This window comes from Natrinema pellirubrum DSM 15624, from assembly GCF_000230735.2.
GTDB lineage: Archaea > Halobacteriota > Halobacteria > Halobacteriales > Natrialbaceae > Natrinema > Natrinema pellirubrum.
Genome location: NC_019962.1, coordinates 2,914,926 through 3,028,064, shown reverse-complemented (window position 1 = coordinate 3,028,064; position 113,139 = coordinate 2,914,926). Strand labels below are relative to the sequence as shown.

Annotated in this window: 105 protein-coding genes and 2 tRNA genes (1 of these 107 cut by a window edge); 50 read left to right on the top strand and 57 right to left on the bottom strand. The window is 65.1% G+C overall.

All coding sequences use genetic code 11. From position 1 onward, the window contains the following. Window positions 1-1,495, bottom strand: the 5' portion of a protein-coding gene (gene ppsA, locus NATPE_RS14560; RefSeq protein ID WP_006181282.1) for a phosphoenolpyruvate synthase. 842 nt of this gene lie to the left of the window's left edge; the window shows 1,495 of its 2,337 coding nt (coding positions 1-1,495); it begins with the start codon at window positions 1,493-1,495; the stop codon falls past the left edge of the window. Between the two features lie 317 nt (window positions 1,496-1,812). Between ppsA and NATPE_RS14555 the strand changes: the two genes are divergently transcribed. After that, a complete protein-coding gene (locus NATPE_RS14555; protein ID WP_006181281.1) occupies window positions 1,813-2,334 on the top strand; it encodes a hypothetical protein in 522 nt (173 codons plus the stop codon). Here NATPE_RS14555 and NATPE_RS14550 read toward each other — a convergent pair whose 3' ends face one another. From NATPE_RS14550 to thiC, 3 genes are all read right to left on the bottom strand, one after another. Continuing rightward, window positions 2,335-3,234, bottom strand: coding sequence for a PhzF family phenazine biosynthesis protein (locus NATPE_RS14550; protein WP_006181280.1), 900 nt, complete (start codon window positions 3,232-3,234; stop codon window positions 2,335-2,337). A gap of 48 nt (window positions 3,235-3,282) precedes the next feature. Beyond that, window positions 3,283-4,617 (bottom strand): alpha/beta hydrolase family protein, encoded by a 1,335-nt coding sequence (locus NATPE_RS14545; protein ID WP_015299170.1) that lies wholly within the window; start codon window positions 4,615-4,617, stop codon window positions 3,283-3,285. Window positions 4,618-4,691: 74 nt separating this feature from the next. Beyond that, window positions 4,692-6,137, bottom strand: coding sequence for a phosphomethylpyrimidine synthase ThiC (gene thiC, locus NATPE_RS14540; protein WP_006181278.1), 1,446 nt, complete (start codon window positions 6,135-6,137; stop codon window positions 4,692-4,694). 237 nt (window positions 6,138-6,374) lie between these two features. Between thiC and NATPE_RS14535 the strand changes: the two genes are divergently transcribed. Together NATPE_RS14535 and NATPE_RS14530 are read left to right on the top strand one after the other, a co-directional pair. Next, window positions 6,375-7,073: a phosphoribosyltransferase gene (locus NATPE_RS14535; RefSeq protein WP_006181277.1), complete on the top strand. Its 699-nt coding sequence runs from the start codon at window positions 6,375-6,377 to the stop codon at window positions 7,071-7,073. 103 nt (window positions 7,074-7,176) lie between these two features. Further along, entirely contained in the window at window positions 7,177-7,905 is a 729-nt protein-coding gene (locus NATPE_RS14530; protein WP_006181276.1) for a sporulation protein, read from the top strand. 64 nt (window positions 7,906-7,969) lie between these two features. Here the strand turns inward: NATPE_RS14530 and NATPE_RS14525 are convergent, their stop codons facing one another. The 3 genes from NATPE_RS14525 to NATPE_RS14515 all read right to left on the bottom strand — a co-directional run bounded on the left by NATPE_RS14525 (window position 7,970) and on the right by NATPE_RS14515 (window position 12,960). Further along, entirely contained in the window at window positions 7,970-8,992 is a 1,023-nt protein-coding gene (locus tag NATPE_RS14525) for a segregation and condensation protein A (RefSeq protein WP_006181275.1), read from the bottom strand. Beyond that, entirely contained in the window at window positions 8,985-12,575 is a 3,591-nt protein-coding gene (gene smc, locus NATPE_RS14520; protein ID WP_006181274.1) for a chromosome segregation protein SMC, read from the bottom strand. The genes NATPE_RS14525 and smc overlap by 8 nt, the downstream gene beginning before the upstream one ends. A 76-nt stretch (window positions 12,576-12,651) precedes the next feature. After that, complete coding sequence (locus tag NATPE_RS14515) at window positions 12,652-12,960, bottom strand: DUF7518 family protein (protein ID WP_006181273.1); 309 nt, start codon at window positions 12,958-12,960, stop codon at window positions 12,652-12,654. A gap of 135 nt (window positions 12,961-13,095) precedes the next feature. Here NATPE_RS14515 and NATPE_RS14510 point away from each other — a divergent pair, with 135 nt between their 5' ends. Beyond that, window positions 13,096-14,232, top strand: coding sequence for a M48 family metallopeptidase (locus tag NATPE_RS14510; protein ID WP_006181272.1), 1,137 nt, complete (start codon window positions 13,096-13,098; stop codon window positions 14,230-14,232). Between the two features lie 5 nt (window positions 14,233-14,237). Here the strand turns inward: NATPE_RS14510 and NATPE_RS14505 are convergent, their stop codons facing one another. Then, window positions 14,238-17,279 (bottom strand): PAS domain-containing sensor histidine kinase, encoded by a 3,042-nt coding sequence (locus NATPE_RS14505; RefSeq protein ID WP_006181271.1) that lies wholly within the window; start codon window positions 17,277-17,279, stop codon window positions 14,238-14,240. Between the two features lie 111 nt (window positions 17,280-17,390). Here NATPE_RS14505 and NATPE_RS14500 point away from each other — a divergent pair, with 111 nt between their 5' ends. Further along, window positions 17,391-18,248, top strand: a complete 858-nt coding sequence (locus NATPE_RS14500) for an SDR family oxidoreductase (protein ID WP_049804896.1) — start codon at window positions 17,391-17,393, stop codon at window positions 18,246-18,248. Window positions 18,249-18,250: 2 nt separating this feature from the next. Further along, a complete protein-coding gene (locus tag NATPE_RS14495; protein ID WP_006181269.1) occupies window positions 18,251-20,281 on the top strand; it encodes an AMP-binding protein in 2,031 nt (676 codons plus the stop codon). Here NATPE_RS14495 and NATPE_RS14490 read toward each other — a convergent pair whose 3' ends face one another. Both NATPE_RS14490 and NATPE_RS14485 read right to left on the bottom strand, forming a co-directional pair. Continuing rightward, entirely contained in the window at window positions 20,282-20,716 is a 435-nt protein-coding gene (locus NATPE_RS14490; RefSeq protein WP_006181268.1) for a type II toxin-antitoxin system VapC family toxin, read from the bottom strand. Continuing rightward, a complete protein-coding gene (locus NATPE_RS14485; protein WP_006181267.1) occupies window positions 20,717-20,962 on the bottom strand; it encodes an AbrB/MazE/SpoVT family DNA-binding domain-containing protein in 246 nt (81 codons plus the stop codon). It lies immediately after the preceding gene. A gap of 114 nt (window positions 20,963-21,076) precedes the next feature. On the opposite strand from NATPE_RS14485, the gene gatB reads away from it, so the two are divergent. Continuing rightward, the gene (gatB, locus tag NATPE_RS14480) at window positions 21,077-22,573 is read left to right on the top strand and encodes an Asp-tRNA(Asn)/Glu-tRNA(Gln) amidotransferase subunit GatB (protein WP_006181266.1); all 1,497 of its coding nucleotides are present in this window, start codon (window positions 21,077-21,079) and stop codon (window positions 22,571-22,573) included. A 5-nt stretch (window positions 22,574-22,578) separates the two neighbouring features. On the opposite strand, the gene NATPE_RS14475 is transcribed toward gatB, so the two are convergent. The 16 genes from NATPE_RS14475 to NATPE_RS14400 form a co-directional block, all read right to left on the bottom strand. Next, window positions 22,579-23,406: a CBS domain-containing protein gene (locus NATPE_RS14475; RefSeq protein ID WP_006181265.1), complete on the bottom strand. Its 828-nt coding sequence runs from the start codon at window positions 23,404-23,406 to the stop codon at window positions 22,579-22,581. A gap of 77 nt (window positions 23,407-23,483) precedes the next feature. Next, entirely contained in the window at window positions 23,484-24,980 is a 1,497-nt protein-coding gene (locus NATPE_RS14470) for a DHH family phosphoesterase (protein ID WP_006181264.1), read from the bottom strand. Between the two features lie 46 nt (window positions 24,981-25,026). After that, the gene (locus NATPE_RS14465) at window positions 25,027-26,553 is read right to left on the bottom strand and encodes an NADH-quinone oxidoreductase subunit N (RefSeq protein ID WP_006181263.1); all 1,527 of its coding nucleotides are present in this window, start codon (window positions 26,551-26,553) and stop codon (window positions 25,027-25,029) included. Then, entirely contained in the window at window positions 26,553-28,076 is a 1,524-nt protein-coding gene (locus tag NATPE_RS14460) for a complex I subunit 4 family protein (RefSeq protein ID WP_006181262.1), read from the bottom strand. Before NATPE_RS14460 ends, NATPE_RS14465 begins: the two co-directional genes overlap by 1 nt. After that, a complete protein-coding gene (gene nuoL, locus NATPE_RS14455; protein ID WP_015299168.1) occupies window positions 28,073-30,130 on the bottom strand; it encodes an NADH-quinone oxidoreductase subunit L in 2,058 nt (685 codons plus the stop codon). The genes NATPE_RS14460 and nuoL overlap by 4 nt, the downstream gene beginning before the upstream one ends. A 1-nt stretch (window position 30,131) precedes the next feature. Further along, a complete protein-coding gene (nuoK, locus tag NATPE_RS14450; protein WP_006181260.1) occupies window positions 30,132-30,437 on the bottom strand; it encodes an NADH-quinone oxidoreductase subunit NuoK in 306 nt (101 codons plus the stop codon). Further along, window positions 30,434-30,829, bottom strand: a complete 396-nt coding sequence (locus NATPE_RS14445) for a hypothetical protein (RefSeq protein ID WP_006181259.1) — start codon at window positions 30,827-30,829, stop codon at window positions 30,434-30,436. Before NATPE_RS14445 ends, nuoK begins: the two co-directional genes overlap by 4 nt. Beyond that, complete coding sequence (locus tag NATPE_RS14440) at window positions 30,826-31,098, bottom strand: NADH-quinone oxidoreductase subunit J (protein ID WP_006181258.1); 273 nt, start codon at window positions 31,096-31,098, stop codon at window positions 30,826-30,828. Before NATPE_RS14440 ends, NATPE_RS14445 begins: the two co-directional genes overlap by 4 nt. 41 nt (window positions 31,099-31,139) lie before the next feature. Next, complete coding sequence (locus tag NATPE_RS14435; protein WP_006181257.1) at window positions 31,140-31,601, bottom strand: NuoI/complex I 23 kDa subunit family protein; 462 nt, start codon at window positions 31,599-31,601, stop codon at window positions 31,140-31,142. Beyond that, window positions 31,598-32,695: a complex I subunit 1/NuoH family protein gene (locus NATPE_RS14430; protein WP_015299167.1), complete on the bottom strand. Its 1,098-nt coding sequence runs from the start codon at window positions 32,693-32,695 to the stop codon at window positions 31,598-31,600. The genes NATPE_RS14435 and NATPE_RS14430 overlap by 4 nt, the downstream gene beginning before the upstream one ends. Before the next feature lies 1 nt (window position 32,696). Continuing rightward, entirely contained in the window at window positions 32,697-34,352 is a 1,656-nt protein-coding gene (locus NATPE_RS14425; protein WP_006181255.1) for an NADH-quinone oxidoreductase subunit D, read from the bottom strand. Further along, the gene (locus NATPE_RS14420) at window positions 34,349-35,056 is read right to left on the bottom strand and encodes an NADH-quinone oxidoreductase subunit B (protein WP_006181254.1); all 708 of its coding nucleotides are present in this window, start codon (window positions 35,054-35,056) and stop codon (window positions 34,349-34,351) included. Before NATPE_RS14420 ends, NATPE_RS14425 begins: the two co-directional genes overlap by 4 nt. Then, window positions 35,053-35,460, bottom strand: coding sequence for an NADH-quinone oxidoreductase subunit A (locus NATPE_RS14415; protein WP_006181253.1), 408 nt, complete (start codon window positions 35,458-35,460; stop codon window positions 35,053-35,055). The genes NATPE_RS14420 and NATPE_RS14415 overlap by 4 nt, the downstream gene beginning before the upstream one ends. A gap of 274 nt (window positions 35,461-35,734) precedes the next feature. Continuing rightward, window positions 35,735-36,376 (bottom strand): AIR carboxylase family protein, encoded by a 642-nt coding sequence (locus NATPE_RS14410; protein ID WP_006181252.1) that lies wholly within the window; start codon window positions 36,374-36,376, stop codon window positions 35,735-35,737. Window positions 36,377-36,428: 52 nt separating this feature from the next. Then, window positions 36,429-36,740 carry a hypothetical protein gene (locus NATPE_RS14405; protein ID WP_006181251.1) on the bottom strand — a complete coding sequence of 104 codons (312 nt, stop codon included), beginning with the start codon at window positions 36,738-36,740 and terminating at the stop codon, window positions 36,429-36,431. A gap of 102 nt (window positions 36,741-36,842) precedes the next feature. After that, window positions 36,843-38,000, bottom strand: coding sequence for a 5-(carboxyamino)imidazole ribonucleotide synthase (locus NATPE_RS14400; protein ID WP_006181250.1), 1,158 nt, complete (start codon window positions 37,998-38,000; stop codon window positions 36,843-36,845). Window positions 38,001-38,183: 183 nt separating this feature from the next. Between NATPE_RS14400 and NATPE_RS14395 the strand changes: the two genes are divergently transcribed. The 5 genes from NATPE_RS14395 (at window position 38,184) to NATPE_RS14375 (ending at window position 41,655) form a co-directional block, all read left to right on the top strand. Then, window positions 38,184-39,017 (top strand): DUF4097 family beta strand repeat-containing protein, encoded by an 834-nt coding sequence (locus tag NATPE_RS14395; RefSeq protein WP_015299165.1) that lies wholly within the window; start codon window positions 38,184-38,186, stop codon window positions 39,015-39,017. Window positions 39,018-39,117: 100 nt separating this feature from the next. Next, the gene (gene ribH / locus NATPE_RS14390) at window positions 39,118-39,540 is read left to right on the top strand and encodes a 6,7-dimethyl-8-ribityllumazine synthase (protein WP_006181248.1); all 423 of its coding nucleotides are present in this window, start codon (window positions 39,118-39,120) and stop codon (window positions 39,538-39,540) included. Beyond that, on the top strand, window positions 39,537-40,682 hold the full coding sequence (locus tag NATPE_RS14385; protein WP_006181247.1) for a pyridoxal phosphate-dependent aminotransferase: 1,146 nt from the start codon (window positions 39,537-39,539) through the stop codon (window positions 40,680-40,682). Before ribH ends, NATPE_RS14385 begins: the two co-directional genes overlap by 4 nt. Window positions 40,683-40,801: 119 nt before the next feature. Continuing rightward, window positions 40,802-41,542 carry an HNH endonuclease gene (locus NATPE_RS21495; protein WP_006181246.1) on the top strand — a complete coding sequence of 247 codons (741 nt, stop codon included), beginning with the start codon at window positions 40,802-40,804 and terminating at the stop codon, window positions 41,540-41,542. 40 nt (window positions 41,543-41,582) lie between these two features. Beyond that, window positions 41,583-41,655 (top strand) — tRNA-Gln (locus NATPE_RS14375). Window positions 41,656-41,795: 140 nt separating this feature from the next. On the opposite strand, the gene NATPE_RS14370 is transcribed toward NATPE_RS14375, so the two are convergent. Beyond that, complete coding sequence (locus tag NATPE_RS14370) at window positions 41,796-42,341, bottom strand: cupin domain-containing protein (RefSeq protein WP_006181245.1); 546 nt, start codon at window positions 42,339-42,341, stop codon at window positions 41,796-41,798. A gap of 328 nt (window positions 42,342-42,669) precedes the next feature. Between NATPE_RS14370 and glmM the strand changes: the two genes are divergently transcribed. The 5 genes from glmM to NATPE_RS14345 all read left to right on the top strand — a co-directional run bounded on the left by glmM (window position 42,670) and on the right by NATPE_RS14345 (window position 50,408). After that, a complete protein-coding gene (gene glmM / locus NATPE_RS14365) occupies window positions 42,670-44,007 on the top strand; it encodes a phosphoglucosamine mutase (RefSeq protein WP_006181244.1) in 1,338 nt (445 codons plus the stop codon). Between the two features lie 196 nt (window positions 44,008-44,203). Beyond that, complete coding sequence (locus NATPE_RS14360) at window positions 44,204-45,886, top strand: alkaline phosphatase family protein (protein ID WP_006181243.1); 1,683 nt, start codon at window positions 44,204-44,206, stop codon at window positions 45,884-45,886. 92 nt (window positions 45,887-45,978) lie between these two features. After that, window positions 45,979-46,653, top strand: coding sequence for a helix-turn-helix domain-containing protein (locus NATPE_RS14355; protein WP_006181242.1), 675 nt, complete (start codon window positions 45,979-45,981; stop codon window positions 46,651-46,653). A gap of 280 nt (window positions 46,654-46,933) precedes the next feature. Next, on the top strand, window positions 46,934-48,583 hold the full coding sequence (locus NATPE_RS14350; protein WP_015299163.1) for a hypothetical protein: 1,650 nt from the start codon (window positions 46,934-46,936) through the stop codon (window positions 48,581-48,583). A gap of 187 nt (window positions 48,584-48,770) precedes the next feature. After that, window positions 48,771-50,408, top strand: coding sequence for a flippase (locus tag NATPE_RS14345; protein ID WP_006181240.1), 1,638 nt, complete (start codon window positions 48,771-48,773; stop codon window positions 50,406-50,408). A gap of 126 nt (window positions 50,409-50,534) precedes the next feature. Here the strand turns inward: NATPE_RS14345 and NATPE_RS14340 are convergent, their stop codons facing one another. Both NATPE_RS14340 and NATPE_RS14335 read right to left on the bottom strand, forming a co-directional pair. Further along, window positions 50,535-51,593 (bottom strand): glycosyltransferase family 2 protein, encoded by a 1,059-nt coding sequence (locus NATPE_RS14340; RefSeq protein ID WP_006181239.1) that lies wholly within the window; start codon window positions 51,591-51,593, stop codon window positions 50,535-50,537. Continuing rightward, window positions 51,593-52,873 (bottom strand): polysaccharide deacetylase family protein, encoded by a 1,281-nt coding sequence (locus NATPE_RS14335; protein WP_006181238.1) that lies wholly within the window; start codon window positions 52,871-52,873, stop codon window positions 51,593-51,595. The genes NATPE_RS14340 and NATPE_RS14335 overlap by 1 nt, the downstream gene beginning before the upstream one ends. A gap of 181 nt (window positions 52,874-53,054) precedes the next feature. Between NATPE_RS14335 and NATPE_RS14330 the strand changes: the two genes are divergently transcribed. Both NATPE_RS14330 and NATPE_RS14325 read left to right on the top strand, forming a co-directional pair. Then, window positions 53,055-54,029, top strand: a complete 975-nt coding sequence (locus NATPE_RS14330) for a glycosyltransferase family 2 protein (RefSeq protein WP_006181237.1) — start codon at window positions 53,055-53,057, stop codon at window positions 54,027-54,029. Between the two features lie 141 nt (window positions 54,030-54,170). Further along, complete coding sequence (locus NATPE_RS14325) at window positions 54,171-55,349, top strand: PKD domain-containing protein (protein WP_015299162.1); 1,179 nt, start codon at window positions 54,171-54,173, stop codon at window positions 55,347-55,349. A gap of 113 nt (window positions 55,350-55,462) precedes the next feature. Here NATPE_RS14325 and NATPE_RS14320 read toward each other — a convergent pair whose 3' ends face one another. After that, window positions 55,463-56,791, bottom strand: a complete 1,329-nt coding sequence (locus NATPE_RS14320; protein ID WP_006181235.1) for a polysaccharide deacetylase family protein — start codon at window positions 56,789-56,791, stop codon at window positions 55,463-55,465. A 215-nt stretch (window positions 56,792-57,006) separates the two neighbouring features. Between NATPE_RS14320 and NATPE_RS14315 the strand changes: the two genes are divergently transcribed. Beyond that, entirely contained in the window at window positions 57,007-58,710 is a 1,704-nt protein-coding gene (locus tag NATPE_RS14315) for an asparagine synthase-related protein (protein ID WP_006181234.1), read from the top strand. 146 nt (window positions 58,711-58,856) lie between these two features. Then, window positions 58,857-59,405 carry a hypothetical protein gene (locus tag NATPE_RS14310; RefSeq protein ID WP_015299161.1) on the top strand — a complete coding sequence of 183 codons (549 nt, stop codon included), beginning with the start codon at window positions 58,857-58,859 and terminating at the stop codon, window positions 59,403-59,405. On the opposite strand, the gene NATPE_RS14305 is transcribed toward NATPE_RS14310, so the two are convergent. Then, the gene (locus NATPE_RS14305; protein WP_006181232.1) at window positions 59,398-60,009 is read right to left on the bottom strand and encodes a DUF7344 domain-containing protein; all 612 of its coding nucleotides are present in this window, start codon (window positions 60,007-60,009) and stop codon (window positions 59,398-59,400) included. The genes NATPE_RS14310 and NATPE_RS14305 overlap by 8 nt on opposite strands. 381 nt (window positions 60,010-60,390) lie before the next feature. Here NATPE_RS14305 and NATPE_RS14300 point away from each other — a divergent pair, with 381 nt between their 5' ends. Both NATPE_RS14300 and NATPE_RS14295 read left to right on the top strand, forming a co-directional pair. Next, complete coding sequence (locus NATPE_RS14300) at window positions 60,391-61,380, top strand: DUF1616 domain-containing protein (RefSeq protein WP_006181231.1); 990 nt, start codon at window positions 60,391-60,393, stop codon at window positions 61,378-61,380. After that, window positions 61,381-61,959: a metal-dependent hydrolase gene (locus tag NATPE_RS14295; RefSeq protein ID WP_006181230.1), complete on the top strand. Its 579-nt coding sequence runs from the start codon at window positions 61,381-61,383 to the stop codon at window positions 61,957-61,959. Window positions 61,960-62,320: 361 nt separating this feature from the next. Here the strand turns inward: NATPE_RS14295 and NATPE_RS14290 are convergent, their stop codons facing one another. From NATPE_RS14290 to NATPE_RS14275, 4 genes are all read right to left on the bottom strand, one after another. Further along, the gene (locus NATPE_RS14290; protein ID WP_006181229.1) at window positions 62,321-64,300 is read right to left on the bottom strand and encodes a glycosyltransferase family protein; all 1,980 of its coding nucleotides are present in this window, start codon (window positions 64,298-64,300) and stop codon (window positions 62,321-62,323) included. Beyond that, entirely contained in the window at window positions 64,290-65,252 is a 963-nt protein-coding gene (locus NATPE_RS14285) for a glycosyltransferase (RefSeq protein WP_006181228.1), read from the bottom strand. The genes NATPE_RS14290 and NATPE_RS14285 overlap by 11 nt, the downstream gene beginning before the upstream one ends. Beyond that, complete coding sequence (locus NATPE_RS14280; RefSeq protein WP_006181227.1) at window positions 65,249-66,322, bottom strand: DUF354 domain-containing protein; 1,074 nt, start codon at window positions 66,320-66,322, stop codon at window positions 65,249-65,251. The genes NATPE_RS14285 and NATPE_RS14280 overlap by 4 nt, the downstream gene beginning before the upstream one ends. Window positions 66,323-66,435: 113 nt before the next feature. After that, a complete protein-coding gene (locus NATPE_RS14275; protein ID WP_006181226.1) occupies window positions 66,436-67,836 on the bottom strand; it encodes a nucleotide sugar dehydrogenase in 1,401 nt (466 codons plus the stop codon). Window positions 67,837-68,187: 351 nt separating this feature from the next. Between NATPE_RS14275 and NATPE_RS14270 the strand changes: the two genes are divergently transcribed. From NATPE_RS14270 to glmS, 3 genes are all read left to right on the top strand, one after another. After that, a complete protein-coding gene (locus tag NATPE_RS14270) occupies window positions 68,188-68,820 on the top strand; it encodes a helix-turn-helix transcriptional regulator (protein ID WP_006181224.1) in 633 nt (210 codons plus the stop codon). 535 nt (window positions 68,821-69,355) lie between these two features. Then, entirely contained in the window at window positions 69,356-69,499 is a 144-nt protein-coding gene (locus NATPE_RS22355; RefSeq protein WP_157557357.1) for a hypothetical protein, read from the top strand. Then, complete coding sequence (gene glmS, locus NATPE_RS14265) at window positions 69,499-71,307, top strand: glutamine--fructose-6-phosphate transaminase (isomerizing) (RefSeq protein ID WP_006181223.1); 1,809 nt, start codon at window positions 69,499-69,501, stop codon at window positions 71,305-71,307. Before NATPE_RS22355 ends, glmS begins: the two co-directional genes overlap by 1 nt. A 511-nt stretch (window positions 71,308-71,818) precedes the next feature. Here the strand turns inward: glmS and NATPE_RS14260 are convergent. From NATPE_RS14260 to NATPE_RS14235, 6 genes are all read right to left on the bottom strand, one after another. Continuing rightward, on the bottom strand, window positions 71,819-72,745 hold the full coding sequence (locus NATPE_RS14260; RefSeq protein WP_015299160.1) for a carboxypeptidase regulatory-like domain-containing protein: 927 nt from the start codon (window positions 72,743-72,745) through the stop codon (window positions 71,819-71,821). A gap of 391 nt (window positions 72,746-73,136) precedes the next feature. Beyond that, window positions 73,137-73,322, bottom strand: a complete 186-nt coding sequence (locus NATPE_RS14255; protein WP_015299159.1) for a hypothetical protein — start codon at window positions 73,320-73,322, stop codon at window positions 73,137-73,139. A 251-nt stretch (window positions 73,323-73,573) separates the two neighbouring features. Next, the gene (locus NATPE_RS14250) at window positions 73,574-73,966 is read right to left on the bottom strand and encodes a helix-turn-helix transcriptional regulator (RefSeq protein WP_006181220.1); all 393 of its coding nucleotides are present in this window, start codon (window positions 73,964-73,966) and stop codon (window positions 73,574-73,576) included. Window positions 73,967-74,263: 297 nt separating this feature from the next. Continuing rightward, the gene (surE, locus tag NATPE_RS14245; protein ID WP_006181219.1) at window positions 74,264-75,070 is read right to left on the bottom strand and encodes a 5'/3'-nucleotidase SurE; all 807 of its coding nucleotides are present in this window, start codon (window positions 75,068-75,070) and stop codon (window positions 74,264-74,266) included. Between the two features lie 51 nt (window positions 75,071-75,121). Continuing rightward, on the bottom strand, window positions 75,122-76,669 hold the full coding sequence (locus NATPE_RS14240) for a small ribosomal subunit Rsm22 family protein (RefSeq protein WP_006181217.1): 1,548 nt from the start codon (window positions 76,667-76,669) through the stop codon (window positions 75,122-75,124). Beyond that, window positions 76,662-77,432 carry a prephenate dehydrogenase/arogenate dehydrogenase family protein gene (locus NATPE_RS14235; RefSeq protein WP_006181216.1) on the bottom strand — a complete coding sequence of 257 codons (771 nt, stop codon included), beginning with the start codon at window positions 77,430-77,432 and terminating at the stop codon, window positions 76,662-76,664. The genes NATPE_RS14240 and NATPE_RS14235 overlap by 8 nt, the downstream gene beginning before the upstream one ends. Before the next feature lie 198 nt (window positions 77,433-77,630). Between NATPE_RS14235 and NATPE_RS14230 the strand changes: the two genes are divergently transcribed. Next, window positions 77,631-78,698, top strand: a complete 1,068-nt coding sequence (locus tag NATPE_RS14230) for an NAD(P)/FAD-dependent oxidoreductase (protein WP_006181215.1) — start codon at window positions 77,631-77,633, stop codon at window positions 78,696-78,698. Window positions 78,699-78,702: 4 nt separating this feature from the next. Here NATPE_RS14230 and trkA read toward each other — a convergent pair whose 3' ends face one another. The 3 genes from trkA to NATPE_RS14215 all read right to left on the bottom strand — a co-directional run bounded on the left by trkA (window position 78,703) and on the right by NATPE_RS14215 (window position 81,950). Then, complete coding sequence (gene trkA, locus NATPE_RS14225; protein ID WP_006181214.1) at window positions 78,703-80,040, bottom strand: Trk system potassium transporter TrkA; 1,338 nt, start codon at window positions 80,038-80,040, stop codon at window positions 78,703-78,705. 115 nt (window positions 80,041-80,155) lie between these two features. Continuing rightward, window positions 80,156-80,677 carry an SRPBCC family protein gene (locus NATPE_RS14220; protein ID WP_006181213.1) on the bottom strand — a complete coding sequence of 174 codons (522 nt, stop codon included), beginning with the start codon at window positions 80,675-80,677 and terminating at the stop codon, window positions 80,156-80,158. 73 nt (window positions 80,678-80,750) lie between these two features. Beyond that, window positions 80,751-81,950, bottom strand: coding sequence for a M48 family metalloprotease (locus NATPE_RS14215; protein ID WP_006181212.1), 1,200 nt, complete (start codon window positions 81,948-81,950; stop codon window positions 80,751-80,753). A 183-nt stretch (window positions 81,951-82,133) separates the two neighbouring features. Between NATPE_RS14215 and NATPE_RS14210 the strand changes: the two genes are divergently transcribed. After that, the gene (locus NATPE_RS14210) at window positions 82,134-82,871 is read left to right on the top strand and encodes an NAD(P)/FAD-dependent oxidoreductase (protein ID WP_006181210.1); all 738 of its coding nucleotides are present in this window, start codon (window positions 82,134-82,136) and stop codon (window positions 82,869-82,871) included. Window positions 82,872-82,884: 13 nt separating this feature from the next. Here NATPE_RS14210 and NATPE_RS14205 read toward each other — a convergent pair whose 3' ends face one another. Next, complete coding sequence (locus NATPE_RS14205) at window positions 82,885-83,937, bottom strand: type IV pilin (protein ID WP_006181209.1); 1,053 nt, start codon at window positions 83,935-83,937, stop codon at window positions 82,885-82,887. A 78-nt stretch (window positions 83,938-84,015) separates the two neighbouring features. Between NATPE_RS14205 and NATPE_RS14200 the strand changes: the two genes are divergently transcribed. The 14 genes from NATPE_RS14200 (at window position 84,016) to NATPE_RS14140 (ending at window position 98,904) form a co-directional block, all read left to right on the top strand. Beyond that, complete coding sequence (locus NATPE_RS14200) at window positions 84,016-85,008, top strand: IS5-like element ISNpe16 family transposase (RefSeq protein WP_015299157.1); 993 nt, start codon at window positions 84,016-84,018, stop codon at window positions 85,006-85,008. Window positions 85,009-85,163: 155 nt separating this feature from the next. Beyond that, on the top strand, window positions 85,164-86,336 hold the full coding sequence (gene coaBC, locus NATPE_RS14195; protein ID WP_006181207.1) for a bifunctional phosphopantothenoylcysteine decarboxylase/phosphopantothenate--cysteine ligase CoaBC: 1,173 nt from the start codon (window positions 85,164-85,166) through the stop codon (window positions 86,334-86,336). A gap of 112 nt (window positions 86,337-86,448) precedes the next feature. Then, complete coding sequence (locus tag NATPE_RS14190; RefSeq protein ID WP_049804892.1) at window positions 86,449-87,084, top strand: DUF7344 domain-containing protein; 636 nt, start codon at window positions 86,449-86,451, stop codon at window positions 87,082-87,084. 116 nt (window positions 87,085-87,200) lie between these two features. Next, window positions 87,201-87,770: a hypoxanthine/guanine phosphoribosyltransferase gene (hpt, locus tag NATPE_RS14185; protein WP_006181204.1), complete on the top strand. Its 570-nt coding sequence runs from the start codon at window positions 87,201-87,203 to the stop codon at window positions 87,768-87,770. 238 nt (window positions 87,771-88,008) lie between these two features. Then, a complete protein-coding gene (locus tag NATPE_RS14180; protein WP_006181203.1) occupies window positions 88,009-89,781 on the top strand; it encodes an ABC transporter substrate-binding protein in 1,773 nt (590 codons plus the stop codon). Between the two features lie 140 nt (window positions 89,782-89,921). Beyond that, entirely contained in the window at window positions 89,922-90,950 is a 1,029-nt protein-coding gene (locus NATPE_RS14175) for an ABC transporter permease (protein ID WP_015299156.1), read from the top strand. Beyond that, window positions 90,947-92,680: an ABC transporter permease gene (locus tag NATPE_RS14170; protein WP_006181201.1), complete on the top strand. Its 1,734-nt coding sequence runs from the start codon at window positions 90,947-90,949 to the stop codon at window positions 92,678-92,680. The genes NATPE_RS14175 and NATPE_RS14170 overlap by 4 nt, the downstream gene beginning before the upstream one ends. Continuing rightward, a complete protein-coding gene (locus NATPE_RS14165) occupies window positions 92,680-94,017 on the top strand; it encodes an ABC transporter ATP-binding protein (protein ID WP_006181200.1) in 1,338 nt (445 codons plus the stop codon). The genes NATPE_RS14170 and NATPE_RS14165 overlap by 1 nt, the downstream gene beginning before the upstream one ends. Next, window positions 94,014-95,366, top strand: a complete 1,353-nt coding sequence (locus NATPE_RS14160; protein WP_006181199.1) for an ABC transporter ATP-binding protein — start codon at window positions 94,014-94,016, stop codon at window positions 95,364-95,366. The genes NATPE_RS14165 and NATPE_RS14160 overlap by 4 nt, the downstream gene beginning before the upstream one ends. 2 nt (window positions 95,367-95,368) lie before the next feature. Continuing rightward, entirely contained in the window at window positions 95,369-95,812 is a 444-nt protein-coding gene (locus NATPE_RS14155) for a DUF7555 family protein (protein WP_015299155.1), read from the top strand. Window positions 95,813-95,862: 50 nt separating this feature from the next. Beyond that, window positions 95,863-96,381: a DUF7529 family protein gene (locus NATPE_RS14150; RefSeq protein WP_006181197.1), complete on the top strand. Its 519-nt coding sequence runs from the start codon at window positions 95,863-95,865 to the stop codon at window positions 96,379-96,381. Between the two features lie 121 nt (window positions 96,382-96,502). Further along, window positions 96,503-96,634, top strand: coding sequence for a hypothetical protein (locus NATPE_RS23315; protein ID WP_275040166.1), 132 nt, complete (start codon window positions 96,503-96,505; stop codon window positions 96,632-96,634). 119 nt (window positions 96,635-96,753) lie between these two features. Continuing rightward, window positions 96,754-98,121 carry an alpha/beta fold hydrolase gene (locus tag NATPE_RS14145; protein ID WP_006181196.1) on the top strand — a complete coding sequence of 456 codons (1,368 nt, stop codon included), beginning with the start codon at window positions 96,754-96,756 and terminating at the stop codon, window positions 98,119-98,121. Between the two features lie 6 nt (window positions 98,122-98,127). Next, window positions 98,128-98,904: an acetoacetate decarboxylase family protein gene (locus NATPE_RS14140; protein WP_006181195.1), complete on the top strand. Its 777-nt coding sequence runs from the start codon at window positions 98,128-98,130 to the stop codon at window positions 98,902-98,904. A gap of 405 nt (window positions 98,905-99,309) precedes the next feature. Here the strand turns inward: NATPE_RS14140 and NATPE_RS14135 are convergent. The 3 genes from NATPE_RS14135 to NATPE_RS14125 all read right to left on the bottom strand — a co-directional run bounded on the left by NATPE_RS14135 (window position 99,310) and on the right by NATPE_RS14125 (window position 100,349). After that, window positions 99,310-99,384 (bottom strand) — tRNA-Met (locus tag NATPE_RS14135). A 66-nt stretch (window positions 99,385-99,450) separates the two neighbouring features. Further along, window positions 99,451-99,897 (bottom strand): GtrA family protein, encoded by a 447-nt coding sequence (locus tag NATPE_RS14130; protein WP_006181194.1) that lies wholly within the window; start codon window positions 99,895-99,897, stop codon window positions 99,451-99,453. Window positions 99,898-100,070: 173 nt separating this feature from the next. Then, complete coding sequence (locus NATPE_RS14125; protein WP_006181193.1) at window positions 100,071-100,349, bottom strand: HAH_0734 family protein; 279 nt, start codon at window positions 100,347-100,349, stop codon at window positions 100,071-100,073. Window positions 100,350-100,514: 165 nt separating this feature from the next. Between NATPE_RS14125 and NATPE_RS14120 the strand changes: the two genes are divergently transcribed. The 5 genes from NATPE_RS14120 to NATPE_RS14105 are packed head-to-tail and all read left to right on the top strand — an operon-like array spanning window position 100,515 to window position 102,723. After that, window positions 100,515-100,796, top strand: a complete 282-nt coding sequence (locus tag NATPE_RS14120) for a 50S ribosomal protein L44e (protein WP_006181192.1) — start codon at window positions 100,515-100,517, stop codon at window positions 100,794-100,796. A 5-nt stretch (window positions 100,797-100,801) separates the two neighbouring features. After that, complete coding sequence (locus tag NATPE_RS14115; RefSeq protein ID WP_006181191.1) at window positions 100,802-100,975, top strand: 30S ribosomal protein S27e; 174 nt, start codon at window positions 100,802-100,804, stop codon at window positions 100,973-100,975. Next, window positions 100,972-101,772, top strand: coding sequence for a translation initiation factor IF-2 subunit alpha (locus tag NATPE_RS14110; RefSeq protein ID WP_006181190.1), 801 nt, complete (start codon window positions 100,972-100,974; stop codon window positions 101,770-101,772). Before NATPE_RS14115 ends, NATPE_RS14110 begins: the two co-directional genes overlap by 4 nt. After that, window positions 101,769-101,948 (top strand): RNA-protein complex protein Nop10, encoded by a 180-nt coding sequence (locus NATPE_RS21490; RefSeq protein WP_006181189.1) that lies wholly within the window; start codon window positions 101,769-101,771, stop codon window positions 101,946-101,948. The genes NATPE_RS14110 and NATPE_RS21490 overlap by 4 nt, the downstream gene beginning before the upstream one ends. A 7-nt stretch (window positions 101,949-101,955) precedes the next feature. After that, the gene (locus tag NATPE_RS14105; RefSeq protein ID WP_006181188.1) at window positions 101,956-102,723 is read left to right on the top strand and encodes a proteasome assembly chaperone family protein; all 768 of its coding nucleotides are present in this window, start codon (window positions 101,956-101,958) and stop codon (window positions 102,721-102,723) included. A gap of 261 nt (window positions 102,724-102,984) precedes the next feature. Here NATPE_RS14105 and NATPE_RS14100 read toward each other — a convergent pair whose 3' ends face one another. Then, window positions 102,985-103,764, bottom strand: a complete 780-nt coding sequence (locus NATPE_RS14100; RefSeq protein ID WP_006181184.1) for a DUF7839 domain-containing protein — start codon at window positions 103,762-103,764, stop codon at window positions 102,985-102,987. Between the two features lie 135 nt (window positions 103,765-103,899). Between NATPE_RS14100 and artA the strand changes: the two genes are divergently transcribed. Further along, the gene (gene artA, locus NATPE_RS14095) at window positions 103,900-104,967 is read left to right on the top strand and encodes an archaeosortase A (protein ID WP_015299154.1); all 1,068 of its coding nucleotides are present in this window, start codon (window positions 103,900-103,902) and stop codon (window positions 104,965-104,967) included. Beyond that, on the top strand, window positions 104,964-105,680 hold the full coding sequence (locus NATPE_RS14090; RefSeq protein WP_006181181.1) for a metallophosphoesterase: 717 nt from the start codon (window positions 104,964-104,966) through the stop codon (window positions 105,678-105,680). The genes artA and NATPE_RS14090 overlap by 4 nt, the downstream gene beginning before the upstream one ends. Here the strand turns inward: NATPE_RS14090 and NATPE_RS14085 are convergent, their stop codons facing one another. From NATPE_RS14085 to NATPE_RS14075, 3 genes are all read right to left on the bottom strand, one after another. After that, on the bottom strand, window positions 105,681-105,893 hold the full coding sequence (locus NATPE_RS14085; RefSeq protein WP_006181180.1) for a hypothetical protein: 213 nt from the start codon (window positions 105,891-105,893) through the stop codon (window positions 105,681-105,683). A 170-nt stretch (window positions 105,894-106,063) separates the two neighbouring features. Then, the gene (locus tag NATPE_RS14080; protein WP_006181178.1) at window positions 106,064-107,362 is read right to left on the bottom strand and encodes an NAD(P)/FAD-dependent oxidoreductase; all 1,299 of its coding nucleotides are present in this window, start codon (window positions 107,360-107,362) and stop codon (window positions 106,064-106,066) included. Between the two features lie 94 nt (window positions 107,363-107,456). After that, window positions 107,457-107,594, bottom strand: coding sequence for a hypothetical protein (locus NATPE_RS14075; RefSeq protein ID WP_015299153.1), 138 nt, complete (start codon window positions 107,592-107,594; stop codon window positions 107,457-107,459). Window positions 107,595-107,720: 126 nt separating this feature from the next. Here NATPE_RS14075 and NATPE_RS14070 point away from each other — a divergent pair, with 126 nt between their 5' ends. Further along, a complete protein-coding gene (locus tag NATPE_RS14070) occupies window positions 107,721-108,209 on the top strand; it encodes an acyl-CoA thioesterase (protein WP_006181177.1) in 489 nt (162 codons plus the stop codon). A gap of 40 nt (window positions 108,210-108,249) precedes the next feature. Here NATPE_RS14070 and NATPE_RS14065 read toward each other — a convergent pair whose 3' ends face one another. Genes NATPE_RS14065 through NATPE_RS14045 form a run of 5 tightly spaced genes read right to left on the bottom strand, consistent with a single transcriptional unit; the run spans window position 108,250 to window position 113,024 of the window. Then, a complete protein-coding gene (locus NATPE_RS14065) occupies window positions 108,250-108,969 on the bottom strand; it encodes an ABC transporter ATP-binding protein (protein ID WP_006181176.1) in 720 nt (239 codons plus the stop codon). Then, window positions 108,969-109,697 carry an ABC transporter ATP-binding protein gene (locus NATPE_RS14060; protein ID WP_006181174.1) on the bottom strand — a complete coding sequence of 243 codons (729 nt, stop codon included), beginning with the start codon at window positions 109,695-109,697 and terminating at the stop codon, window positions 108,969-108,971. Before NATPE_RS14060 ends, NATPE_RS14065 begins: the two co-directional genes overlap by 1 nt. Beyond that, window positions 109,694-110,785 carry a branched-chain amino acid ABC transporter permease gene (locus NATPE_RS14055; RefSeq protein WP_015299152.1) on the bottom strand — a complete coding sequence of 364 codons (1,092 nt, stop codon included), beginning with the start codon at window positions 110,783-110,785 and terminating at the stop codon, window positions 109,694-109,696. The genes NATPE_RS14060 and NATPE_RS14055 overlap by 4 nt, the downstream gene beginning before the upstream one ends. Then, window positions 110,778-111,677 (bottom strand): branched-chain amino acid ABC transporter permease, encoded by a 900-nt coding sequence (locus NATPE_RS14050; RefSeq protein ID WP_006181172.1) that lies wholly within the window; start codon window positions 111,675-111,677, stop codon window positions 110,778-110,780. The genes NATPE_RS14055 and NATPE_RS14050 overlap by 8 nt, the downstream gene beginning before the upstream one ends. 6 nt (window positions 111,678-111,683) lie before the next feature. Beyond that, window positions 111,684-113,024 (bottom strand): ABC transporter substrate-binding protein, encoded by a 1,341-nt coding sequence (locus NATPE_RS14045; RefSeq protein ID WP_015299151.1) that lies wholly within the window; start codon window positions 113,022-113,024, stop codon window positions 111,684-111,686. Between the last annotated feature and the right edge of the window lie 115 nt (window positions 113,025-113,139).

The following is a 113,139-nucleotide window of genomic DNA, read 5'->3' as shown; positions in this document are numbered from 1 at the left end:
CTTCCGGGATCGAGACGTTGACCTTCACCTCGGTCGCAGTCATCGGCTTGACCGGCGACTGCGGGCGGACCTCCTCGACCGGTTCGGTCTCCTCGTCGGGTTCGACCGTCGAGCCCTCGAGGACCGAGCCCTTGTCGCCGTCGAGGGTGACGACCTGGCCGTCCTCCAAGATGGTCGTGGCGTTGGTCGTGCCGACGATGGCGGGTACGCCCAGTTCGCGCGAGACGATGGCGGCGTGGCTGGTCATGCCGCCCTCGTCGGTGATGATCCCCGAGGCCCGCTTCATCGCGGGCACCATGTCGGGCATCGTCATCTCGGTGACGATGATGTCGCCCTCGCCGACCTTCGCCAGATCGTCGAGTTTGGTGACGATCTTCGCGGGCCCGCTGACCGTCCCCGGACTCGAGCCGAGTCCGTCGACCAGCACCTCGTTCGAGCCGCTCGCGTCCGCGCCGGTACTCGCGCCCTCGGCGCTCTGGACGCTCCCGCTGCCGTCGGTCAGTCCGGCCGCGGCGTCGACGCCGCCGGCCGCGTCGGCTCCGTTGCTGGAACTCTCGTCGATGGTCGTGATCGGGCGGGACTGGAGCATGTAGACGTCGCCCCCGACGATGGCCCACTCGACGTCCTGGGGCTCGCCGTAGTGGTCCTCGACGCGCTCGCCGAGATCCATCAGCGCGTCGATCTCGTCGTCGGCGAGGACCCGTTCGTTGCGCTTGTCCTGTGGCACCTCGCGCTCGACGGTCTCGCCGGTCGCCTCGTCTTTCTCGTGTTTGACCTTCTTTTCGGCGACGGTAACGTCGACGTCGCGGTCCTCGCGCTCAACGACGTAGTTGTCCGGCGAGACGGCGCCGGAGACGACGGCCTCACCGAGGCCCCACGCGGCCTCGATGATCATCGTCGGCTCACCGGTCGAGGGGTGGCTCGTAAACATCACGCCGGACTTCTCGGCGTCGACCATCTGCTGGACGACGACGGCGATGTTGACCGCCGAGTGGTCGAAGCCCTGCTCCTGGCGGTAGTAGATCGCCCGCTGGGTAAAGAGCGACGCCCAACACTCCCGAACCCGGTCGAGCAGGTCCTCCTCGGTGACGTTGAGGAACGTCTCCTGCTGGCCGGCGAAGGAGGCGTCGGGCAGGTCCTCGGCCGTCGCCGACGACCGGACCGCGACGAACGCTTCGCCGTCACCGACCTCCGCGTAGCTCGCGAGGATCTCCTCGCGAAGTTCGTCGGGGAAGGGCGTCTCGAGAATGAGTTCCTGTGCGCGGTCGGCGGCCTCGGCCAGCGCACTCGAGTCGTCGACGTCGACGTCGACGGCCGCGAACAGTTCCTCGTCGATCTCGGCCTCTTCGATGAACGATCGATAGGTCCCGGCAGTTACGACGAATCCCGGCGGAACGGGCAGCCCCGCACCCGTCAACTCGCCCAGAGAAGCACCTTTACCGCCGACCTTCTCGAGGTCGCCGGCACTGATCTCGTCCAGCCAGAGTACAGCCATCTCTAGTGAGTCACTCGCTGGAACCGATAAAGAAGGTTGCGAACAGTCGCGCCGGATCGCAACTCGGGTGCGAGGTAATTTATGGCACGGTTCCGTCGGCCGCCGCTGTCCGCTCCTGATTGGGTCGGTCGTAACCGCCGCTTCAGCAGTAATGGCGATCGTCTTCCCATAGCGACTATACGATTCCAGTGACTGTCACCGCTATGGGGCTTCGTAACTCGTTCAAGTGAACGATCGTCTATCGGGGAATCACCGTCGGGTCGCTGGTACTCGGGCTGGCGCTTGTCGGTGTCGGGCTGCTCGCCGGCTTCGGCTCCGTGGTCACCACGCTGTTTACCGACCCGCGCAACGCCGAGTCCGCCATCGAGCAGGCGGATCCGATCATCACCCTGCTGTTCGCGGCCGCGGGGATCGTCGTCTGGCAACTCGGCAAGACCTACGCGCTGTTCGTAACCTTGCCCCGTGCGGCGGGTCGGGCCGCCGGCCGGCAACTCGATACAACGAAAATCGCAAGCGAGGTCCAAGACGGGCTCGACGACCGGCCCTCGGACCTCGAGGACGACCTCGCCGAGACGAAACGCGCCGTTCGGGCGCTGGAGGGCGACGGGCAAACGACGACCTTCGACGAGACCGACCGCCTCGAGGGCGAGACGGACCGGCCCTCGGAGCTGGAGCCGGCGACTGCGGAGACGAACCCGCCGCCGTCGAGCCCATCCGACGATCCGAGGACGGAATCCGCGGACGATGGCCCCGCGAACGACCGGTCCGCAACGGGGCTCGACGACGATACCGAGCCGGCGGACGAAACCGGCGACGACGCGGACGACCCGCTGGCCTGATCAGGCCTCGAGGATGTCGTCCTCGTCGGCGGCGGGGACGGCGATCGAGCCGTCGAGGACGGTCACGCCGCGGCCCCCCACCTGCACGCCGTCCGCGAGTCGCACGCGAACCGCGCCGGGTCGGTCGACGTAGTGGCCCTGCTCGAGGCGGAGTTCGTCCGGCAGGTCGCCGTCGAACGCGCCGAACCGATCGAGGTAGGCGGCGACGGCGCCGCTCGCGGTGCCCGTGACCGGGTCCTCCGGGACGCCGGCGCCCGGCGCGAACATGCGGCCATGCAGCGTCGATTCGGGCTCGAGCGCGTCGAAGGTAAAGAGGTAGACGCCGGTCGCGTCGACGTCGTCGGTCAGCGCTTCGATCGCGGCCATGTCGGGGTCCGCGTCCCCGACGTCCGAGAGGTACGTGATCGGGACGATCAGGAACGGCAATCCGGTCGAGGCGACCGCGAGCGGGATGTCCGCGCTCGCACCCTCGAGCGCGGCCCGGTCGACCCCGAGCGCGTCGCCCACCCGGTCGTAGCCCACGTCGACCTCTCGGATCGTCGGGTCGTCCTGTCGCATCCAGACCGTGCCGTCGGCCGCGAGGTCGATCTCGAGGACACCGACGTTCGTCTCGAGGGTCGTCGTCCCGGGCTCGAGCCCCTCGTCGTGGAGGTGTGCGAACGTCCCGATCGTCGCGTGGCCACAGAGATCGACCTCCTGGGTGGGTGTAAAGTACCGGACCCGGCGGTCGGCAGTCTCGCTCGAGCGCAGGAAGGCGGTCTCGCTGACGGCCATCTCCGCGGCAATCCCCTGCATCTGGTCGGCCGAGAGCCCGTCGGCGTCGGGGACGACCCCCGCCGGGTTCCCCGTGTGCGGTTCGTCGGTGAAGGCGTCGACCTGCAAGACTCGCGTCGTCTCCATACGACGTGGGTCGGGCGAGCGGCGTATGAATCCTCGGACCCACGGCGGCTACAACTCACGAACCCACGTCGCGATGTCGTTGACGACCCCCTCGGCGACGTTGTTCCGGACGGCGTAGGCGACCGCCACCGGCTCGCCCTCGCCGGGCATGAACAGGTGATTGCAGTCCGCGTAGGTTTCGACGGTGGTCGCGCCCGCGAACGAATCGTCCCACTGCTCGAGGTCGTCGGCGACGGACACCTGAAAGTCCCGTTCGCCCTGACACAGCAGGACCGGGACGTCGGTCTCGGCCGCGACCCCGAGGTGATCGTAGTCGCCGATGCTGTCCCAGAACGCGCCGGGTTTGCCGAGGAGCCGCTCGGCGGGTTCGTACTCGCCCGACCGGACTCGGTCGATCTCGTCGCCCCAGGTCTCGTAGGTTGCCGTCAGGTCCGCCCACTCGTGGCTCCCGACCGAGACCTTGTACTCGAGTTGTGAGAAGGTGAACTCCGGGTAGGGCCGTGCCGGCGGTGCGAGCCCGACGACGCCGGCCAGGCTTCCGTCCCGATCGGCGATTCGAGGCGCTGCCCGGCCGCCGAGTCCGTGTCCGGCGACGACGATCCGCTCCGGGTCGACGCCGTCGACGTTCCGGAGTCGCTCGATCGCGACCGCGGCGTCGTCGGCGGTGACGCGATCGAGCGTGTACTCCGCCGGCTGAACGTCACAGGCCGGAACCCGCTTGTCGTATCGCAGCGTCGCGACACCCTCCATCGCGAGTCCCTCGGCCAGATCGGCGAACGTCTTGGTCCCCCCGCGCGGGGTATCGGCCGTCATCGGCCCGTCGTCGTGGACGAGGACGACTCCCGGGACGTCGTCGCCCGCCGCGGGCGTCGTCACCGTTCCCGGCAGCGAGCAGTCGGGCACCGAGAGGGACACCGACTGCGTCGTTATCGCGTCCGGATCGACGTACGACGGCCGCTCGTACTCGTCGCTGAGCCCGTAGTTTCGCACCTGAACCTCATCGTCGACGACGACGGTACAGTCGTGGTCGCCGCCGTCGAACGCCGCGGTCACTTCGACCGCGCGTAGCTGCTGGCCCTCCGTCACTTCCGTCTCGAGGATCTCCTCGAACGAACCGCTAGTAGTCGTCAGTGCCAGCCAAAGCCGCTCGAGGCGACCGGGGTCGCCGTATCTCGAGCGCTGGTCCGACCGGAACCGCTCGCTCGCGCGCTCGAACCGCTCGTTCGCGAGGTCCTCGACGAGCGCCGTCGCGACGTCGGTTGCGGCCGCCGGATCGTCCCCGTCGTCGCTCGTCTCGTCGGTGAGGAAGCCGGCACAGCCGGCCACTGCCGACGCTGTCGCAGTCGATACCGCCGCCAGTACGGTCCGTCGTCGGGGTGCCATCGATACCGAACCGACCACGGTCCGTCTGATAAGCACACTGTCGATTCTCCGTGACTGTAACGGACCCCGAAGGGTCAGTCGTCGCTCGGTTCCTCGAGCGGCTCGTCGCCCTCGTGATCGGCCATCGGCGGTAGGTCGCCCGATCGATGCGTCCCCACGGGCGGGCGGTTGACCGCGGCCGCCGGCGAGGCCTCGAGATCGGTGCCGTCTTCGCCCTCGATGGCTTCCATCTCGCCATCCTCGCGCGCATCTTGGTCGATCCGCATCGAACAGAACTCCGCGCCACACATCGAGCAGAACCGGGCCTCCTTGTAGTTGTCACCGGGCAGCGTCTGGTCGTGGAACGACCGGGCGCGATCCGGATCGAGCGCGAGGTCGAACTGCTCGCGCCAGTCGAAGTTGTACCGCGCCTCCGAAAGCGCGTCGTCCCAGTCGCGTGCGCCCGGCCGCTCGTTGCCCACGTCGGCGGCGTGGGCGGCGATCCGATAGGCCGCGAGGCCGTCGCGGACATCGTCTTCCTCGGGGAGCCCGAGGTGTTCCTTGGGTGTGACATAACACAGCATCGCGGCCCCGGCCTGTGCGGCCATCGCGGCACCGATGGCGCTCGTGATATGGTCGTAGCCGGGTGCGATGTCAGTGACCAGCGGCCCGAGGACGTAGAAGGGCGCGCCGTCACAGACGTCCTGCTGGCGCTCGACGTTCTCCGCGACCTTGTGCATCGGGACGTGGCCCGGCCCTTCGACCATTACCTGGACACCGTGGTCCCAGCCGACGCGGGTCAGTTCGCCCAGCGTGTCGAGTTCGGCGTACTGGGCCTCGTCGCAGGCGTCCGCCAGCGACCCCGGACGGAGGCTGTCGCCGAGGCTGAACGTGACGTCGTGTTCGGCAAAGATCTCGCAGATCTCGGGGAAGACCTGATACAGCGGGTTCTGCTCGCCGTGTTCCTCCATCCACTTGGCCATGATGGAGCCGCCCCGCGAGACGATTCCCGTTTTCCGGCCGTCGGTCAACGGCAAGTGTTCGGCGAGGATCCCCGCGTGGATCGTCATGTAGTCGACACCCTGCTCGGCCTGTTTCTCGATGATCTCGAGCAGTAGGTCCGTCGTGATGTCCTCAGGGCTACCGGCCTGCTTGACGGCCTCGTACAGCGGCACCGTCCCGATGGGCACCGGCGAGTGGTCGATGTGTGCCTCGCGGATCTCGTCTAAGTCGCTCCCGGTCCCGAGATCCATCACCGTGTCCGCGCCGTAGTGGACCGCGGTGTGGAGTTTCTCGAGTTCCGTCTCGAGGTCGCTGGTCGTCTCGCTGTTACCGATGTTGGCGTTGACCTTCGTCGCGAACTCGCGACCGATGATCATCGGATCGAGGGCGTCGTGGTGTCGGTTGGCCGGGATGACGGCCTGGCCCGCGGCGACCTGCTCGCGGACGTACTCCGGATCGCGGTTCTCTCGCTCGGCGACCCGCTCCATTTCGGGCGTGACCGTCCCGTCGCGGGCGGCCTGAATCTGCGTTTTCGACATCGATAACTAGGTTGTACTACTAGGTTATAAAACTCTCCCGCTCCCGTGACTCGGCGCTATCGTCTCGCTGACCGCCCGCTCGAGGGGCGGGGATACGTCGGCCCCTCACGGTCGTCGATCCGTTCGACGTCTCGCAGTGGTCCCGACGACGGGGCCGCAATCGCTCGATCGGGGGTGAAACCAGTTTCAGCCGACTTAAGGGGCGCGGGCTCGAGGGGTCGCGTAGGTGGCCACCAGATGTCCGACTTACCGGACGATTTCGACTGTACGATAACCAACTGGGAGTACATCTACGGACTGTGTCGGGACGTCGCCGACGACGTGCGCGACGACGAGTTCGAGCCCGACGTGGTCGTCGCGCTGGCTCGCGGCGGCTGGTTCGCGGGGCGGTGTCTCTGTGACTTCCTCGGGCTCGACGACCTGACAAGTCTGAAGATGGAACACTACGTCGGTGCCGCCGAGAAGTCCGACGAGCCAAGCGTCCGCTACCCGATGCCCGAAGGCAGCGTCGAGGGCAAGGACGTGCTGATCATCGACGACATCGCCGACACCGGCGGCTCGATCAGTCGCGCGTACGACTACGTCGCCGACCGCGACGCCGGCGAGGTCCGTACCGCGACGCTGCAGTTGCTCGGTACCAGCGAGTTCCAGCCCGACTACGTCGGCGAGCGCTTGGAGGAGTGGACCTGGGTCGTCTATCCGTGGAACTTCATCGAGGACATGGTCGACCTGATCGCCGGTGCCATGGAGGCCAGCGATCGCGAGACGTTCACCGACGAGGCGATCCGCCGTGCCCTGACCGACCACCACGGCATTGAACGCATCGAGATGGAAATCGCCCAGCCCGACCGCCTCCCCGAGGTCCTCGCCGAGATGGAACGCCGCGAGGTCCTCGAGTCGGTCGGTGACGACCAGTGGGCGCTGACCGGCGAGTAACGCTGCCACGCTCGCGGATCGCTCCGAACCTCGCTTTCTCGCCGTCGTCTCACGCCGCTAACCTAACAAAATATTCATACCATGGCTGCGGCCTTTCGACCGCATGAAACGAGTTCTATCGAGACTCGGCATCGGTTCGGCGACGGTCGAGACGGTCCTCCCGCCGACCCTCACGGCAGGCGAATCAGTCGACGCGCGCGTCGACGTTACCGGCGGCAACGACAGTCAGGACGTTGAGAGCATCTCCGTCGCCCTGGTGACGCGGTACGAGACCGACGAGAGCTACGGAACCGCGAAGTTCGAGGCGGACGCCCTCACGAATTCGTTTACGATCGACCCCGACGAGGAACGCTCGTTTACTGTCTCCATCGACATTCCCTACCACACGCCCGTCACGTCGGATCGAACCGACGTCTGGCTCGATACCGGCCTCGACATCGACTGGGCGGTCGATCCGGACGACCGTGATCCGATCGAGATCGAACCCGACCCGCTCCGCGAGACGCTGTTCGACGCCCTCGAGTCACTCGGGTTCGCCCGCAAAACGGCGACGTGCGAGGCCACGGAATCGATGTTCGCGGACCACCGCTTCGTTCAGGAACTCGAGTTCGTTCCCCGGTCCGGGCCCTTCGTGGACGACCTCGACGAACTCGAGGTCGTCACGCTGCCCGAGGGCGACGGCTTCGATCTGCTGCTCGAAATCGACCGCCGCGGCGGCCTGCTCGCCGAACGGTTCGACGCCGACGAGCGACACGAGCGCCTCTCGCTCCAGCCGGGTGACGAGTCCGACCTCGAGCGGCGACTCCGGACGGCGATCGAGCGAAGTCTCTGAGCGTCGGGCTCGCCATGCCGCCGCGTCGTCACTCCCCGTTTCCTCGAGCCGATACGGCCCGCTCTTAGTCGGCGATCGCCTCGCTCGCGTCCGCTTCCACCGCAGCCTCCCTGATCCAGAGGTCGCCGAACAGTTCGTCCTGCTCGAGTGCGATCCGGCCCCGATGGGCCAGAAAGAGCAACGCCAGATAGCTCATTACGCGCGAGCCACCGGCCGCGTCGATCTCGGCGAACAGCACCTCCTCGCGCCCGTTCTCGTAGTGGACCTCGAGTTCGCCCTCGACGTCGTCGATGACCGTCTCGATGTCCTCCTCGTGAGTGGTGTGGGTGACGTCATCGCTGGTCGGTTCGTCGTCGACCCGGAAATCGTCGCCCGAGCGGTAGTCGAGTTCCTGCATACCGCGGTCGTACCCCGACGGCGAGTCGCTCGTGTCGTAACTGCGCGACTCCTTCCACCGGGTGTCCCGTTCGGCAGTCCGCAGTTCCCGAACGAGTTCGTCCAGCGTCTCCGGCTTCCCGCGGGCGTGCTTGCGCTCGAGGCGACGCTCCATCTCCGCCTCGAGGCTCTCGACGGGGTCGAAGTCCGGCGGGTGGCGCTCCTCGCCCTCGGCGTCCATCGCGGGATCGTCGGCGAACGGTGCCTCCCACGGCGGGAGTTCTTCCTCCTCGGGCTCGTCGGTCGCGAACAGCTCGTCGCTTTTCATCCGCAGGAGGACGCTCGCGTAGAACAGCGCCCGGCCCGACGTCCGCAGGTCCGCGTCCTCGATCGCCTCGAGGAACTTGTCGGTGACCCGGACGACGTCGATGTCCCAGGGGTCGATCTCGCCCTCCTCGGCGAGCTGGACCAGCAGTTCGACGGGTTCGACCTCCTCGTCGTCGGCCTCCGCGTCCAACTCGTCCTCGGAGAACTCGAGGACGGAGTCGTCGGCTCCGGGCGCTCGGCTCGCGGCGTTCGTCTCGTCGTCACCGCTCGAGTCCGCGTCCCCGGGCCGCTCGCGGTCCTCGTGGCCCGTGATATCGAGGGGGATCTCGTCGCCGCCGTCGGTGTAGAACTCGTCGCGGTCGGCGCCTTGCGACTCCCTAGTCACTCACAGGCACCTCCTCACCACCGTCGTCGCTATCGCTGAGATCGATCCCGGTCACCGCGCTAACGTTGTCCTGTTGCATCGTCACGCCGATGGCCCGCTCGGAGCGATCGAGCATGGCCGAGCGGTGGGAAACGACGACGAACTGCGCCTCGCCGGCCAGTTCTTCGACCATCTCGCCGACCCGCTCGGCGTTGACCGCGTCGAGGAAGGCGTCGATCTCGTCTAACGCGTAGAAGGGGGCGGGGTTGTGTCGCTGGATCGCGAAGATAAAGGCGAGTGCGGTCAGGGACTTCTCACCGCCGGACATCGCGTCCAGTCGCTGAATGGGCTTGTCCCCCGGCTGGGCCTTCATCGTCAGCCCGCCGTCGAAGGGGTCGTCCTCGTTCTCGAGATGGAGGCTCCCGGTCCCCTCCGAAAGCTGCTCGAAGATCTCGGTGAAGTGGCCGGCGATCGCCTCGTAGGCGTCCATGAACGTTTGCTTCTTCTGGGTCTCGTACTGTTCGATCCGGTCGCGGATGCCGTCGGCCTCCTCGACCAGCGTCTCCCTGCCCGCCTCGAGGTCGTCGAGATCGTCCCGGACCTCGTCGTACTCCTCTATCGCGAGCATGTTGACCGGCTCCATCGCGTCCATGTCGGACTGCAACAACTCGATGGTCTCGAGAACGGTCTCGTGATCGGGTACGTCCTCGGGGTCGTAGTCGCCGACCGCCGATTCCAGCGACTCGATCTCCCACTCGAGGCTGTCGGCCCGCTCGCGGGCGTCCTCGAGTTTGCTCTCGACGGTGTTGACCCGATCCTGTTGTCGGTCGCGTTTCGTCCGCGCTTCCGAGAGTTCCTCTTTCAGGTCGCTGCGATCGGCTTTCAGCTCCGTCAGTTCCTCCTCGAGTTCCGCGACAGCCGCGCGTTTCTCCTCGAGACCCTCGCGCTTGCCCTCGATTTCGGCCTCGTACTCTTCGATTCGCTCCTCGTGGTCGGCCTTGCGGTTCTGGGCCGCCTCGATGTCGTCGTGGCGGTCATCGATCGCGTCCTCGGCGTACTCCTTTTCGAGGGTGAGTTCGTTGATCTCGCTGTCGATCTCGGTAATGCGGTCCTCACGCTCGTCGATCTCGGCCTCGAGTGCCTCGATCCGATCGGTCAGTTCGGGGATCTTCGAGTCCGCGAGTTCGGTTTCGAGATCGTCGATTTCGGCCTCGATCTCCTCGATCGCGGCCGTCTTTTCGTCGATCGTCGCCGAGATCTCGTTCATCCGCTCGTCGACCGACTCCCGTTCCGCCCGCAGCTCTTCGAGTTCGGCCTCGAGGTCGTCGATTTCTTCCTCGACCCGCTTGCGTTTCTCGTCGAGGCCCTCGAGTTCGGCCTCGATCGACCGCACCTCGTCGGCGGCGTCGGTCTTGCGGTCGCGGGCGTCGTCGAGTCGTTCCTCGACGCCGCGCAGTTCCTCGCGCAGTCCCTCGCGTTCCTCCTGCAGTTCGGTGATCTGCTTGGCGACGCGCTCGAGTTGGCCCTCGCCACCGCCGGTAAAGGAGTACCGGGAGCCGCCGCCGGAGCCACCGGTCATCGCGCCGCTTTTCTCGACCAGGTCGCCGTCGACGGTGACCATCCGGTAGTCGCCCATATACGAGCGGGCGGTCTCGATGTCCTCGACGACCAGCGTGTCCCCGAGGACGTACGAGAAGACGCCGGCGTACTCCTCGTCGAAGTCGACGAGGTTGTACGCGAAGCCCACGACGCCCGGATCGCTGGGGGCGTTGGGCAGTCGGCGCTGGCTCATGTCCGTCAGCGGCAGGAACGTCGCCCGACCGGCGTTGCGCGATTTGAGGTGTTCGATACATTGCTGGCCGACCACGTCGTCGTCGACGACTACGTTCGCCAGCCGCCCGCCGGCAGCGGTCTCACAGGCGACGGCGTACTCGCCGGGCACCGTGCCGAGTTGGGCGACCGCGCCGTGGACGCCGTTGATCCCCGAATTGAGGATCGTCGTCACCGCACGGCCGAACGAGGAGTCACCGTTCTCGCCGGCCTTTGCCTCGAGTTCGGCGTACTCCTGCTGTTTGGCCTGAATGTCGTCGTCCAACTCGTCGAGGTCCGACTGGAGCCGGCGTTTTTCGCCTTTCAGATCGTCGACCACGTCGGCGATGTTCGCACGGTTCTGCTCGGCCTTCTCGAGTTCCCGCTCTAAATCGGCCCGCTGGTTCTCGATCTCCGGCAGCGTCTCCTGCTTTTCCGCGATCGTCTCCTCGGTCTCCTCGATGGTAGTCGAGCGCCGCCGGGCCTCGTCGAGCAGGCGGTCCTGCTCGCGCTGGAGGTCGTTCTTCTCGGTCTTGGCGGCCTCGAGGTCGTCCTTGCGGTCGGCGAGATCGGCCTTGAGTTCGTCGAACTCGGTGTCGACGGCCTCGATCTCGGCCTCGAGGTCGTCGCGTTCGGCCTCGCGCTCTTGAATCTCGGTCTTGATCGAGGCTTTCTCCAGCTTGTGTTCGCGGATCTCGTCCTCGAGGTCGTCGATCTGCTCTTGCTTGCGGTCGATCTCGACGAAGGCCTCGCGGCGGTCGGCCTCGGCGGCCTCGATCTCGGCCTCGCTGGATTCGATCTTGTCCTCGAGTCGCGAGATCTCGCCTTTGAGTTCCTCGATCTCGCTTTTGATCCGCAGCTGTTCGTCCTCGCCCTTGCGCTCGATCTCGTCGTTTATGTCCGCGAGGTCCTCCTCGAGCCGGACGACCTTGCCCTCGCGTTCGTCGAGTTCGCGCTGTAGTTCCCGGAGTTCGTCCTCGCGGTCGTCGATCTCCGCCTCGACCGACTCGAGGTCCGTGCGTTTCTCCTCGAGTTCGCTGGCTTTCTTGTAGCCCTCGTACTCCTCTTTCTCGCGGCGGAGCCGGCGATACCGCATCGCCTCGCGGCGCTCGTCCGCAAGCTGCTCGAGCCGGTCGCGTTTCTCCTCGATGCGGAGTTCGGCCTCGTCGATCCGTTCCTGGACCGTCTCGAGTTCCTCGAAGGCGTTTTCCTTCTTGGCATCGAACTCGGCGACGCCCGCGATCTCGTCGATGATCTCCCGGCGGGCGTGGGGAGTCATGTTGATGATTTCGGTGACGTCGCCCTGCATGACGACGTTGTACCCCTCCGGGGTGATCCCGGCCTGAGCCAACAGGTCCTGGATGTCGGAGAGGTTGACCGAGCGGTCGTTGAGATAGTAGTAGGAGTAGTAGTTGTCCTCGGTCTCTTTGACCCGACGACGGATGCGGATCTCGTCGACGTCGCCGACGTCCTCGCTGCCCGCGGCGTTGACGACCTGCGAGCGAGTCAGCGTCCCGTCGGCATTGTCGAGGACGACCTCGACGGTCGCCTCCCGGGAGCCGCCGGCGTCGCCGTCACCGTCCTCGTGACCGGGATTGTAGATGAGGTCGGTCAGTTTCTCCGCGCGGATCCCCCGCGTTCGGGCCAACCCGAGCGCGAACAAGACGGCGTCGATGATGTTTGACTTGCCGGAGCCGTTGGGCCCGGTCACGACCGTGAAGTCCTCGTAAAACGGGATCTTCGTCTTGCGGCCGAAGCTCTTGAAATCGTCGAGAACGATCGACTTGATATACATTCTTGATCCGAGCCCTCCGTCACACAGGCGGCCGTCTGCCGGGGTGTCCGTTCCCCGACCGCGGCCGCCGCTGCAGTTATGCGACGATGATGTCGTCGCTACCTGAGTCTTCCGTTTCCTCGTCGGCCGTCTCCGTCTCGCCCTCGGCGTCGGCCGCCGCCTCGGCGACTTCGTCGGGTTCGGCCTCCGGCGTCTCGTCTCCCGACACCGTTCCCGCCTCGTCGCCCCGCCGATCGGGGACCCGTGTCGGCGTCTCGGCGTCGAGTTCGGCCTCGAGGACCCGGATTCGCTCCTTGGCTTCGATGAGTTCGTCCGTCAGGCCCTCTACCGTCGACTCGAGTTTCGCGACCGTCGATTCGAGTTGCTCGACGCGATCGTTCGACATATCCACTAGGGGCCCGGCCGGCCACATAAACGTACGTCAGACTCACATAGAGAATATTATATGTGTCGGGCCGGCCGCCCCCTCGAGCCGGTGACGACCGCAACACTGTTGGAAACACCGTATCGAAATGACAGTATGCCCCTCTCACCGGACCGCCGGCTCCGGCTCCGGATCGTCGGTGCCCTCACGCTGGTGGTCGGCGTCAACGTCGGTGTCCTCTCGGTCCTCGTCTGGAGCGGGCTCCGCGTGGCGGCGGTGGGCGGCTGGTCCCGCCCGGCTGCCGTCGGCGTTCCGTTCGTCGTCGGTACAGTCCTCCTCGGTGCGGTCGGTCTCGTCGCCCTGCAGGCGCGATACGGTTCGCGATCCGCCGTCGCCGGGCTCGAGCTGACGGTGCCCGAGGGCGACGGTCCGAGAAACGTCGCCGGACGCGTCCAGCGGTTGGCGACGCAGGCGGCCGTCCCGGTTCCCTCGGTGGCCATCGCCGACCGTGCCGAACCGACCTGTCTGACCGTCGGGAGCCGCCGCTCGCCGACGATCGTAGTGACGAGAGGGCTGCTCGCAGAACTCGACGACGACGAACTCGACGCGGCCCTCGCCCACGAGGTCGCACACGTCGCGAACCGGGACCTCCCGGTCGTCACGGCCGTCGCGGCGACCGTCGCGATCGGCGATCGATTGCTCGAGCGCGAACGGCTGCTGCGTCGCGTCCTCGAGAACGCGGTGCTGCTCGGTCTCTTCACCGGGGTCGGTATTTTCATCCTCGCGGTGCCGATCCTCGTGATCGGGGTCGTGTACCTCCTCGTGAGCGCGGTCGCACGGGCGCTGCTCGGCGTGAACGCGATCGCACTCGGCCTGTTTGCGAAGACCCGCGAGTACGCCGCCGACCGCGGCGCGAGTCAACTCCTCGGCGACCCGGCCGCGCTGGCGAGCGCCCTCGAGACGCTCTCGGACTCGCGCCCGAAACGGGACGTACGGCTGCACGCGAGCGCGACGCTGGGGATCGTGTCGCAGCCGTTGCCTGTCTCGACGGACGATGACGACGGCGAGGTCCACTGGGTCGAACGGTTTCTGCCGCCGGTTTCGTTCGAGGGGCCGGCCGATCCCCGCGGACTGAACCGGGGGCTGGTCTGGCTCCACGTGCGCGTCGTCCGCCCGGCTGTCGCGGCGGTTCGTCGGCTGCTCGGGTGGCGGCCCGCGACGCATCCGTCGACCGAAGCCCGGATCGAACAGTTACGGACGCTCGAGCGGCGTCGACGGGCGGACGCGACCTGAGTCGTTCATTCGGCGTCCGCCGCGGGCAACACGACGGAAAACGTCGCCCCTTCGCCCGGCTCGGAATCGACGCGGATCTCGCCGCCGTGGCGTTCGACGATGCGCTGACAGAGCGCGAGCCCGATCCCGGTGCCGGCGTGGGCCTCGCGACCGTGCAGCCGTTCGAAGACCTCGAAGATGCGGTCCTGATCGTCCGGTTCGATCCCGATCCCCTCGTCGTGGACCGAGACCACCCAGTCCTCGCCGCGGCGCTCGGCGTCGACGCGGACGCGGGGCGGCTCGTCGCCGCTGTACTCCAGAGCGTTACTCAGGAGGTTCTGGAACACCTGCCGGAGTTGGCTGGCATCGCCCTCGACGCGGGGCAACTCCCCGACCTCGAGCGCCGCGTCGGTCTCCTCGAGCCGTAACTGCAGGTCCTCGAGGACGTCGTCGAAGACGGTTTCGAGGGCGACGGGCTCGAGCGGCTCGCCCTGGGTTTCGACCCGCGAGTACGCCAGCAGCCCGTCGATCATGTCGCGCATCCGCTCGGCACCGTCGACGGCGTACTCGAGGAACTCCCGTCCGTCCGAGTCGAGAGCATCGGCATAGCGGCCCTCGATCAGCTGGAGGTAGCTCGAGACCATCCGCAGGGGTTCCTGTAAGTCATGAGAGGCCGCGTAAGCGAACCCCTCGAGGCGTTTGTTCGACTCCTCGAGGCGCTCGACCGTCTCCTCGAGTTTGCGCTGGTACTCCTTGCGTTCGGTGATGTCGTGGGCCATCGTCACGCCGGCGAAGACGTCGCCGCGGGTGTCGGTGATCGGGACCGCGTAGATGGCCCACTCCCGGCCGGCGTACTCGAGTTCGACCGCCCCTTGCTCGCCCTCGAGTGCGCCCCGAAGCGCCGGTTCGAGCGCATCACTGATCTCCTGGGGCCACGCGTTCGTGTAGTGTTTTCCCTCGATATCGGCCGGGTCGACCGGGATCTTCTCGAAGCCCTGGCCCGCCGCCAGCGTGTACTCGAGGTCGTGGTCGAACAGCGTGACGACGCCGTTCGGGAAGTTCTCGGCCAGCGTGCGATAGCGCTGTTCGGACTCCTCGAGTTCGCGCTCACGTTTCTTGCGCTCCGTGATGTCCCGATCCGAGACGACGATCGAGACGACGTCACCGTCGTCGTTCGTGACCGGCCGGAAGACACCATTGAGGGTGTATCGCTCCCCGTCCGGTCTGGTGAGGTCGGCCTCGAAGTTGACGTACTCGCCAGCGGCGGCCCGCTCGGTCCACTCCCTGATGTCGTCGCGAACGCCCGCGGACTCGCTGGATCCGTCGCCCCACCACGGCGTCTCACAGAACTGCTCGCCGATCACGTCCGTCAGCTCCGCGTCGACGTACTCCATGGCGGTTCCGTTGACGTCGATCACCGTCCCGTCGGGTTCGAGCAGTCCAACGAGGATGTTCGGGTCCTCGAAGATAGCCTCGAAGCGCCGCTCGGTCCGCTCGAGTTCGCGTTCGCGTTCCCGGCGTTCGGTGACGTCCTGAAAGTAGACCGAGATGCCCGTTTCAGAGGGATAGAGGTTTGCCTCGACCCGGAAATCGAGCGCGTCGTAGTAGAGTTCGTAGCTGGTCGGCTCCTGGGACTCCAGGGCCGTATGGAAGGCGTCCCAGACCTCGTCGATCTCGTTGAGGTCGGGAAACACGTCCCAGAGACGTTCCCCGAGGAGTTCCTCCTCGGAGCGTTCCAGCAGCTCCGCGGCACGATCGTTGACGTGAGTGAACCGGAACTCGTCGTCGACCGCATAGAAAGCGTCGGAGATCCGCCCGAGGATACGCTGCAGTTCGCTCTCGAGTTCGCGCTCGCGCTCCCAGCGGTCCGTCATGTCCCGCGTCACCTTCAGATAGCCCCGATGGGTACCGTCGTCGTCCCGGACCGCCGTGATCGTGACGTTCGCCCAGAACCGCGTCCCGTCCGCACGAACGCGCCACCCCTCGTCCTCGACGGAGCCGTTCTCGAGGGCCCGCTCGAGGTTCCGCGCGGGAACGCCCGCGGCCCGGTCCGCGTCGGTGTAGAACTGCGAGAAGTGATCGCCGAGGATCTCCCCGCGCTCGTAGCCCTTGATCTGGCGCGCCCCCTCGTTCCAGCTGACGACGTGCCCGTCGGTATCGAGCCGGAAGATGGCGTACTCCTCGACGGCGTCGACAAGCGACCGGAACGCCGCTTCGCTCTGCCGGAGCGCACCCTTCGACTCCTTCTGATCGGTGATATCGTAGTAGAACTCGACTCGTCCGCCGGCGAACTCTCCCGATTCGATCGGTTTGCTCTGGTAGGACAGCCAGCGATCCTCGTGGTCGCCGTCGCCGGTGATCCGACACTCGAACCCGTCGACGTAGCGCTCGTCGTCGTACGACGACAGGACGGTCGCTGCGAAGCACCCGGGATCGTCGACCCGGTGTTTGAGGACGTCGTCGACGACCGTCCGGTTGTCCCGTCCGATGAGACTCGCGCGATCGAGGCCGAAGTACTCCTCGACGGACTCGTCGGCCCACTCGATCTCACACTGCTCGTTGAGGACGATGGCGCCGATGTCGGCCCCGTCGATGACGCTCGTGATCGACTCGTAGGAGGCGATCGCCGACGCGAGCGTGTCCTGTCGACGGCGCTTCTCGGAGCGGTCGCGGGCGACGCCGATAGTCCCCCGAAACTCCCCGTCCTCGAGCAGCAGGTTGACGCGGAGTTCGAAGGGGATCGCGTCGCCGTCGGCAGTTCGAACGGCGAGTTCGAACGTTGCGATCTCGTCGTCGTCCGCGGCGATCCGGGTCGCGATCTCGCGTTCGACACGGGCCACGTCGTCGGCGGCGAGAACGAGTGAGACGTGTTCGCCGAGGAGGTCCTCGCGGGCGTAGCCGGTCGCCTCGACGATGCCGTCGTTGACCGCGACGAAGCAACCGTCGGTGTCGAGCTGGTAGATCGCGTCGTCGATCGTGTTGACGAGCGTCCGATAGCGCTCGAGCGCGACATCGTCGGTGACGTCGCCCCAGAAGGCACCCTCGTCGGTCCCGGCTCGGGTACTCATGCTACGTCGAACGCCGTAGAACGGCAAAAGACGTTCGCCGGCGCGAGCGGCCAGCGAACCGCGGCCGCGGATACTTTTATGCTCGTCCGCGGTGAGTGGCAGACGAAAAACATGTCCCAGACGAAAGTCACGGCACCGACGGTCGACGACGACGAGATCTACCGGTTCCCCGATGATTCGTTCACCGACCGCAACGTCTGTCTCGTGACGGGTGCGGCCTCCGGTATCGGCCGAGCGACCGCACTGGCCGCCGCCGGTAACGGCCTCACCGTCGCGGCGACCGACGTCGACGAGGACGGCCTCGCCGGGACGGTGGCTCGCGGCGAGGACCTCGGTCTCGAGGGCGAGATCGAGCCGGTGCCCGGCGATCTGACGGTCGACGACGACATCGAACGGATCGTCGACGAGGCCGCACAGCTGGGCGATCTCAAGTACCTCGCGAACGTCGCCGGAATGCAACACATCGACCCCATCGACGAGTTCCCGATGGAGACTTACGACCTGATGCATCGAATCATGCTCCGGGCCCCGCTGTATCTCTCGAAACTGTGTCTCCCGCACTTCCGGGAGACCGACGACGGCCAGGGGTGTGTTGGCAACATGGCGTCTGTCCACGGTCATTACGTCACGAGCGACAAGGTCGCGTACAACGTCTCGAAGTTCGGCCTGCGGGGACTGACCCAGTCGATCGCCGCCGAGGGCGAGGGGCAGATCCGAGCGTTCTCGCTCAGCACCGGCTACGTGAAGACGCCGCTGGTGACCGCCCAACTCGAGGATACCGCCGAACAGCGCGGTATCTCGGTCGACGAGGTGATCGAGGACGTGATGCTCGGTCAGTCCCGGGTCACGGAGATGATGGAACCGATCGACGTCGCCAACCTCTTTTTGCTCGGCTTCTCGGATCTCGGCCGGCACCTGGACGGCGGCGACCTGTTGTTTGATGGTGGCATGACGCTAACATACGAGTGACAATGTCCGGGAACACGAGCCCAAGCCTCGAGGACATCGACGAGATCGCCCACGAACCGAGCCAGGAGTTCGTCGAGTCGACGAATGTCGCCGAGTTCATGGAGACCTATGGGATCGACGACTACGAGGAACTCATCGAGCGGACGACGACCGATCTCGAGGGCGAACCCGACAGCGGCGTCGACTGGTTCTGGGACGAACTGGTCGACTACCTCGGGATCGAGTTCTACGAGGCCTACGACGAGATCCGGGACGACAGCGAGGGTCCGCAGTTCTCCGACTGGTACCCCGGCGGCGAACTGAACATCGCCCACAACGTCGTGGACCGCCACGCCGCCCTTGACGAGGAGCGCCGAAACAAAGTCGCCACGATCTGGGAAGGCGAACACGGCGAGGTCCGCGAAGTCACGTACCACGAACTCCACCGGGGGGCGAACCAGGTCGCGAACGCGCTCGAGGAGCGCGGCATCGGCACCGGCGACACGGTCGGGCTCTACATGCCGATGGTGCCGGAGGTCGTCTCGATCCTCTATGGCTGTTTCAAGGTCGGCGCGATCGCGGTGCCGATCTTCTCGGGCTTCGGCGTCGACGCGGCCGCGACCCGGATCGCGGACTCGGAGTGTTCGGTCCTCTTTACCGGCGACGGCTTCTACCGGCGCGGCGATCCGGTCTTCCTCAAGTCCGCCGCCGACGAGGCGATCGAGGAGGCCGGCCACGTCGAGTCTACCATCGTCTTCGATCGACTGGGCTCGAGTGGCGAGGCGCTTCGCGCCTCGCACGAGATCCCCTGGGACGACGACCGCGACGAGTGGTGGGCCGACGCCGTCGAAACGCAGGCCGACGACTACGAGACGAAATCACTGCCCTCGAGTCAGGAGTCGATGCTGCTGTATTCCTCGGGCACGACGGGCAAACCGAAGGGCATCGTTCACACCCACGCGGGCGTCCAGGTCCAGTGTCCCAAGGAGGTCCACTTCGGGATGGATCTCAAGCCCGCGGACCGGTTCTTCTGGGTCTCCGACATCGGCTGGATGATGGGCCCCTGGAGCCTGATCGGGACCCACACCTTCGGCGGCACCGTCTTCATGTACGAGGGCGCGCCGGACTACCCCGAGCCCGACCGGTTCTGGGAGATGATCGACCGCCACAAGCTCACCCAGTTCGGCATCTCGCCGACCGCCATTCGGGCGCTGCGAAAGCACGGGGACGAGTGGCTCGAAGGCCACGACCTCTCCTCGTTGCGGATCCTCGGCTCGACGGGCGAGCCCTGGGACCCCGAGTCCTGGCACTGGTTCCACGAGAACGTGGGCGGCGGCGAGGCCCCGATCATCAACATCTCCGGCGGCACCGAGATCTGTGGCTGTTTCCTGATGCCGATGCCGACCGAGCCGCTCAAGCCCTGTACGCTCGGCGGGCCCGGCCTCGGGATGGACATCGATGTCGTCGACCGCGAGGGCAACTCCGTCAAAGAGGACAACGAACGCGGCTACCTCGTCGCGCGTGACTCCTGTCCCTCGATGACCAAATCGCTGTGGTCGGGCGACGAGCGCTACCTCGAGGAGTACTGGTCGACCTTCGAGGACATGTGGGACCACGGCGACTGGGCCCAGAAGGACGCGGACGGCTTCTGGTTCCTCCACGGCCGGGCCGACGACACCCTCAACGTGGCCGGCCGGAAGGTCGGGCCCGCGGAGGTCGAGGGCGCGCTCATCGACCATACGGCAGTCAACCAGGCCGCAGCTATCGGCGCGCCCGACGACACCACCGGCACCGCCGTCGTCACCTACGTCGTCCTCGAGGACGGCTACGAGGAGACCGACGACCTCCGCGAGGAACTGCGCGCGCAGGTCGGTGAGGAACTCGGGAAGCCGTTCCGCCCGCGCGAGGTGCTGTTCGTCGACGAGTTCCCCAAAACCCAGTCAGGCAAGATCATCCGCCGGGCGATTCAGGCCACCTACACCGGCGAGGATCTGGGCGACATGAGCAGTATCGAGAACCCGGCGGCGCTCGAGGAACTCGAGGACGCGCGGTAGTCAGCGCGGATCGTACGGATTCGTGGCCGTCTCGAGTCGAGTGATCTCGTCGATGCGATCGAAATCGTCGTCGAACGCGTACAGGCATTCGACATCGTTGGCTTGCATATACGCGACAATACAAACGTCGACGAACGAAAGGCCGCTATGCCGGCGAAACAGCGATTTCGCTGTCGCCAACGTATCAGCTGATATCGAAACGAGGTGAAATCTGGCGTTTTCTTCTATACGGTCAAGAAAATCGACGGCCGGCTCGTGACCCGCGTGTGTCGTCAGTCCATTGAGCGTCTCCGCGAGAACGTAATCGAGGACGACCGCCTCGGGCAGGGACTGATCGTCGATCCCGCGAAGAATCGGAAGTGCGGCTTCGTGTGCCCCGTCTCGGCGGTAACTCGCGGCAAACAGCACCGACGTATCGACGACCGCACGCGGCATCTATTCGACTCCCCAGGCGTCGTGATCCGTCGTTGCGTCGGTCTCCTCGTCACCGTCGTATCCGGTGAAATCAGCGAACGAGCCACCGCGGCGGTGAACGACCTCCACTCGGACCGTTCCGTCATCTCCGACGTACCACCGAAGTCGATCACCGTCATCGATATCGAGTTGCCGACGGATTCGCGCGGGAATATTGGCCTGATTCCCGGAGACCTTGCTCTCGGCGTCGACCCTATCGGTACTCATACTCGAGGTTAGTCGCTGAAGGCACAAATATAGTGTGGTGGCACACTACTTGAGCGGCGACGAAACGAGTGCGTCCCGTTACGTTTTACCCCTGCGGGGCCGAATCGGTCTTCAATGACTGCCCAGACCGTCCAGCAGGGCGACCTCGTGACCGTCATCGGCCTCGAGGTCCACGTCCAGCTGGAGACCGACACGAAGATCTTCTGTGGCTGTTCGACCGAGCCGACCGACGAGCCCAACGAGAACGTCTGCCCGGTCTGTCTCGGCCTGCCGGGGGCGCTGCCGGTGCTGAACGAGGGAGCCGTCGAAGCCGCGGTCAAGATCGGCAAGGCGATCGACGCCGACATCCCCGAGGAGACCCGGTTCCACCGCAAGAACTACTACTACCCCGACCTCCCCAAGAACTTCCAGATCACCCAATACGACGAGCCGATCTGTCAGGACGGCGACCTCGAGATCGCCGTCGAGGGCCAGCGCCGGACCGTCGCGATCGAACGGGCCCACTTGGAAGAGGACCCGGGCAGCCTCCAGCACGTCGGCGGCGGTGGCGGCATCGATTCGGCGGAGTACACCCTCGTCGACTACAACCGCGCCGGGACGCCGCTGATGGAGATCGTCACCGCGCCGGACTTCCGCAGCCCCGGCGAGGTCCGGGCCTTCCTCGCGGAACTCGAGGAAGTCCTGGAGTACCTGGGCGTCTTCGACGCCGAACGCGACGGCAGCCTGCGGATCGACGCCAACCTCTCGATCATTCCCGAGGAAGACATCGAGGGCGACGACACCGACGAGATCGGGATCGACGCACTCGAGTCGGCCAACCGCACCGAGGTCAAGAACATCTCGAGCCACAAGGGTGCCGAGAAGGCCCTGGCCTACGAGGAGACCCGCCAGAAAAACGCCATCCAACGGGGCCGCGCGGTCGAACAGGAAACCCGTCACTGGGACGAGTCCCGCGGCATTACGGTCTCGATGCGCTCGAAGGAAGAGGAGAAGGACTACCGCTACTTCGAGGAGGCCGACCTCCCGCCGCTGCGCGTCTCGGACTGGAAGGACGAAATCGCGATCCCGGAACTTCCCTCGGCCCGCCGGGAACGGTTCCAGGCGGAGTACGGCCTGAGCGAGGAGGCCGCTTCCAAACTCACCTCCACGAAACAGGTCGCGGACTTCTACGAGGACGTCGCCGGCGAGTTCGATCCCGATCTGGCGGCGACGTGGGTCGCGGACAACCTGCTGGGTGAACTCAACTACCGCGACATCGAGATTACGGAGATCGAGGGCCGCCTCGAGGAGATCACGCGGCTCGTCGAACTCGTCGCCGAGGACGAGATCACGGCGAAAAACGCCCGCGAGACCGTCCTGCGGTCGATGCTCGACGACGGCCGAACCCCCGACGAGGTCGTCGCCGAGGAGGGACTTGGCAAGACCGGCGAGGACGAAGTCCAGCAAGCGGTCGTCGAGGCCATCGACGAGAACCCCGACGCCGTCGACGACTACGAGAGCGGTGACGACGGCGCGATCAATTTCCTGGTCGGACAGGTGATGCAAAAGACCGGGGGCAGCGCGGATCCCGGCGACGTGAACCAGCTGCTACGGGCCGAACTCGAGGAATAGGTCCGCTATTGCCCGTCGTCTGTTCCGCTGCCGTCGGACTGGAGTCGCTTCGTCGTCTGGACGAGCGGGTGACGCGCGTAGTCGACGACGTCGATGTCGTCGATCCGTTCCAAGTCTTCCTTTTCCGCCGTGCGGGCCATTCCCAGGTCGATCTCGTGATCGATGACGATGACGTAGGCGTCCATCTCGTCGATGTCCAGCCGGTCGGCCGCCAGCACGCGGTGGTGGCCATCGGCCAGCAAGAGCGTGCCGCCGTTGTCGATGACCACCAGCGGCTCGGCCAGTCCCCGCTCGAGTTCGTACCGGCGACCCTCGAGTTCGTCGGCGTAGACCCGGCCCTGGGTGGGCGTGAGATCGGCGAGGGCGACGGTCCGGCGTTCCTCCGTGAGTTCGATCTCGTGGATCTGCTCCAAGGTCCGTTTGAGTTTGCCGACTTTCTCGGGGGTGGCTCGCTCGATCTGGCTGCGGATGACGTCGGCGTTGGAGATGATCCCCACGAGGTTGCCCGCGTCGTCGACGACGGGGAGTTTCTGAATACCCGACCGGAGGATGACCCGCGCGGCGTCGGTCACCTTCATGTCGGGATGGGCGACCAGCAGATCGGTCGCCATCACGGTAAAGATCGGATCGTCGTCGTCGGCCAGCAGCAGGTCGCGGGCGCTGATGAAGCCCTCGACGCGGCGGCGCTCACAGACCGGAAAGCCGCTGTGTTCGTCGCTCTCCGCGATCCGGGCCGAGACCTCGCCGACGGTTTCGTCCGGCGATACCGTCGCGACGTCGCGCGTCATGTAGTCTTTGACCTTGGGCTTCGTTCGCTCCGACACGACCTCCATACGCGGACCGACGGCGGCCGCGCGCAAAAGTACTGTCACTGATGCCCCACCGCGGCCGCCCCGCACCCGTCACGCGCTCACGCCGATTCGCCGCCGTCCGGCTCGCCGCGTTGAGTGAACAGCCACTCGCTGGTCTGGGTGTAGGCCCCGACCGGGACCCCCGGTCGCGTCTCGATCGCCTCGAAGAAGCGGTTGGTGATCACTTCCTCGACGACGCTGACGATCGACTCGATTTCCGCCTCGTCGTCGGCACTGCCCAGAATGCCGATCTCGAGCTGTGCGCCGGCCATGTCGGCGTGGCCCCCGGCGCTGCCGATCCGGTCGAACGCGTCCCGGAGCGTCTCGCCGAGATCGACGTCGGCGGCCCGCGAGCGGGCCGACACGTAGACCATCTGGTCGTTGAAGCCGAAGACGAGCGTCGTCTCGACGCCCTCCATCGCGAGCAGCTGGTCGGCGGCCTGGGGCAGCGCGTCCCGGTCGCCGATCCGGCCGACGCTGGCCACCGCGACCGAGTCGCGCTGGATCCGGTTCTTGATCGCGCGGGCGATCGTCTCGAGGGTGTCGCCCTCGAGCGACGGCTGCTCGATCTGGCGCAGGACCGACGCGTCCGCGTGGGGCGATAGCACCGACGCAGCCCGGAAGTCGGCGGGGGAGACCTCGCGGGTGAAGTCGTTCGTGTCGACACGGATCCCGTACAACAGTGCCGTCGCCGTCGACGAATCGAACCCCAGGTCGAACCGCTCTATGTACTCGGTCAGGACGGTACTGGTCGCGCCCGCACCCTGCCGGAGGTCGACGAACTCGCCGGGCACCGGCCCGCGCGGCGGGTGATGGTCGATGACGATGTCGACGTGCAGCTCCGTCGGGAGCTGGTCGTTGACCCCCGGCCGGGAGTGGTCGACCAGCGCGAAGGCCGAATACTCCTCGAGCGACTCCGTGGGTCCGAGGTTCCGCAGGTCCAGCTCGAGTAAGTTGACCATCGCCCGGTTCTCCTGATGGGAGATGTCGCCGAAGTAGCAGGCGTCGGCCGGGACGCCGACGGACTCGGCGATGTCGGCCAGCGCGACCGCGCTGGCGATCGCGTCGGGATCGGGGTTGTCGTGGGCCATGACCGCGAGCCGGCCGTCGATCCCGGTAAGCTGATCTCGGAGTTCGATCGCCGACTCGGCCGACGGGCTCGCCGCTTCCGCGAGGACCCACTCCGACAGCGCGCTCGTGGGGCCGACGACTCTGTCCGCGAGAGCGTCGAAGCGCTCACGGTCCGCGGCCGTTGCGTTGCCGCCCAGATAGGCCACGATCGCGGCCCCGGGGAACCGATCGCGTGCGGCCTCGAGTGCGGCCCGGTTGACGTCGGTGCGGTCGCTGCCGACGAAGATCACGTCAGGTGGGTCGACGCTCGCGACGGTCGCGGGATCGGTCGGATCGCCGTCTCGAGCCGGGATACTCTCTTCTCGCATCGTCTCGACGACGCTCTCGTCGTCGGTGACGACGAGCAGTCGACCGTCGCGCTCGGCGAGGCAGTCGATGACGCCTCGACAGACGGTGCCACAGCCGAGCACGAGCCGGAAACCCATTTGTCGCGGCTTGCGACCCCGGCGGGTAAAAGCTACCGGGTGCGACTCAGCCGACGACCGTCGCGGCCGCCTCGGTCGCGATGTCGGTGATCGGGCCGAACGCCGCGAGGCTGACCGCGGTCACGACGGCGGCGGCGACGATCGCCGCGTAGAGGGCGGTCGGTGTCGCGAGCGTGTCCCGCTCACGGAGCGGGTCCTCGATCCACAGCGCCTTGACCAGCCGGGAGTAGTAGTACAGCGAGAGCGTGCTGTTGATCACGAGCGCCGCGGCGGCGGCAAGCAGCGCCGTGTTCTCGGTGGCTGCCTCGATCGTGTGGCTGAACAGGAGGTACTTGCTCCCGAACCCGCCGAAGGGCGGGATACCCGCGAGGCTGAACATGAAGATAGCCATCGCGGCGCAGGCGACCGGTGCCTGGGTCGCGAGTCCGTTGTAGTCCTCGAAGGTGCGACCGACGCCCCAGTATTCGGCCAGCCCCACGAACAGGAACGCGCCCGTGTTCATGAAGCCATAGACCAGCAGGTGGATCATCGCCGCGCCCATGACGAGGTCGCCGGACGACGTCGAGAGCGCTGCCAGTCCGATCAACACGTAGCCCGCGTGGCCGATCGAAGAGTACGCGAGCATCCGCTTGACGTTCTCCTGGGTCGCCGCCGCGAAGTTGCCCAGCGTCATCGTGACGATCGCCAGGATGACGAAGGCCCACGTCCAGTCGACGCCGATCACCGCCGTCGTCGCCTCGAGCGGGAACGCGGTCGTGAACACGCGGAACGCGAGTACGAAGCCGGCGGCCTTCGAGGCCGAGGAGAGGAACGCCGAGATCGGTGCCGGCGCGCCCTCGTAGGCCTCGGGGGCCCAGAAGTGGAACGGGACGCTCGCGGTCTTGAACGCGATGCCGCCGATCAGCATCAGGATGCCCAGTCCGAGCAGACCGCCCATTTCACCGGCCGTGTCGAGGTTCGCCGCGATCGCCTCGAGCTGTAAGGAGCCGGTCGCGCCGTAGACCAGGCTGACGCCGTAGACGAAGATCGCCGACGACAGCGCGCCGATCAGGAAGTACTTCAGGCCGGCTTCGACGCTGCCGCGGTTGTCCTTCAGGATCGCGACCAGGGCGTACGACGGCAGGCTCGTCAGCTCGAGTGCGATAAAGACCGTCACGAGGCTGTTCGAGACGGCCATCATCGACATTCCGGTTGCCGCGAGGACCAGCAGCGAGTAGTACTCGGCCTGGTAGGTGTGGTCCTGCAGGTAGTCGTGGCTCGCGACCGCGACTAAGGCGGTGACGATCGCCACGACGATCATGAAGAACAGCGCTAGCTGGTCGACGACGAACTGGCCGTCCATGATGTCGATGACGCCGTAGTTCTCGATCCCCGTCGCACCGACGCCCGCGGCGGCGTACCAGACGGCGACGGCCAGCGAGGCCAACGCGCCGATAACGGTCGTCCCGGAGAGGACGGTTCGGTTCGTCGAGTGCGGGTTGATGCTGTCGAATACGAACAGCACCAGCGCCGTCGCGGCGAGTATCAGTGCCGGTGCGAGCGCCAGCCACTGGGGGAGGTCGATGACCGCCATCAGAGGTCACCTCCCTGGACGATCGGATCGATTGCGTCGGTTATCATGTCGAAGATCAGGTCGGGGGCCACGCCAAGCAGGACGACGAGTCCGAGCAACACGAGCAGCGACGCGACGTCGTGAACCGGGGCGCGGCCGACCTCGTAGTCAGTTTCGAGTCGATACGGGCCGAAGACGGTCCGCTGGAGCGCAAACAGGAGATAGCCCGCGACGATGACGATGCCGAACATCGCCAGCGAGGTAAACAGCGCCGAGTACGACAGCAGTTCGGAGCCGAAGGAGCCGAAGAAGATGAAGTACTCGGCGGCGAAGCCGCTCATCAGCGGGAGTCCCATGTAGCCGAACGCACCGGCGATCAGCACGCCGACCGCGATCGGCATCCGGTCTGCCAGCCCGGACATGTCGGTGACCATCCGCGTGTGGGTCGCGTTGTAGATGACCCCGACGGCCATGAACATCAGTCCGGAGATCAGCCCGTGGGAGATCATCTGGAAGGTCGCACCGCCGACCCCGAACTGCGTGTACGCGACCAGCCCGAGGATGACGTAGCCCATCGACGAGACCGACGAGTAGGCGACGATCCGTTTCAGGTCGGTCTGGGCAAGCGCCAGCATCGCGCCGTAGATAACGCTGATGACGGCGATCGCCGCGATCGGCACCGCGTAGGTCTCGACCTGGTCGGGGAACATCGTGAAGTTGAACCGCAGCAGTGCGTAGGTCCCCATCTTCAGTAGGACACCGGCCAGCAGGATCGAGGCTGGGGTCGGGGCTTCCACGTGGGCGTCGGGCAGCCACGTGTGGAACGGCACGATCGGTACCTTCACCGCGAAGCCGAGGAACAGCCCGATGAAGACGACCGAAGCAAGCGTCGTCCCCTCGAGTCCGAACAGACCGTCGGGGCCGCCCTCGAGCATCGCGGTCGCGACCTCCGGCAGTGCGAAGGAGGTCACGTCGCCCAGTCCGAAGACTAAGGCGACGAAGGAGCCGAACATGACCAGCGACGCCACGTTCGTGTAGACGAAGAACTTGATCGCGGCGTACTTCCGGCGCGGGCCGCCCCAGATCCCGATCAGCAGGTACATCGGGATCAGGACCGCCTCCCAGAAGACGAACCAGAGGAAGAAGTCAAGCGCCGAGAAGACGCCGATCAGCATCGCCTCGATAAAGAGGATCAGTCCGTAGAACTGCGACTGGCGTTCGTCGATCGGGGTCCACGAGCTGACGATCGCGAGCGTACAGAGGATCGTCGTCAGGACCACGAGCGGCAGGCTGATCCCGTCGAGGCCGACGAACCACGAAATCGAGTAGTCGCCGATCTCGAGCCAGGCTGCCTGTGATTCGAACGCGAGTTCGCCGCCCCGGAGGGCGTTCCCGCTACCGTCGAAGGCCCCGAACAGCCACAGCGATAGGGCCGCCGGCACGAGGCTGATCGCGAAGGCCAGCTTGCCGGCGATGCGATTCGGCGCGACGAACGTGACGAGCGCGCCGATCAGTGCGACCGCGATCAGTGCTTCGATCATCATGCGAACCACCCTCCGAGATAGCCGAGGACGAGCAGTAAGGCGATGAACCCGCCCACCAACAGCGCCGCGTAGTTAGTCACGATACCCGTCTGGATCCGTTTCACCCAGTTGCTGCCGAACAGGCTGATCTGTGAGGTGCCGTTGACCACGCCGTCGATGACGGTCTGGTCGAACCGGTCGGCTGCCCGTGCCAGCGGCAGGGTGAAGCCTTCGGCGAGCCAGACCTGATACTCGTCCTGGTAGTAGTTGCTTTTCAGGACGCGGTACGCGCCGCCGAGTTTCGTCGTGTGACGGTCCGGGTCGGGCACGTTGTACAGCGTGTGTGCCGTGAACGCGCCGGCGAGTGCAAGCCCGAGCGAGAGCCCGGCGCTCAGCAGCATCGTCGTCGTCTCGGAGCCGATGTAGGCCTCTTCGAAGGCCATCTCGGCGACCGTCTCGTGGTAGTGGTGGTAGGTCAGCCCCTCGACGTAGCCGTACTCGCCGTCGAGCCAGAACTCGAGGAACGTAATGTCGACCCCCGCGAGCTTCGCGATCGGGGCCATGTTCACGAGGCCAGCGACGGCGGCGAGGGTCCCGAGCGCGAGCAGGGGGACCTTGACCGCCCACCCAACCGGGTGGGGGTCCTCGGCGGTGTCGGACCGGGGTTCGCCGTGGAAGGTCAGGAAGACCATCCGGAACGTGTAGAAGCCGGTGAAGAATACGGCCACCAGTCCCATCGCGTAGGCCGCGAGGATGACTGGTTCGGAGAGGCCGACGGCCAGCGCGTCGAACAACACCTCGTCTTTCGACCAGAAACCGGAGAACGGGACGATCCCCGCGAGCGCGAGCGCGCCGGCGAGGAACGTGTAGTAGACGACGGGTGCCTTGTCCTTCAGGCCGCCCATCTCCCACATGTCCTGTTCGTGGTGCATCAGAATGATGACCGCGCCGGCACCGAGGAACAGGAGCGCCTTGAAGAAGGCGTGGTTCATCAGGTGGAAGACCCCGGCGACGTAGCCGCCGACGCCCAGCCCGAGCATCATGTAGCCGTACTGGCTGATCGTCGAGTAGGCAAGCACCTGCTTGACGTCGTCCTTGACGACGGCCATCGTCGCCGCGAACAGCGCGGTGAAGCCGCCGACGAAGGCGATGATCGACAGCGCGGTCGGCGAGAGCGCGTAGTAGCCGAACATCCGGGCGACCAGGTAGACCCCGGCCGCGACCATCGTCGCCGCGTGAATGAGCGCGGAGACGGTGGTCGGACCCTCCATGGCGTCGGGCAGCCAGGTGTGGAAGGGGAACTGCGCGGACTTGCCCAGCACGCCGCCCAGCACGAGCAGTCCGGTGATCGTCACCCAGGTCTGGGCGTCGAAGCCGAACAGCGTCGCGCCGTCCTCGATCGCCGTCTCGGCGGCCGTGACGAACGACCCCTCGCCGGCGAAGCCGACCGTGCCGAACGTCGCCGCGATGGCGACGACCCCGATCAGGAAGAAGTAGTCACCGAAGCGGGTGACCAAAAAGGCCTTCTTCGCGGCCGAGGGGGCCGATTCCGTGCGGAACCAGAACCCGATCAGCAGGTATGAACAGAGACCGACGAGTTCGAAGAACATGAACGCCATCAGCAGGTTGTCCGCGAAGACGAACGCGAGCATGCTGAAGGTAAAGAGCCCGAGTTCGGCGTAGTACCGCCGCAGCCCGGTCTCCCCTTCGGCGTTCATGTAGCCGAGGCTGAAGACGTGGACGAGCAGGGCGACCAGCGAGACGATCACCAGCATCAGCGCCGAGAGCGGATCGATCAGGATCCCGAACGTAAAGGCGATCGTCTCCGCGCCGGTTTCGCTCGCCGCTGCGCCGGCCGTCCACTCGTACAGTTCCGTATGATGTTCGCCGCCGCCCGCGACGGCCGCGGCCATTACCAGCGAGACGACGAGCGAGCCCGCCGTCGCGATGATGCCTGGCAGCGCGCCCTTCTTCGGCAGGTGCCTGCCGAAGAGCAGCGTGACCACGAACGCCACGAGCGGGAACACTGCGATCGCCGGTGCGAATCCGAACGGTCCTGTTGCTGTTGCTGCCATCTTACCACCTCATCGTCGTCGGTACCGTGACGTCGACGTCACGGAAGTTGCGGTACAACACCAGGATGATCCCGAGTCCGACGGCCACCTCGGCAGCGGCCAGCGCCATCGTAAACAGCGCGAATAGCTGGCCAGTGAGGTTGCCGTGATAGAACGCGAACGCGATCAGGTTGATGTTGGCCGCGTTCAGCATCAACTCGACGGACATCAGGAACAACAGTGCGTTACGACGCGTCAGGACGCCGAAGAGACCGATACAGAACACCGCCATCGACAGCAGGACGTAGTACTGTACATCGACGGTCATCGATCCTCACCTCCGGTCTCCGTGCCACCATCGGCGACGGCCGGCTCCGGCGTCTCGCTCGAGGACTCGTCCGTACTCGAGAGCGCGGCGACGGGTTCGCCGTCCTCTTCGCGTTTCGCGAGGACGAGCGAGGCGTCGAGCGCGGCATCGAGCGCGACGGCGACGAGCAAGACGGCGGCGAGGAACGGTTCGGTGCCGCCGACCGTTTGCAGTTCGTCGTAGCCAAAGAGTGCGTAGCCGAGTTCGGCTGTGACCGAGATTCCCTCGGGGAACCCTTCCATGCCGCCGAACGAGGCGTTGAGTGTAATCAACGCCATCACGGCGAACAGTCCGACGGCGAGTAGCCCCGGGACCAGCGTCTTTCCGAGTCGGAGTTTCGGGCCGGTCGTCATGCCTGTACCACCTCGTCCGTCTCGGCGTCGTCGCGCTGGGTCAGCATGACGGCGAACGTGATGAGGACGAGGACCCCGCCGACGTAGACGAGGACCTGCATCATGGCGACGAACTCGGCCGCCAGCATCACGTAGTGGACCGCCACGCTGAGCAGCGCCACGCCCAGCAGGAGCGCCGAATGCCACGGGTCCTGCATGAGCACGACACCCACCGCGCTGGCCAGCGTCACCCCGGCAAACAGCGCGAACGCGATCAGCTCGTAGTTCATGGTTGTGTTGATAGTGCCCGTTTACGGGACGGGCGGACCCGTTACTGGTAGTCGACCTCCCCCTCGCCTTCACCGACCCACGCGCCGCGATCGGGTTCGCGGGAGGCGAGCGGGTCGATGTCCTTGTACCACGGGACGGCCTTCAACTGCTCTTTGTTGTAGACGAAGTCGTGTTTCGTGTCCGCGGTGAACTCGAAGTTCTCCGTCAGGAGGATGGCGTCGACGGGGCAGACTTCCTCACAGAGCCGACAGTAGATACACTGTCCGATATGGAGGTTGTACTGTTCGCCCTGTCGCTGATCGTTCGTCACGATCTGAATCGTATCGTTCGGACAGACGTTCTCACACTGGCGACACCAGATACACCGCTCCTGACTGAACTTGTGGACGCCGCGAAAGCGCGGCGAGACGTCCGGTGCGGTCTCCGGGTACTCCACCGTGAAGGTGGAGCCGTCCAGTGCGTGTTTCATCGTCGTTGCCATCGATTTGAGTATCCCGATCATGCTATCAGCCCCACGATCACTGCGGTCAAGACGAGATTGGCGAAGGCCAACACGAGCAGGCCCTTCCAGCCGATCTCGATCAGTTGGTCGATTCGAACCCGTGGCACCGCCGAGCGCAGCCACTGGGTCGCGAAGAACACCGCCCAGATCTTGATGATGAACCAGACGATGCCCGGCAGGACGGGGCCGGCCGGGCCGCCGAGGAAGATCGTCGCGATGATCGCCCCGCCGAGGAAGATGTGGAGGAACTCCCCGAGGTAGATCAACACGAAGTAGACCGAGGAGTACTCGGTCTGGTAGCCGGCGACGATCTCGGTCGGTGCCTCCGGCGTGTCGAAGGGGTTGCGACCGACCTCCGCGAAGTTCGCCACCAGAAAGAGGACGAACGCGAAGGGGTTGATCAGCGCGTACCACGACGGGATGTCGATCCCGGCGATCGTCACGAGCGTCTGGTGTTGTTCGGCGACGATCGTCCCCATCTGCAGCGACCCCGAAAAGATCACGACCGACATCCCGGTGATGACCAGCGGGATCTCGTAGGCGACGTTCTGTGCCACCGCGCGGAGGCCGCCGAGCATCGAGTACTTGTTCGCCGAGGCGTAGCCGGCCATCACCAGACCCAGACTCGCGATCCCCGAGACGGCGAAGACGTACGCCAGTCCGACTTCAGGGTCCGCGAGGTGGATCCCGTTGCCCATCGGGATCACGGCGAAGCCAAGCAGCGCCGACGACGCGACGACGATCGGCGCGAGGTCGTAGGCCGGCCGGTCGGCGTTCTCCGGGATGACCAGTTCCTTCGACAGGAGCCGGACGGCGTCCGCGATGATGATGAAGAGGCCGGCCGGCCCGAGCCGGTTGACGGCGATCCGGTCCGTGAATGCCGCGGTGATCTTTCTCTTCGCCCACGGCCCCGCGACGCCGGTCATCGCCAGCATCAGGTTCCCGATGAGGAAGGCCGCGAGGAAGGTCGCGAGCAACTCGCCGCCGAGCCCGAATCCGTCGAGGCCGGTCAGCTCGCCGATCCGTTCGGGGAGCAAGACCGTGTCCTGTAGCGGCAGCGCCGGCGTCGCAGTCGCTGTCTGTGCGCCGGGCATACTAGCGATCCACCTCCCCGAGAACGATGTCGAGGCTGCCAAGCGACGCGATCAGGTCCGGGATGTACTCGCCTTCGGCCATCTCGGGTAGTGCCGAGAGGTTGTGGAAGCACGGACTCCGGATCTTGAACCGGCCCGGCTTGTCGGTGCCGTCCGAACGGATGTAGATCCCGAGTTCGCCCTTCGCGCCCTCGACGCTGCGATAGATTTCCGTGTCCGCGTCCGGCTTCAGCGTCCGTGGCACGTTACTCTGGACGGTGCGTTCGTCCTCCGGCCAGTCCTCGAGCAGGTCGAGACACTGTTCGATGATCTTCGCGGATTCCTCGACCTCTTGCATGCGCACGAGAACGCGGCTGTAGTTGTCACAGCCGTCCTCGGTGACGACATCCCACTCGAGGTTGTCGTAGTAGCCGTAGGGGTCGTCGCGGCGGAGGTCGTAGTCGATGCCGGAGCCGCGGGCGACGGGGCCGGTACAGCCGTACTGTTTGGCCACTTCGGGCTCCAAGATGCCGGTGTCGTGGGTACGGACCTGGAAGATCTCGTTGCCGGTCAGCAGGTCGTGGTACTCGTCGACCTTCGCGGGCAGCCCGTCGAGGAAGTCACGGGTCTTTTCGATGAACTCCTCGCGGGGTTCGGGCAGGTCCCAGGCGACTCCGCCCAACCGGAAGTAGTTGAACATGAGCCGCTGGCCGGTCAGGTCCTCGAGGATGTCCTGGACGACCTCGCGGTCGCGCATCCCGTACTGGAAGATGGCGGTGAAGTCGCCGTAGACGTCGAGCGCGAAGGTCGCGAGCGCGAGCATGTGGGAGGCGATCCGGCACAGCTCCGCGCCCATCGTCCGGATGACCTGTGCGTACTCGGGGACCTCGATGTCCGCGAGGTCTTCGGCCGTACGCGCGTAGGCCCACTCGTTGAGGAGGCCGGCCGAGACGTAGTCCCAGCGGTCGGGGTAGGGCATGATCTGGTGCCGGTAGGTCCCCTGCTGGCACATCTGTTCCTCACAGCGGTGCAGGTAGCCGATGTCGGGGTCGACGTCGACGACCGTCTCGCCGTCCAGAACCGTCTCGATGTGGAGGACCCCGTGGGTCGCCGGGTGGTGGGGACCGATGTTGAGAAACATCGTGTCCGACTCGTCGTCGTGGTGGTCCGGCTGGACCGGGTTGGCGTGTTCGCTCAGGGTCACCAACTGCGGCTTCTCCTGGTTGTAGTCCTCGGAGAGCGGATGGCCCTGCCAGGTCTCGGGCAGGAGGATCCGTCGCGGATCAGGGTGGCCCTCGTAGTCGATCCCGACGAGGTCGAAGGCCTCCCGCTCGTGCCAGTCGGCGGTCCGAAAGACCGGCTCGGCGCTCTGGCTGACCGGGTCGTCGGTCGTCGTCGGGACGACGACCGACACCTCCTGGGTCGGGTCGGCGTACTTCCGGAGGTGGTAGATCGACTCGTACCGGTCGGCGTACTGCTGGGCCGTGAGGTTCGCGAGGTGGTCGAAGCCGGCCTTGTCACGCAGGTCCGAGAGGACCGATTGGACGTCGTCCGGCCGGACGACGAACCCCGGCGCATTCAGATGATCGTCGCGCGCGAGCGCGCGGTCGCCGATCAGTGCCTCGAGATCGCCCTCCGATACCTCGATCGCCGGGTCGCGCTCGAGTCCCGTACTCATGGCGAATCAGCCCAGTTGTATCGCATGACTAGATCCTCCTCGTCGATGTCGTCGGCGAGTTTCTGGACGAGTTCGTCCTGTGGCAGGTCGCCGAACTCCTCGAGTTCGTAGGGCTTGACCACGACGGGCGTGGACTCGCCGTTGCGGATCCGTTCCTGGAGCTTCGCGATGCCGTAGACGAGCGCCTCCGGCCGGGGCGGGCAGCCGGGGACGTGGATGTCGATGGGGATGATCTCCTCGGCGCCCTTGACGACGTTGTACCCCTCCTGGAAGGGACCCCCGGAGATGGTACACGAGCCCATGCCGACGACGAACTTGGGTTCGGGCATCTGGTCGTAGACCCGCTTCATGCGGGGGCCGAACTTCGAGACGATCGTCCCGGGGACGATCATCACGTCGGCCTGTCGGGGGGAGGCTCGGGGGACACCGGCTCCGAAGCGATCCAGGTCGTGTTTGATCGCGTACGTGTGCATCATCTCGATGCTGCAACACGCGATCCCGAACTGGAGCATGAACATGGAGTTGCCCCGCACCCAGTTCATGAACTTGTCGAACTTCGTGAGGATAAACGGCGTGGAGCCGAAGGCCTCCCGAAGCTTGGAGTTGAAGCGGTCGTCGGCACCCTCACCGATCCGCGAGTCGCGGGTGTCCGTCGACGGTGCGGTGCTGTCGTAGATCGACTGGCGTGGTTGTTCGCTGCTCATTGTCTGTCAGCCTTCAGTTGTTCGGCCGTCCGGGCCCACTGTACTGCGCCTGTGCGCCACGCCCACGCGAGTCCGACCAGCAGGATACCGACGAACAGCAGCATCGGTCCGAGCGCGCGGACGAGCGAGATCTCCGGCGACGCGAGGGCATCCTGGTAGGCAACCGCCCACGGGAACAACAGGACGGTCTCGATATCGAAGACGACGAACAGAAGCGCAACCATGTAGTACTGAATGTTGAACCGGATGCGCGTGCCGCCGGTCGGAATCTCGCCACTCTCGTAGGTGGCGCGTTTGCTCGTTTCGGGCACGGTGGGTCGCAGGAGATACGATACCGACATCATCCCGAGCGGTATCAGTACCCCGACGAGTGCCAGCGCCCCGATGGCGATCCAATCATTCATCTCCGTAACGTTCGGGGCTTCAAACCGCACGCACATAAGGGTTGATTCTTCGTTTTTCGGGGAAACACGGGCCGAGACGCGGCTTCAGCGAACGCGGAACCCTCGTAATTAATCACCTTATACTATATGTGTCCCTATGAATAGCGAACGATCCGGTAACAGGCTATTACTCACGGCCGAAAACGGCCGGTTTAACGGCGCTATGGCAGTAATTTCTCCCTGCCGAATCCGTTCGGATGATCGAACGGTCACTGCCGTCGGCAGGCGACGGCGACTACTCCTCTCGATCTCGGAACGCCGGCGTCCCCCGGTCGTGGAGGTCTCGAGAGACGTCGCCGACGCCCGCCCGCAGGTCCTCGTGGTAGGCGACCAGTCGGTCGCGGACCGCGTCGTGCTGGCGGGCGAGGATCTGGGCCGCCGACAGCGCGGCGTTGAACGACTTGCCGGCGTCGACCGCGACCAGCGGCGCGCCCGTCGGCATCCCGATGACGCTGTCGACGGATTTCTCCTGGACTGGGACGCCGATCACCGGTAACGGGTACGCGATGGAGGCGGTCATGTTGGGGAGGTCCGCCGACTTCCCGCCGGCCCCGGCGATGATCACCTCGAGCCCGCGCTCCTCGGCCGTCTCGGCGTAAGCCGTCATTAAGTCCGGCGTCCGGTGGGCCGAGGTGACGTAGGTCTCGAAGGTAAACCGCTCGTCGGGTGGGCTCTCGAAGTCGGTCTGCTCGGCAAAGTCGAGTTCGTCGACGAAGGCATCGTAGGCCCCGCGGCGCTTCCCGCCGGTCATCATCGTCTCGAGGTCGGAGTCGCTGCCCATGACGATTCCCACGTCGGGCGTCTCCGCAGTCGGTCGGTCTTGGGTCGCTTCCTCGTGTAGCCGGTCGATCAGGTCCTCGACTGCCGATGCGGTCATACGCCGGGGTTTCGTCCCAGCCGCAATGAAAGGAACGGCTTCGCGGTCCGTGTCAGCGCGACCCCTTACAGCCGCCACGGAGCCGGCTACACTCGGAGCGACGCGTGCGAAGGCAGAGATCGGTCCCCTCGTACTCCTCGGCTAGAACGTCTTCGAGAAGGTCCAGTTCGCGCTGCCCGTAGCCGTCGTTCGCAATGAAGTACGGGACGAGCCGTTGCTCGGCAACCCGCCGGCCACACAGCCCGTCGGCTTTGAACGCCTGGACGACATCACGGAGGTCCGCTCTCGTCGGCTCGGGATCGAGGTCGATGCCCGATCCGCGGCCCTCCGAAAGCCGCTCGAAGACGCGTTCGCTATCTATCATGTCCACACAATAACAGAGCGATCGGTAAAACGTTTTCTACGGTACGGCGCTCGAGACCGTCGTTTCGGGCGAACACGTTCGTAACGATTCCGCGTGGCGTCGCTATTCGAACGTGACGGACTCGCGGAGTGACACCGCCCGCTCCAGCAATTCGTCGACGCCCTCGTCGTCCCGTCCGGTCACCGTCACGTGTCCCATCTTCCGGAGCGGTCTGGCCGCCCGTTTCCCGTACCAGTGGAGGTTCGCGCCGGGCGTCTCGAGGATCTCGTCGAGGTCGCTCAGTTGTGCGGGCCGTTCCTCCTCTACGTCGCCGAGCAGGTTCGTCATCACGGTCGGCGAGCGCAGCGCGGTCGAGCCCAGCGGCCAGCCCAGCACGGCCCGGACGTGTTGTTCGAACTGTGAGGTCTGTGCGCCCTCGATCGTCCAGTGGCCGGAGTTGTGCGGGCGCGGGGCGATCTCGTTGAGCAGGACCTCGCCGTCCGGAGCTTCGAAAAATTCGATCCCGTAGACGCCTCGCCCGTCCATTACCTCGAGTACGTCGCGCGCGACTGCGTGAGCGCGCTCGGTGACGGCCTCGTTCGATCGCGCGGGGACGATCGTCTCTCGAAGGATCTCGTCCTCGTGGACGTTCTCGCCGATGGGAAAGGTCGCGATCTCGTCATCGCCTTTGACCGCGATGACTGAAACCTCGCGCTCGAAGTCGACGAACGACTCGACCATCGCGGGGCCGGCGACCGACTCGAGGGCTGCCTCGGCGTCGGCTTTCGATTCGACGGGGACGTTCCCCCGGCCGTCGTAGCCGCCGGTACGAGCCTTGAGCATCACCGGCGCGCCGTAGTCGTCGATCGCCGCGCGCACGTCGTCGGCGTCCTCGACGGTGCGGAACGGCGGGACTGGGACGCCCGCAGCCTCGAGTTCGCGTTTCTGGACGAGTTTGTCGTGGATCGTCTCGAGCGTCGCGGGGTCGGGGTGGACGGGGGTCCCCGTCTCCTCGCTGACGCGGTCGAGGACCTGCTGGTCGGCCAGTTCGATCTCGAACGTGAGGACGTCGGCCCGCGTCGCGAGGTCGCGGATCGCCGCCTCGTCGTCGAACTCGGCGACGATCTGCTCGCGGGCCACGGGTGCCGCCGGACAGTCCGGCGTCGGATCGAGGACGATCACCTCGACGCCCAGCGGCGCGGCCGCCTCGGCGAGCATTCGCCCGAGCTGTCCTCCACCGACCACGCCGACCGTTGGACCCGGCGTTCGAAGCGTCGTCATTACGCGCCGGTTGTCGTCGCCCGCGCTTAAGAATTCCCAAACGGACCGTCGCTCGAGGCGCGATCGCGTCGCCACCGCGACCGGGAGAAGCCGGGCCGGACAGTCATCCTATAAAAGCCCTCGTGGAGAACATCCAGGTCGGAAATTGACAGGTATTACATATCCCGTCTGAAACCCATAGCTATGGGTATGCGGACTGACGTTTCGCGACGGCGGCTGCTCGCCGGGGGGAGTCTCGGCGTCCTCGGATCGCTCGCCGGCTGTCTCGCGACCGGACGAAGCGCGACGGAAACCGTGACGGAGACCTACGGAATCGACGGCGTCGATGCCCTCTCGCTGATCGCCGAAAACGGTACCGTCACCGTCGAGGGGAACCAGGGCGAGGAGATCGAGGTTCAGGGTCACAAGGCCGCCCCGACCGAGGACACCCTCGAGTCGCTGACACTCGAGTCCAAGCGGAGCGACGACCGGCTCACGGTCGAGACCGCCAGCGAGGACGTCCCGTTCCTGATCGGTCCCGATCCGAAACTCGACCTCGAGGCGACGGTGCCGGCCGAGGTGGGCGTGATCCGAGGCGAGACGACCAACGGCGACGTCACCGTCCGGGACGCGACCGGCGAGGTGGTCGCTGAGACGACCAACGGCGATATCGACATCGAAGGGGTCGACGGTGATCTGACCAGCGAAAACACCAACGGTTCGATAACGGTCTCCGAGGTCAGCGGCGACGTTCGGGCGGAGACGACGAACGGCGACATCGACGTAACCCTCGCAGCGGACGGCGGGGACTTGACCGCCGAGACCACCAACGACTCGATCACCGTCCGTACCCCGCCGTCGATCGACGCGACCGTCACCGCATCGGCGACGAACGGCGAGGTGTCGTTCGAGGGATTCGACGGCGTGACGGCCAACGACGGGGACGACGCGACAGTGACGCTCGGCGACGGCGGCCGGCGGCTCCGTCTCGAGACGACCAACGGCTCCGTGACGGTGCAACGCGAGGCCGACGACTAGTCACGCAGTCGCCGTCGCGGCGGCTCCGTTCGCCATTGGGCGGCCCCGTCGACCGCCGGAGAACGGTACCTCTTTTACCCGCCCTCCCTACCGCTCGCGTATGACCACGCTCGGACTGGTGGTCGCGCAGTTCAACCGCCCGATCACCGAGCAGATGGAGCAGGAGGCCCTCGAGGCGGCCACCGCCGCTGGCGCCGAGGTGTACGAGACGGTCCAGGTCCCCGGCGCGTACGACGCGCCGCTTGCAGCCGACCGGCTCGCGCGCCGCGATGCCGTCGACGCCGTCGCCGTCGTCGGGACCGTCATCACCGGTGACACGGACCACGATCAGGTGATCACCGACGCCACCGCCCAGCGACTCTCCGACGTGAGTCTCGAGCGTGACACGCCCGTGACCCTCGGCGTGACCGGCCCCGGCATGTCCGCCGCGGAGGCCCGCGAACGCGTCGAGAACGCGGCCACAGCCGTCGAGGGAGCGCTCGATCTCGTCGACGAACTACCGGCTTCCGATTCCCAACAATGACGATGGAATTCACCGACCGCGTATCCCGAGTCGAACCGTCCGCAACGCTTGCCATCTCCGCGCTCGCGACCGAACTCGAGAACGAGGGCGCAGACGTCGTCGACCTCTCGGTCGGCGAACCCGACTTCCCCACGCCCGAGAACATCGTCGAGGCGGGGAAGGCAGCGATGGACGCCGGCCACACCGGCTACACCACCTCCGCCGGCATCCTCGAGCTGCGCGAAGCGATCGCCGACAAGCTGGCCGCCGACGGCCTCGAACACACGACCGACGAGATCATCGTCACGCCCGGCGCGAAGCAGGCGCTGTACGAGATCGTCCAGGCGCTCGTCGAGGACGGCGACGAGGTCGTCCTGTTAGATCCCGCGTGGGTCTCCTACGAGGCCATGGTGAAGATGGCCGGCGGCGACCTCACCCGCGTCGACCTCGCCGAGACCGACTTCCAACTCGAGCCCGCCCTCGACGATCTCGAGGCCGCCGTCTCCGACGAGACCGAACTGCTCGTCGTCAACTCCCCCTCGAACCCCACCGGCGCGGTCTACTCCGACGCCGCACTCGAGGGCGTCCGCGATCTGGCCGTCGAACACGATATCACCGTCATCTCCGACGAGATCTACAAGGAGATCACCTACGGCGTCGAACCGACGAGCCTCGGCACGCTCGAGGGGATGGCCGACCGCACAGTCACCGTCAACGGCTTCTCGAAGGCCTACTCGATGACCGGCTGGCGGCTGGGCTACTTCGCCGGCCCCGAGGACCTGATCGACCAGGCCGGCAAGCTTCACAGCCATTCGGTTTCCTCGGCCGTGAACTTCGTCCAGCACGCCGGCCTCGAGGCCCTCGAGACCGAGGAACCGGTCGCCGAGATGGTCGACGCCTTCGAGGACCGACGCGACCTCGTCGTCGACCTGCTCGACGACCACGGCGTCGACGTCGCCGAACCCGAGGGCGCGTTCTACATGATGGTGCCAGTAGACGACGACGATCAGGCCTGGTGTGAGGGCGCGATCGAGGACGCCCACGTCGCTACGGTCCCTGGCAGCGCCTTCGGCACCCCCGGCTACGCACGGATTTCCTACGCCGCGAGCGCGGAACGGCTCGAAGAGGGCATCGAGCGGCTGGCAGAGGAAGGCTACCTCTAGAAGCACTTCTGGATAGGTTTCTTCGAACTATCCTCGAGCAGCACCGTTCTATCGCTTATCCAAACCACTTTCACCCCGATTTACTTACTATTAATTTTCTTCCCAAATATGTTGTTTCTATGGATTGCCCAACGTGTGGGAAGTCACTGAACACCGAGCGAGGAATGCGGCAACATCATACGAAAGTCCACGACGAACCGCTCCCGAATCGCACCTGCACGGGGTGTGGGACAGAATTCTACGACCCGAAATCGAGACGCGAGTTCTGCGACGACTGCAATCCCAATGCCGGAGAACACAATGGGAACTGGAAGGGTGCAAAAGAGACGACATCGTGTGAGCGGTGTGGTTCGACATTCGAATATTATCCATCGGACAAATCCGGCGTCTACTGTTCGGATTGCGTCGAAAATGCTGACACCTTTCTCGGAACGCCTTACTACGAATACCACGACATAGAGCGTGTAAAACGGGTCTGTGAGTGGTGCGGGCGAATCTCAACTGTCCTCAAATCGAGAGCGGAACGAGAGCCAGTCCGATTCTGTAGCCAAAGTTGCCTTAGCCGCTGGTTATCCGACCAATGGGAAGATTCCGACAACGCGTACAACGGTCGGTGGAGAGAAATACGACGGCAAGCACTGGAGCGAGACGAACACACGTGCCAACACTGCGGGCTTACACGCGAGGAGATCGGCCATGAACCGGATGTCCATCACATTACGCCAGTCCGAGAATTCAACGATCCTCAACTGGCACACACACTTGATAACGTCGTTTGCCTCTGCCGTAGCTGTCATAGATACGCCGAGATTGATATGATAGATGCACTTTCACCCTCAACGTCTCAAGAGAAACAATAACTCCTAAACCGCTCTACCCCCAACAGGGAGTTGCCCGTTCAGTCCCGTGGTGTAGTGGCCAATCATATGGGCCTTTGGAGCCCATGACGGCAGTTCGAATCTGCCCGGGACTATTTTCGCGCGAACACCCCGTGAGCGTCAAATATCCTCGGCGGTTCGGATCCAGAGAACGGGGGATTCGAGTCCTCGAGGTGTGAACCCGTTCTGAGATATCCGGTAGAGTGAGAGATGAACAACTGAACGCTGGGGGCGGCTATTTCGAGACGAGCGTCTCGTCTTTGGCGACCACCTCGTCACGTTTTCGATCGACGAAGAGAGCGTCCTGCCACTCGAGATCATCAGCATCCGTGTTCTCCGTTTCCGACTCGTCTTCGAGGGCCTCCAGTCTGGCGGCGGTATCGAATTTGGCAGCCGATAGCGACCTGTGGGCCTGCTCGCCGATCACTTCGATCTTGTGCCGGGCGCCTCCGGGGACGTAGACGAACTCCATCGGGCCGATCTCGATGGTTTGATGGCTCCCGTCTTCGCGTTCGAGTGTGTACTTGGCTCGCCCCTCGAGACACAGGTTCACTTCATCGAGTCCGGGAACGTGCGTGTGCCAGTCGATCCGTCCGGATGGCTCGAGTTCGAAGTAGAGGAGTCGGAACTCGTTCGTCCTGATGATCAGTGGCGAGTGCCGTACGGCCTCGGAATCCCCGCTGTGAGCCGCCGGCGTCTGAACCTTGTACATCGTTTGCTCGGGGAGGTGCGTGTGGGCAAGGTCTTCCGGTGTCAGCTCCGAATCGTCTTTCTGCTCCATGAATAGGTGTCAAAAGACGCGAACGGTATTCTTCTTATGCCCTGTGACAAATCGTCGTGAGGGCCGTTCGTGAACAGTGATGGCGTGTTCTACTGTCATGTAACAGAGCGAGGTGTCGCTCCAGATGGAGGCCGCCGCCGAACTGCGCGCTCTCGAGTAGGACTGGCCGGTCAGGGCAACCGTACTGAACGAAACCCGATCGAATACTGCCGACCGGACGGACAACACATCCGGGAGACCGCTCCGGTCACGGACTCCGATCCGCAATGGCCGAGCGGCCGGCGCTAACAACTCCATAGTAATCCTTGCGTCCTCGAGGAGGAAGGATATGTTCGGAACGAGCGGAATCCGTGGGCCGGTCGGTGAAGAGATGACGGCTGCACTCGCGCTCTCGGTCGGTCGCGCCGTGGCTTCCGAGGGCTACGATCGCGTCGTCGTCGGGCGAGACGCTCGAGAGAGCGGCGCGGTCCTGACCGATGCGCTGATCGCCGGGGGACGGGAGTGTGGCGCGGACGTTCTCGAGGCCGGCATCGTGCCGACGCCAACGGTCGCCCGAGCGGTCCAGCGGACCGACGCGGACGCGGGTCTCATCGTCACGGCCTCGCACAATCCCGCGCCGGACAACGGGATCAAACTTCGGGCTGCCTCGGGGGCCGCATTCGACCTCGAGCAACGCAAGGCGATCGCGACGCGCGTCGAAAACGACGAGTACGACCTCCGCCCCTGGGACGGACAGGGGTCGCTCGAATCGCTTCCGGACGCGCTCGAGCGACATGCGACGGCGGTGGCCGAGTCCGTGTCGATCGACGATCCACCGAGCGTCGTCGTCGATATCGGAAACGGGACCGGGGGGATCACTGCCCGCGTACTCGCGGATCTCGGCTGTGACGTCGTGACGCTGAACGGGAAACGGGACGGGCGCTTTCCGGGCAGGCCGAGCGAGCCGACGCGGGAGACGCTCGGCGACCTGTCGTCGGTCGTGGCGACGACGGCCGCGAGCCTCGGCATCGCACACGACGGCGATGCCGACCGGATGATGGCCGTCGACGAGACCGGGACGTTCGTCCCGAAAGACGTCCTCCTCGCCCTGTTCGCACGCGAGGCTGCAACCGCGGGCGACACGGTCGCCGTGCCGGTGGGGACGAGCAAGGCCGTCGACGACGCGCTCTCGAGGACCGGTGCCTCGGTGACCCGAACGCGGGTCGGTGACGGCGCCGTGGCGGAACGCGCTGTGCAACCGGGGGTCGTCTTCGGCGGCGAACCCAGCGGCGCGTGGATCTGGCCGGCCGAAACGCCGTGTCCGGACGGGCCGCTCGCGGCGTGCAAACTCGTCGAACTCGTCGCCGCGCGGGGACCGCTCTCGTCGCTCGTCGACGGCGTCGAGACGTATCCAATCCGTCGTACGTCCGTCAGGGTCGACGAGAAACGGGCCGTGATGGACCGGGTTCGCGAGGACGCCCGGGATCGGTACGACGACGTCGATCTGCTCGATGGCGTCTACGTCGGTGTCGACGACGGCTGGCTGCTTCTTCGGGCGAGCGGAACCGAACCGATCATCCGGCTCACGGCCGAGGCACGTGACGAGTTTCGAGCCGAACAACTGGAAGCGGACGGCATCGGACTCCTCGAGAGCGCGATCACGACCGTGTCGGGACTCCGACCGTGAACGGTGATCTCGTGTGGTCGCGAGTACGTCGATCGGCCGTTATCGAGGCCAAGAGCGTGTTTAACGGAGTGATAATGAAGTGATCCGTCTGCGACGTTGCCGGATAGAGACGTGGTGGAACGAACAACGATGCTGCGGTGGGATGTCCGCAGCAGTCGAGCGAACACGAACGTGACAATGAGGGATAATTGAGCCGATGACTCGGACGTTTCGCCGCGACGATGCGACAGCAGGGAGTACCGAGGCCGAATCGACCGGGCTGGAGACGCTGCTCATCGGTATCGATGCTGGGTGTCTTCCGGTTTTCGAGCGATTGTTCGAGGCCGATCGGATACCGACCATCGAACGGCTCTGCACCGAGGGGGTGACTGCACCCCTCGAGTCGCAGATCCCCCCGTGGACGCCGAGCGCCTGGCCGTCGATCTATACGGGTGTCAATCCCGGGAAACACGGCGTCGTCGGCTTCGTCAGCTACGACGGCTACGACTGGCACGTGACGAGCAACGACGACGTCCGCGAGCATCCCCTGTGGACGCTGTTGGATCGCCACGGCCGCTCGAGCGTCGTCGTCAACGCGCCGGTCACCCACCCGCCCGACGAGTTCGACGGGGCGGTGATCCCCGGATTCCTCGGCCCCGAGGACCCGCCGTGTCACCCCGCCGGACTCTTAGACGACGTCCGCGACGCGATCGGCGAGTACCGCGTGTACCCGAGCTACACGCGCGACGACGACTCGCTGTCCGACGACGCAAAGATCGAGGAGTACCGATCCCTCGTCCGGATGCGCGGTCGGGCGTTTCGCTACCTCGTCGACGAGTACGACCCGGACTTCGGCTTCGTCCAGTTCCAGAAGACCGACACGGTCTTTCACGAGTTCAGCGGGGAGCAACGACACGTCGATCGCGTCTACGAGACGACCGACGAGCAGATCGGGGCGATCCTCGAGGCCTGCGACCCGGATCGCGTCTTCCTCGTGAGCGACCACGGGATGGGCCGGTACGAGGGCTACGAGTTCCGGGTCAACGAGTATCTGCGGGACATGGGTTATCTCGAAACGACCACCGGCGGCAAGGGAATGCCGTCGTGGACGCCGATGCGGCGGCGACTCCGCGAGGGCGAGACGGTCGACACCTGGGAGCCGGGCACGGTCGCACGCGCGGCCTCGATCGCCGCCCGGTTCGGGATCACCGCCCGCCGCATCAGAGCGGCGCTCGAGCGGGTCGGGCTGGCCGACGTCGCCATCGAGTACGCTCCGGGCGGCGTCTCCAGAACGGCCAACGAACAGGTCGACTTCGCCGAATCGGCAGCTTACGTCCGTGCGCGGACCGAACTCGGGGTCCGCATCAACCTCGAGGGGCGGGATCCGAACGGCGTCGTTCCGCAGTCGGAGTACGAGGAACTGCGCGAGGAACTCATCCGGGCGCTACAGGCCATCGAAACCCCGGACGGGGAGCCGTTCTTCGAGACGGTCGCGCCCCGCGAGCAGTACTTCCACGGCGACGAGATCGAGGAAACGGTCGACATTGTCACGATCCCCGCCGACTTCGAACACATGCTCTCCGAGCAGTTGGCCGACGGCGACTACTTCGGTCCCGCCGAGCCCTGGAATCACAAGCTCGACGGGATCTTCGTCGCGGCGGGCGAGGGGATCGACGAGAGTACCTCGCTCGAGCGGGCCCACCTCTTCGACGTCGCGCCGACGATCATGGCCGCCATGGGAGTCCCCTACAGCGACCGCATGGACGGCAGCGTCGTTCCCGTCGTCGACTCCGTGGGGTCGGCCACCTATCCGGCGTACGCTGATCGGGACGACGAGTCCCGTCCGGTGACGGACGAGGCGGTAACCGATCGGTTGGCCGACCTCGGCTACATGAACTGAGTCGCTGACGGTTCGGGCCGTTGCAAGCCGGTTATACGTGGTATAAGTATAGGCAGGCGGCCCCGACGACGGAATACGATATCTGGTTCGCAATGGGAGTTATCGCAGAAGTCCATCTCGTCCACGACGATCTGCCGCTGGTACCGACGATCGAGCGCTGTTCCGGCGTGCCGATCCGATACGAGTACGAGACGACGGTCGACGAGCGACGACTGCAGTTCGTCTCCGCGTTCAGCGACGAACATGCCCCCCTCGAGGAAGCGATGGCCGCCGATCCGACCGTCTCGAATCCGACGCGTGTCGCCGCGTTCGACAATCGGGCGATCTATCGCGTCGCCGTCGATACCGACCTCGAGATCGTGCCCGATCGCTGTGCTGCGGCCGGGCTGTTCGTCTTCACGATCGCGAGCGACGAGGGCGGCTGGGTCACGCGGGTTTCCCTTCCCGACCGGGACGCGCTGTCCGCGTTCCGCGCCCACTGTCGCGACCGTGGGATCTCGTTTCGCGTGAACCAACTGTACGATTCGTCGGTCTCGGACGACCGGACCTACTTCCTGACCGACCGACAGTACGAGATCCTCATGATGGCCTACTACGACGACTATTTCGAGGTGCCACGCGGGGTCACACAGGACGACCTCGCCGAACGGCTCGGGGTTTCGGATTCGGCGGTCTCCCAGCGGCTTCGGCGCGCGATTTCGACGCTGATCGGTGCCACGATCGAAAACGGCCGCCCGCCCGAGGCGTTCGAGAACGATTGCGGTTGAACAATTAGTTGGAAAATGACACTAGTTTACATCGGAGACGATATTGGGGCCACTATGGCCGACCGGAATACGCCCCTAAGAGACTCAATAGCGGCCCTTATCGACAGTCGGATTTCCGAAGTCCCGAATCGAAGATACGAATATACGGGTAGCCAGCTACTGTCGTTTAACTATCAGTTCGCGCGATCAGTTCGGGGTGATCGGCTCTCGAAGTTAAAAGCTTGCCATCCGAATCCATAGATACTGGACCCCGTCATCACTCAGGAAAGAGTGACGCTCAATGTCGGATGGAAATGATCTGCAGCGCTCGAATCGTACCAGTTCTCGTCGTTCTCGGTCGGCCGCCAGGGAGGACGGTCGGCGATCCCTCGAGGAGTTGAGTTCACGGACACGCTCGCGTCGCCGGTTCCTGGGAGGGGCGGTCACGGCGTGTGTCGCCGGAGTCGGACTCACGTCGACTGCCAGTGCATCGACGGAACCGTACAGCCAGTATTACGACGACTACGCGACCGTCGTCGACGTGACCGAGGCCGGGGCGGACGCGACGGGCACCGAATCGATCACGCCCGTTCTCGAGGAGCTACGGGGTGATGACACGCTACTCGTGTTCCCGGAGGGGGAGTACTTCATGGACGAGCAGTTCAGATTCACGGGGTTCGAGAACTTCGGCGTCGTCGGCGAGAACGCGACGCTGATCCCGGCGAACTACCACGACTTCGACGGCCCCCAGTATCGGTTGTTCCGCCTCGGCGTCTCGTACAGTCCCGGGACCCACCTCCGCTTCGAGGGGTTCGACGTCGATCAGTCGGCTCCCGAGACGGGGATCCGGACGATCGAGGCCTACGCGTCCGACCGCCTCGAGGTGCGTGACGTGACGGTTCGGGGCGTCCACGACAGCGGGACGTGGGGGCCAGGGCTGTTCAACGTCACCGACCCCGACGGTCGGGGAATCGTCGAGCGGTTCCGAGCGCCGGACGGCGGCGCGTGGGTGGCAAACACCCCGAACGCGGGCAACCGCTGGCGCGGCCCGATCGGGATCGAAGCGAACCAGAACGCGGGCACGCTCGAGTTCAACCACTGCTGGCTCGGCGGGTTTCCGAACAACGGGCTCTACGCCGCGGGCGGTGACGGGACGATCATCGTCAACGGCGGCTGGTTCCGGAACAGCAACGGTGCGAACGTCCGTGTCGGCGGCCGAGACAGCGAGATCCGATGGCCGACCGTCGAAGTCGATTCGACGCGTCCGGAAGACGTGTCCCAGCGGGGCATCCGGATCGAAAGCGGACGGAACATCGAGATCCACGGTGCCGCCGTGGAAATCACCTCGCCCAAACCGACCAGTCACGCGATTTCGGTGATGAACACCTGTAAGAGCGCACGGATCGACAACACCCGCCTGCACCTCGAAGGGTCGGACGTGAACCACGGCATCGTCCTCTCCCCCGAATGCGGGGAGGCGACGATCGTCGAGACGGAGATCACCCACGAAACCGCAGGCGGCTATCCGCTCTGGATTCGGGACAGCGATAGGGCCGAGCAGGTACTCGCCGAATACCTCACGATCACGGGGCAGGCGGGCGACGCCGGCGGCTTCCGCGACGGGATCCGCTGTGAACGCGACAACTGTCGGTTCAGCCACGTCGACATCGCCCAGCACGGGCGCGACGGGGTGGACCGAAACGCCATCGTCAACACGGGGGCAGACCTGACGATCTATGAGAGCGATCTCCGCGCCAGTCAGTATCCGTTCGTCGATCTCGGTTCCGACGCACTCGTTCGCGACTCGACGCTCGAGTCATCGGGTGGCCACGAAGCCGTCTGTCTCTACTCCTCGTCGACGAACCCCACGTTCAAGAAGAACCGGCTGGTCGACGGGATTCGCGACCTCGGTGCAAGCGGCGTCACGACCTGGGAGAACACGTACCAGTAAGAGCGCCCGGGTTCGGGGCCGCGGCGAGGTGGCAGCTTCCGGTCGTCGATTCCGTTCCATGCCGCCGCTTGGCGTTTAACACCCGTATAATAACGCCACGCTGTCGCCACCGTCTCGCTACAGTGACTCCGTCGGATCGAGGCCGATCGTTGGCGAGAGGGGCGGTCGACCGTCCCGGGGGGAGACCGTGAACAGGAGTATCGCGAGCGGCGTCGTTTCGGTCGTCAGTGCCAAAGTAGTCGTTCTCGTCGTCACTGCGCTCTCGACGCCGCTTTTGTACCGGCTGCTCGGTGCAGCGGCCTTCGGCGAGTACGCGTTTTTGCTGTCGGTCTTCGCGATCTACATGATCTTCGTCAGCTCCGGCGTCACCGACGGCGTCCGGAAGTTCCTTGCGGAGGACCGCGCCGCGGCCAACTGGAGCGAACACGTCGTCGGCTTCTACCTGCGGCTGGCAATCACGCTCTCGGTCCTCGGGGCCCTCCTGCTGGTGGTTGCGACGCGGGTCGGACTCGTCGGCCGTGCGTTCGGATCCGAACTGACGAGCTATTTCTACGTCCTCGCCGCGCTCGTCGTGACGGCGCAGTTCCGCGATTACGCGCGGAAGACGCTCATGGGCTTTGGCCTCGAGCGGTACTCGGAGCCACTGAAGATCGTCGACAAGGTCGGGTTCGTCGTCGTTGCAGTGCCGCTGGTTTACCTCGGTGCCGGGGTGTTCGGCGCGCTTGCAGGGCAGTTGGTCGCGAGTACGCTCGTTGCCGCCATCGGGTTAGCCCTCGTACATCGGCGGGTCTCGTTGTCGTGTCTATTCAGTCGCCCGACGGAGCGGTTTCCCCGGAGACAGATGCTCACGTTCAACTCGATGAGCATCGCCCTGGTCTTCCTGTTGATGTCGCTCTATCACATCGACATCGTGATGCTCCAGCGGTTCACGGAGAGTTCCGCGGTCGGAAACTACAAGGCAGCGCTCACGCTCGCGGAGTTCCTCTGGTTTATCCCAATGGCCCTTCAGACGGTGTTCGTCCACTCGACATCGGAACTATGGTCCCAAAACCGGCTCCGGGAGATTTCGGATCTCGCGTCCCGGACGACGCGGTACACGTTCTTGCTGACGGCCGTCATGGCGGTCGGTCTCGCTGCGTTAGCCGATATCGCCGTGCCGATCTACTTCGGCGCGGATGCCACGCCGGCGATCGCGCCCCTGTTGCTGTTACTTCCCGGATCGCTCGGCTTTGCCCTTGCACGCCCGATCCTGGCGATCTCACAGGGGAAGGGGATGCTCCGATATCCGGTCGCGGCCACCGGCGCTGCGGCCGTGATCAACGTCGTCCTCAACGTCACTCTGATCCCCCGCTTCGGAATGCACGGTGCTGCTGTCGCGACCAGCGTCGGATACGGATCGATGTTTCTGTTCCACTGCTGGAGCGCTCGACTGGTCGGCTTCGATCCCCTCTCGGACGCCCGACTCGGGCGTTCGATACTGGCGACCGTCCTCGCAGCTGGCCCGATCGTCACCCTCTCGACGGCCATCGGGAACCCGTGGCTCGCACTCGCGGTCGTCCCGCCCGCTGGCTTCGTGATCTTCGTCGTGTTCGCACTGCTCGTCGGCGCACTCGACCCGGCCGAGCCATTCGAGGTGCTGTCGACGTTCCCCGACCCGCTCGGCGCGAAGGCGGACGCAATACGCGGTTGGCTCGCGGCCGGCGGGACGAAACAACGGGAGCAAAACAGGTTACACAGTCTGCTGTTCGTCGTCGGATTATCCCTGCTCGTCTCGGGACTCACACTGGGGCTACTCGGCTCCGGGATCGGGAGCGTCACGCCCTGACCGAGTCTGTACGCGCCACGGACTCTCGAGCCCGGTTACCCCTTCCAATCGATCACTGTCGTGATACCAGGGCCGTCGAGACGTCCGGACAGCTGAGTACGTACCCGATCCTGCGCGTGTCCGGTGTTACTGGATCTGGGTCTCGAGGGTGTCGCTTTCGGCCATGTCGAACACCATCGCCAGAAGGAGAAACGCCGTTCCGGCGACGAACAACAGCAGGCTCGTCACGCTCCCGACGGCCGGTGTACCGGGACTCGAGAGCGCGGCAGAGACGACCACGCCGACGCCGAGGACGCCGGTCGTCGCTGTCGCCGCTCCGAAGAGGTAAAACAGTGCGAGCGGGTGGAAGTCCAATACGAGGTACTTCGTTTTCAGCCGCCACAGGAAGTTGCGAAGCAACATCGACGAGACCTTGGGAATGTACCGCCAATACGTAATACTCGACTCCTCGTCGCCGTAGACGGCTGGCATCGCCACGTCGGCGACGCGCATCCCGTGGACGTTTAGCTTCACCAGTAGATCGTTGCAGTAGCCGTAGTACTCGTAGAGGTTCTCGACCTCGATCGCCGCGAGGGCGTCGTGGGAGATCGCCGTATACCCGTTCTGGGGGTCCATCGTCTTCCAGTAGCCGGAGGCGATCTTCGTCAGGAAGGTCAGAACCGCGTTGCCCACGAACCGAAATCGTGGCATCGCGTCCCGGTACTCTCGGGATAGGAGCCGGTTGCCCTTCGCGTAGTCGGCCCCACCGTCGACGATCGGATCGAGGAGCCGCTGCATCTGTGAGAGGTCCATCTGTCCGTCGGCGTCGACGGTGACCGTCGCGTCCACGCCGTCCGTGAGCGCGGCGAGATAGCCGGTCTTGATCGCCCCGCCGGCACCGCGGTTTTCCGTGTGCTTGATCGGGACGACGCGGCCGATGGCGTCGTGGACCGCCGCCCGGTTCGTGAGCGCGGACGCACCGCCGTCAGCCACGAGCCGATCGACGGACTCGCCGTTGCCGCGATCGGTGGCGGTCGCGTCCGCCCGGGCAGCCTCGCGGATCTCGTCCCAGGTGCCGTCCGTCGACCGATCGTCGATCGCGTAGATCCGATCGACGTACGCGGGCATCTCGCGGATCACGTCACCGACGAACCCCTCCTCGTTGTAGGCGGGTAACACGACGCCGACGCTCGCGTTCCGGTACATCAGCGATCGCCTCCGCTCGTCCGCTCCAGCAGGTCGGTCGCGGTGACGACGTCGACGTCTTGCGCGTCGACGTACTCGAGCAGGTCCGCGAACGCGCGCTCGCTCATCCCGTTCTCGCCGACGTGTTCGAAGTGCAAGACCGCGAGCTGTCCGTACTCGGCGGCGAAGTCGATGTAGGATTTCGTCACGTCGCCGGCATCGCCGGCGAAGAAGCCCGCGTCGTGTGGGTCGGTAAGCGGCAACCCGTTCGGACCGCCACCGAACCGGAACGCCTGCTCGTGGTACTCCCGGACGAGATCGCGGGCGGTCGATCCCAGGACGTTTCGCGGCGTGACGAAGTGCTTCGCACCGTCCTCGAAGCCGCGACTCTCGAGGGCCGCTTTCGTCCCCCGAATCAGCTCCGCCTGTTTTTCCGGCGGGAACTCGTCGAGGGACCGCGCGCCGGTTCGCGGCCGGGCCGCCATATCCCAGCCCGCGGCGTCGAGGTCGGAGAGTTCGTCGATCGTGAGCCGGCCGTCCTCGCCGACGGCCTCCGGGATGACCGCTTCGACGCCCGCGAAGCCGTACGCCTGCAGCTGCTCGAACGCGGCCGTGTAGTGGCTTTCGAGCGTGCCGTCGAACAGGAGCATGACCGCGCCGGTTTCGGGACGGTCGGTCGCGCGGAGGTCGTCGATCCGGCAGTCGATCGGGCCGGTTGAGTCGGCGCGACGGCGGGCGATCAGCCGTACCTCCCGGACATCGGTCAGGTCGGGCTGGCCCTCGACCCGATCGGTCCCGAAGTCGACCCGGACCCACCGATCGGTCGGTCCGACGAGCGTGCGCTGCATGGCGTGGACGTTGCGCGAGTTCGGTGCGAACAACTCGAGCGTGAGGTGAAGCTGCTCGCGGCCGGTGAAGCTGACGGCAAGCGAGAGGCTCTTGTCGCTCAGATCCAGTCCGTCCGGAATCGTCCTGTAGACGGCTGCATACTCGGTATCCTCGGCGGCCGTGAGGTGGGCCGACTGCGAGCCGGCGTACGGGTCGGCCGTCCCGGCCTCGAGTTGCCCGGCGTCGATCATCGGCGTCCATCGGTCGAGATCCTCGAAGCGGTCGATCGGGTCCCCCGGAAGGGACAGTCGGTCACCGGCCTCGTCGCCGTCGTTCCCGTCGCTCGACTGGGATGTCGCCGGCTCGCCGTCCGCGCCACGCCACTCCCGCATCCGCGAGAGACAGCCGGCGAGGCCGAGCGTTCCGGTCGCTGCAACCGTCGTTACGAACGATCGGCGGTTTCTGTTCGTCATCGACCGCGTCGACGAACCGTTCGCCCTTGCTTATACGGCTATTAGTGCGGGCATCACGATCGAACGCCGTCGATCTCGAGCCGGCCGGTCGCCGAGGGGGCGAGTCGACGCGGCCGCAGCCGTCCGGTGGTGGCGTTTATCGACGCGATAATAATCCGAGACGCGCCGGAACTGCCGGGAAATGACTCGCGTCAGCGTCATCATCCCGACGTACAACAGAGCGGCGACGCTTCCGCGCGCGATCGACAGCGCGCTCGCACAGACGATCGACGACCTCGAGGTGGTCGTCGTCGACGACGGTTCGACCGACGACACCGAGTCGGTGCTGGCCGAGTACGAGGACCCGCGGGTGCGGCCCGTACTCCACGCGACCAACCGGGGCGCAAACGTCGCCCGGAACACGGGACTCGAACACGCTCACGGCGAGTACGTCGCCTTCCTCGATTCGGACGACGAGTGGCAGCCCACGAAACTCGAGCGCCAGCTCGCGGCCCTCGAGGATCGCTCGAGTGACTGGGTCGGCGCCTACTGCGGGACGGCATACGACCTCTCCGGCGCGAGCGGACGGCTCCGGTCGATCGCCGCGTCCGTACTCGCTCGCTCGGACGACGAACCGACGAGAGAAGGTGGTGAAGAACTGATCGGCGAGATCCTCGCGGACAACGTTCAGCCGGGCGCGGGGTCGACGCTGCTCGTCCGCACCGACGTCGCCAGAGAGGTCGGCGGCTTCGACGAGGATCTCGACCGGTTCCAGGATCCGGAGTTCTGTCTGCGCGTCCTCGAGTGCGGGAACCTCGCGTACGTCGACGCGGCACTCGTTCGCCGCAACGAGACCGGCCATCCGCCCGCGGACGTGACGAGAACTGCGAGCCGACAGTACCTGTCGACCTACGAATCCGAGGTCGAGCGGTTCGAGGCTGAGGGTTACGAGATCCGCTCGAGGCACGAACTCATCATCGCAAAGCGGTACTTCGCGGAGGGGCGGTTCCTGCGGGCCCTCTGGCACTTCCGCAAGGCTGGGGCGTCGCCGCGGACGTATCCCGGCGTCTGCTGGGTCGCCGGGGCCGGGCTTCGACGGCGATCGCGACCGATCGTCGTGGCGCTCGTCGCCCTGCTGGTCGTAATCACGCTCGGACGACACACGCGTTCCGAGTGAGCGGTCCGCACCGATCGTCTCGAATCGGCACCGAACAGCACGAATCGACGCACGACGGGACGGTTGCAGAACTGAAACGGTACTGTTTCCATCGGTTATCGCACCTGTAGTAAACCCGTTCGGAACCGACGGGTCGACCGGATGAGACGTGATATCCACTCACGACGATCCGTATTGGCCGTCACAGCCAGTTGTGTACTCGCGAGTGCAAGCGCCGCCAGCGTCGTCGGCGATACGGACCGATCGGACGCGGGGACCGTTTCTCGAGCGTCGTTCGTCGTTCGCGAGGGGACGCCGGAAGAGACGACGGTGTACGTGACAACCGCGGACGCCGAGGGACCGACGGCGGTCGTCGTCGGCGGGATCCACGGGAACGAAGTCGCGGGCTATACGGCCGCCGGCCGGATTGCCGACTGGCCGATCGACGCCGGCACGCTCGTCGCGATCCCGGCGGCCAACGCCGTCGCCATCGAACGCGGGACGAGAACCGACGACGACGGAAACAATCTCAATCGACAGTTCCCGGAGGGTGAACCCCCGGGAACGGAACTCGCAGGGGCCATCTGGGACGTCATCACCGAATACGACCCGGACGTCGTCGTCGATCTCCACGAGTCGACGGGCATCTACGCGGGCGATCCCATGGACGGCGTCGGCCAGGCGATCTTTCACGGCGAGAGCGATGCGGCCGCCGACACCGCTGGCGCTGTCGCCGACGCCGTGACCCGGAAGTTCGTCGACGACCCCGAACTCGAGTTCCGGCCCGGGCCGTTCTCCAGCCCCGAGAGCGATCCGACCGGCTTGCTCGTCCACAAAGCCGCCCGCGATCTGGGGGCCGATGCGTTCCTCGCGGAGACGCTCTCGACGGGCGTCGAACTGGAAACTCGTGTCCGATGGCACACGGCGATCGTCGACCGGCTCCTCGCGGGCGAGTTGTTGCTCGAGGACGCCGGCGACGGCAGTCCTCCCGAGAACCGGGACGACGCGGAGCCCTCGGAACCGGTCGACGACGGCACCGACGACGAGGGCCAGACCGGGGAGTCACCCACTGCACGGATCACGACCGCCCCGGCATTGGGTTCCGACACGACGCTCGAGCCCGGGCAGACGGTCACGCTCGACGCGTCACAGTCGTCCGACCCGGACGGAGAACTCGTCCGCTACGAGTGGCGTCTCGGTGATACCGGCTCGTTCGACGAGACCGGGGAGACGATCGACGTGACGATCAGCGCGACCGGCGACCACCCGGTGGCGTTGCGCGTCGTCGACGACGACGGAGCGACTGATGTCGATCGGCTCACGCTCTCGACGGACTGCTAACCGCTTCTCGTTGCAGTCCAGTACTTGCCTCGAAAGAGAGACGCATCGTTACCCGCTGTCGGTCGATTCGGTACGCGACTCCCGCTCGACGAAACGCCCTCGTGGGGCCCGAATCAGTGGTCGGCCACACGCAGCTTCCAGAGGTCGTCGAACGTGATGACCTCGATGTCAGCACTGTCGATGTACTCGAGCAACGACTCGTAGTCGTCCTCGGGCATCGTGTTGGTGGCCTCGAACGTGTGGAAGTTCAGAATCGTACACTGGTTGTGTTTGGCAGCCAGATCGACACACTGCTTCGAGATGTCGAGGTCGTGCCCGATCGTCCGCGGGAGGGCGAGCGGATCGAAGCCGTAGACGCTCGTCGTGTTGACGTTGCCGGCCTGGTTGAACCCGCCACAGTAGTGATAGTCGGTCGTCCGCTCGAGGCTCGTCTTGTCGAAACTGTTGTGCGGATGGACGATGTAGTTCGCCCCCTCGAACCCGTTGTCGACGAACCACTGTTTGTCCCGTCTGAGCCGTTCGTCGATCGTCTCCGCGTCGTCGAGTTCGTGAATCGGGTCGTGGGTTCCGTGGACGACGATCTGATCGCCTGCCTCCTGTCGGTCCTGCAGTTCCGAGATCGACATGTGCCCGTCAACACCCTGTTCGGCCCACCGCGGCACCGGTGCCTGCACTGCCGGGAACCCGTACTCGTCGTGCAGCGGCGCGGCCGTCTCGTAGTAGTCGAGCGTTCCGTCGTCCCAGCTCAACATGACATAGCCCTGATCGGGCGTCTCGTGGGTGCGCAGGTCGTCGATCCAGACTTCCGCTTCCGGCATCGAGTGCAGCACCTGCACCTCGAGCCGATCGAGGTGATCCAGCGAGGGCTCGGGCTCGCTTTGCTGGAAGACGCCGGGGCTCGTTCTGAACCAGCCGACGTCGGGCGCACGGTACCTGATCTGGCGGAGGGAGTAGACCTTCTCGCTCCCGAACTGGTCGACGAGACGCAGGTTGACGGCGATACTGTCGGGCGTCGTCGTTCGCACCGCGACGGACAGATCCGTCGCCGTCAGGTCCTCGCCGTCGAGGCTCCGTTCCGCGATGACGTTCTCGCTCCCGTTCGACTCGAGCCTGAAGCTCTGTTCGCCGTCGAAAACGACGTCGGTGTCGGCCGTTCCCGAGCCCTGAACGACTGTCCAGGCGTCGAGATCGCCGAAGTCGTCCAGCGATTCGCCCGGCTGCCGGAACCGGTCCCGGCTATCGAACGCCGTCTCGAGCGCTGGGACGCCGTCCGCAAGCCCCGGCGTGGCCGAGTCGTCCGGCGCATCGGTCCCGTTCGACGAACCGGTGTCGACCCGATCGACCGCCGACTCGATACGATCCGCACAGCCGGCCATTCCGACGGCACCGACTGCACCGGACAGTGCGAGGAACCGACGTCGCGTGGCGCGTTTCCGTGTCATTGGCGAGCCGATGCTACCGACAGCGATCCTATTATTATAGATCCGATAGGCCGGATCGACCGTCGTCGGGATCGACTCGGCCCCGTCGAACCGGTGCTTAACAGTCGCATAGTAATTGCACGCTCGGCCGGAGGAAAGCTACGGAGGCGGACGTGCGGACGGCCGTTCGGACCCGTCCCCGCATCCGGACGCCGTCTGCGAGGTGGTCTTCGACGATGAACAGGGAACTCTTCGGTGTATTCGGCGGTATCGACACGTTCGAGCAGTTTCGATCCAGCGACGACTTCGACGAGGTACTCGCCGGGCCGACGCTCACGGTCGGAATCAGGGATTCCGACCTCGGCGCTCCGGGCTGGAGCGCCACGTACACCGGCGACGAGGGCCGTTGTCTCGTCTGGGGCGAATCGTACGTCCCCACGGACGACCCGAACGCGGCTCGCTGGCTCCTCGAGCGCTACCGGGCGGACGGTATCGATGCGCTCCGTGATCTCAACGGCTCGTATCTGGCCGTGATCGACGCCGGGCCGACCGACGAGGCGGTTATCGCCACGGATCCGGTCCGTTCCCGCGAGTGCTTCTACACCGACGAACCGGGACCTCGAACCTTCGGAACCGACGCCGCTTCGGTCGGTCGAACCGTCACGGAGCCGACGCTCGACCGAGACGGTGTCCTCGAGTTCCTACATCTGGGGGTGGCCCTGGGCGAGAAGACGCCGCTCTCGGAACTCCGTCGGGTCCCGCTCGACAGCCGACTCACGTCGACGGCGATCGACCCGCTCGATCGGTTCGTCTACGATCCCCAGCCGGCAGCGGACTTCGACGCGGTCGGGGAACTCGCCGATCGTCTCGAGCGGGCGCTCCGTCGGCGATCGGTCCTCCCCGGCCGAAAGGGCGTCCTCCTCTCGGCGGGCTATGACTCGCGGATCATCCTCTCGCAACTCCCCGAGATAGCCCACAGCTACACGGTCGGATCGCTAGACGCACAGGAGGTCCGCGGCGCGAGAGCGGTCGCCGCACAATACGGCGCGAGCCACACCGCCTTCCCGCCGGACGAGCGGTACCTCCGACCCGACGAGTCGAAGCGCCGGTACTCACAGGGCATCAAGGAGTCGTTGCACATCCATCACGCGGGCTACACCGACGAGATCGATGTCGACACGATGTATCACGGCCTCCTCTGTGATACGTTCTTCCGGGGTCACTTTACCGCCGAGAACACCGTCGACGTCCTCGGCAAGCGGGTTCCGACCGGTCGCCTCGAGTCCGACCCGGACCCCGTCGATGCCTTGCTCGAGAAGTTCGGATACAGCCGCGAAACCAGCCTCGATCTCGCCGAGCGGACCTCGTTCGCCGTCGATCCGGACGCGTTCGTCCGAGGGGCGATCCGCGACGAGTTCGACTCGAGACGGTCGCGTGCGGACCGGATACAGAACGCACTGACCTGCTGTGGAATCGCCAATCAGCCATCGATGCCGTTTCACAATCACCTCTCCGACAACTTCCTGACGTCGTTTCTGGCGGCCGATCGGGACCTGATCGACTGGCATCTCCGGACCCCGCCGGAACGCCGAACGACGGAGACGTTCCTCCGGGCGTGTGAACGGATCGACGACGACATCTTGCGACACAGACCCCCAGACCGCCCACACGAGACGACGCTTTTCAACGAGATCGAAGGCTTCGTCCGCCGGAAGACCCCGTTTCTCTCGTCGTTCGAACCTCCCTGGCCGGACCGGGAGGCACTCTTCGAACGACACGACTTCGATCAGCGGCATCTGGGCGACCTACCGCACGTCCACAGCCTCCCGACCCGCCACAAGCTCAGGGTCATCGACCTCCGCGGGTGGCTCGAGTTCCGGCCGGAGGGAGCAATGCGACTGCGCTCCTGGCTTCGACCCCCGGATCCAGCGGTCGCATAACCAGAGAGCCACAGCGGCGACAGTTCTATTATCCGATATGTGCGGCCGCGGCGAACTCCCGTGAACAGCGCCTAACAGCCACCTATTCAGTTTACGGGAAATAAACCGTGAGAAACCTTATATACCACGGGGAGTTAGCCTGGAATATGCGTCTGACGCCATCTTGGTTGCGCTCTTCGTCGGCGGATTCCGCTGAAGAGCGGTCCGAGGAGTCCGATCCTGATGCCGGGTCGACGACGGTCTATGCCCCGGGCTGCGATTTCTTGGCGGGAGACGACACCGATACTCGGGTGGGGGAGTTCCTTCCGGAGTCAAACGCCGCTCTCGTGACCGTCCTCGACGAGATGGTCATGCCCGCCACCGTCGACGAAATTACCGACGCGTTGGTCGAACCAGCCGACCCGCCGATCGAAACGTGGGCGGCCGTCCACGAGCGCCTCTACGAGGACCGGCTGCCGGCACTGGATGCATCGGGAGCCATCGAGTTCGACGAAACACAGGGACTGGTCGAGCGCTCGGCGACGCCCGTCGACGGGACTCACTCGGTTTCGCCGACCGTACTCGTCGCGATCTCCATCGGTGTACTGCTCGTCGTACTCGCGTTCGGTGTGGTTGTGACGAGCGCACAGATCGAACCGCAGACCGTGCGCCGGTTGTTCTCCCTCGGCAGTGTGACGGCAGCCGCCGTCAGTTGACGAGCCGGCGGATCGTAAGCACGGTGAACAGCGACAGGATGAGTGCGCTCAAGCCGATCCCTGAGAGAAGCGAAGTGAACGGCATCTCCATCACTGCACCGAGGAGGATCGCGTAGGAGACGACCGTCGCGAAGATATAGGAATCCTGCCACTCGGGACTCTCAACGTCTGTCTCGTCGGGCGAGTCCTCGGACGGATCCAGCTCGAGGAACGTGTCGACGCGATCGGCGAGGGGCTTTCGTTCGACGATCCCGCGGTTCTTCTGATACTCGATCAGGCCCGCGTTATCGAGTTTCGAGAGATGGGACTGGTACAGCGGAATGTAGACGCGCTGGCGTTGGGTAGACGTGAGTCCGTCGACGGTAGTATCGTGTTCCCACGCGGCGACCTGTTCTGCGACGTCTCGCATGCGTACGGGCCCGTTGGTGCCCCGGAGATACCGGAGAACCATGCGCCGGCGTTCGTTCTGGAGGAGATGGAAGATTTCGTCTTTCGAAAACGGTGGCTCCTCGGAGGGGTTATCAGCTTCGTCAGCCGGGTCCTGAGCGTCGTCGGTCGTCCCCTGCCCACTTTTCTCTTCGGAGCTGATATGTTTCGCTTTCATTTCGCCAGTCTTCCGTAGTCAGAGGGAGGTAATAAAGCATAGAAACCGTGTATCCGAGAATTACTGATTTTATGTATTTCCATGGGATTCTATCTGTCTTTTCTATATTTTTAAAACCCCGATACTGGTGATTATAGGGGTTGAAAACCACGATACGAGATATCCAATAGGGCATTTATTTCACGCCTACTGAGGATACATCGTTCGGAATCTTATAGCGAGTTTTGGACCGTTCATGACCGCGTGACGTTCACGGAATCCACTGTTGTGAGTGGGCGGCTATTCACTATCGGCTTCGTTATGGTTCGGTACCGATCTGACCCGATGGGGCGGGCTTATTCTGGCGATAATAAACCATCACCACCCGCTAGTGACGAGGAAATGAGCGACACCGACTGGTGGTTTTTCGATCTCGCGGTCGTCATCGCAGTCACTGGCGGGCTCATGTTCGGGATCATTTCGGGTCTCTCCGGCATCGAACGAATCGTCTTGACGATTCCCCTCGTCCTCTTTCTACCCGGGTATGCGCTCGTCTCCGCACTCTTTCCGGACGAACCGAACGACGAGTACCAATCCTTCGACGACGAGAAGACGGGACTCGGGAATCCGTTGCTGGTCAGTGGCGGGCTCGAGGCGATCGAGCGGACGATCCTATCAGTCGTCTTTAGCGTTGCCCTCGTTCCCGCGATTGCCCTTTTCGCGACCGTAACCCCTAGGGGTGTGGCGCTGAAACCGATCCTCCTCGGACTCTCCATACTCACCGTCGTCCTCGCGCTCCTCGCGATCGTCTCTCGCTACCGCTGTCCGGCCGATCGACGGTTCGTGCCGTCGATTTCGCCGGTCTCCCCGTTCTTCGATCGCGGACGGCCGAGTCCGTACGAGCGGACCAGCCGTCGACCGTACAACCTGGCGATCGTGATCGGGCTCGTCCTGTTGCTCGCGAGCGGGGGATTCGCCCTCGCGAATCCGCCACAACACGACGGGTTCACGGAGTTTTCGGTCGAAACCGAGAACGTCACCGGCGAGACCGACACGATGTACGAGTCGACCTATACTGCGGGCGAGCCACAGGAACTGCAGGCGACGATCACGAACCGGGAACACGAAGAACGGACCTACACGACTGTGGCGTTGCTCCAGCGGGTGAGTTACGAGGAGAACGCGACGACCGTCCGCGAATCGACCGAAGTAGACAGGCGGACTGCGACGGTCGCCGCCGGCGACTCCCACGGACAGACCCTCGCGATCACGCCGTCGATGCGGGGCGACAACCTACGGGTAACGCTGTTGCTCTACGTGGGCGAACCGCCGGCGGAGCCGACGACGGAGAACGCCTATCGTGCGATTCACCTGCCGATCGAGGTGACATAGATGTGGCCGTGGGAACACCTCGCGGTCGCGTACGTTCTCTACTCGCTAGCCACGAATACGATCGCTCGAGAGCCGCCCTCGGCGTGCGGGGTACTCGCCGTCGCCGTTGGCTCACAGTTCCCGGATCTGCTCGACAAACCCCTCGCCTGGACGGTCGGACTCACGGACGCCGGCTACTCCGTCGGTCACTCGATCTTCGTCGCGCCGCTCGTCTGTCTCGGTGCGTACGCGGTGGCCGCCCGGTGGGGCCGTCGAACGCTTGCGGGTGCGTTCTCGATCGCGTATCTCTCTCACCCGCTTGCGGACCTGCTCAGCCAACTGCTCAGAGATGGGGCGGTCGATCCCCGGACCGTCCTCTGGCCGCTCGCGTCACCGCCAGCGACCGCTCACGGGGGGTTTCTCGACCATCTCGGTCTGTACGTCGGCCGGTACGTGAGCCTGCTTCTCGCCGGCGGCATGACGCTGCAGGTCCTGTTTCAGCTACTACTTGGGCTTGCGGTGTTCTCGCTATGGGTCGCCGACGGCGCGCCGGTCGCGGCTGACATGTGGCGACTACTGCGCGCCCGTCGGGCTCGCTGACCGGGTTGGCTGCCGCAGAAGAGTGTCTTCCTCCACCGTGTGACTCGAGTCGCGCTGTGTGCTACTGTGTCCGTTCTCGCGGTCGTTCGATGGAGACCGACCGGAGCGAGAGCGATCGAGTCGACGTCGATAACGGTACCGATCGACTCGTCGTCGCGACGGGGTGACCGGCGGCTCGGTCTCGAACTGTCACTGTTCTCGATCCGCCGGGCAACGGATGGGCCGCGATCGGTCGCTCAGCGACCGAACTACCACCGACGAAACGCGACGGCAGAAGCACTATTTCGCTCGTCGTCGAATCCGCGGCTCGAGCGCGATCTGATATCGTCGAGGACACCGGCCCAATGACAGGGGAAGACGATTAGCTCGCTGCCGGGGACGGCGTACACATCGTCACGTCGCCGTTCGTGTAGACCGTCGCTTGCTCCGGCCGGCAGAGTTGTGTCCGTGAGAGGTCCGCAATCCGTGCGTTCTCGTCCGAGTCCGTGACATACGTGGCATCGGTCGACTGGGCCGATCGATAGACCGTGTAGTCGTGGTCCGCACTACCGCCTTCGGGGACCGTCGCGGTCGTCGTCGACGGATACGCGCCGGTCCGTTTGAACAGCGTCTGATACGGGTGGTCGGTGTGGAGTTGCTGATCCGGCCGGATCTCGTCGCCCTCTGGCGAGCCGGTCAGTTCGGCGATCGACTCGGCCGCGGCGAGTTCCGACTCGTCGTATGCGAGGCGCTCGTGGTGGTCGGAAAACACCGGATCGTCGGCGTTGCTTTCCGGGGCGAGAAACATCGCACCCGGATAGGCGAGAACGACGACCAACAGGACGGCGGTGGCGAGCGACGGCGACAGGTTCCCGCGCAGCGTCTGCAACCCGATCGCGCCGAGAATGGCCATCGGCGCGTAGAGGAACGCGAACCAGCGGGTCGGGATGAACGTCCGGACGCCGAACATCGGTAATCCGAGGACGAACACCAACATGAACGCCGCCGCCAGCAGGAGGGTAAACACCGATTGTTCGGCGCGGCGCCTGTGGACGACGTACAGACACCCGACGAACGTCACACCGAGCAGGAACAGAAAGCCCAGGACGTCCACGTAGGGGACGATCTGGTCCAGCAGTGTCTGTGCGGCCTCGGTCCCCGCCTCGCTGCTATCGGACGAGGATTCGCCTGCGGTGTTGAGAAAGCCGGCGCTCTCCTTGAGCGTCTGCGTGAAGTAGCTCAACACGGTCGCTAGAAACGACTCCTGCCGGTACGGTGTCAGCGACCACACGAAGATCGTCAGCCCGAGGTTGAAGACGACGAGCCCGACGAGGTTGACCGGCTTTTTCGTTCGGAACACGCTCGTATCGAGGCGCGTGAGCCCGAACGGGCCGACGACGAACACCACCTGGGCGAGAAACGCCGCCAGCAGCAAGACGAGCATGATGAACGTCGATACCTGGTGTGTGAGGATGACGGCGACGCTCAGCAGTAACAGCAACGAGAAGTCCCGGATCGAGTACTCGATCCGCATCACCCTGAGCAGCGCGTACAACATCGCGAGGAAGAAGACGAGCCCCAGACTCGTGGGAATGTGATGTGTCCCCCACCGCACGACGTGACTCGCGAACGCGTAGAGCGCCGTCGCCAGTACCGCCCACCGCTGTGTGACGAGCAAGTTCGTCGTCGCGTAGACGAGCAGGACCGAGAGCGGCATCACGAGGCCGACGGAGAGGTACAACGCGGCGCGGATCGGAACGTCGTACAGCAACGACGAGGCGGCGACCAGCAGGTGGTAAAACGGCGATCCGTAGTGTTTGTCGTGGGAGATCGCACTCAGTGACTCCTCCGTGAGGATTGCCTCGACGAACTCGCGATGGGTCCAGATGTCGATCCCGATGTAGCCGGGCGTCGCGTACAGCGCGGTAAACCGGAAGACGACCGCGAAGCAAACGATCTGGAGCAACAACAGCCCCGAATGGAAGTCCCGGTCGCTTGCGAAGACGATCTGGGCGACGACGAGCGTCCCGACGACGCTTGCCGCCCCGAAAAAGAGGGGCGTTCTGGCTCCCTGGACGACCGTCAGCAGCACGAGTGCGGCGAGTCCGGCGAAAACGATGCCCGGAAGCGCCATCGTTACCGGCGACGGCAGGGTCGGGACGTCCCGTGCGTCGTCGCGCTGATACAGCGAGAGGAGATACAGCGCACACGCGGTCCCGAGGACGATCGGGACCGTCTGGATGTAGATCTGTGATGCGAGGAATCTGAGCGGGAACAGTACGAGCGCGAGGACGAGCCCGACGATCGCTGCGACGGTGTCGAGTCGCAACGGCCGGAGTTCCGACAGCGAGCTATACGTCATGACTGACCCCCGTCGGATAGCCGGTCGCTTCCTCTCGGTCGAGTACTCGGCGATACAGCCCGTGGAGACGCTCGCCGAGCGAATCGACCGACAGTCCGTCGACGGCATCGCGACTGTGGGCTCGGTCGCCCGTTTCGACGATCCGCTCGAGGCCGCCCAGAAGGGCACCGTCGTTGTCGCTGACGACGCAGTTCGTCACGTCGCCAACCGTCTCGTGGACGAAGCCGACGTCGGTCGAGACGACCGGCAGATCACACGCAGCGGCTTCCTTGACGACCATCGGCCCGCTCTCGCGCTTCGACGTGACAAGCAGGAGGTCACTCGCGTTCATGTAGTAGGGCATCTCCGCGTGATCGACGCCGGTGACCGTTCGGAGTTCGACGTCGACCTCGGCTCGCTCGACGAGTCGCCGAGCCCGCGGGAAGTCCTTCACCGCTCGAGTCCGGTCGTACGGGAACAGCGCGACCGGCCGGTCGGTCTCCCACCCGACGTACTCGCGCGCGTGCGCTCGAGACATCGGCCGAAACAGGTCAGTGTCCACGCCGAACGGAATCAGGTCGTGATCCGTCTCGAGTTCCCGCGACATGGGCTGGCTCGGGACGACCGCGGCGTCCGCCCGTCGGACACCGTACCGACTGACCGATCGGAGCCACGACTGCTGGCCCATGAGGTCCGTTCCCCACAGGGTCACCACCACGGGTCGAGTCGGCTGTGCGAGCGCGAACGGCGCGACGAGGCCGTAGTTCGCGTGAACGATGTCGAACGACGACGAGCGGACCGCCGAGAGGACGTTCGGATAGAACCGTGCGTACGCCGCGGGCGACCGGCCCGAATCGCCGCTGTGTCGGCCCGGGACCTCGAGAACCGTACAGTCGACGCCGCGATCTTCGAGGGCCGATACTTGCTGGTCGAAAAACGGCCGTCGCGAGGTAACCAGTTGGAGGACGTTCATGATCGGTCCGGGTTCGCTGCGGGAGCGGGTCGGTCGGCCGTCCGCGTCTGTGCGATCGTCTCGAGCTGTTGCACGACGAGATCCGTCACGTCGATCCGATCCGCGAGCAGGCGCTCGCGCCGGCGGGCCCACGTGTCGTCGGGTTCCGCGAGGACCGAGACCGCCCGCTCGAGGCCGTGGACGTGTCTTTCCTCGCCGGTGTACTCGAACAGGAGTCCGTACTCCGCGTCGAGTTCCGCCGTGTAGCCCAGGGAGAGGGGGTTCACGTAGACGGCCGGCGTGCCGAGGACGGCGGCCTCGGCCGCGGTCGTCGCCCCCTCGCTCAGAACGACGTCTGCGGCGGCGAGCAGGTCGTGCATTCGCTCCGGTGCCGTCGTGAACTGGTAGGACTCGAGGGCCGCCGGCGGCTCGCCCTCCGCGGTGAGCAAGACCTGCAGGCCCGCCGCCTCGAGCCGATCGACGACCGCGTGCGGGTCGTCGAAACCGCCGTGGCCGACGTCGTGGGAGGCCGTCCAGCTACTGAGCCGAACCACGGCGAACGACTCCTCGGGCGCGAGACCGACGGCCTCGAGGACGGCCGGATCGGGCTCGAACCGCTCGGGATGGAGATAGGCGAGTTCGTGATACCCCGGATACGTCACCTGTTTCGGGCCGATATCGTCTCGGTAACACTCCGGCGTCGAGATCGTGTCCGCGAACGGATAGCTGAGTTTCGTGACGAGGGTCGCGTGTTCGGTGTCGTAGAAGACCAGGCTCTTCGCGCCGACCACCGACGCGACGTGGGCGGCGGCGACGCCGCCGATGGCCGTGATGACGTCCGGCTCGAGTCGCCGCGCCCGCTGGAGTAGTCGGAGTTCGTACGTCGCCTGGACTGCCGCCAGCGAGACCAGCGAATCGGAGTCGCCGGCCAGTACCTCGTGGTCGATGTCGTACGCCTCGAGGAGTTGGACGGCGACGTCGCTCTCGCGGGCGAAGACGTGGACCTCGTGACCCCGGTGTTCGAGTTCCTCGATGGCGTGCCGGAAGAAGTGGACGTGACCGGGGTGTTGTATCGTTATCATGACGCGCATGTCACGACACCCCCATCTCCGCACAGGCTGGAACAGCGGCTCCGACCGGCGATGGGCGAGTGGCCGTACGGCCCGTCACCGTCCCGGTTACGTATCGCTGGTCTCGCATCGCCTCACAACCCCCGGTAGACGAATCCCGCATCGACGGCGGCGTCTTCGCCGACCGTCCCGGTCACGTCGATCAGTGCGGGGTCGTCGGTGAGTTTCCTCGCTACCGACTCGAGATCCAACTGTTCGAACTCCGCGTGGGGCGTCGCGAGGACGACGGCATCGAAGCCCTCGAACGCGAGCCGTTCCTGGACCTCGATGCCGAACGATTCCCGGGCCGCGTCGCCGTCGGCGAACGGATCGTATCCGGCGATATCGATGTCGTACTCCTGAAGGGCGTCGATGACGGCGTCGATCTTCGAACTGCGAATGTCTCCGACGCCGGCTTTGTACGCCAGTCCGAGTACCAGAACGCGACTCTCGCGGAGCGTCTTGTGACTCTGGTTGAGCGCTTTGATCGTCAGCTCCGCGACGTGATCGGGGACCGATTCGTTGACCTGCCGACTCGTCTGCATGAGTTCGGGGTCAAAGCCCTCCCGTGCCGATCGGTACGCGAAGAAGTACGGATCGACCGGGATACAGTGGCCGCCGACCAGTCCCGGTCGGTAATCGTGGAAGTTCCACTTCGTGCCCGCGGCCTCGAGAACGGCCCGACTGTCGATGTCCATGTTGTCGAGCGCCATCGAGAGTTCGTTGACGAACGCGATGTTGAGGTCCCGCTGGGCGTTCTCGACGACTTTGCAGGCCTCGGCGACTTCGATCGACGGGGCGGGGTGGACGCCCGCGTCGACGACCGACTCGTACAGCGTCGCGAGGTCTTCCAGCACTTTCTCGTTCTGTGCGCTGACGACCTTGACGACGTCTGCGAGACCGTGTTCGTCGTCGCCCGGCGTGGCGCGTTCCGGGGAGTAACCGACGAAGAAGTCCGTGCCGGCGGTCAGTCCGGACGCGTCCTCGAGTGCCGGAGCGAGGACCTCGCGCGTCGTCCCCGGGTAAACCGTCGACTCGAGGACGACCGTCGTCCCGGGTTCCATCTTCGAGCCGACGGTGGCCGCCGCGCTCTCGACGTAGCCGAGGTCCGGCCGCTCGTCGTCGTCGATCGGCGTCGGAACGGCGATGATGACGTAGTCGGCCTCGGCGATCGAGGTCGCGTCGGTCGTGTAGGAGATATCGCCGTCCTGAATCGCCTCGTCCGGGAGGTCACCGGTCGTGTCGACACCCTCCTGGAGTCGGCCGACGGTCACGTCGTCGACGTCGTATCCGATCACGCGGTAGTCCGACTGGGCGAATCCGACCGCAAGCGGCAGTCCGACGTACCCCAGTCCGACGACGCAGATCGTCGCTTCGCGCGTGGACCGGTCCGTCGGGTGTTCGAGGGTAGTTCCCTCATCGCTCGTTTCGAACGCGTACTGGCCGCTCGTTCCCTCGTCCGCTGTCTCCTCCGTATCGCTGATTATCGTAGTCATGGGTGATGCGTTGTCGCTGGACCGTCACACGACCGCGTGCGACGGCGATGTCCGAAACCGATGCGCCCGCGGTCCGCGGGCCGTGCCGTAAAATCCGCAAGTCGCTGTCGGGGGTTTACTATACCGCGGCTAAGCGACTGCAAGCGTGAGAGGGAGTGAGACCGGGCCGTGTCGGGGTTGTCGACGGCATCGACCGGTCGAGCCTGAACGGCCGTCTGAGCGCTTAGAACGTTATTAAACTCGCCCATATGGGTTCATAATGAAGGGGCCACGGCTCGGATCTCGGGTGCGGTCGGCGAGTCCACCCCATCGGACTCGGTCACGCACCGACCGTCACAGAATCGCGTACTCATGGTTTCCCATCCTCAGATCGGTGTCGGCGCCCGGTTCGAATCGATTCACACCGTCGTCTCGATCGACGCCGGCCCGACATCGATCTCCCACCAGGGCGTACACGCGATCCCTCCCGGAGTCGGCGGTCGATCCGGTGGACCGTTGGCCGTGATCCAACTGCTTCGCGTGACGTCGTTCTGGGAAGCTACCCAGATCGTGATTCTGTCCCTGCTGATCAGTGCCCTCGTCGGGATTCGTATTGCAGACGCGCTGTCGGAGCGCGAACTCGAGTTGCCGTCGCTCGCGCTCGGTACGGATCCGACGGGAGCGACGGACGACCCGTCCGACGCAGCCACTGCCGATCGCGAGCCACCCGGCTCGTATCTCTCGCCCGAAACGCCACCGAGGCTCCTGAGCGACGAGGGGACGGTGGTCCGATTGCTCATCGCGAACGACGGCCGCATTCGCCAGCGGACGATCGCGGCGGAGACCGGCTGGTCGAAGTCGAAGGTGAGCAGGATCTGTTCCCGAATGCACGCCGACGGGACGATAGAGAAGCGGTCGCTCGGACGAGAGAACGTCATCGTCTTCGCTGAGCGACCGGTCGGCAACGAGACGCAGTCGGACGACGCCGAGAGTCCGGCCGCCTGAGCGCCGGTCACTCCTGTCAGCGCCGTCGTCCGGGTCGGACGACGACCGGCATCACCGAACCGACGAGCGGCGGCGATGTGGCTCCCGCCGTCGTCGAACCCCGTCATCGGCGTCTGTAACGGCGTTCGATCGCGTAGTCGACCTCGAAGCTGCTATTTGCTGCCGGCCGAAGCCGATCGGGACACCGTTCGGCCGTTTCGTTCCGATGTGCTGTCCCTGTCGACGGGCACGGCTCCGGATAGGCACCGTGTCCCCCGTCGATGCGCGACGCCGCTGGTCGCCGACAGTAGCCGCGGGAGCGACGGATCGATCCCTGCTACGACAGGGATGACTCGAGCAGTCGTCCGTGCTGCGTACAGGGGAAACAGGATCGGCTGCGGGGTCGGAACGCGGCGGACGAACGCGTCTTATACAGTCGATAGCCGGCGTCGTATTCGCGGTACCGTCTTATTCGTGCTATAGTAATGGCCGCTATCGTCCACGGGGGAAACGGAGCCCGACCGTCCGCGATGGGCGGCTCGGACCGGAGATACCAATGACACGGAACAGGACTGAACGCAAGGCAGCGGTCTCGAACCGACTCGATTCGTCCGTCCCGCTCGACGAGTACGCCGGTGCACACCGGCCGGGTGGTGCGGTGCAGCCGCCGACGGTCGCACGAACGGGGGTGAGCGGCTAATGTGCGGTATTATCGCGCGCATCGGTCACGGGAACGCGGCGGAACCGCTCCTCTCGGGCCTGGAGAACCTCGAGTACAGGGGCTACGACTCGGCTGGGATCGCCGTCCAGAACGGGTCCGGCGTCAAGGTACACAAGTGTTCCGGCGAGGTATCCCGCCTCAAATCGAAGCTCGATACCCAGCCACACGGGAACATGGGGATCGGCCACACTCGCTGGAGTACGCACGGGCCACCGACCGACGAGAACGCCCACCCGCACACGGACACCGCGGGCGACGTCGCCGTCGTTCACAACGGCGTCATCGACAACTACGAGGAACTCAAGGCCTCCCTCCGGTCGGACGGCCACGAGTTCGAGAGCGACACCGACACCGAAGTCATCCCACATCTCATCGACGAGTATCGGGCGGAGACCGGCGACACCGAACGAGCGGTTCGTCGGGCGGTCGACGTCCTCGAGGGGAGCTACGCGATCGCCGCCATCGTCGACGGAGAGGAGGCGGTCTACGCCGCGCGGAAGGGATCGCCACTGGTTCTCGGGCTCGACGACGACGAGTGGTACCTCGCCAGCGACGTCCCGGCGTTTCTCGAGCGCACCGAGGACGTGATCTACCTCGAGGACGGTGATCTCGTCGTCCTCGATCCGGACGCCTACCGGATAACCGATCTCGACGGCAATCCGGTCGAGCGGGCCGTCGACACCGTCGACTGGGATCCGGAGGACGCGGGGAAAGGCGAGTACGACCACTACATGCGCAAGGAGATCCACACGCAGCCGACGGCCCTCGCGAACACGATCGAGGGCCGGATCAAGGACGGCGACGTCGCCTTCGAGGACCTCCCGGCCGGCTCGTTCGAGGACGTCGAGTGCGTCCAGTTCGTCGCCTGCGGGACGTCCTATCACGCCGCGATGTACGGCGGCCAACTGGTGCGCGAGGCCGGGATTCGAACCGAGGTCCTGCGTGCGAGCGAGTACGAGTCCACGTCGGGGCCGGTCGACGAGAACACGCTCGCCGTCGCGGTCACCCAGAGTGGCGAGACCGCCGACACCCTCGATGCCGTTCGGACGGCAGCCAACCGAGGCGCGCGGACGCTCGCCGTCACCAACGTCGTCGGGTCGACGGCCGCGCGTGAAGCCGACGACGCGGTCTACATCCGTGCCGGCCCGGAGGTCGGCGTCGCGGCGACGAAGACCTACTCCTCGCAGGCGGTCACGCTCGCCATGCTCAGTCAGCGCATCGCCGGCGACGTCCCGACGGCGACCGCCGCCGACGATCGAGCGGCGATGCTCGAGGCGCTCGCGGACCTCCCCCAGCAGGTCGAGACCGTCCTGGAGACGAGCGAGGCCGAACCCCTCGCCGCGGACACCATCGACAGCGAGTCGTTCTTCTTCATCGGGAACGGCCCCGCCCATTCGGTCGCGCTCGAGGGGGCGCTGAAGTTCAAGGAGATCACCTACGAACACGCGGAGGGGTTCGCTGCTGGGGAACTCAAACACGGCCCGCTCGCGCTCGTGACCGAGAAGACCCCGGTGTTCGCGGTCGCGACCGGCGATGCCGACGGGAAGACGAAGACGAACGCGATCGAGGCCAAGTCCCGCGGCGCGCCGATCGTCGCCGTCGGACCGGACGACCATCCCCTCGTCGACATCGCCGACGCCCACCTGTCGGTTCCCGATACTCACCCCGTCTGGACGGGGCTGCTCGCGAACGTCCAGTTACAACTGCTCTCCTATCACGCCGCGACACAGCTCGACCGCCCGATCGACAAACCGCGGAACCTCGCGAAGAGCGTGACGGTCGAGTGACCGTCTCGCGCGGTCGTTAACACCTTTTGCGCGCTGTTCGATACCCGGTCCAAACCGAGAACCGTCTCTAGCAGTGCGGCGACGGAACGATGGGACTGAGGGACGGACGCGACGGCCCGACTCGAGTCGCACACGGAATCGCGGAACGCCGACCGTTGGCTTCGGCCGGTGAAGCAGCACCGTCACCGGCGCGGCGACTCGGTACCAGCGAAGCGACATCGACCGCCACCTGAATCGGGCCCAGGTCATCGTCCTGTCCGAGCCGGCGAAAGATGCACGTGGCTAACGCGTCCACTCGAGGCGGCGGTGTCGGCGCGGTCGCTCACTCGGACTGTCGTACTCGATCCCGTCGCCAGATTCGAGACGCGAACGCGGCGGACACACAGTGGCTCGACGGGGATCAAGAAGACGCCGACCGATTCGGTCGATCACCGGACTCGAGCGCAACGAGCCGGAACCGAAACAAGAGAGCCGACCCCGCGTGACACACCGAGACCGGCAGCCGATTCGATTACCCGTCGTTCGACGCGAGCGTCAGTGTAATCTCGTCGTCCGAGCCGTCGATCTCGACGTCTCGTGCCGTTTGCTCGAAGCCGTCCGCCGACGCAGTCACCGTATACTCGCCGTCCTCGAGGGCCGTGAACTCGACCGTCCCGTCGTCGCCGACGTCTTTCTCGTCGGTTTCGCCGGTGGTTAGGAACCCGGCGTCCTCCTCGAGTTGCACGGTCGCGTTATCGATCGCATCGCCGTTCTCGTCTTCGACGGCCACTGACAGCGTGTGACCCTCGGTCTCGCTATCGTCGTCGTCAGTGCCGCTACTATTGCTATCGTCGCCGGTGGTTCGTTGGTCGAGTGTCAACGTCTTCGTCACGGCATCGCCGTCGACCCCGACGGTCTCGTTCGAGGGCCGGTATCCGTCGGCGTTCGCGGTCACCGTGTACTCGCCGTCCGCGAGCGAGAACTCGGCTTCCCCGCTTCCGTTGACCGACTCCTGCTCGCTCGAGTCCGGTCCGGTGTCGACGGTGACGGTGGCGGTATCGATCGGCTCCCCGCTCCGATTCTCGACGACCGTCGTCAGCGGACGGAGATCGTCGCTGGCATCGGTTTCGTTGTCGCTCCCGGTGTCCGCTCCACCGTCGCTACTGTTACCGCTTTCCGTCTCGCCGTTTCCGTCGCTGGTCTCGTCGGACTCGTCGTCGCTGTCGCCGTCGCCGCTTGCCGTGTCGTCATCCGATGGGTTGCCACCGCCGTCGGTCGGCTGGTCGAACCCGTCCACGCTGTCACTGACCGACCCGATGGCGCTGCTAACTGAGGCACCGCTTGCGGCGAGTGCCAGCCCGGCCAACAGGAAGACGATGCCGGTGACGGTGAGCAAAATCTGGACGCTGCGTTGAATCGATCGGGTTTCCGTCCGGTTTTCTCGGGCATTACGGCGCATTATCGGTGAACGGGGGAAGACGCTGCTGGGTGTTGCATTACACACTCCTCGACTCGCCGACTGTCCCGCTCGAGGAACGTCGGCACTGCTGTTCGTCCGAGACTGGTATTCGAGATATCATTACCCGACAGTTCACCGTCTACCGGTTCACTATACGGTCCATAAGTCCGTTCCAGTCCGAACAACCGGTCGGTTCGCCGCTGCTTCGGCGGTTCCGACAGTGCTGTCTCATCGCCTCGAGGTCGACACGGTGAGCGGCTACCCGGTAGTCGAACGAGGCGGAACGGTACCATCTCGCCCCCGACGAGGAGGGCGGGGTGAGCCGTGCCGATCCGCGTTGCTTCCGATTCGTTCGTCGGTGCCACCGCATGCGTGATCGGCCGCCCGGATCTTAGCCGGCGTCGCTCTCCGTTCCGTCCGCCGAATCGTCGACGAGTTCGAAGTCGGTCGAGCCGCAAGAACACCTGTCTTGCCCGATAATCTTGATTTCACCGTCCGGCCACTGCCGTGCTGCGTAGACGGAGTTACACGCTGTACACGTCGCAAGCACCCGTGTCACGTCGTCTCTGTGTGCCATCCCCGAGGGTGAGTTTGCAAACAAACTGAATGAAAGTTTCTACTCCATCGCCGGCCAAAACGAGCGGCGCGACCGGGGCAGTTCAGCCGCGATAGACGGCGTTTCTGCTCGCCTCGATCAGCGAATCGGAGGCTGCGTCCGAGACCCATAGTGGGATACCGGTCGGCGAGTCGTGGCCGGCAGCGACCACCGGGCCAATGGGGAGTGATTCGGGGCAGGGGACGGCGGACATGACGGCTGGGAACGCGTTCCTACTCGTTGAGATGCGATCGATACCCGTTGGGTTCGAACCCGCGCCGGCAGATCACACGCTTGCGACCGACGGTGATCGCGCTGATCTGGTCGTCGTCTTCCATCCGATCGATGACGTCCTCGAGGCGGTCCTGTGCCCACCCGGTCTCCTCGCGAACGGTCGATTGATCGACGCGGCCGCCGCGTTTGACGAGCAGTCTGAGGATCTTGTCCTCGTCGGGGAGTTCGCCTTCGTCGACGCCGTACTCGATCTCTTCGGCGTAGCTCAACGTTTCGTCGTCGGGGTCGTCGTCCGGTTCCTCGGTCGCCGCCGCGGACTCGTCCGATTGGGCCTCGTCGGCCGATCCGCTCCAGAGAGAGGAAAGCCGCGTCCAGAGTGTGTTGAATACCATGTGTTGATCACGCTCCGCTGGGACTACCACAGCTTGAACGCCCACCTACCTTGATTTTATGTTTTGTGGATGACATTGGTGTACGCGGTCGGTTACGGTATGACTATCGTGACGGGACCGTCGGCGAATAGCGACGGCCTTGCGACCCGCAAGTCAGTTATCACTTTCAGCGACCGACAGGCTTGCCGACTCACGCGATCCGACGGATCGCGGATACGTCCCAGCCGGCCGAGAGGGCGGTAGTTCACCCTGTCTCCCACCTCGAGTCGGACGCAGGGTCGAAACCGCGGGACCGCCTCAGCGGTCGGTCGAACGGACGGTCTCGAGGTACGTCTCGGCGAGCGCGTCGAGCGCCTCGTGACCGTTCGTCGAGTGGGGTGCCGTCAGCGGCGAGACGCTGATGCGGCCCTCGACGACGGCCCGGCGATCGGTCCCCTCGGGGTCCGGCAACGATTCGGGGTTCATGTCCTCCCAGACGCGGTCCTTGAGGGTGACGTGTGCGCCGTTGCGTTCGGCGTCCATCTCGTAGCGTTTCGAGGGGCGGGTGATCTCGATGGGGGCGGGGTCGCCGTCGGCCACCGGAACGTTGACGTTGAGGTACGCGGCGTGGTCGAAGACGCCGGCACCGAGGGCGTGCTCGGCCAGATAGCTCGTCACGCGGGTCGCCTCGGCGTAGTCGGCAGCGGTCAGGTCGGTCTCGGCCAGCGAGGTGCCGGCGGCGGGGACGTACATCGAGGTGGCAATCGCCGGCACGTCGAAGAACGCGGCCTCGACGGCGGCGCTGATCGTTCCCGATCGGCCGAGGACGTACTCGCCGAGGTTCGCGCCCTTGTTACAGCCCGCGACGACCAGATCGGGGACGGGGCCGAGTTCGGCCAGCCCTGCGACGACGCAGTCCGCCGGCGTCCCGTGGACCGCATACCCCAACTCGCGCTCGTCGACCTCGACCTCGTGGGAGAGCGAGCGACCGCAGGCGCTGCGGTCGTCGGCCGGGGCGACGACGGTCACGTTGGCGCGCTCCGAGAGGGCGTCGTACAGCGCCCTGATGCCGGTACTGTCGATCCCGTCGTCGTTGGTCAACAGGATCTCGAGGTCGTCGCTCATATCGCTCCCGTTGGACGGCGACGCGAAAAGCCCACCGCTTCCGGCGACGGCTCAGGCGATCCGGTCGACGATCGTCTCCTCGTCGACGACCAGGTTGTACGCGCTCTCGTCGTCGTTCCACAGCGCGAGGGCCCCCTCGAACGAACAGAGTTCGCCGTAGTCGGCCTCGAGCAGGTCCCGGTTGAGGGCGGTCTCGTTCGTGACGACGGCGTAGTGGTCGGTGTCTTCGCTACCGTCGCTGATCTTGAAAAGCGGGTTGGCTCCCTCGTCGGAGAGCGAGCGGCTGAGCTTCGCTGCCACCAGATCGATCCGCTCGGTGACGTGGCGTTCCATCTCGGCCATCTTCGCCCACTCGTCGGTGTCCAACGCCATGTCGGTCCGCCGACGGCCGTCGACGCGCAACAGCGAGTAAGAGAACTGGACATCGACGTTCTCGAACTCGCCGGGGGCGTGGTCGGCGTCGTCGGCCGGCGTCGCCTCGTCGAGTCGTCGCTGGAACGACGGGGTCTCGAGGTCGGGCCGGACGTCGAACGACCAGCCGCGATCCGACGGCGTCTCGCCGGGCCAGAGCCGAACGGTGGGACCGTAGACCGTCACCGAGCCGCGCCGGTAGTCCGCCGGGTCGTCGCCGTTCTCGTCCCCGTCGTCCGTGCCCACCGCGACCGCGTCGCGCTCCCAGAGCCGCTCGCCCTCGAGTTCGCGTTCGACCTCGCGCAGGCCGACGCTCGTGTTCTTGTCCGCGGGGGCCATCGCGAGGAGGGTCCCCTCGGGCGCAAGCGTCTCGAGGGCCGATCGTGCGACGGCGACGGGGTCCTCGAGTTCGCTCAGGACGTTACAGGCCAGCACGAGGTCGAACCCGTCGTCGGGCGCGGTCGGATCGAAGCCGGCCGATCCCTCGCCGTCGGCGGCCGCCGCGGGGTCGAATTCCTCGGCAGTGGTCCGGTGGATCGTCGGGTGGACGTTCCGGTCGGTCTCCGAGAGCAGATCCGCGAGGACGTCCGCGGCGGCGCTGGGTTCGACCGCGTGGTAGTCGACCAGGGCGTCGTCGGGCAAATAGTCACAGAGCCCGAGCGCGGGGCCGCCGACCCCCGCGCCGATATCGAGGACGCGGAGGTCACGACCCAGCAGCCCCCGGTCGGCGAGGTCGTCGAGCGCGTACTGCACCGCCGCGTAGTAGGCCGGCAGGTGATAGATCGCGTAGCCGGCCGCGGCGTCGTCGTCGTACTCGACCGATCGGCCCTCGAGGTAGTCGGCCTTGAACCGCCGAATCGTCGACCGCAGCAAGTCACCCGAGGCACCCTCGAACCAGTTCGGTCCGTAGCGATCCGCCAGCAGGTCCTCGAGGCGGCGTTCGTAAGCGGCGGGGAATCGCTCGACCGGACCGCGACGGGGTCGGACCGGCTCGTCCGCGACCGGGACGAAGGTGCCGTCGTCGCGCTCGATCAGCCCGAGGTCGGCGGCCTCCTCCCTGAGGAGTTGCCGGACCACCGCGGGATGGGGGGTGCCCTCGACGTAGTCACAGATCTCGTCGGGATCGATCGGTCGGACGTTGCGCAGATACTTCGCGTTCGATCGGACGGCCTCGCGTTGGTCACTCATTCTCGGACTCGTTCCGGGTATCGCTTGCTCCGTGCCAGTTCGCCGCCGCCTCCCGGTAGAGGGCGGCGAGTTCGTCGGCGTCGGCGTCGGCGACCGCGGCGGCGGCGTCGGCGACCGCGTCCGCACCGTCGAACGTCGCCTGAATGTCCGCATAGACCCGCGGCGTTCCCGCGGTCACCTGTCTGGCGAGTCGCCCCAGTTCCTCGTAGATCGGCGTCTCGAACCCCTCGGGGACCGGCTCCGCCGCGAGCGCGAACGAAAGCACCGCAGCGTGGGTCGCCGCCTGGACCGTCTCCATGGCGTCGTCGTGTTCGGTCGCCGTCGTCTCGACCAAGTCGTTGCCCCGGGCCGCGAGCCCGGCCAGCAACTCGTCGGTGACCGGCCCCGACTGCTCGCGGACGACGGCGATCGAGCCGGGAGCCCGTTCGGGGGCGAAGAGCGGATGCAGGCTCGCCCGTTCGCGGTCGGGTGCGTGTCGCTCCATCGCCGCGAGCGCGGGTTGCATGACGCCCGAAACGTCGACGATCGCTCGCTCGGCCCGCTCGGCCTGGGCGGCGATCGCGTCGGCGACCGTCGTCATCGGCACCGCGAGACAGACGGCGTCGTAGGTCCGGTCGCCCTCGAGGTCGGCGACCTCACCGCCGACCGTCTCGGCCGCGGCCGCCGCGGCGTCGTCGTCGACGTCGGCGAACGCGATCCGGGCGTCGATCGCCGCCCCGAACCACGACCCCATCGACCCCGCGCCGACGATCAGTACGTCCATCGCCCGCTCCTACCCCCCGACGTTGCAAAAGCCGTTCGATCCGTCCGATTCCGTGACTGACCGCGACGGGCGGCTGCCCGAAACACACTCGCCGTGACGGCCCGACCCCGATCGGCGGCATCCGGTAGCGATAGTTCACCCGTCCGGTTGTCGTTGTTTGGGCCGAGCTACTTGAGGCCGCGCCACCGAAGGTCGAGCATGACACGGATCGGAATCGTCGGTGCGGGTGCCGGCGCAGCGGCCGCGACCAACGCGCTCGAGCGAACGGCACCGGACGCCGACGTAACGGTACTCGAGAAGTCCCGCGGGGTCTGCGGGCGGGCCGCGACCAGACGCCGCGACGGGACGGTCTACGACTATGGTGCGAATTACGTCAAGTCCGACGACGATCGAGTCGTCGATTTGCTGACCGAAACCCTCGACACTCACGGACTGGTTGATATCGAGGAGCCTGTCTGGACCTTCGCCGTCGACGGCGAGGTATCGCCGGGCGAGGACCGCGACGATCACAAGTGGACGTACCGGCAGGGACTGACCCAGATCGCCAAGCGGCTGTTCGCCCGTAGCGACGCGACGGTCCACCGGGAGACGCGGGTCGAACGGGTGATTCGGGACGGCGACGGTGGTCGGGGTTCCGGCGAGACGGCGGGCGTCTGGCATCTCGAGGACGCCGACGGCCGGCGGTGGGGGCCGTTCGACGTCCTCCTGTTGAACCCGCCAGCGCCACAGACCGCCGAACTGCTGCTGTCGGCCGACTGGGAGAGCGACGTTCGGGGCCGCCTCGTCGATGCCATCGACGCCGTCCCCTTCCGGACGATCTGGACCGGGATCTTTCACTACCCCTTCGAACTCGAGACGCCCTACTACGCACTGGTCAACACGGACAAGGCCCACGAGGTGGGCTGGGTCGCCCGCGAGGAGTGCAAGCCCGGCCACGTCCCCGACGGCGAGTCGCTGCTGGTCGTCCAGGCCAACCACGAGTGGTCGGTCGACCGCTACGACGAACCACCGGCGGAGAACCTGACCGAACTGGCGGCCCTGACCGCCGACCTGCTCGACGACGAGCGTCTGCGCGAGCCAGACTGGACCGACCATCAGGGCTGGCGATACGCCCTCCCCGAGGACGGCGTCGCCCGCGATCCGCTCCAACTGGCCGAGGCCGACGGCCTCTACTGTCTCGGCGATTGGGTCGCCGGCGAGGCCCGACTGCACGCGGCGTTGCGCAACGGCCTCGAGGTCGCCGAGCGCGTCGCCGACCGCCGGTAATCGGTCACAACGCCCCGGCGACCGCGTTCAACACTGCGGTCTCGACGAACAAGACCACGTGATCGCCGCCCTCGACGACCGTCTCGCCGCGGGGCGTTATCAGTTCACCAGCGCGGCTGATCGCGCCGACGACCACCCCGTCGGGCAGGTCGGCCATCGCCGACTGGATCGAGCGTTCGAAGAGAACGCTGTCGGCATCGATCTCGATCTCGAGGACCTCCGCGCGATCGGACTCGAGCATGGCGACGTTTTCGGTCCGCTGCTCGCGGGTGAACCGGGTGATCTCCTCGGAGGTGACCAGCCGCGGGTTGACCCCGACATCGATCCCGACCGTCTCGAAGAGGTCGACGTACGCGGCGGACTCGACGACCCCGATCGTCCGCTCGACGCCGATCCGCTTGGCAAGCAGGGAGACGAGCAGGTTCCGCTCGTCGCTTTCGAGGGCGGCGACCACGATATCGGACTCGTCGACGTGTTCCCGGACGAGGAAGTCGATGTCCGTCGCGTCGCTTTCCAACACGAGCGTGTCCGGCAGACGCTCGGCTAGTTCCCGCGCCCGCCCGGGGTCGCGTTCGATCAGTCGCGACTCGACCCCCTCGGCCTCGAACAACCGTGCGGTCTGGTAGCCGATCTCCGTCCCGCCGACGATGACGACCTCACGGGCGTCCTCGAGGGTCGGTGCCGGCGTCAGCGCACTCGCGAACGACCGGACGCTCTCCCCGGAGCCGATCACGACCGCCGCGTCGCCGGTCCTAATGACCGTCTCACCCCGAGGCACGACGACCTCGTCCTCGCGCAACAGGGCCACGAACGTCAGCGACTCGAACCGGTCGGCCGCCGAGACGGTCTCGCCGGCGATCGGGCTCTCCGGGCCGATTTCGAACTCGGCCATCCGGACGAGTCCGCCGGCGAACGTCTCGACATCGTGTGCGCCCGGCAGCCCGGCGATCCGGACGATCGTCTCGGCGGTCTGGAGGTCCGTACAGACCATGAAATCCACACCGAAAGCCCCCATCGATTCCTCCCAGGTGCGAAGCAGGTTCGTCTGCCTGACGCGGGCGATCGTAAACGGGTCGCCGACCGCTTTGGCCGCTCCGCAGACGACGATGTTCGTCTCGTCGACGTCCGTACTGGCGATGACCAGGTCCGCGTCCGCGACGTCGGCCTCACGGAGCGTCTCGATCGCGGTCCCGTCGCCACGGATCGCCAACACGTCGTGGGAGTAGGTGACCTCCTCGACCCGCTCCGAGTCCCGATCGATGACCACGACGTGGTGATCCTCGTCGAGGCCCGCCGCGATGTTCGAGCCCACTTCGCCCGCACCGACGACGATCACGCGCACCGACGCCTCACCTCCCGCGGACTCGAGCCGGCGCTGCCAGCGTTCATGTCCGGACTGTCGACAGCGGCGCGGAAGTGGGTTTGGCCTGCTCCTCGAGCGAGCGACGCTGATCGATTCAGGGCATCTCGTGGACGGTCAGTTCGACGTCCCGCGGCCGACCCTCGATGTCCGCGACCAGCCGCTCGACGACCGTTCGGGCCTCGTTGAGCAGTTTCGGCTCGACCTTCCGGACGACCCAGTCCAGCGAGACGAGTCTGGGCAGCGAGATGGCGTCCTCGTTGGCCGAGTGTGGGTCGTAGACGGCCTCGAAGTAGATCCGGCTTGCCGTCTCGACGTCCGGCGGTGCCGACTCCGGCTCGGGTTCGACGCGCCACTCCCCGCGGGCGTCGAGGTGGTTGACGAGTTGCCACGTGAGCGACGTCGGGGCCGAGATGTCGGTCACCCGCGAGCGAGCCGTGTAGCTGAGCTTCCACCACGCCAACTCGAGGTCGTAGACGGAGCCGACGCCGCCGTCGCCGTTGACGCGGACCTCCTTCAGGTGGTCCGTGTACCGCGGGTACTCGGTGAACGAGCGGACGTACGGAAAGACCTCCTCGGGCGACCGATGGGCGAGCGTGCTGAGGAGAATTCGGTCCACGGCGGCCGTACGACGGGTTCGAAAGTAAGGATTGCCATCCGATCGACGCCGTTGGCGCGAGCGCGCGCCGCTGTCAGCCGCCTGAAGGCGTCTCGCTCCCGCGGGCGTCGCCGGTCGCCTCGATCCAGTCGCGGACCGCCTCGATCCGGTCGCTGATCGGCGGGTGATGGGTCGCCAGACTGTAGAGCAGCCCCGCCTCGCGGCGCGTGTCGTTCGCGTCCGCGAGGCGCTCGAGGGCCGCGACCATCGCCTCGTGGCCGACACGTCGGGCGGCGTAGGCGTCGGCCCGGAACTCCTGCCAGCGTGCGAGCCCGCCCAGCAAGACGACGTGATAGACAGCGTAGAGCCCCATGAACGGCAGGAAGAAGCCGAGGAAGCCAAGCGCTTCCTCGAGCGCGCCGAAGCCGACGAACTCGGCACCGGCGATCCACGCGCCGAAGACGGCGACGGTCAACAGCCCGCGCTGCCAGAGGTGCCGGCCCGCGACGTGGCCGAACTCGTGAGCGAGGATCGCGCACAGTTCGTCGTCGTCACACTCGGCCAGCAGGTAGTCGGTCAGGAAGACGTACCGCAGGCCGGGAACGGTGCCCGCAACGAGAGCGTTCGCGGTCTTGGTCGACTCCCCCTCGAGCAGGAAGAGTCCGCGGGGCCGATAGCCCAGGTCCGCACAGAGACGGTCGACCCGTTCGCGGCGCTGGTCCTCGAGCGGGACCCGGTCCTGAAAAATCACGATCAGGTACGGCGAGAGACCGAAGCCGACGAAGATGACGGTCCCGAGCCCGCCGATCAGGACCGGCAGCGACGAGCCGAAGACCGACTGGATCGCGAAAAAGCCCGCCAGTGCGACCCCGACGGAGACGGCGGTGATTCCCATCACCGCGAGGATGCCCTTGACGACCCGCCACAGCGACGCCGACGTGTCCCGGAGCGAGCGCACCGTCGGGTAGGTGCCAAGCGCCATCCCCACGAGCGGCAGCGTCACGACCCCGAACGAGACCAGCACGATCGCGCCGAACTCGAGGACGGCCAGACCGGCGATCTCGGGGCCGCTAGCGCCGACCGCAGCGAGCGCTCGCTCGCTCAACTCGAGCGCGTACAGCTCGATGATCGCTGCGACCGGGAGGGTGAACCCGCCGACCTGCTGGGCGCGGTTGAGGCGGTGGAGTCGGTCCTCGATTGGTTCGTCCGACGCCTCGACTCGAGTCGCATACGCGCGAAAGACGAGAAACGGAACCACCGCGAGTCCGATCAGGAAGGCGGCGGCGACGAACATACCGGACCTTCACCGGTTCGGCTCAAAATACTGTTGGGTGGGCCACATGACGAGGGTCGAGCCACAGCGTTCCGCGGTCCCCACGTGACTCGAGCCGAGCGGGTCTCGAACGCCGAGACCGGTCCTCGTCCGGCGTTGCGGTCGACGGCAACCTTCTATACACTGCCGAGTCAACGGACTGCCATGCGAGACGTCTGTATCGTCGGCGGGGGCGTCGCCGGCCTCGCCGCTTCGATCTTCACCGCCCGCGCGGGACTCGACACGCTCGTCGTCGACGGTGGCGAGTCGATCCTCGCGCGCAACGCCAGCCTCGAGAACTATCCCGGTTTTCCCGACGGGGTCGACGCCCGGCGCTACCTGCAACTGAGCCGCGAGCAGGCCCGCACCGCCGGTGCCGAGTTCGAACTCGGGCGCGTAACGCGTGCGGAACCAGTAGCCGAGACGGACCTCGAGGCGGGCTTCACTCTCGAGACCGAGGGTGGCGAGCCGCTCGAGGCCCGCCGGGTGATCGCGGCCTCGTGGTCGGACAGTGACTATCTCGTGCCGCTGGACGTGGGTCGCATCCAGCGAGGGAGCAAGCACTTCGTCAGCACCGATGCAGCCGGGCGGACGGCCGTCGACGGCGTCTACGCCGCGGGCCGGCTGGCCGAGGAACCCCATCAGGCGATCGTCGCGGCCGGCCACGGCGCGAAGGTCGGCCTCGCCGCCGTCCACGACTCCGACGCGAACTTCTACCACGACTGGGTCACCCCCGAGGGCTATTTCACCGGTCGCGGCCGCGAGGTGCCGCCCGGCTGTGAGGAGATCGACGACGACGAACGGCGGCGACGGGACGAGCAGGCTAGGGCGCGGATGCTCGAGGCGTTCGAAGAGCCGTTAGACGAGGCGCCGACGATGCACCCGAGCGTCGATCGGGAGTAGCGCCCGTAGCCGATCAACAATTGGTATCTGCATTGATCGACCCTTTGACATCTGAGGAGCCCTTACAGTCGACAAAATCCGCATCAGTGACGTTGCCCTGAATTATTGATGTGTCTTTGAGTGTTACGTCATTATCGCCAGCGTCGACGTCGTCGTCAACCTTTGAGCCATCGTTAAGAGTAATATCGTCGGTAGCAGTGATGGATCCCTGGATATTATGATCACTTTTGACAGTAACGCTGCCATCACTGGTGATATCACTCCCAATAGTACTACCAGTATTATCGATCACAATATTGAGATCGTTATCGGTCGTAGTAATCGATCCCCCAACATCAGTTCCACCTTCTACGGTTAGATCACTGCCGCCACCCGTAAGGCGGACGCTCCCACCAATAGTCGAGGAGTCCTTCAACTGGAAGTTCTTCGAACTATTTACGTAGCCATCGACGGTCCCGTCATCTATTTTTATTTCATCGGTTGTACTTATGTTTCCGATTAGTTCTCCACCATCTCTAACCGTCACTGGACTGTCAATCCGATCATCACCATCGGTGAGATCACATTCGACGACTTCGCCATCTTGAATCACGATTGGATCGCCGTCATCGATTTTTTCGTCGATTTCGTCCGTACAGTCGGCACCATACGTAGCACCTGAGACACCCCGCAGTTCGTAGGTGTCGATCAACGTTTCGGCACCGATTATCTGAATCACGTCACCCTCCTCGAGGCTGTCCGGACAATCACCATCCTCCACGGTCGTCACAGCCCCTTCCTCGAGATCACCGCCACTGCCCCACATCCCGCAACTGCCCTCGCCCTCGAGTTTGATCTCCGTGCCGTCGGCGGTCAGTTTCTGTACGTCAGTCAAGCCGATCGCGACGGTCCCGTTACCATCCTCTTGATAGACGAACTCCGCTCGAGGGGGGCTGTCGACGAGATCGGTACTCAGAACGGCCGCGCCGAGAACTGCCATCGCCATCGTGATCATCCCGATCAGGAGGACGGTCCCGACCACGACCGAGACGCCCCGGTCGTCGCGAGACGAGCGACGCAAATTCATTGGATGTACTTACTATCACAGTCGAGGGTGTCATAGAACAGTTCTCATACCAGAGAGCAGGGTGAACGCTGAGGTGGTATGAGCCCAGCGACCCTGCAAGATAATCCTACGGTAGAGACGTTCTTCAATGCCGTGGAGACGGAGACGCTAGCGCTGTTCGAGCATCTCTCCTTCGAGTTTCTCGAAGAATTCGACGTGTTCGCCCCGGCGGAGACGGGGCGAACACGAGACCACGAACCACCCGAGATGATGCGTGGGTTTCTGCACTGCTACTACAAGGATATCTACGGCATTCGTCCGGTTGCGCGAGAACTGAACAACACAGTCGTCTGGCTCAGCTGTGGCTTCGATCGACCGCCGTCGAGAGACGCGGTCGATCGTTTCCTCACCGATCTCGAACACGTCATCGACGAGATTTTCGACCACCTCGTCGAGCAGGCCGCCTTGCGGGGCCTGCTCGACTTGACCTACTCGATTGATTCGACAGACGTGAGAACGATGCCAGCCGATCAAGACGCGTCGAAATGCTACGATCCAACGGCTGAAGAGTACTACTACGGCTACGGCTGCACGATCGTTTCGACTGGTTCAAAGATCCCGATTGCAGCGGAATTCACCGAGAGCAAACAAGCGCCAGAAGAGACGGCGATGCGCGTCACGCGTGACGCGCTCGCCGTCGACACTCCGATCTGGATGCTTGGAGACAGCGCCTATGACACACTCGATTGGCACGACTACCTGCTGACCGCAGGAGTCGTGCCAATCGCCCCGTACAACGCACGCAACACCGACGATCCACTGGACATAGAGTACAGGGTCGAAGACCGTATCAAAGAACACAGCAAGGACGTGAAGTTGAAGCAATCGACGTTAGATGAGACGTACAACTGCCGGACAGGCGTCGAACGAACTAACGACGCAGTCAAGGACTGCGGCCTCGGGCACGTCCACGCCCGAGGCCGCGTCCATGCACGAGCACAAGTGTTCCTGTCGTTGTGTCTGCGTCTCGTTATTGCGATCACCAACTACGAACGAGGAGATAATCCGGGAAGCACGATCATCACGGTGTGACAAGAGTTCTATGACACCCTCATCACAGTCACTAACGGTTTTCGGTGGCGAACTCGTCGACTTCGCTTGGTAGCACGAAACGGCGACGACGGACGAGCGGTGCGATCGCGGGACGACGGTACGCCTAAAGGGACCCCTTCCGAAGTACCCGGCATATGCTCGAGGGAGTCAACGTCGCGCTCGGGGTGACGGGATCGATCGCGGCCGTCAAGACGGTCGAACTCGCCCACGAGTTGCGACGCCGGGGGGCGACGGTTCGCGGCGTGATGACTGACAGCGCACAGGGGATCGTCCACCCCTGGGCCGTCGAGTTCGCCACCGAGAACGACGTCGTCACCGAGATTACGGGTAGCGTCGAACACGTCGATCTCTGTGGGTACGACGGCTGGGCCGACGTCTTCCTGATCGCGCCCGCCACCGCGAACACGGTCGGCAAAATTGCGGGGGCCGTCGACGACACCCCGGTCACGACCTGTGCGACGACCGCGCTCGGAGCCGACACTCCGGTCGTGATCGCGCCCGCGATGCACGAACCGATGTACGACCACCCCGGCGTCCTCGAGGCCATCGACACCGTTTCCGGGTGGGGCGTCGAGTTCGTCGATCCGCGTCTCGAGGAGGGGAAGGCCAAGATCGCCAGCGAGGAGGCGATCGTCTGTGACGTCGCCCGCGCGGCCGGCGATCGCCCCCTCGAGGGTGCGTCAGTCGTCGTCACCAGCGGCGCGACCAGCGAGTCGATCGATCCCGTCCGGATCATCACGAACCGCTCGTCGGGCAAGATGGGCCGGGCGGTCGCGAAAGCCTGCTACGTTCGCGGTGCGGACGTGACGCTGGTCCACGACGGTCCCGAGGTACCATACGCCGACGTTCGCGATGTCGAGAGCGCCGCGGAGATGCTCGCGGCGACGCGGGCGGCCTGCGAGGACGCCGACGCGATGGTGTCGGCGGCCGCCATCGGCGACTACACCGTCGCGGAAAGCGACGAAAAGATCCGCTCAGGTCAGGAGTTGACCCTCGACCTCGAGCCGACGCCGAAGCTCATCGACGAGATCCGCGCCGAGTTCCCGGAGTTGCCGATCGTCGGCTTCAAGACCGAGACCTCCGGCGACGAGGAAGCGATGATCGAGCAGGCCCGGACGACCCTCGAGCGGGCGGGGCTGGCCTTCGTCGTCGCTAACGACGCGAGCGTAATGGGCAAGGACCGGACGAGAGCGCTGCTGGTCCACGCCGGCGACGCCGCCCGCTACGAGGGGACAAAGGCTGGGCTGGGCGGTGAGATCGCCGAGTCGATCGCGGCGGTACTGGGTGCGGACGAGACATCGAAGTAATCGGATAGGTTGGTTCAGGAGAATTATATAGGTGCAGTTCATCGCCCGAACCGATGGGAATACGATCGGGTACGGGACCACACGCGCTGCCGGCCGGGACCGGGAGCGCGAGGTGATCACGGTGGCCCAACAACAACGTCCGCCGGACGCCGACGCTGACGAGGCCGATGGCGGCGAGAATGACGAGAGTGACGAGGTCGACGACCAACTCACCAAGGGAGAAATCTTCGAAGTACTGCGCAATCAGCGACGGCGGTACGTCCTCCAGTTTCTCAAACAGGACGACCGTCCCGTCGAACTCGGCGACCTCGCCCAGCAGATCGCCGCCTGGGAGTACGAGACGACCCTCGAGGGGGTTACCCCCGAACAGCGAAAGCGGGTCTATACGACGCTGCAACAGACACACCTCCCGAAGATGGACACGTCGGGTATCCTCGAGTTCGACTCCGATCGGGGCGTTATTGAGCCGACCGAACGAACCCGGGACATCAGCGTCTACCTCGAGATCGTTCCTGGCCGGGAGTTCGCCTGGCGGGAGCTGTACCTCTCGCTCGGTGCGATCAGCTGTGCGCTGGTCGCCGCGCTCTGGCTGGAGATCTATCCGTTGACCGCCCTCTCGAACCTCGCCTGGACGGCTATCATCGCCGTGACGGTGACGGTCACCGCCGTCGCACACATCTATCACGAACGCAACATGCGGCTCGGCCACGGCGAGCAGCCACCCGAACTCAGCTACGGCGAGCAGTAAGGGGCCCGAGACGCCGTGGCGACGGGACGAGACGGAGAACCGACCGGATTTCGACGCCTGCAATTCTCGTTCGCGCGTATCGTCAAGTTTTACTCCGCTACCGTCCCACCGACGACATGGATCAACTCAAGCAGTCCCTGCTCGAGGCTCCGATCATCGAGAAGAACGGCTATCACTACTTCGTCCATCCGATCAGCGACGGGGTCCCCAAGCTCGACCCGACCCTACTGCGCGAAATCGTCATCCGGATCATCCGGAAGGCCCAGCTCGAGGAGGTCGACCGGATCGTCACCCCGGCCGCGATGGGCATTCACATCTCCACCGCGGTCTCGCTGATGACCGACATCCCGCTGACCGTGATCCGCAAGCGACAGTACGGCCTCGACGACGAGGTCGCGATCTCCCAGAAGACCGGCTACTCGGAGAACGAGATGTACATCAACGACGTCCGGGAGGGCGAGCGGGTGCTGGTCCTCGACGACGTTCTCTCGACGGGCGGGACCCTTGCAGCGGTACTGGATGCCCTCGACGGGATCGGCGCGGAGGTCATCGATACGGTCGCGGTCATCAAGAAGGTCGGCGGCGAGAACAAGGTCGACGACGCGGGCTACGACGTCAAGACGCTGATCAACGTCGACGTCATCGACGGCGAAGTCGTCATCATCGACGAAGAGGGCGACAACTGAGACGTCTCGATACGTTGCGTTAGCCTTCGAAAATCGACCCGGACCCGAGCCGCCGTGCCACCGAATTCCTGTTTTTACCCCGCTAACGACCGCATCTGTGCATTTGTGTGTCAATCGGTGCAATAAACCTCAGTTCAACCTTCTCCCGTTGTCGGTAAGTTTATAATGATTGTCTTGGCAACTCATGTTTATGGCCGACATACCGGATGCATCAACTGTAGATCGATCGCGACGACAAATGCTTGCTCTCCTCGGTGGCAGTGCATCGGTCGGACTGGCTGGGTGTTCGGCCCTCCTCAGCGACGACGAGGAAGACGAGGAAACCGACTACGAGACGACAGAACACGCTGAGAAAGCACAGGAGGCCTGGGAGCGCATCGTGAACAACCCGGGCCCCGACGCGGAAGAAACGCGTACTCAGGCGTACATCGAGATCGAGGAGGCCGTCCGGGACGACATGGTCTTGCTCCCGATGTACCACAGCAAGGGTGAATTCTTCTGGTACGACAACGTCGAGCTTCCCCGGCTCGGTGCCCTCGGCCGCCACCACGTGAAACACAACCGGACGAAAGTCGAGGGTGATTCGGAACTGAACCTGATCAACGCTTCCTTCGACGAGCTGGACCCGATCATGTCGACGGACACCGCGTCCGGCGAGGTCATCGTCCAGCTCTACGATACGCTGACCAACTACCCGGCCGGCGTCGCCGAGGTCGAGAATCAGCTGCTCGATTCCTTCGAGACGTCCGACGACGGGCTGACGTGGACGTTCACGCTCAAAGACGGCGTCCAGTTCCACGACGGACGGGACCTAACCGCCGACGACGTCAAGTACTCGTTCCGCCGGCTCGCCGAATCCGAGTACAGCGAACGATCGAACTTCGTTACCAGCTCGACGAGCGGTCTCGGTATCGTACACGAGACGACCGACGACGGCGGTGTGGCTCCTGACTCGTTGGCGATCGACATCGTCGACGACCTCACGTTCGAGGTCACCCTTCAAGAGCCGAATCCGGCCGTACTGGACGTCCTCACGCACACCGGATTCGCCGTCGTTCCGGAGGGTCTCGTCGGCGACATTGAGGGCTATGACGGCGAGGTCAGCCACGACGAGTTCCGTACCGAGATGGCCAACGGGACCGGGCCGTTCGAGTTCGACGAGTTCAACCCCGGAGAAGACGTTCGGCTCGTCCGCAACGACAACTTCTACGGGACCGTCGCGAGCGTCGAATCCGTCCACTGGGAGATCAACGAGGACCCAGAATCGAAGTTCACCTACGCGATGGAGAAAAACGCCGACTTCTTCGAGATTCCGACCTCGTACTACGATCCCGGCCTCATCGACGCCGAGACCGACGACAACAACCGGGAGTTCGGTACGTACGGGGAGTTCGAGAACGGCGAGACCACGAACTACCTCGCGGTCCCCGAACTCGGCACGTACTATTTCGCGTTCAACGTCACGAACGTCCCCGCACCCGTTCGAAAGGCAGTCGCGCACGTCGTGAACCACGAGGAGTTCGTCAACGATATCCTCCAGAACCGCGGCTTCGAGGCGTTCAGCTTCACGCCGCCGACGATGTGGCCGACCGGAGCGGACGGCTATCAGGACTGGAAAGACGAGTGGCCCTACGGCGTCAACGACATGCAACGCAGCGAAGCGAAAGACCTCCTCGAGGAGGCCGGCTTCACCGAAGACGATCCGTTCGAGATGGAAGCGACCGTCTACAAGTCCAGTCCGACGTTCCAGGACATGGCCGACGAGATCAAACGCAGGCTCTCCGGGATCGGCATCGACCTCAAGACCAAGGCGACGGAGTTCTCGACGCTCCAGGACCGCGGTGAGGACGGCGATCTCGAGATGTACTCGCTCGGCTGGATCTGGAGTTGGCCGGACGTCGCGTACGGCCACTTCAGCTTCGAGCCGAAGAACACCGATACGTCGAAGATGCCGAACGAAGCGACCGGCTACTACCTCGACTGGCAGGCGAACCTCGAAGACGAGTCCTAACGGCGACGCGACCCCGCTGCCTATCCCCGTTCTTGAGACAAAAAGAAGCAAAATATTCAGATGCATGTGGGAAAACTAAGCGAACGGACATCTATGAACGATTGTTTGAAAAACGACCTCCGAACCGCCCGTAAGCGCCCATGAGTCGGTGGAGATACTTCTTCAAGCGGCTCCTGCTCTCCGTGCCGGTCCTCTTTCTCGTAATGACGTTCATATTCGCACTATTACGGATGGGACCGATCGACCCCGTGGCCGCTCGACTCGGCCCCGAGGCGTCGGGAGCCGAGGCCGCGCGAATGCGCGAACGGCTCGGACTCAACGACCCGCTCTGGGAACAGTACCTTGACTTCGTGACGAACTTCCTGACCCTCGATCTGGGTCAGTCCTGGGTCATTTACGGCGACATGGAAGTGACTCGAGTCATTTCGTTTGCGGGTCCGCCGACGCTCTGGCTGGGGTTCTGGGCGATCCTGCTCCCGCTGTTCATCGGTATCCCGCTCGGGTTCTACGCCGGGCTGCGGCCCAACAGCGGGGGCGACTACGTCGCCTCCGTGAGCGGTATCCTCTGGCAGGCGATGCCGAACTTCTGGCTGAGCATCATCCTCCTCGCCGTCCTTCGCAAGACCAAACAGGGCGGCTGGTTCGGGTTCGATTGGTACACGTTCGGCCCGGATATCAGGAGCATCACGGGAACGCCCGATCTGACGTTCGTTACGGCGGCCGGTATCGACTGGGGGACGATCGCTAGTGATATCAAACTCATCCTTCCGCCGGCGCTGGTCCTCGGATCGGCTTCGATGGCCGCGGAACTCCGTATCGGACGGACCGCCATCCTCGAGACGATCAACTCGAACTACGTCGAGACGGCCAAAGCGAAGGGCTTGACGGACCGCGCCATCATCTGGAAACACGTCTTCAGAAACGCATTGATTCCGCTGGTGCCCGTCATCACGAACGAGGCGTTCCTGTTGATCGGTGGCTCGGTCATCGTCGAGTATATCTTCAACATCAACGGTCTCGGGAAGATCTTCTTCCAGGCGACGCTCCAGGGAGACCTGCCGCTTGCCGGGGCGTTACTGTTTATCTTCACGCTGGTCATCATCCTGTTGAACATCTTCCAGGACCTCCTGTACACGATCATCGATCCACGAGTGGGGTACGAACGATGAGTATGAGTACATCCTTCGAACCGAACGAGACGACAGACGAATCGAGGCCCCTCCGTAAACGCGTCGCCGACAATCCCGACCCGGCGCGGTTCTGGTTGCTTGGCACCGCTGTATTGGTCGCCCTCGAGTTCGGCCGATTCATGGGCTGGGCCTACCAGCTCGTGGGGGCAGTCAAGTACGTCATCGGCCTGGTGGGGCTGCTGCCAAGTTGGATCGGCGACTCGGTCGGCGAGGCGACCGTTCCGATAGTTAGCTACTTCGTCAGCGACGCGATCACGCTGCTCTTGCTGTTCGGACTCTCCGTTCTCGTCACCAGGTTCACGTCCTGGTCCGCCACGGACCGGTTCGATGTCGGTCTGAGCGATCGCATCGTCCGCTTCCTCGAGCGGGCCGTCCTGACCGCCGTCCTGGCCACGATCGCGGTTTTGCTCGCGTTCACGCCGGTCGGCGGACTCGTCGACGGCGCGATCGACGGCGTGTTCAACACCCTGTCGTCGCTTCCGACGCTCACGAGCCGCGAAGTCATCTCCAATCAGGGCCACAGAACGCCCGGCGGTGGCTGGGACGGAACGTTCCTCGGTCTCTCACCGGCAGTGGCGTGGGGGATTCGTACGTTGCTCGTCTACGGCTACGCGCTTGCCGTGATCGTCTGGACCTGGAAAGGGTATACGATCTTTCGGGAACACTACCGGCAGGCGGACTGGACGCCGCGTGACGACACGCTCGGTCGATTCCGATCCCACTACTGGGGACAGTTCGGCCTGATCGTCGTACTCATGTTCATTGTCACGGCGTTGTGGGCACCGGCCATCAGTCCCACCACGGCAGACCAGAACATCGCCTCTCCCTACGAGTACGAGGTCGAGTATCTCACCGACGACGGCGAAGTCGCGACGACCACGCCCGGACAGGCGAACCTCAACAGCCAATCGAACGGACAAAACACCATCGGTCCGATGAGTTACGACGATTACGACCGCTGGGCACCGCTGGGGACGACATCATCGGGACAAAACTTGCTTACCCATATAGCCTACGGCGCGCAGACGTCACTGGTGATCGGGCTGCTCGCGATCGGCCTCGGCGGACTGATCGCAGTCACGATGTCGATGCTGACCGCCTACTACAAGGGACTCGTCGACGTCCTGACAGTGATCGCGAGCGACACGATCATCTCGATCCCGGCATTTCTGCTCGTGATGATGTTATCTGTCATCTTCAACCAGGGGAATCACCCGATCGCGGAACCGCTCAACGGCGGAGTCCTCCTCGGGCTGATCTTCGCGTTCGTCTACTGGCCGGGGATGTGGCGGACGATCCGCGGCCCGTCGTTACAGGTCGCCGAGGAGGAGTGGGTCGACGCCGCACGGAGCTACGGACAGTCACCGGTCAACACAATGCGTAAACACATGGCCCCGTACATTGCAGGGTATATAATGATCTACGGCTCTCTCCTGCTCGGTGGGATCATCATCTCCACGGCCGCGCTCTCGTTCCTCGGCCTGGGCATCGAAGGGTCGACCCCCGAATGGGGACGACTCGTCAGTGACGGGCGATCGTTCGTCGGTACGTCGTCGTGGCACGTTGCGACCATCCCGGGGCTGATGATCGTCCTCGTGGTCACCGCCTTCAACGCACTGGGTGATGGCCTCCGAGACGCGATCGATCCGGAGGCGGATACCGGCGGGACAGACGACACCGGTACTGCAGCAGCTGGAGGTGGTGGATAATGTCGGCGGAGACGGAAGCCAAGCCGATCCTCGACGTTCGGAACCTCCAGACGGCGTTTTTCACCGACAAGGAGACTATCCGAGCGGTCGACGGGGTCTCGTTCGACATCCAACGGGGCGAAACCGTCGGCATCGTCGGCGAGAGCGGATCGGGCAAGAGCGTAACCGCCCGGTCGATCATGGGACTCGTCGACTCGCCGGGACGGACCCTTCAGGGCAGTAGCGTCCGCTTCAACCACCTCGAGACGGTTCGAGAGTACGCCTCGGAGTTCCCGGGTCGTACCGTCGACCTCGAGACGGTGGCGGCCGACTACGACCCGGTTGCCCTGTTCGACCGCGAGACGATCGATATCACGCCGGCGGCGTTCGGCTGCGAGAGGGCCAGTGACGTGCCGCTTGCGGACGTCGTCGCCGCCGGCTACGGCGACGAACTCGGTCTCGTCGACGAGGACGACTGCGTGTTCGTCACCGACGGAAGTCCAGAGACGCCGACGGAGATCGCCGACGGATTCGTCGAGATCACGCGTCTCAGCGGCGAACCGCGGCGACGCATGCGCGGTGGACGGATCGCGATGGTGTTCCAGGACCCGCTGACGAGTCTCAACCCCGTCTACACGGTCGGAAACCAGATCAAGGAGTCCGTCCGGCTCCACCAGGGACTGCGGGGCGAAGCGGCGACGCAGGAAGCGATCGATCTGCTCGAGGCCGTCGGCATCCCCGACGCTCGTCGCCGCGTCAACGAGTATCCACACCAGTTCTCCGGCGGGATGCGTCAGCGAGCCGTGATCGCGATGGCGCTTGCCTGCGAGCCGGAGTTGCTGATCTGCGACGAGCCGACGACGGCACTCGACGTGACGATTCAGGCCCAGATCCTCGACCTGCTCGCCGATCTACAGGCGGAACGGGATCTCTCGATGATGTTCATCACCCACGACATGGGTGTGATCGCGGAGATCTCCGATCGAGTAAACGTCATGTACGCCGGAGAAATCGTCGAAACGGCCGGCGTGAACGAGCTGTTCTCGGATCCGAGGCATCCGTACACGCGCGGCCTGCTCGAGTCGATTCCGGGACAACAATCCGGTGACCGGCTCCAGACGATCGAAGGGAACGTTCCGACGCCGAACGAACCGGCGACATCCTGTCGGTTCGCACCGCGGTGTCCGAAGGCGTTCGACGAGTGTGACGCCGTTCATCCCGTTCCGGTCCCGGTCGAGGAGGGGACCGACGATCACACCGCGGCGTGCTTGCTCTGTCCCGGCGACCGTTCGACGGACAAGGCGGTCGACCAGCATCGACGACGAAACGCGAGACGGACCGGAGGCGATACCGAATGAGTCACGAACTGAGCCAGGAGCCGATAGCGACCGAGACCGACGTACCGACCGACAGCGACGGCGACGTGATGATCGAAGTCGAGGGGCTAAAGACCTACTACGAGGACGGCGGCCTCCTCGGTGGAACGCCCGTCAAGGCCGTCGACGGTGTCTCGTTCGATATTCACCGTGGCGAGACGCTCGGCCTCGTCGGCGAGTCCGGCTGTGGCAAGACGACGCTGGGGCGAACGCTCCTGCAACTCGAGGACGCGACCGACGGCGAGGTCCGGTTCGACGGCGTCGATATCACGACCCTCGAGGGCGACGACCTCCACGAGTGGCGACGAAACGCCCAGATGGTGTTTCAGGACCCCGAATCGAGCCTCAACGACCGAATGACGATCGGCGAAATCGTCCGTGAACCGCTGGACGTTCACGAGTGGGAGACGCCGCAAGCGCGACGCCAGCGCGTCAAAGAGTTGCTCGATACCGTCGGTCTCCAGCGCGAACACTACTACCGCTATCCCCACCAGTTCTCCGGCGGCCAGCGCCAGCGGATCAGTATCGCCCGTACCTTGGCGCTCGAGCCGGACTTCGTCGTCCTCGACGAACCGGTCTCGGCGCTCGACGTCTCCGTGCAGGCCGAAATCATCAACCTGCTCGAGGACCTCCAAGACGAGTTCGGGCTGACCTACCTGTTTATCGCACACGACCTCTCCGTCGTCCACCACCTCTGTGACCGGGTCGCAGTGATGTATCTCGGGAACGTCATGGAGATCGGGCCGACCGAGGAACTGTTCACCGATCCGTCGAATCCGTATACGCACGCGTTGCTGTCGGCGATTCCGGAGCCAGATCCGACAGTCGAACGCGACCGAATCACGCTCCACGGGACGCCGCCGAACCCGCGGTACCCGCCCGCCGGCTGCCCGTTCAGTACGCGCTGTCCGGCACGAATCCGTCCGGCGGAGTATCAGGACCTCGACGACGAACTCTGGAATCGACTCAATACGCTTCGTGAACTGCTCAGCGAGCGCCAGCGCGCGGACCGCTCGGTTCGCGATCGACTCCGCGCGGCAGTCGGGAAAGACACGCGCTTCGGGACGGTCGAGGAGACCTACGACGAACTGTTCGGGGACCTGGAGGTGCCCGCGCGCGTTCAGTCGGTGCTGGACGAAATCGCGACTCTCGCTCGAGACCACAACGAGAGCGAGGCGATCGCCGTCTTCAACGAGGCGTTTGGCAGCGTCTGTGACGACGAACCGCCGGCGTATCACGACATGGGCGATGGCGGCCACCAGAGCTACTGTCACCGGCACACCGACGAGTATCGATCTCCGGATGCCGTCATCGAGAACCGCCACGGGTGACGATGCCACCGAGCGACGGGTTCGGTGACCGACTCCGGGTGTTCGGGCGCGTCGGACTGGACGCGATGACGTACGCGATCGCCGTCGCGGCACTCACCGGTATCGGTGCCCTGATCATCGGCGTCGCGACCGGTGGCGGAGTCGTCCGTGCGAAGGCCCTGCTGTTCGTCGCCGGATGGCTCCTCCTCGCGTACGCGACGGTCCGGCTGTGGCCGACGTCTCCCGACGACGTGGGACCGCCATCGAACCGTGGCGTCGCCGGAGCGATACCGGTTGCCCACGATTCGACGCGGTTTCAGTCGCTCGTCCGGTCGCTGCCGCCGCTTCGGTGGATCCAACTGCCGCCGCCGGAAAAGCGACTCACGCCGCCGGGGAAACTCCTGCTCGGCAGTCTCCTGGTGCTGTTGCTGTCGTTTCTCATGGAGACCGCATTCGGGGTCGGCTGAGGTCTCCATCTCCGGAAAGAATTAACCGGCTCCTCTGCGGACAGTGGGGTATGCACGACGATATCGGCGCTGCCGATCCCGGTTCGTTCCGACGTCGGGATCCACAGGGTGTCCAGACGGAAGCCTGGAAACAGACGCTCGAGGATACGGAAGCGATCGCCCAGGAGCGTCGCGACGAGGGCTGGGATGTCGTCACCGTCATGGCCGCACACACCGACACGGTAAGCCGAGACATGGGTGAAGACGATCGATTCGGACTCATGCACGTGATTCCGAACAACTACGTCGAGACCGTTACCGATACCTTCGACAGCGACGAGTTCACCGAGTATCTGGTGTATGGCACCGAGATAGACGGGTTCATGTTCGTCGTCACGGAACTGATCGACCCGGAAACCGAGCGATCGATGCTGATCCCCAGTCGATACGACATCGCGCGCGCCGACGGCATGATCACGGCCGCCGAGGACGAAGATGCCCTCTATACCCACTTCAAGACGATCGACGGGACGATCCTCGGAACGTTCGAACACGACGAGTACGACCCCTTCATCGCCGGCAACGCATAACCGACGGATCCACCGTTCTCGTCGCACTCTCCGTGGCGTAGAGCGACTGATCAGTGTAGTCTTCGTCCCGGTTCACAGCCAGCGTCCTGATATCACGGGCGCGCGGGCCCGCGAGCGAACGATGAAATTCAAGCAGGTTGAAATCCCGAGTCGGCGACGCGCGGCGGCGAACCCCAACGGATCCGTCGCCGGGATGTGCCGGTGGGCGACGATCACGATGGCGCTTGCCTGCGTCCCCGCCGTCTCTCCGTGACGAGACGCCGTCCGGTCTCTCCTTTGTGGCGGGTTCGCGCCAGTTTCCACGACCGTCCGTTCTCTCATCATAGATAAGTAGCATACGATGCTATGTTGGTAGAGAACAATACACATAGAATGGCACCGACCGAACTGGCCAGCGAGGAGTGGTGGCAGGAGTATCGAGACGTCGTAAACGCGGACCCGGAGATGGCCCAGCACGGCCGCGACGCCTTCGACGAGAACTTCGTTATCGGCATCGGCGACGACCACTTCCTGTTGGAGATGCGGGACGGCGAGGTGCGGGACGTCCGGGCGCCAGGGCTGGACGACGCGTGGTCGTTCGGCGTCGTCGGGCCGCGCGAGGCCTGGGACGAGTTCGTCAGCGAGATTCCGGCGGCCCACCACAACGAGGTGTTCGCCTCCTTCTACCGGACCGCGGTCAAGGGCGAGGAGGGGTACTTCGATCTGATCGGCAACCACAAGACCATCTTCCAGAACTTCCGATCGGTCCAGCGCGCGCTCGAGTTGATGCGGACGGCACACAACGGCGGCGAACCGCCCACTGTGGGGACGCACCGACCGGAAGAGCCGACGGACGAGCCCATTACGGGCCGGTACGTTACCGTCGACCTCGACGGCGTCGACCACCGTATCTACTACGAGGCCGCCGGGCCGGAGGACGGCATCCCCCTGCTCTGTCAGCACACGGCCGGCTGTAACAACCAGCAGTGGCGCCACGTCCTGAACGATCCGGAGATCACCGACCACTTCCGGGTGATCGCGTACGACCTGCCGCGCCACGGGAAGTCGGTCCCGCCGTCGAGCGAATCGTGGTGGACCGACCAGTACGACCTCACCGCCGAGCGGTTCACCGATACCATCGTCGCTATCGTCGACGCGCTCGAACTCGAGGACCCGGTCTTCATCGGCTCGAGCATGGGCGGGACGATCACACTCGAACTCGCGGACTGGTACCCCGAGCGGTTCCGGGCGCTGATCGGCCTCGAGGCGGGGCTGGTCACGCCCGGCTTCTACATCCAGTGGCTCGATCATCCACACGTCAACGCGAACGACGTCAACTCCCACGCGACGTGGGGGCTGATGGCGCCACACGGCCCCGAGTGGGCGCGCCGTGAGACGCTCTATCTGTACGAACAGGGTGCCAACGGCGTCCTCAAAGGCGACCTCCACTACTACTCGATGGACCACGACTACAGCGAATCCGCCGACGAGATCGAGGCCACGCAGGTCCGAATGTACCTCATGAACGGCGAGTACGATTACCTGACCAATCCCGACGACGCCCGCGAGGCCGCCGACGCCATCGGCGAGGGAGCGACCGCCCACGAGATGAAAGCGACCGGTCACTTCCCGATGAGCGAGCGCCCGGTGCTGTTTCGGGCCTATCTCAAGCCAGTTCTCGACGACATCCGCGGCGTCAGAGACGAACCGGTTCCCGAGGTCTTCGCACCCGACGACGTCGACGTCGACGCCAACAGGTGATCGTTCATGACTGACCACGACTTCCCCGCCGATCCCCTTGAGGGAACGGCCGTGTCGCCGCCACAGCTCATCAAGAACGCGCGGATGCTCATCGTCGGCTACGAGGCCGACCCCGAGGTCCTCGCGGCGGCGCTGCCGCCCGGCCTCGAGCCGCACCCGAACGGGCTCGTCCAGATGAACATGTATCGCGTGCCGTCGGCCGAGCAGACGGCGCACCTCGATCCGTACACCCTGACCTATCTGACGGTCGAAATTGCCGATCACGATAGCCGCGCGGTCAGTGCCGCGCAGGGCGAACTACCGATTCCTGGCCGGTTTTGGGTGGGCTACTGGACCGATTCGCCCCAGCTGCAGGCGTATACCCGCGAAAGCGCCGGCATCCCGACCCGTCCCGGCTCGTGTACCTGGGAGGAGGACGGCGACGAACTCGTCTCGACGCTCTCGGTCGACGGCGAGCCAGTCATCGAAGCCGAAGCGAGCGTCGGTGACGATCAAATCGACACGCTCACCGGCCACCTCCACTACTACGCCCACCGGCAGCTTCCGGACCCGACGGGGAGCCGCGCACAGATCAGCGAACTCCTCGAGTTCCCGATCCCCTTCGTCAGCGAACTGTACGAGGCCGACGTCGATCGCATCGACTTCGATTTTCCCGCGGAGTCGGGGTTCCAGCGGTTCGCTCCCGTCGACCCCCTCTCGACGCCGTCGGTCCTCCACGGGACGGTCACGTTCACCTACCCGCAGGGCCGCCGGCTCCGTGATTACCTCGCCGAAGAGCCGTAGACCCGCCGTTCGACCGCTTCGAGCGGAGAACAGGGGTTCGACCACGGCCGCAATGGCGGCTCGCGGCCGGGATTCGAACTACGGTCGGAACGATGCTTCCGATGTCGAGCGCTCACCGTGCGATACCGTCACTCGCGGAGTCGGTCAGTACAGAATACCAGGGGAGAGATTTGAACCAACGCTCGCACTTCGCTCGAGCGCTGTCCGGTTCAAATATACTCGTCGTATTGTCCGGGATTCAGGACTCACTCCTTGCTATGCTCGTTGTTCGTCGTTGAATCCCTGAAAAGTAGCGGGAGGTAGATTTGAACCACGCCAGCACGCTCGCTTTGCTCGAGTGCTGTCTGGTTCAAACTACCGCCGTGCTATAACTCGACGCTCGCGAACTTGCTCGCGTCAGAAGTATAGCGGGAGGTAGATTTGAACTACCGATCTGCGGGTTATGAGCCCGCCGGAATCTCCTGGCTATCCCATCCCGCTACCAGTTCATACCCGAGTGTGCTAGTTAAGGGTTGTGATTCGGTCGCCGTATGCGGGTTTCTACCGTTAGTCCTGGTGGACCTGCCACGTGTAGAGACTCTCACAGGTGTAGTTGACGAAGAAGCCGACGCCGATGCCAACCACGTTCGCCGCGACGTACCAGATCGCGTAGCGACGGACCAGCAGTGTCAACACGGCAAGCGTCACGAGAAAGCCGCCAAAGCGAACGACGTTCGATCGCAGGAACCGCCTCACCAGCGGCCCCAGCCCGACTTCCCCGTACTCCGAGAAGGTCCATCGCTCGTTGATCGCGAAGATGACCGCGATCCCGAGTTCCCAGGAGAGGAGCTTCGCGACGACCGGCCCGAGGAACGTGGCCTCGACCAACAGGACCAGCACGACGTTGTCGACGGTCGCGCCGACTGCCCCGACGCCGACGAACTGCCCGAACCGCGTCGTCGAAAGAAGGGCTCGAGCCCGCGTCCGGACGGCCTCTGTGAGGGAATCACTCATCGTGGATGCTCGAGCGTACTCCCCAGTGTCGGCGGCAACGATTTCCCTTTTGCGATCGATCCGTAAAGCTGACAGTCACCAAAAATAACTGATCGCCGCTCGGTTCCGTCGGCCGGATCGGCAGGACTGCGACGATGTTCGAGGGACGACGCGCGGCCGCTCGCCCGGCCCGATCAGATCGCGAGGTCGCTTTTCGCCCGGACGACCTCGACGTCGTCGGCGTCGACCCGATCGACGTCGAGGAAATGTGGCGTGAAGTTTCGCTTCTCGTAGTCCTCGTACTCGTCCTCGTCGCCGACGGTACACCAGAGCTGGACCCGATCGGGACCGTGGTACTCGCCGTTGCGGTTGATCCCGAAACAGACCACCTCGGCCTCCCCCTCGTCCCCCTCGTACCGAACGATGGCCCCGTTGCGGATGCCGGGATCGCCGTGGATGATGAGCTGTTTCATACGCGAGCGTTCACAGGAGAGACGATTAAACGCTTCGGAGCGGTAGTGTCGATCCGTTCGGGGCCGACTCGACGACCAATTGTGGAACCGACGGCCGGCGGCGACGGGGACGAACCAAACGGGTTTTAAACAGCGGTGTCTTAGCCCACGCCAAGTGAGATAACCATGCAGATGCCACGCCGCTTCAATACGTACTGCCCGCACTGCAACGAACACCACGAACACGAAGTCGAGAAGTCCCGAACCGGCCGTTCCTCGGGACTGAAATGGGACGCTCGCCGCACCCGGCGAAACTCCTCGTCGATCGGTAACTCCGGTCGCTTCTCGAAGGTGCCCGCCGGCGAAAAGCCCACGAAAAAGACCGACCTCAAATACCGCTGCAGCGAGTGCGGCAAGGCCCACCTCCGCGAGGGATGGCGCGCCGGCCGACTCGAGTTCCAGGAGTGATACCAATGGCAGGAAATTTCTACAGCGTCCGATGCAGTGACTGCGAGAACGAACAGACCGTCTTCGGCAAGGCCTCCACGGAGGTCGCCTGTGCCGTCTGTGGCACGACGCTCGCCCGACCGACCGGCGGCAACGCCGAGATCGACCACGAGATCGTCGAGACAGTCGAGTCACGATGAAATACAGCGGCTGGCCCGACCCCGGCGAACTCGTCGTCGGCAAGATCGACGAGATCGAGGACTTCGGCGTCTTCGTCGATCTCGAGGAGTACGAGGAGAAACGCGGACTGATCCACATCTCCGAGGTCGCCAGCGGCTGGATCAAGAACGTCCGCGACCACGTCCGCGAGGGACAGATCGTCGTCTGTAAGGTCCTCGATGTCGACGAGGGCTCCCAGCAGATCGACCTCTCGCTGAAAGACGTCAACGATCACCAGCGCTCCGATAAGATCCAGGAGTGGAAAAACGAGCAGAAGGCCGACAACTGGATGGAACTGGCCTTCGGCGAGGAGATCGACGACGAGGTCTACACCGCGATCGCGAACGAACTGATCGCGGCCCACGGCGGCCTCTACGACGGCTTCAAACAGGCCGCCATCCACGGCGAAGAGGCCCTCGAGGACACTGACCTCGACGGCGACGAGATCGAGGCGATCGTCGACACCGCACGCGAGAACGTCTCGGTGCCGTACGTCAACGTCACCGGCTACGTCGACCTCGAGAACCCATCGCCAAGCGGCGTCGACGGGATCCGCGAGGCGCTGGAAGCCGCCGAGGGCAACGGTACGGTGCCCGAGGAGGTCGACCTCGAAGTAAGCTACGTCGGCGCGCCCGAGTACCGCATCGAGGTGCAAGCACCGAACTACAAGACTGCCGAATCCGAACTCGAGGAAAGCGCCGATCGAGCGATCGCCGCGATCGAGGGCCACGGCGGTGCGGGCGAGTACCACCGCGAGCGACGCACCGACGACGAATGAAATCGGACATCCGGGTGTGTTCGGCGTGGCAGGACGTCCACGATCGCCCGGTGTATACGCTTTCTTCGACCTGTCCGGAGTGTGGTGCCGACGCCGAAAACAGCGCGCCGGCACCGCTCGACCCCGCGGACCCCCATGGCGAGTACCGACGCTCTCTTAAACGTCGCAACCGCTGATAGGGGTATGGACGAACTCGAGATCGACGCGGTTGCCGAGGTCGAACTGGACGACCCCGTTCTCGTCGAGGGGTTGCCCGGGGTCGGACACGTCGGCACGCTGGCCGTCGAACATCTGCTCGAGGAACTCGAGGGCGAGAGTACGCTCGTCCGGCGGCTCTACTCCCGCGAGTTCCCGCCGCAGGTCAGCGTCGAGGACGGCGTCTCTGAGCTGACCTGCGCCGAGATCCACGCCGTCGAGGTCCCCGACGGTCGTGACTTCCTCCTTCTGACCGGCGACCACCAGGCTCAGAGCAACGCGGGCCACTACACGCTGACCGATGCCTTCCTCGACGTCGCCGAGGAGTTCGGTGCGACCGAGGTGTACGCGTTAGGCGGCGTCCCGACGGGCGAACTCATCGAGGAGTACGCGGTCGTCGGCGCCGTCAGCGACGAGTCGCTGCTCGAGGCACTCGAGGACGCGGGCGTCGAGTTCCGCGAGGACGAGCCGGCGGGCGGTATCGTCGGCGTCTCGGGACTCCTGCTCGGCCTGGGCGAACGTCGCGGCTTCGAGGCGACCTGCCTGATGGGCGAGACCAGCGGCTACCTCGTCGATCCCAAAAGCGCCCGGGCGGTACTGGAGGTCCTCGAAGCCGTACTCGGCTTCGAACTCGACTACGAGTCCCTGGACGAACGGGCCGACGAGATGGAGGAGGTCATCGGCAAGATCCAGGAAATGGAACAGCAACAGGGGATGGACGTGCCGACCGACGACGACCTGCGTTACATCGGCTAGGCGGGGCTGCGACGCGTTCCGGTCGATTTCTACGGCTGGTGTGTGAGACGAGGGTCTACCGGCCAGTCGTCTAACTCCGTGTCCACCGCGAGGACCCGCTCGAGCGCCTGTTCTCGGGGAGGACGACCGTCGCGTCGCTCGACGAACCGCTCGCGTAACCAATCGCTTCTAGTCGGACGAATCGTCTTCGTGGAACCAGCCGGTGCCGACAGTCGGTGGTGAGAAATGGTGTTCGCGATCGGGAACGCCTGTAGACGGCGACTAGCCCTCGAGGACTTCGTAGGAGACGTCGGCGTCGCGAAGCGCGTCGGTGACTCGGCCGACCTCGTTGGTCGTGGCGACGGCCGTCACATCGAGCCCGCGCTTGGCCCCGTCGGCGGCGACGGAGCCCGCGGCGAACGTGACCGTCGGATCGGTCCCGGCCTCCCGACAGGCGACGATCGCTTCGACGCCGGCAGCGACGACGAGGTCGGCGTCGGTACAGCGGTCGGCGACGGTGTCGGACTCGATCGCGCGGCTCCCGCCGGTCCGGACACCGGGAACCTGCAGGACGGTCACCGAGCCGGGCTCTAAGTCCATGACGCCCTCGAAGCTGGTGACGCCGACATCGGTGCCGGCCGCGGCGTCCGTGGTCGCGACGCCGGTCGCCGGTCCCTCCTCGCCGGGCGTCGCGTGGAGGAGCCCGTTTTTCACCGACAGCGAGACGGTATCACCCTCCTCGATGTCGTCGGTCGCGATGTAGGCGGCCTCGCTCATCGCCCCGAGGATGTCGCCGGTTACGTGGTCGGCGAACCGGCGGATGTCGTCGGCGGTCCGGAACAGCCAGTCGACGCCTTCGTTGGTGACGTGATATCGCGACCGGCCCTCCTTCTCGACGAGACTGTCATCGACGAGTTCCCGGATGTACTCGCTGACCGCCTGACTCGTCACGCCGACTTCCCCGGCGATCTCCCCCTGGCTGACCGCGGGCTGGCGTTCCGCGATCTGGACGAGGATCCGAAACCGCGTCGCGGTGCGCTTGTTGTCGAGGACGTCGACCATATGTCGATGGTTAGCGGGAGCGATGCAAAAAGGTACGCGGTCGCACCGTCGGTCGGCCGCCGCGTCTCGCCGGACTGGAAAGCGACCGCGAGGCGTCAAGTTGATAGCGCGAGAGTCCCTCGGGATTACGTGACTATGTCGCCCCTCCCAGTGACGACCGCAGCCCCCGGTGCGGTTGTCGACCCCGTGGCGGGATCCGCGACGGTACTCTCGATGAGTATCGGATCCGTTCCCCTGTCGGACGCCCTCGCCTGGACCGCGATCGGCGCGTTCGTCGTCGCGGCCGTCATCCAATGGTACGGGGCTACCGATCCCGCACGATACCTCGCAGCGGGCGCGTGGGTCGTCTTCGGCGTCTTTTGGCTGACGCTTGCTCCCCACTACTACCTCGAGGTCAAGAGCCCGATCGAGACGCTGCTGACGGTGGCAGCGCTGCCGCTGTGTGCCTACACCGGTTATCTGCTTGCCACCGGCCGGGAGTCGCTGCTCCTGCTCTCGAAGGCCGTCGCGTTCATGGGGCTGATCTACCTGCCCGTCGAGACGATTCCGGTCGTCCGCACGTGGTTGATCGAGACGACCGCCGCCCAGACCCACTTCGGGATGGAGCTGCTCGGCCACAGCCCCGGCCTCGAGGAGGGGGCAAACGGCTATCAGAGCCGCTTTGCCTTCGATCCCGACGAGACGGTGACCGGCCGGACGACCTACATCATCACGGCCTGTACGGGCATCGGGAGCATGGCCATCTTCGGCGGCCTCATCGCCGCCGTCAAAGCGCCGCTCAAGCGGAAGGCGGTTGCCTTCCCGCTCGCGGTCGGCGTCATCTGGTTCCTGAACCTCGTCCGGAACGTCTTCATCGGGCTGGCTTCGCCGTGGGGCTGGTTCCAGCAGGATATCTTCGTCACCATCGCGACGGAGTTCATGGGCGCGCCGGCCGACCGGACCTCCTACATCGTCGCCCACAACTTCATCGCCCAGTCGCTGTCGATCGTCGCCCTGCTGGGTATCACCTACCTCGTCCTCCGCATCCTCCCGGAGGTGCTGGAACCCCTCGAGGACGTCCTCTACATCCTGACCGGCACGGAGTACGACCTCGCAGACGCCCTGGGACAGGAGATGCGGGCCGACGGCGGTGCGCGAACTGACGCGGGCGCGTCCGCCGACCACGATAGCGGACCGGCCGTGGACGACGACGCGGATCGATGACCGACGGCGTCGAGGTCGACGTTCCGTTCGCCGTCCACGACCGGTCGATCTTCCTTCCGGCGACCGAGACGCTCGTCCTCGCGGACGTCCATCTCGGCAAGGCTGCCGACTCGAGCGTCGACGCGCCGATCGACGACGGAGCCGACGTTCGCGACCGGCTCGCGGCGGTACTCGAGACGACCGCGCCGGCGACGGTCGTCGTCGCGGGCGACCTCCTCCACTCGTTTTCGCGGCTGCCACGGGGCCTCGAGCGCGACCTCGAGGCGGTCGTCGCGACCGTCGCGGACGCCGGTGCGGAGCTGGTCGTGACGCCGGGCAACCACGATACGATGCTCGGGGAGGTCTTCTCGGGGCAGACCGTTCCCGAGTACCGGCCGGACGGTGGCGAGACGGTGATCTGTCACGGTCACGAGCGCCCCGTGGAAAGCGCCGAGCGGTACGTCGTCGGCCATGACCACCCCGCGCTGTCGATCGAGGGCCGCAAGTTACCCTGCCTCCTCTACGGGCCGGACTGCTACGAGGGCGCGGACGTGATCGTCCTGCCGGCGTTTACGCGCCTCGCGGCCGGCGCGACCGTCAACGGAATGCGCGGTCGGGACTTCCAGTCGCCGCTGGTCCGGACTCCAGACGCGTTCCATCCCGCCGTCAGGGACGACGCGGCGGACGAAGTGCTGTGGTTCCCGCCGCTCGGGCGGTGCCGACGGCTCCTGTAGTCACTCCACTCGTTCCGAGACAGCCGCTCGAGTCGGTCGGGCAGCGGGGACGACGACGGCCACCTGAACGGAGACCACGAGGTTCCGGAAGAAGTCGCTGAACGTGATCAACAGCACGGCGGCCAGCACGATCAAGAGGAGAAAGCTAAAGAAGATGATCGCCGCCTGTCGCCCGGTGAGGTCCGCCCCCTCGAGGAGTTCGTCGATGGCCATGGATGCCTGTCGACGGAACGACGCCAAGCGCCGTAGTCGTTTGGCCGTCGAGTGACTGTCCAGTACGACACACACCGGATGTCTGGCCGGATGTCTGCGGTCGCTCGACTGCGGTAGCGTCGCCGGCGCTCGGGTCGAACCCTGTCCGGTCGCTCGAGTCGACCGACGGATCAGCCCGACAGATCGTCGATGACCGCTTCGGCCGCCCGTCGCCCGCTCTCCATCGCGCCCTGTATCGAGGACCACTGTGTGTAGTCGCCGGCCAGATAGACCGAGCCCGCGGGGTTGCGAACGTCGGGGAGCAGGTCGTGGATTCCCGGCGGCTGGTCGAACTGCGCGAACGGGATCCGCTCGGTATGCAGCGTCTCGAGGTCGTCGAATTCCCGGTTCGGAGACCATGACTCGAGTGAGCGGCGGGTCCGCTCGGCCAGGTCGTCGTCGCTCGCCGGCTGCTCCCCGAGATAGGTCGCGCTGATCAGCGTCGCGTCGTCGGGCGCGTACTCGGGGGCGACCGCGCTGTGGGGAACCACGTGGTTCGGCCCTCGCCCGGTCGCGTTCAGCAGGAGCCGACGGCCGGTCCCCAGATCGGTTCCCGCCGGGAGCGCGTAGTATTGGGTGACACAGCTTCGCGCCTCGGTCGGGATCGACTCGATCCCCGTTAGGTCCCGCGCCGTCGGCGGATCGGTCGCGACGACGACCGCGTCCGCCTCGAGGGGTTCCGCATCGGTTTCGACCGTAACCGAGCCCGCGGAATCGCTAGCGTCCCCGCCGTCGGCCGCGACCGACTCGACCGTAGTGCCCGTTCGGATCGTTCCGCCGACCTCGCGGACGCGGTCGGCGAGTTGCGACGGGATCGCCTCCATGCCGGCGGCCGGGACCACCGTCTCGCCCGCCGCGAGGGTCCGGAAGGTGTACTCGAAGACGCGCCGCGAGGTCGCCAGCGACCGATCGAGCGTGATCCCGCCGTAGAACGGCGCGACGAAGCCCTCGATGAACCGCTCGGAGAACCTCCGGTTACGGAGGAAGTCATCGATCCGTTCGTCGTCCCCGGCGAAGATGTCGCCGGGATCGGTTCGCCGGAGCCGGAGCCAGAGCCGGGCCACCCGGAGTGCGTCGCCCGCCGAAACGTACGGGTTCGACAGCGTCGCCGGAATCGTCCCCGGTTCCCTGAGCGGGTCCGCGAGCGTCGACAGTCCGTCGGGGCCGGCGATCGTCGCTCCCGGCGCGAACCGACGGAGGTGCAGCGCCGTGAGGTCGAGTTCGCGCCGAACGGCGGGATAGGCGGTAAAGCAGACCTGAAAGCCCCGGTCGAACCGGAAGCCGTCACGCTCGAGGGTGCGAACCCGACCCCCGGTCGTCTCGCGGCGTTCGAACAACGTCACGTCTGTACCGGCGGCGGCGAGGTGCCGGGCAGCGACGAGCCCGGCCAGCCCACCGCCGGCGACGACTACCTGCGGCGTCGAGTGCATAGCCGTTGATCGATCGCCGACGAATAAAAGAGTCGACCCAACAGTGCAGGCGTTGGAGTTCGCCGGCGGGCGAGCGCGTCCGTCACACACCTCGTCACTTGTCCGTCAGCAACCGAAGCACGAGCCCGATGACGATGACGGCCACCCCGCCGAGGGTGCTGGCGATCGGCGGGATCGGGACGACGAGCATCACTACGCCGGCGAGGACGACGAGCGTCGAGAGCTTGACCATGTGCCGGTCACGCCGTCGCGACGGATAGCGTATCGGCACGCATTCACAGCGGGGCGCGAGCGACCCTCGACTGTGGCCCCTTGCCGTGGCCGGTACGGTTTTGGCCGTCGCGGCGGCGTTGTCGGTATGGGAGCAAACGACACGGCGAACGCGGATCGAGACGCGGACGGCCCCGCGTTCCAGCCGGTCTTCGAGAACCGCGTTCGGTTCGCCGAGACCGACCAGCAGGGAATCGTCTTCTACGGGGAGTACTTCACCTTTCAGGACGAGGCCGTCTCCGCGTTCTTCCGCGCGATCGACTACGGCTACGACCGCATGCGCGAGGACGGCTGGCAGATCCACGTCGTCAACACCGAGTTGAACTACCGAGCCGGCGCGGAGTTCGAGGACGTGATCGTCAACGAACTCCGGGTCGCGGACATCGGAACTTCGAGCCTCGAGTACGAGTACCGGGCGAAGCGAAAAGACGACGGCACCGTACTGGCCGACGGTACCGTCACGCAGGTCGCCGTCGACACCGAGACCGAGGAGCCGACCCGGATCCCCGACGCGTTCCGCGACGCCGTCGCGGCGTTTCAGGGCGGCCTCGAGACCGACGGGTATAGTAGCCGCTGATTCCAGTCGAATCGAGCAAAAAACGAGCCCGAACCGCCGGTCAGTGGACGCCGACGTACGCCTCGCGGACGTAGTCGTTGTCCGTAAACTCGTCGTGCGGGCCCGACAGTTCGATCTCGCCGGTCTCGATCAGCGAGAGCCGGTCCGCGTGATTCAGCGCGAACGTCGAGTTCTGCTCGGCCAGCAGGATGGTCAGCCCCTCCTCTTGCTGGAGCGTCTCGAGGGCCTCACCGATGTCCTCGATGATGACCGGCGCGAGTCCGAGCGTCGGCTCGTCCAACATCAGCATGTCGGGGTCGCTCATCAGCGCGCGGCCGACGGCGAGCATCTGCTGTTCGCCGCCGCTCATGGTTTCGGCCTCCTGTTCGCGGCGTTCGTCCAGCCGCGGGAACAGGTCGTAGACCATGTCGAGATCGTCCTGTACCGCCGCCTTGTCGTCGCGGAACTGCGCGCCCATCAGCAGGTTCTCGTGGACCGAGAAGTACGGGAACAGATCCCGGTCCTCGGTGCAGTAGATGAGCCCGGACTCGACGATCTCCTGGGACGGCTGTCCCGCGAGATCGCGACCGGCGTAGCTGATCGATCCCTCGTAGTCGAGGAAGCCGGCGACGGCGTTCAGCATCGTCGTCTTCCCGGCCCCGTTGGGGCCGATGACGCCATAGATTTCGCCTTCCTGGATCGACAGCGAGACGCCCTTCAGCGCGTGTGACTTGCCGTAGTAGACGTTGAGGTCTTGGATCTCGAGTAGCGTATTGGACATTAGAGTCCCTCCCCAGCGAGGTACGCCTCCTGGACTTGCTCGTTCTCGGCGATTTCCTCCGGCGTGCCCTCCGCGAGGAAGTCGCCGTTGTTGAGGACGACGATCCGATCGACCAGATCCATCAGACCGCCCATGTTGTGGTCGACGACGACCATCGACATTCCTTGCTCGCGGAACCGCTCGATCTGCTCGGCCAGTTCGGTGATCTCGGCCTGGTTCATCCCCGCAAACGGCTCGTCGAGCAGCATCATCTCGGGCTCGGTCGCCAGCGACTTGGCGATCTCGAGCCGGCGGACGTCCGCATGGGGCAACTCGTCGGGCATCTCGTGGAGATGCTCCTCGATGTCGATGCGGGCGGCGTAGTCGTAGATCTCCTCCTCGCTGGCACCGCCGCGAAGCGAGACGATGCTGTTCGGGAGCGTGAACAGCTTGATGTTCCCCGCGACCGACATCGAGTCGATCGGGTTCGACTCCTGGGAGACTCGCGAGAGCCCCTTGTTGACGACCTCGTGGGTCGAATCGTCGGTGATGTCGGTTCCGTTGAACCGGATCGCGCCGTCGGTGACGCCGTAGATGCCCATGATGCAGTTGAACACCGTGGACTTGCCCGAGCCGTTCGGCCCGATCAGGCCGACGATCTCGCCCTCGCCGACCTCGAACGAGAAGTCGTCGACGGCGACGAGTCCGCCGAACTTCTTGGTCAGCCCGTCGACCTCGAGGACGCTCATCGGCGATCACCCCCGAGTCGATCGAGCCCGTGCCACAGTTTGCGCAACAGGCCGTCACGGGCGAACACGAGGACCAACAGCACGAAGACCCAGATGAGGATCCAGCGCAGCCTCGTCGGCAACTCGGTCAGGATGATCCGGTCCAGACTCAGGAACAGGAACGCGCCGCCGAGCGGTCCGAGAATCGAACTCATGCCGCCGACGACCGCCATCGCGATCATCTCGATGCTGTTGTCGACGACGACGAATGCGTTCGGGTCGACGCCGCCGGAGTAGTGGGCGAGCAATACGCCGCCGATCCCCATCGGGATCGCGCTGATGACGAACGACCAGAGCTTGAACTTCGTCGCGTTCAGCCCGGCCGCCTCGACGGCGCTTTCGTTCTCGCGGATCGCCGTGAACACGAGTCCGATGTTCGACCGGGCGATGAACAGCAGGGCGACCGCGATGACGAGCATCGGGATCACCATGTAATAGAACCTCGGGATGGGATCGTAGGTGAACACCTCCACCGACTGGAGTCCCGTCTCGCCGCCGGTGTAATCGCTGAACGGTCGGATGAGCCGATAGAAGATCAGGACCGCAACGAACGTGATCAGCGAGAAGTACGGCCCGCTCAGCCGCAGCGACGGCAGCGCGATCGCGAGGCCGACGACTAAGGTCACGAGTACCGAAACCGGTGCCGTGGCCATGAACGGCAGGTCACCGACGTTGTAGAGCAACATTGCGGTCGTGTACGCCGCCGCGCCGGAGAGCGCCGAATGGCCGAAGCTGATGTAGCCGGTGTAGCCGCTCTGAATGTCCCAGCTCATCGCGAAGATCGCCCAGATCGAGGCGAGAGTAAACGTCTGGACAATGATGAAGTTCGACCAGAACGGCGCGGTCACCAGCGAGACCAGCGAGACGACCACGAGCGCGAGCTGGAGCCCGTTCATCTTGCCGAAGTGTGGTCCGAGGAAGCGGTTATACGTGCTCGAAAGCGGTGAAAGCGCGCTGTCGACCGGTCCCGTGACGGGGCGCAGGCGATCGACGACTCTCCCCGACGACTCTCCAGTGATCGTAGTTGAACTATCGGTTTCGCTACTCATGGACGAACTCCCTCCCGTAGAGGCCTTCAGGTAAGACCAGTAGGACGGCGACCAGAACCACCAGCGAGAAGATCCCCTGGTAGCTCGCGCCGATCACTTCGATCGTAAACGCTTCGAGGTACCCGATGAGGTACGCCGCGACGACCGATCCCTTGATGCTGCCGATACCGCCGATGACGACGATGATGAACGCGAGCGCTAGCGGGTTAAGCCACATGTTCGGCGACGCCGGCTGCGTCGTCGCGCCGAGGAAGACCCCGGCGACACCGGCGAACGCGCCGGCGATCAGCCACGTTCGGGACTTGACTTTCCGGAGGCTGACGCCGGTCAGCTCCGCGCCGCGTTCGCTCATCGACGCCGCGAGGATCGACCGTCCCTCATCGGTCCGTTTCACGTAGTACCAGAGCCCGCCGATGATTACCCAGGAGACGACGAACCCGAGGACGTGCATGTGCAGCACGCGGGTTCCGACGCTCTCGAGGTTCGTCGCACCGCCCCAGATCGCACGGAGCGTGTTCGGCTGGCTACCGAACTGGTAGAGCGCGATCTCCGTGAGCAAGAGTGCGACGACGACCGTCGCAAGGAACGTGATAACGACGTTCTCCTCGATATAGCGGACGAGTCCGGCGTACAACACGTACGAGACGAGTGCAGCGACGAGTGCCGCGACGAGCAGACTCGCAACTTCCGGGCCCGCCCCGGGAAGCCAGTCGAGCGCGCCCGATCGGGTAGTGACCAGGTACGCGTACGCGCCGACCATGATCAGGCCGCCGTGGGCGAGGTTCAACACCCCGCCGACGCCGAACACCATCGTGAACCCGAGGGCGATCAGCGCGTAGATGGCGCTCATCGTCGCTCCGAGAAGGAGGACGGTAATGATAGAATCGAGCATGTCTTCTTACATCCACTCGGGCGCGACGTGGTCGGCGGTTTGATCGGCGCTGGGGTAGACACATTCGACAGTTCCGTCTCCCTGCCACTGCGTGATCGGGAAGTTCTCGATCTTCCCGCTGTCGTCCCGAGTCGGCTTGAGGTCGTTCGGGTACGCCTCGTCCTCGCCGAAGAACTCGATCTTTCCGGCGGTACCGGTGTAGGACATTCCCTGAAGCGTGTCGACGATCGTATCGAGGTCTTCGCCGTAGTTGACCGTCCCCGCCTCTTCGGCGGCCTCCTTGTAGAGGTGGATCGCGTCGTAGGTGTTGAACCCCATGTACATGGGTTTGCTCGGCGCATCGTCGTCGGCGTACTCCTCCTCGTAGGCCTCGACGAACGGCCCCGTTTTGTCGGACAGGTCGGTGATACCGCCGGCCCCGGACTGGTTTGTCGACTCGTACAGGGAAGCCCCTTCGGTCAATCCATAGAATTCGGGCGACATCGAAGCGACGTGCGTTCCCTCGAGGGCGAACTCGTACTCGCCCTGACTCCACGCCCCGACGTCCGGGCCCTGTCCGGAGTGAGCGAAGAAGCGGAACAGCGCGTCGGCACCGGCCTCCTCGATATCGTTGAAGAAGGGCGTGTAGTCCTCGGTCTCCGTACTCGAGGTGTTCTCGTAGACGACGTTGAAGCCGCGATCCTCGAATTCATCGGCGATGCCGTCCTGGAACGACGTCGTCCACGCCGCGTCCTCGGGGAGGACCGCGAAGTCGGTCCAGCCGTGTCGTTCGTTGAGGTACTCGGCGTAGTCGCCGAACCCTTCGACCTGCAGTTCGGAGTTCAGCGGTCCGACGCGGAAGATGTTCTTGAACGTGTCGTAGTCCTCGCCGTGGTTTTCCGTGATCGTGTCCGGATCGGCCGATCCGGAGATGAGGAACGGTACGTTGCGCTCGCCGACGTAGTCGGCGATCGACTGGGTCACTTCGCTGGCGAAGGTCCCGACGAGCAGGTCGATGTTCTCCTGCTCGATCATCCGCTCGACCTCGGATGTCGCTTCACTCGTATCGCCCTGCGTGTCCTCGGCGATGAGTTCGACCTCCTGATCGAGGACACCGTCGTCCTCGATCTCGCCGACGGCGAGTTCGGCGCTTCGCTCCGAACCGATGCCGTTCGGGTTCGCGGTCGGTGCCAGATGCCCAATTTTGAAGACGCCATCATCGCTACCGCCACCGTCGACGCCGCCGAGACAGCCGGCCAGCGCCGTCGTCACCGCACCGGCACCTGCAGCCCCCAAAAACGTCCGCCGTCCGACACTACCGTTACCAATCCCACCTGAATCGATCGTATCGTTATCTTCGTTAACCATTGTGTGTCACTGAGTTACCGATTCTCACCCACCAGTTTCGAGTCACCCGTAATAAAGGTGAGGGAAGTTAGCAAGGATCTTGTGAACAATACACTAATATGGAGTTTCTTACTAC

Bases quoted from the DNA above. Each gene is read 5' to 3' on its own strand.
- NATPE_RS14385 (WP_006181247.1), top strand. From the start codon at position 39,537: ATGACGATGGAATTCACCGACCGCGTATCCCGAGTCGAACCGTCCGCA.
- NATPE_RS14535 (WP_006181277.1), top strand. From the start codon at position 6,375: ATGTCCGACTTACCGGACGATTTCGACTGTACGATAACCAACTGGGAG.
- NATPE_RS14105 (WP_006181188.1), top strand. From the start codon at position 101,956: ATGGACGAACTCGAGATCGACGCGGTTGCCGAGGTCGAACTGGACGAC.
- NATPE_RS14500 (WP_049804896.1), top strand. From the start codon at position 17,391: ATGTCCCAGACGAAAGTCACGGCACCGACGGTCGACGACGACGAGATC.
- NATPE_RS14305 (WP_006181232.1), bottom strand. From the start codon at position 60,009: ATGAAAGCGAAACATATCAGCTCCGAAGAGAAAAGTGGGCAGGGGACG.
- NATPE_RS14400 (WP_006181250.1), bottom strand. From the start codon at position 38,000: ATGACGACGCTTCGAACGCCGGGTCCAACGGTCGGCGTGGTCGGTGGA.
- NATPE_RS14205 (WP_006181209.1), bottom strand. From the start codon at position 83,937: ATGAATTTGCGTCGCTCGTCTCGCGACGACCGGGGCGTCTCGGTCGTG.
- NATPE_RS14485 (WP_006181267.1), bottom strand. From the start codon at position 20,962: ATGAGTACCGATAGGGTCGACGCCGAGAGCAAGGTCTCCGGGAATCAG.
- NATPE_RS14350 (WP_015299163.1), top strand. From the start codon at position 46,934: ATGTCGGATGGAAATGATCTGCAGCGCTCGAATCGTACCAGTTCTCGT.
- glmS (WP_006181223.1), top strand. From the start codon at position 69,499: ATGTGCGGTATTATCGCGCGCATCGGTCACGGGAACGCGGCGGAACCG.
- NATPE_RS14115 (WP_006181191.1), top strand. From the start codon at position 100,802: ATGGCAGGAAATTTCTACAGCGTCCGATGCAGTGACTGCGAGAACGAA.
- NATPE_RS14070 (WP_006181177.1), top strand. From the start codon at position 107,721: ATGGGAGCAAACGACACGGCGAACGCGGATCGAGACGCGGACGGCCCC.
- NATPE_RS14080 (WP_006181178.1), bottom strand. From the start codon at position 107,362: ATGCACTCGACGCCGCAGGTAGTCGTCGCCGGCGGTGGGCTGGCCGGG.
- NATPE_RS14290 (WP_006181229.1), bottom strand. From the start codon at position 64,300: ATGACGTATAGCTCGCTGTCGGAACTCCGGCCGTTGCGACTCGACACC.
- NATPE_RS14155 (WP_015299155.1), top strand. From the start codon at position 95,369: ATGCCACCGAGCGACGGGTTCGGTGACCGACTCCGGGTGTTCGGGCGC.
- NATPE_RS21495 (WP_006181246.1), top strand. From the start codon at position 40,802: ATGGATTGCCCAACGTGTGGGAAGTCACTGAACACCGAGCGAGGAATG.
- NATPE_RS14505 (WP_006181271.1), bottom strand. From the start codon at position 17,279: ATGAGTACCCGAGCCGGGACCGACGAGGGTGCCTTCTGGGGCGACGTC.
- NATPE_RS14085 (WP_006181180.1), bottom strand. From the start codon at position 105,893: ATGGCCATCGACGAACTCCTCGAGGGGGCGGACCTCACCGGGCGACAG.
- NATPE_RS14280 (WP_006181227.1), bottom strand. From the start codon at position 66,322: ATGCGCGTCATGATAACGATACAACACCCCGGTCACGTCCACTTCTTC.
- NATPE_RS14515 (WP_006181273.1), bottom strand. From the start codon at position 12,960: ATGTCGAACGATCGCGTCGAGCAACTCGAATCGACGGTCGCGAAACTC.
- NATPE_RS14165 (WP_006181200.1), top strand. From the start codon at position 92,680: ATGTCGGCGGAGACGGAAGCCAAGCCGATCCTCGACGTTCGGAACCTC.
- NATPE_RS14140 (WP_006181195.1), top strand. From the start codon at position 98,128: ATGACTGACCACGACTTCCCCGCCGATCCCCTTGAGGGAACGGCCGTG.
- NATPE_RS14090 (WP_006181181.1), top strand. From the start codon at position 104,964: ATGACCGACGGCGTCGAGGTCGACGTTCCGTTCGCCGTCCACGACCGG.
- NATPE_RS14310 (WP_015299161.1), top strand. From the start codon at position 58,857: ATGCGTCTGACGCCATCTTGGTTGCGCTCTTCGTCGGCGGATTCCGCT.
- artA (WP_015299154.1), top strand. From the start codon at position 103,900: ATGTCGCCCCTCCCAGTGACGACCGCAGCCCCCGGTGCGGTTGTCGAC.
- coaBC (WP_006181207.1), top strand. From the start codon at position 85,164: ATGCTCGAGGGAGTCAACGTCGCGCTCGGGGTGACGGGATCGATCGCG.
- NATPE_RS14295 (WP_006181230.1), top strand. From the start codon at position 61,381: ATGTGGCCGTGGGAACACCTCGCGGTCGCGTACGTTCTCTACTCGCTA.
- NATPE_RS22355 (WP_157557357.1), top strand. From the start codon at position 69,356: ATGACACGGAACAGGACTGAACGCAAGGCAGCGGTCTCGAACCGACTC.
- NATPE_RS14360 (WP_006181243.1), top strand. From the start codon at position 44,204: ATGACTCGGACGTTTCGCCGCGACGATGCGACAGCAGGGAGTACCGAG.
- NATPE_RS14110 (WP_006181190.1), top strand. From the start codon at position 100,972: ATGAAATACAGCGGCTGGCCCGACCCCGGCGAACTCGTCGTCGGCAAG.
- NATPE_RS14430 (WP_015299167.1), bottom strand. From the start codon at position 32,695: ATGCCCGGCGCACAGACAGCGACTGCGACGCCGGCGCTGCCGCTACAG.
- NATPE_RS14055 (WP_015299152.1), bottom strand. From the start codon at position 110,785: ATGAGTAGCGAAACCGATAGTTCAACTACGATCACTGGAGAGTCGTCG.
- NATPE_RS14130 (WP_006181194.1), bottom strand. From the start codon at position 99,897: ATGAGTGATTCCCTCACAGAGGCCGTCCGGACGCGGGCTCGAGCCCTT.
- NATPE_RS14465 (WP_006181263.1), bottom strand. From the start codon at position 26,553: ATGGCGGTCATCGACCTCCCCCAGTGGCTGGCGCTCGCACCGGCACTG.
- NATPE_RS14490 (WP_006181268.1), bottom strand. From the start codon at position 20,716: ATGCCGCGTGCGGTCGTCGATACGTCGGTGCTGTTTGCCGCGAGTTAC.
- NATPE_RS14545 (WP_015299170.1), bottom strand. From the start codon at position 4,617: ATGGCACCCCGACGACGGACCGTACTGGCGGCGGTATCGACTGCGACA.
- NATPE_RS14255 (WP_015299159.1), bottom strand. From the start codon at position 73,322: ATGGCACACAGAGACGACGTGACACGGGTGCTTGCGACGTGTACAGCG.
- NATPE_RS14170 (WP_006181201.1), top strand. From the start codon at position 90,947: ATGAGTATGAGTACATCCTTCGAACCGAACGAGACGACAGACGAATCG.
- NATPE_RS14175 (WP_015299156.1), top strand. From the start codon at position 89,922: ATGAGTCGGTGGAGATACTTCTTCAAGCGGCTCCTGCTCTCCGTGCCG.
- ribH (WP_006181248.1), top strand. From the start codon at position 39,118: ATGACCACGCTCGGACTGGTGGTCGCGCAGTTCAACCGCCCGATCACC.
- gatB (WP_006181266.1), top strand. From the start codon at position 21,077: ATGACTGCCCAGACCGTCCAGCAGGGCGACCTCGTGACCGTCATCGGC.
- NATPE_RS14335 (WP_006181238.1), bottom strand. From the start codon at position 52,873: ATGACGAACAGAAACCGCCGATCGTTCGTAACGACGGTTGCAGCGACC.
- NATPE_RS14100 (WP_006181184.1), bottom strand. From the start codon at position 103,764: ATGGTCGACGTCCTCGACAACAAGCGCACCGCGACGCGGTTTCGGATC.
- NATPE_RS14160 (WP_006181199.1), top strand. From the start codon at position 94,014: ATGAGTCACGAACTGAGCCAGGAGCCGATAGCGACCGAGACCGACGTA.
- NATPE_RS14320 (WP_006181235.1), bottom strand. From the start codon at position 56,791: ATGACACGGAAACGCGCCACGCGACGTCGGTTCCTCGCACTGTCCGGT.
- NATPE_RS14300 (WP_006181231.1), top strand. From the start codon at position 60,391: ATGAGCGACACCGACTGGTGGTTTTTCGATCTCGCGGTCGTCATCGCA.
- hpt (WP_006181204.1), top strand. From the start codon at position 87,201: ATGGATCAACTCAAGCAGTCCCTGCTCGAGGCTCCGATCATCGAGAAG.
- NATPE_RS14410 (WP_006181252.1), bottom strand. From the start codon at position 36,376: ATGACCGCATCGGCAGTCGAGGACCTGATCGACCGGCTACACGAGGAA.
- NATPE_RS14250 (WP_006181220.1), bottom strand. From the start codon at position 73,966: ATGGTATTCAACACACTCTGGACGCGGCTTTCCTCTCTCTGGAGCGGA.
- NATPE_RS14200 (WP_015299157.1), top strand. From the start codon at position 84,016: ATGAGCCCAGCGACCCTGCAAGATAATCCTACGGTAGAGACGTTCTTC.
- NATPE_RS14285 (WP_006181228.1), bottom strand. From the start codon at position 65,252: ATGAACGTCCTCCAACTGGTTACCTCGCGACGGCCGTTTTTCGACCAG.
- NATPE_RS14420 (WP_006181254.1), bottom strand. From the start codon at position 35,056: ATGAGCAGCGAACAACCACGCCAGTCGATCTACGACAGCACCGCACCG.
- NATPE_RS14065 (WP_006181176.1), bottom strand. From the start codon at position 108,969: ATGTCCAATACGCTACTCGAGATCCAAGACCTCAACGTCTACTACGGC.
- glmM (WP_006181244.1), top strand. From the start codon at position 42,670: ATGTTCGGAACGAGCGGAATCCGTGGGCCGGTCGGTGAAGAGATGACG.
- nuoK (WP_006181260.1), bottom strand. From the start codon at position 30,437: ATGACCGTCGATGTACAGTACTACGTCCTGCTGTCGATGGCGGTGTTC.
- NATPE_RS14210 (WP_006181210.1), top strand. From the start codon at position 82,134: ATGCGAGACGTCTGTATCGTCGGCGGGGGCGTCGCCGGCCTCGCCGCT.
- NATPE_RS14145 (WP_006181196.1), top strand. From the start codon at position 96,754: ATGGCACCGACCGAACTGGCCAGCGAGGAGTGGTGGCAGGAGTATCGA.
- NATPE_RS14260 (WP_015299160.1), bottom strand. From the start codon at position 72,745: ATGCGCCGTAATGCCCGAGAAAACCGGACGGAAACCCGATCGATTCAA.
- NATPE_RS14470 (WP_006181264.1), bottom strand. From the start codon at position 24,980: ATGGGTTTCCGGCTCGTGCTCGGCTGTGGCACCGTCTGTCGAGGCGTC.
- NATPE_RS14445 (WP_006181259.1), bottom strand. From the start codon at position 30,829: ATGACGACCGGCCCGAAACTCCGACTCGGAAAGACGCTGGTCCCGGGG.
- NATPE_RS14460 (WP_006181262.1), bottom strand. From the start codon at position 28,076: ATGATGATCGAAGCACTGATCGCGGTCGCACTGATCGGCGCGCTCGTC.
- NATPE_RS14475 (WP_006181265.1), bottom strand. From the start codon at position 23,406: ATGGAGGTCGTGTCGGAGCGAACGAAGCCCAAGGTCAAAGACTACATG.
- NATPE_RS14395 (WP_015299165.1), top strand. From the start codon at position 38,184: ATGGGTATGCGGACTGACGTTTCGCGACGGCGGCTGCTCGCCGGGGGG.
- NATPE_RS14075 (WP_015299153.1), bottom strand. From the start codon at position 107,594: ATGGTCAAGCTCTCGACGCTCGTCGTCCTCGCCGGCGTAGTGATGCTC.
- NATPE_RS14275 (WP_006181226.1), bottom strand. From the start codon at position 67,836: ATGACTACGATAATCAGCGATACGGAGGAGACAGCGGACGAGGGAACG.
- NATPE_RS14045 (WP_015299151.1), bottom strand. From the start codon at position 113,024: ATGGTTAACGAAGATAACGATACGATCGATTCAGGTGGGATTGGTAAC.
- surE (WP_006181219.1), bottom strand. From the start codon at position 75,070: ATGAGCGACGACCTCGAGATCCTGTTGACCAACGACGACGGGATCGAC.
- NATPE_RS21490 (WP_006181189.1), top strand. From the start codon at position 101,769: ATGAAATCGGACATCCGGGTGTGTTCGGCGTGGCAGGACGTCCACGAT.
- NATPE_RS14125 (WP_006181193.1), bottom strand. From the start codon at position 100,349: ATGAAACAGCTCATCATCCACGGCGATCCCGGCATCCGCAACGGGGCC.
- NATPE_RS14050 (WP_006181172.1), bottom strand. From the start codon at position 111,677: ATGCTCGATTCTATCATTACCGTCCTCCTTCTCGGAGCGACGATGAGC.
- NATPE_RS14120 (WP_006181192.1), top strand. From the start codon at position 100,515: ATGCAGATGCCACGCCGCTTCAATACGTACTGCCCGCACTGCAACGAA.
- NATPE_RS14340 (WP_006181239.1), bottom strand. From the start codon at position 51,593: ATGTACCGGAACGCGAGCGTCGGCGTCGTGTTACCCGCCTACAACGAG.
- NATPE_RS23315 (WP_275040166.1), top strand. From the start codon at position 96,503: ATGAAATTCAAGCAGGTTGAAATCCCGAGTCGGCGACGCGCGGCGGCG.
- NATPE_RS14215 (WP_006181212.1), bottom strand. From the start codon at position 81,950: ATGTTCGTCGCCGCCGCCTTCCTGATCGGACTCGCGGTGGTTCCGTTT.
- NATPE_RS14415 (WP_006181253.1), bottom strand. From the start codon at position 35,460: ATGAATGATTGGATCGCCATCGGGGCGCTGGCACTCGTCGGGGTACTG.
- NATPE_RS14370 (WP_006181245.1), bottom strand. From the start codon at position 42,341: ATGGAGCAGAAAGACGATTCGGAGCTGACACCGGAAGACCTTGCCCAC.
- NATPE_RS14240 (WP_006181217.1), bottom strand. From the start codon at position 76,669: ATGAGTGACCAACGCGAGGCCGTCCGATCGAACGCGAAGTATCTGCGC.
- thiC (WP_006181278.1), bottom strand. From the start codon at position 6,137: ATGTCGAAAACGCAGATTCAGGCCGCCCGCGACGGGACGGTCACGCCC.
- NATPE_RS14510 (WP_006181272.1), top strand. From the start codon at position 13,096: ATGCCCCTCTCACCGGACCGCCGGCTCCGGCTCCGGATCGTCGGTGCC.
- NATPE_RS14530 (WP_006181276.1), top strand. From the start codon at position 7,177: ATGAAACGAGTTCTATCGAGACTCGGCATCGGTTCGGCGACGGTCGAG.
- NATPE_RS14550 (WP_006181280.1), bottom strand. From the start codon at position 3,234: ATGGAGACGACGCGAGTCTTGCAGGTCGACGCCTTCACCGACGAACCG.
- NATPE_RS14235 (WP_006181216.1), bottom strand. From the start codon at position 77,432: ATGGACGTACTGATCGTCGGCGCGGGGTCGATGGGGTCGTGGTTCGGG.
- NATPE_RS14315 (WP_006181234.1), top strand. From the start codon at position 57,007: ATGAACAGGGAACTCTTCGGTGTATTCGGCGGTATCGACACGTTCGAG.
- NATPE_RS14495 (WP_006181269.1), top strand. From the start codon at position 18,251: ATGTCCGGGAACACGAGCCCAAGCCTCGAGGACATCGACGAGATCGCC.
- NATPE_RS14435 (WP_006181257.1), bottom strand. From the start codon at position 31,601: ATGATCGGGATACTCAAATCGATGGCAACGACGATGAAACACGCACTG.
- smc (WP_006181274.1), bottom strand. From the start codon at position 12,575: ATGTATATCAAGTCGATCGTTCTCGACGATTTCAAGAGCTTCGGCCGC.
- nuoL (WP_015299168.1), bottom strand. From the start codon at position 30,130: ATGGCAGCAACAGCAACAGGACCGTTCGGATTCGCACCGGCGATCGCA.
- NATPE_RS14325 (WP_015299162.1), top strand. From the start codon at position 54,171: ATGAGACGTGATATCCACTCACGACGATCCGTATTGGCCGTCACAGCC.
- NATPE_RS14230 (WP_006181215.1), top strand. From the start codon at position 77,631: ATGACACGGATCGGAATCGTCGGTGCGGGTGCCGGCGCAGCGGCCGCG.
- NATPE_RS14150 (WP_006181197.1), top strand. From the start codon at position 95,863: ATGCACGACGATATCGGCGCTGCCGATCCCGGTTCGTTCCGACGTCGG.
- NATPE_RS14405 (WP_006181251.1), bottom strand. From the start codon at position 36,740: ATGATAGATAGCGAACGCGTCTTCGAGCGGCTTTCGGAGGGCCGCGGA.
- NATPE_RS14440 (WP_006181258.1), bottom strand. From the start codon at position 31,098: ATGAACTACGAGCTGATCGCGTTCGCGCTGTTTGCCGGGGTGACGCTG.
- NATPE_RS14330 (WP_006181237.1), top strand. From the start codon at position 53,055: ATGACTCGCGTCAGCGTCATCATCCCGACGTACAACAGAGCGGCGACG.
- NATPE_RS14180 (WP_006181203.1), top strand. From the start codon at position 88,009: ATGCTTGCTCTCCTCGGTGGCAGTGCATCGGTCGGACTGGCTGGGTGT.
- NATPE_RS14060 (WP_006181174.1), bottom strand. From the start codon at position 109,697: ATGAGCGTCCTCGAGGTCGACGGGCTGACCAAGAAGTTCGGCGGACTC.
- NATPE_RS14355 (WP_006181242.1), top strand. From the start codon at position 45,979: ATGGGAGTTATCGCAGAAGTCCATCTCGTCCACGACGATCTGCCGCTG.
- NATPE_RS14425 (WP_006181255.1), bottom strand. From the start codon at position 34,352: ATGAGTACGGGACTCGAGCGCGACCCGGCGATCGAGGTATCGGAGGGC.
- NATPE_RS14270 (WP_006181224.1), top strand. From the start codon at position 68,188: ATGGTTTCCCATCCTCAGATCGGTGTCGGCGCCCGGTTCGAATCGATT.